Origin of the sequence: Sphingopyxis indica (assembly GCF_900188185.1) — a bacterium.
Taxonomy (GTDB): Bacteria; Pseudomonadota; Alphaproteobacteria; order Sphingomonadales; family Sphingomonadaceae; genus Sphingopyxis; species Sphingopyxis indica.
Genome location: NZ_FZPA01000001.1, coordinates 847,035 through 947,833, shown reverse-complemented (window position 1 = coordinate 947,833; position 100,799 = coordinate 847,035). Strand labels below are relative to the sequence as shown.

The following is a 100,799-nucleotide window of genomic DNA, read 5'->3' as shown; positions in this document are numbered from 1 at the left end:
ACTTCGAACAGACCATCGCATCGGCAACCGCATGGCTCTTCGTCGCCTCGATACAACTCTTCACTCGCCGCATCGCAAGGCTATGAAATTATGAACGATAATTTTGAATCAGACTCTTAAATCGTCCTTCCAATTCTTGCTCTACAGTAATTGGGTCAAAAGCGCGATGTGGAACAGCTAACAGTATTACAGAAAGCCCCTTAAAAACTGCTCCCTTTAATGTTTGGATTATCGACTTTTGAACTTCTTGTGGAATATAGTGAAAATCATCAACCAGCAATGCAACGTCATTGTCGACCATGTGCTGCAGGGAGGCTAGCTTATGGTTCACATCGTATGTTATGGAGCGTTCAGTGGTTCGGCCAACGGCGCTGTCGCCGCCAAAATTTACTTCTGCCACGTTTGGGATGCCGAATTTTACGCCGCCGGATGCAGTGTCCGTTTGACTACCAGATTCTGTTCGTACTCTTTCGCGCCCCAATTCAAGCTGATGAGCAATTTGAGACCAAAACTCCTCATCCGTTCGTATTTGCCCGCCTTCTATAGATACGGAGGCGCCGGCTTGAGAAAGAACGTGATTGCACAGTACGGTTTTTCCAGACTTTGTTGGACCCGTCACGACGTTTATTGCGTAGCCTCGAGCAAGCGCCTCTTTGACTCGCTGCTCCAGTTTTAAATGATCCCGACTGACGTAAGTCACAGATGGTTGACCGCCAGGCGTAAAAACATCTTTTAACTTGAAATGTGATATCATTTTTCTTTCACTTCTGTTGAAGTGGAATGGTTTATCTCAGAAACCATCCCTTCGCGTTTCGGTTCGGAATCGGTATATTATTAAGTTTCAGATGTGCCAAGAATTTTTGTTCAAGAAGTGGCGAAATTCCGTCCCAGTTCATTGAGTAGCAGGGACGACAAAGAAACATTTTATAGTGCGGTAGCGAGTGCCCTTCATACCGGCCGCCGCCGAAGTGCACCGACGAGCCGCACAGGTCACAGGGAAATTTAATGGCTGAGCTCATGCGCAGACATTCGCCCTGAATATTGGATACGTCAATGCTCGTGGATTTGGCGCATGATCGCGCTCGGCGCTGAGCATAGCGCGCGGTCGCGCTCCGAACCGGGGTGTCTGGCGCATCATTGCCATATCGATGTCGAAAATCCGCACCGGCTGGTCTTCGGCGAGGAATGGGAGAGCGTCAAGGCGGTCCGCGCCCACTTCGCCGAACCCGCCGCGCGCGCCTTCATCGCACAGATGCGCGCGCTGTCGTCCGCGCCGCCCGTGATCCGCATCTATGCGGCAGAGGATGTAACGGCAAAGGTGATGGGGTAGGGGCGGGGCGCGCCTTTCCGTCTTCGTCATCCCGGACTTGATGGGCATTTATCCCTTTCAGACAAGGGCGTGATCCCCGGCGCAGGCCGGGGTCCAGATTGCGTGTGCGCCTTCCTCGTATGGACCCCGGCCTTCGCCGGGGATCACCTTGCTCCTTGTCCTGGAGATACAAGCGCCAATCGGCTCCGGGCAGAGGCGCAGGGGACGGCGAGGGGCGGGAAACCGGGCGGCAACGAAATCGCTGTCCTACATGGCCGCGCTGTGCCAGTCTGCATCCGGCTCTTTTCAGATCATGGACAGACGCGCGTGCCGCCCGCCCCGCGTGCGGGCTTGGCCGGCTTTTTCCCGGTCCCCGAACGGGGCGGCGAAAGGCGGCGCACAAGGCTGACCTTTACTGAACTTTGGACGCGTGCGGCGCGCGGGTCGCCGCAGCTGCCCGCGATCCGCATCGGCGCCGCCGAGGATGGGACGGCGCGGGCGACGGGGTAGGATGGTCCTACGCAAAGCGCCTGTTCTGAGCGCCTGCCAAGGCGGTCGAGGGGACGCGAAGAAGGAAAAAAAGAAAAAGGGGCCTCACACAAAGGCACAAAGGCACAAAGATTTTCCAGAATCCGTTCGCCTGAGCTCGTCGAAGGGGCTGTTCTATCTTTCGATGCCGCAAGAAGAACGGTGCTTCGACACGCTCAGCACGAACGGGGTGGTGCCGGTCTTCGTGCCTTTGTGTCTTTGTGTGAGTCCCCCTTTTTCCTTCTTCGCGCCTTCGCGGCTTCGCGTGAGATAAAATAGCGCCGGCCCAACCGTTTGGCGCAAGGCCGCGGCACCCCTCCACCGCCTGCGGCGGCCCCCCTCCCCACGGGGTGGGGAATCTTATTTGGCCAGCAGCGGCTTCAGATATTGCCCCGTGAAGCTGCGCGGCTCCTTGACCACCTGTTCCGGCGTCCCCGCCGCGACGATTTCGCCGCCCTTCACCCCGCCTTCGGGGCCGAGGTCGACGATCCAGTCGGCGGTCTTGATGACGTCGAGGTTGTGCTCGATCACCACCACGCTGTTGCCCTGATCGACCAGCGCCTGCAGCACTTCGAGCAGTTTCCTGACATCCTCGAAATGCAACCCCGTCGTCGGCTCGTCGAGGATATAGAGCGTCTGCCCGGTCGAGCGGCGCGACAGCTCCTTCGCCAGCTTGACGCGCTGCGCCTCGCCGCCCGACAGCGTCGTCGCCTGTTGCCCGACCTTGATATAGCCGAGCCCGACGCGGCACAGCATCGCCATCTTGTCGCGGATCGCGGGCACCGCCTTGAAGAAGTCGGCGGCATCCTCGACCGTCATGTCGAGCACGTCGGCGATGCTCTTGCCCTTGAACTTCACCTCCAGCGTTTCGCGGTTGTAGCGTTTGCCGTGGCACGTCTCGCACGTCACATAGACGTCGGGCAGGAAGTGCATCTCGATCTTGATCAGCCCGTCGCCGGTGCAGGTTTCGCAGCGCCCGCCCTTGACGTTGAAGCTGAAGCGCCCCGGCTTGTAGCCGCGCGCCTGCGCCTCCGGCAGCCCCGCGAACCAGTCGCGGATCGTCGTGAAGGCGCCCGTATAAGTCGCGGGGTTCGACCGCGGGGTGCGGCCGATCGGCGACTGGTCGATGTCGATCACCTTGTCGAGATGCTCGAGCCCGGTCAGCGCCTCGTGCGGCCCCGCGACGAGCCGCGCGCCGTTGAGGGTGCGCGCCGCGGCGGCGTAGAGCGTGTCGATGATCAGGCTCGACTTGCCCGACCCCGACAGGCCGGTGACGCAGGTGAAGGTGCCGAGCGGGATCGTCGCGGTGACATTCTGCAGGTTGTTCGCGCGCGCGCCCTTCAGCACCAGATCGAAGCCGTTGCCGGGGCGGCGGTGCGCCGGCACCTCGATCTTCCTGGCGCCGGTGAGGTAGGCCGCGGTCAGGCTCTTCTTGTTCGCGAGCACCTGTTTCAGCGTGCCCTCGGCGACGATCTCGCCGCCGTGGACGCCCGCGCCGGGTCCCATGTCGACGACATGGTCGGCGTGGCGGATCGCATCCTCGTCATGCTCGACGACGATCACCGTGTTGCCGAGGTCGCGGAGCCGCTTCAGCGTTTCGAGCAGCCGGTCGTTGTCGCGCTGGTGCAGGCCGATGCTCGGCTCGTCGAGGACATAGAGCACGCCCGACAGCCCGCTGCCGATCTGGCTCGCAAGGCGGATGCGCTGGCTCTCGCCGCCCGACAGGGTGCCGCTGGTGCGGTTGAGGTTGAGATAGTCGAGCCCGACATTGTTGAGGAAGCCCAGCCGCTCGTTGATCTCTTTCAAAATCGCCTTCGCGATCTGCTTCTGCTGGTCGTTCAGCTTCTCTTCGAGGGTGCCGAACCACGCATAGGCGTCGGCGACGCTGCGCTGCGCCGACTGGCTTATATTCTCGCCAGCGATTCTAACCGCGAGCGGTTCGGGGCGCAGCCGCGCGCCGTGGCACGTCTCGCACGGCTGCGCGGTCTGATATTTGCCCAGCTCCTCGCGCATCCACGCGCTCTCGGTCTGCAACATCCGCCGGTTGAGGTTGCCGATGACGCCCTCGAACGCCTTGTGCGTCGTATAGGTGCGGCGGCCGTCCTTGAAGGTCAGCTCGACCGGCATCCCGCCGCTGCCATAGAGGATGATCTGCTGCACCCCGCCGGGCAGGTCCTGCCATGGGGTATTGAGGTCGAAGTCATAGGCCTTCGCCAGGCTTTCGAGCACCTGCATGTAATAGGGCGAGGGCGGATTCGATTTCGCCCACGGCACCACCGCGCCCTTCTTCAGGCTCAGCGCATGGTTGGGGACGACGAGTTCGGGGTCGAACTCGAGCCGCTCGCCGAGCCCGTCGCACGCCGGGCACGCGCCCTGCGGCGCGTTGAAGCTGAACAGCCGCGGCTCGATCTCGGCGATGGTGAAGCCCGACACGGGACAGGCGAATTTCTCGGAAAAGATGATGCGGTTCGCGGGGATGCCGGCGCCCTTGAGATTCCCCTCCCGCTCGCGGGAGGGGTTAGGGGAGGGCATGTCGGCGCCCTCGGCCAAGGGAACAGGCCCTCCCCCGACCCCTCCCGCAAGCGGGAGGGGGGAATTGTCCTGCGCCTCCGCCACCGTCGTATCGGCAAGATCGACATATGCCAGCCCCTCGGCGAGCTTGAGCGCGGTTTCGAAACTGTCGGCGAGCCGCGTTTCGATGCCCTCGCGCACGACGATGCGGTCAACGACCACCTCGATGTCATGCTTGTATTTCTTGTCGAGCGCCGGCGCGTCCTCGATCTCGTAAAATTCACCGTCGATGCGGACGCGCGTGAAGCCTTCCTTCTGCCACTGCGCCAGTTCCTTCTTATATTCGCCCTTGCGCCCGCGCACGACGGGGGCGAGCAGATAGGCGCGCGTGCCCTCGGGCAGCGCCATCACGCGGTCGACCATGTCGGCGACGCTCTGTGCCGAAATCGGCTCGCCGGTCGCGGGAGAATAGGGGATGCCGACCCGCGCCCAGAGGAGGCGCATATAGTCGTAGATTTCGGTGACGGTGGCGACCGTCGAGCGCGGGTTGCGGCTCGTCGTCTTCTGCTCGATGCTGATCGCGGGCGACAGGCCGTCGATATGTTCGACGTCGGGCTTCTGCATCATCTCGAGGAACTGGCGCGCATAGGCCGACAGACTCTCGACATAACGCCGCTGTCCCTCGGCATAGATGGTGTCGAACGCCAGGCTCGATTTGCCCGACCCCGACAGGCCGGTGATGACGATCAGGCTGTCGCGCGGCAGGTCGACGTCGACGCCCTTCAGATTATGCTCGCGCGCGCCGCGCACCGAGATGTGGGTGAGACTCATGGGAGAGGTGTGTTCCAGATTTGTTCTTGATGCGCAAGAGGCTGCGCGATGACCCGAAACATGGGGCACCGGGCGGCGTGGCGCAAGATGCCGGCGCGGCGCGGGCGCCGTTCGTCGAAGCATTTCCGACGCTTGCCAGAAAGGCCGTGCGGGCGCCCCCTGCGCGGCCCATGCCGGACCATCGCAATATCAAACGGGGACATTCGATGAAATATTTCCTGCTCCTGTCGGCGGCGTCGCTCGCGCTCGCCGGCCCCGCCGCGCTCGCGCAATCGGACGCTGCGCCCGCGACCGAAGCGGCGGCCGATACCGGATCGCTCGCACCGCTCAAATTCGGCAGCTGGGGCGTCGATCTCGGCGCGCGCGATACGTCGGTCAGGCCGGGCGACGATTTCGACCGCTACGCCAATGGCACCTGGTTCAAGAATACCGAGATTCCGGCCGATCAGGCGTCGGCGGGCGTCGATTATGACGTTTATAATCTGACGCAGCGTCAGCTCCGCGCGCTGGTGACGCAGGCGCCGGCGACGAGCCAGGTCGGCGCGCTCTATCAGAGCTTCATGGACGAAGCGCGCGTCGAGGCGCTTGGCGCTGCTCCGCTGAAGGCCGACCTGGCACGCGTCGCGGCGATCAAGGACAAGAGCGCGATGGCGCGCTTCATGGGGCGCTCGCAGGGGGCCTTTGGCTACAGCATCGTCGGCGGCGGCCCCTATGCCGACACCGACGATCCGACGACGAATGTGCTGTGGCTGGGGCAGGGCGGCATCGGACTTCCCGACCGCGAATATTATCTGTCGGATCAGTTCAAGACGCAGCGCGACGCCTATCGCGCCTATATCGTGCGCACGATGAAGCTGATCGGCAATCCGGCGCCCGAAAAGGCGGCCGATACGATCATGGCGTTCGAGACCGAGATCGCGAAGGCGAGCTGGCCGATCGCCGACCGCCGCGACCTCGGCAAGATCAACAATCCGATGTCGGCGGCCGAGCTTGCCGCCTATGCGCCCGGGCTCGACTGGAGCGCCTGGTTCGAAGGCGCGCAAATCCCGCCGCAAAAGCGGATCATCGTCAATGAAAATACCGCGATCAGGGACATTGCGGCGCTTTATGCGAAGACCCCGCTCGACACGCTGAAGCTGTGGCAGGATTTTCACGTCGCCGACAATGCGGCGCCCTATTTGTCGAAGGCGTTCGTCGACAACCGTTTCGAGTTCACCAAGGTGATGAGCGGGGTCAGCGAGCTGCGTCCGCGTTGGAAGCGCGGGCTGACACTGGTCGATGGCAGTCTCGGCGAGCTCGTCGGGCGCGAATATGCGGCGAAATATTTCCCGCCGAGCGCCAAGGCCAAGATGGAAGCGCTGGTCGCTAACCTGAAACTCGCGATGGGCGACCGCATCCGCGGCAACAGCTGGATGGCGCCGGCGACCAAGGAGGCCGCGCTCGCCAAGCTCGACAGGATGGACGTGATGGTCGGCTATCCCGACAAGTGGCGCGACTATTCGGCGCTGAAGCTCGATCCCGCCGATCTCTATGGCAATGTCGAGCGCAGCGCCGCGTTCGAATATGCCTATGCGCTGGAGGATCTGGACAAGCCCGTCGACCGCAAGAAATGGGCGATGAACGCGCAGGAAGTGAACGCCTATAATGGCGGGCTCGAAAACAAGATCGTCTTCCCGGCGGGTATCTTGCAGGCGCCCTATTTCAGCGAGGGAGTCGACGACGCGGTCAACTATGGCGCGATCGGCGCGGTGATCGGCCACGAGATCAGCCATGGTTTCGACGATCAAGGGCGCAAGATCGACGCAAGCGGCGCGGTGCGCGACTGGTGGACACCCGCCGATGCCCGGCGCTTCGAGGAGCAGGCGAAGGGTTTCGGCGCGCAATATGCGGCCTATGAGGCGGCGCCCGGCGCCTTCATCAATCCCGACCTGACGATGGGCGAAAATATCGCCGACCTTGCAGGGCTCGAAATCGCCTATGACGCCTATCACCGCTCGCTCGGCGGCAAGGAGGCGCCGGTGATCGACGGACTGACCGGCGACCAGCGCTTCTTCCTCGCCTTTGCGCAGGCGTGGCGCGACAAGGCGCGCGAGGACGCGATCAAGCAGCAGGTGGCGAGCGACGAGCATAGCCCGGCGCGCTGGCGCATCATCGGCCCGACGCGCAACGTCGACGCCTGGTACAAGGCGTTCAACGTCACGCCCGACGCCAAATATTATCTGAAGCCCGAGGCGCGGACCCGCATCTGGTAAGGTGAGCTATTCGGCGGAGGCGGGGACGGCGCGGTGCCGTCCCCGCACCGCCATCAGCAGCAACGACAGCGCGGCGCCGCCGATCACGAACAGCGCGGGAAAGCCGCCCAGCACCGACATCATGCGGATGCCGTCGAGGCCCGCTGCCGCGACGAGGATCATCGCGACGAGGCCGATGGTGGCGCCCCAGACGATCTTGACCCAAAGCGGTGCTTCGGGCGTTTCGGGCGAGATGCCGTGCGTCGAGAGCGCGCTCATGGCAGAAACATTGCTGTCGGCGGCTGTCACATAGGAGAGAAAGATTGCCGCGATCAGCACGACGAGGACGGGAAGGCCGCCGCCGAGCTCGCTGAACAGCCGGTAGAGCAGAGGGTCGGGACCGACGCGGGTGAGCACTGCATAAAGGCTGCCTCCCGATTGCTGGTCGATGGTGATCGTCGTGCCGGCGATGATGACCATCCACACCGCGCCGAACAGGGCGGGAAGGAGCAGGTTGACGGCAATGAAGGCGCGCACCGTATAGCCGACCGCGAGCCGGCCGAGAAACAGCGCGGTGACCGGCGCCCAGGCGAACCAGTTGGCCCAGTTGAAGATCGTCCATTGCCGGTGCCAGTCGGCATCGACGTCGAGGCCCAGGCTACGCGGCAGGAAGGTCGCGGCATAGTCGGCCGCACCCTCTCCGCCCAGAACCGGCAGGCGTCCGGTCGGTCCAGTGACGAGGACGAAGAGCAAAACCGCGAAGAACAGCCAGATATTGAGCAGCGACAGCCGCGTGATGCCACGCTGGAGACCCAAGGCCGCTGAGACGACGAAGGTGCCCACGATCGCCGCCGCGATCGCCCAGCGCAGCGTCGCACCACCCGAAAAGCGGCCAATCCCTTCGATGCCCCCCGCGAGCGCCAATATTCCGGCGCCGAGCGAGGCCGCCATGCCCGCGACCAGCGCGAAAAGGCAGACGATATCAATCGCCGTGCCCGTCAATCCGTGCGCGCGCCTGCCGATCAGCGGAACGAAGAGCGACGACAGGCTGAAGGGTTCGGCGCGATTATAATAGAGGATCGCGAAGGCGAGCGCCGGGACGGTGTAGATAGCATAGGGCGTCAGCGTCCAGTGCAGGAACATCGTCGACATGGCGAAGGTCGCCGCGGCGTCGCTGCCGGGCGCGAGGCCGAGCATCGCTGGCGGATCGTCGAGATGAAAAAGCGGCTCGGCGACGCCCCAGAAGAGAATGCCGGTCGCGATGGTGGTACAAAGGGTCACGGCAAACCAGCGCCAGCGACCGAGCAACGGCGTCGCACCGGGTCCGCCGATCACCGTCGCGCCGAGCGGCGAGAGAGCCACGCAAGCTAGGAGGAAGAGGAAAGCGACGCTCGTTACGGCAAAAGCCGCGCCGAAAGTCTGCAAGACCCAGTCGTTGATCGCGGTTTCGACCGCCAGAAAGGCAGGGCCGTGCCAGAGGCTGAGGAGAAGCGCTGCGATCAGCACGAGCAGCGGCACCAGAAAAACGGGCCGGTTGACGGGATGGAAGGGGGCAAGGGCCATGAAGCGGTCAGCATGGCGGCTGGGACGCGCGCGGTCAAATCGCGGGTGGAACGCAAGCCGGGACGGCGCGTTTTTACGCGCGAACGGACTTTCGATCAGGAGATATGGGATGACGAGGATGATCTGGACCGCCGGTGCGGCGTTCGCCTTGCTCGGTGCAGGACCAGCGGCAGCATATCAGTCGACCTCGACCGCCGATAGCCCGGCTGCCGCCGGCGATGTGAAGACATCCGAAAAAGCACCCGATGGCACCACGGCTGAAGAGCGCGCGCATACCGCCCAGCTCAACGCGGCGCAGGCCAGCCGCGCGAAAGCGGAAAATGTCACCTATGAGCAGGAGGCACAGGCCGCCGCCCGCGAAGCCGAAGCCGCCCAGCAGAATTTTGCTGCCGAAACGGCGGCCTATGAGGCCGAAAAGGCCCGGGTCGCTGCAATGTCGGCCGAAGAGCGGATGCGGTTCGAGGCCGAAAAAAAGCAATGGGAAGCCGATGTTGCGGCCTGCAAGGCGGGTGACACCAGCCGCTGCGCCAAGCCTGCGCCGTCGACGCCGCCAAAACCTTGATCGGGCTTCGTAGAAGGATTGGCCTCTATTGTTCCGAAGGCTGGGCGGGCGGAATCCGGATCGCGATCGGCGGCTCCGGCGCGGTCGGCACGCTGTCGGCAGGGAGGGTGACGAGGCGCGAATTGCCGACCTGCTCGACGCGGGGCGGGAGGGCGCGAGACATCCTTGTAGCGGGCGGCGCAGGATAGCCGGGGATGGGCTCCGCCCCATAATCGTCGAGGGACTCGTAAATCGGCGGATAGGCAAGTTCGACGGGTTCGATCGAGCGAAACTCGTCACCGGCGCGATCATATCGCGCTGAACGCAGACGCTCGGCCGCAGCGCGGGCATCGGCGCAACCGGGGCATGGGATGGGCGTGGGTGCCGGGTCGGCGGCGATCGCTTCAGGATTGCCGCTGAGTTCGGCGAAGCTCGATCGGATTTCCCCTCGGGCCGTGCGATAGAGACCCTCGCCGACCGCAAGCTGGCCGAGCAACCACCCGCCGGCCATTCCGAAAAGGGCAAAAACCACCGCGCCGCCCAGGAAGCGGCGCGATCTGGCCCATGCCCCAAGTGCCCTTTGCCTGGAATCAGCCAACCCGCACCCCCCGCCGGCCATTGGTCGACGCCCGAATGCGCTTCGTCTGCCAATCGAGCCCGCGCCATGTCCCGTCGAAGCCCAAGTGCATCCGCCGTGAAAGCGCGCCATTCCCGGTCATGCGGGGTGCAGGAGCAGCGGTCTCCCCGGTCCGGGCTCCCGCATCCTGCGTCCCCCCTCGGTTCGAAAGGGCTAAACCCATGGCGAAACTTTCTCTCCTCCTCTTCGCTGCGCCGCTCGCGGCGGCGGGCGCAGCGCCGGCGCTGGCGGCCGATGAGGTCACCGAGCGACGCGCATACGTCCGCTATGGCGATCTCGACCTTGCGAGTGCCGCCGATCAACAACGGCTGCGGGAGCGTGTCGCAAGGGCCGCGCGCAAAGTGTGCAGCGATTATAGCATCGCTCGCGTCACTCTTCGCGATCAGCTGATGTATGTCAAATGCCGCGACGCGGCGATCCGCGACACCGAACCTCAGCTTGCGATGCTGTTCAGCGGCGGGAAACTGGCTTCCGCAGGTCCCTTGCACGTGGCGGCCAATTGACCGACGCGGTGCCGGAAGGCGGCGGTTCCTTGCGGGACGGCCGCCTTTTGCTCAGCGCTGCATGATCGCCTTGACGTCGTGCAGATAGGTGCGTCCGATGCGATGAACGCCTCCTTCGCCCAGATCGACGCTCCATGCGCCGTCTCCGTGATGCTTCAGGCCGACGATGCCGTCGCGGCGCACCATCTTCGAGCGGTGGATGCGCAGGAACCGGTCGGGGTCCATTCGCTCTTCCAGTGACTTGATCGTCTGGTGGATCAGCCAGCTGCGGCCGCCGACGTGCAGCCGCATATAATCGCGCTCGGCCTCGATCAGATCGACCTGATGCGCATCGACGCGCAGCATTTCGCCGCGATTCTGGACCCAGAATTCCTCGATCCACTGGCTCTTCTTGTGGCTGCCGCGTTCGGTCGCGCGCCACTCGCGGACCCGTGCCAGCGCCTTCGCCAGCCGTTCGGGCGAAACGGGTTTCAGCAGATAGTCGACCGCCGCGACGTCGAAAGCCGCGACGGCATAACGGTCGAAGGCGGTCACGAAGACCACGGCGGGCGGATGGTCGAGCTTGTCGACGGCGGCCGCAACCTCGAGCCCGTTGAGATCGGGCATGGCGATGTCGCAGAGCAAAAGGTCGGGTGCGAGCGCATCGACCATGCGCAACGCCGAAGCGCCGTCGCTCGCGGTGCCGACGAGCGACACGCCCTCCTGCTGCCCCGCCAGTATCTGCAATCGCTCGATCGCGAGCGGCTCGTCGTCGACGATCAGCGTGCGCAACGCCTGCATCATCTCCTCAGCATCCTTGCCTTGCCAGCGGCAGCCATAGCGAGACGAAGAACCCCCCCTCTTCGGTCCGGCCCCATTCGCAGCCCGCGGTCGGCCCATAGCGCGTCAGCAGCCGCTCGCGGACGTTGCCGAGCCCCAGGCCCGTGCCGGGCTCGGGCGTCGGCGCGGCGGGGTCGATGTCATTCTCGATGCGCAGGACGAGCAGACCATATTCGCTGCTCGCGGTCAGGCGAATGCCGATCTTGCCCTTGCTCGGCGCGACGCCATATTTGATCGCATTTTCGATGATCGGTTGCAGGATCAGCACCGGCACGCAGGCATTTTTGAGCTCGTCGGGCATATCGACGTCGACCTGGAGCCGATCGGGAAAGCGCGCCTGTTCGATGTCGAGATAGAGGCGTTGAAGCGCGATCTCTTCGTCTAGGCTCACGAACTGTTCGGGGTCGATCTCGAGGCTCGAGCGCAGGAAGGCCGAGAGGTTCATGATCATCGCCTCGGCCTCGGCCTTCGAGCCGCGCATCACCAGCGTCGACAGCGAATTGAGCGTGTTGAACAGGAAGTGCGGATTGACCTGATAGTGGAGCGCGCGGAGCTGCGCATTTTTCGCCTCGAGCCGATAGCTGTTCGCGCGCCGCTCGACCGCGCGCATCTCGTTCGCATAGCCGAAGGCGACATAAAGCGCCGCCCAGACGGCGAAGAAGAAATACCAGCGGATCGAGCTGTCGAGGATCAGCATCATTTCCCACGCGACCGGGAATTTCGATTGCACCTCCTCGATGATCTGCGCGGTGTCGTCCGACGGGAACCAATAGAAGAAGACGAGCAGGTTGACCGTCGCATAGAGGATGACGAGCGGGATCGCGGCGCCCATTGCCGCGGCGAGCCGGGCGCCGAAGCTGCGCGGCTGTGCGCGCTGGAGCAGTTGATAGAGGGTGAAGGTGCAAAAGATGCCCGCGAGCACGACGAGCGCTCGGCGCCCGACGAAGGCCCATTGGTCGGGCGCCCCCGACAGCATCGCGAGGCCCGTGGTGATCAGGAAATAGAGCATCCACATCGCAATGATCGAGCCGATCGCGACGCGCGGGTCGATGCGCGCGTCGGACGCGCGCCAGTCGGGCGCGGCGGCGAGCAGCCGCGCGCGCGTGTCGCGTTGCACCAATTTCGGATCGGAAGCGTTCATCCTCATCCCCTAACGCACAGCACGCGCGAAAGGCCAGCACGCCATGCGCCGCCAGTCGAAGCGCGGCGGAGGTTGGTCGAAAGCCCGGCCGGTCTGCGTCTCCGGCCCACCCCATCGCGAGCGACGGGTCTCTCGTGCAAAACCCTCTCCGCCTGCGGAGAGAATTCGCCTTCGTCGCTCACCCCAGCCGCGCCAGCGCGGCGGTGAGGCGGTCGGCTTCGGCAGCCTTGGCGTCATGGTCGGCGCGCGCCTTTTCGACCGCTTCGGGCTTGGCGCGCTCGACGAAATTGGGGTTCGACAGGCGGCCGGCGAGGCTGTCGCGCTCCTTGGTCGTCGCGGCGAGCGCCTTGCTCAGCCGGTCGCGCTCGGCTGCGATGTCGATCACGCCTTCGAGGGGGACGGTGATCGTCTCGCCCTCGACGACGAGCTGCGCCGAAGCGCCCGCGGGGGCGGGATCGAAGCGGATCGCTTCGAGGCGCGCGAGGCGATCGAGCTGCGCCGAAAGCTTGCCGGTGCGCCCCTTGAGCGATGCCGGGAAATGCGCGGTCAGGCGCGCGCCGGGCGGCAGGCCGAGTTCGGCCTTGGCGCCGCGCAGTTCGCCGACCAGCTTGATCAGCCAGTCGATGTCGGCGCTCGCTTGCGGGTCGCGCTCCACCTTCGGCGCGGGCCATTTTGCGGTGATCAGCGGATAGTCGGCGCGGTCGCCAAGCCCGGTCCACAGCTCTTCGGTGATGAAGGGCATGAAGGGGTGGAGCATGACGAGGATCTGGTCGAGCACCCAGCCCGCGACGGCGCGGGTTTCGGCCGCCTCGTCCCCCTCCCGCTTGCGGGAGGGGTTAGGGGAGGGCGTGTCCTCGGTCGCTCTTTCGTCAGAAACCGGCCCTCCCCCGACCCCTCCCGCAAGCGGGAGGGGGGAAAGCACCGGCTTGATCAGTTCGAGATACCAGTCGCAGAAGCGGTCCCACGCAAAGCTGTAGATCGCGTTGGCGGCCTCGTCGAAGCGATAGGCGGCGAAGGCCTTGTCGATCGCCGCGACGGTGTCGGCGACCTCGCCGATGATCCAGCGGTTGACCGGCAGCGTTGCGGCAGGGGCTTCGAGCGTCGTCGAGGCCGAAATGCCGTTGGCCTCGCAGAAGCGCGCGGCGTTCCACAGCTTGGTCGCGAAATTGCGGTAGCCCGCGAGGCGCGCGTCATCCATCTTGATGTCGCGGCCCTGGCTTTCCATCGCCGCCATGAAGAAGCGCAGCGCGTCGGCGCCATATTGGTCGATCAGCCCGAGCGGATCGACGACATTACCCTTCGACTTCGACATCTTCGCGCCGTCGGGCGCGCGGACAAGGCCGTGGAGATAGAGCGTCTTCCACGGCACCTCGTTCAGGAAATGCATCCCCTGCATCGCCATGCGCGCATCCCAGAAGAAGAGGATGTCGAAGCCCGAGACGAGCACGTCGTTGGGGTAGTGGCGACGCAGAAGCTCGGTATCGTCGGGCCAGCCGAGCGTCGCGAAGGGCCAGAGCGCCGAGGAGAACCAGGTGTCGAGGACGTCGGGGTCGCGGGTCAGGACAATGCCTTCGCCGGCTTCGGCTTGCGCTTCTTCCTCGGTCTCAGCGACGAAAATGCTGCCGTCTTCGGCGTACCACGCCGGAATCCGGTGTCCCCACCACAATTGCCGCGACACGCACCACGGCTGGATATTCTCCATCCAGTTGAAGAAGGTCTTTTCCCACGTCTTGGGGACGATGTTGATGCGGCCGTCGCGGACCGCCTGCATCGGCGGCTGGGCGAGCGTTTTGGCGTCGACATACCATTGGTCGGTCAGCCAGGGTTCGATGACCACGCCGCCGCGGTCCCCAAAAGGAGTCTGGATCGTGCGCGGTTCGGCGTCGTGCTCGCTCCCGTCCTTGTCGACGTGCGGGATCAGGAAGCCGCCTTCCTTCATGCGCTGAACGACGAGTTCGCGCGCGCCGTCCTTGCCGTCGCGCCGAAAGCGGTGGAGGCCGATATATTCGTCGGGGATCAGCCCGTCGGCGGTCTGGATCACATTCGCATCGCCGTCGAACATGTTGAGCATTTCGGCAGGCTTGAAACCGGCGCGCTTGCCGACCTCGAAGTCGTTGAAATCATGCCCCGGGGTGATCTTGACCGCGCCCGATCCGAGTTCGGGATCGGCGTGCTCGTCGGCGATCACCTTGAAACGGCGGCCGGTGATCGGCTGGAGGATGTCCTTGCCGATCACGCTCTTGTAACGCGGATCGCCCGGATGCACCGCGACCGCCATGTCGGCGAGCATCGTTTCGGGGCGCGTCGTCGCGACGACGATATGGTCGCGGCCGTCGTCGAGGGTGACGCCATCGGCGAGCGGATATTTGAAGTGCCAGAAGCCGCCCTGAATCTCGTGCGTCTCGACCTCGAGGTCGCTGATCGCGGTCTTGAGCTTGGGGTCCCAGTTCACGAGGCGCTTGTCGCGATAGATCAGTCCCTGATTATAGAGGTCGACGAACACCTTGACGACGGCGCGCGTGAAATGCGGGTCCATGGTGAACTGTTCGCGGCTCCAGTCCATCGAACAGCCGAGGCGGCGGAGCTGGCGCGTGATCTGGCCGCCGCTTTCCGCCTTCCACTGCCACACCTTCTCGACGAAATCCTCGCGGCTGTAGTTGGTGCGCTTGTCCTGCCGCTCCTCGAGCTGGCGCTCGACGACCATCTGCGTCGCGATGCCGGCATGATCGGTGCCGACGACCCACAAAGCATCCTTGCCGCGCAGGCGCTCGTAGCGGACGAGCACGTCCTGCAACGTGTTGTCGAGCGCATGGCCGATGTGGAGCGCGCCGGTGACGTTCGGCGGCGGGTTGACGATCGTGAAGGGCTGCGCGTCGGGGCGCTCCGGGCGATAGAGGCCGCGGCTCTCCCATTCACGGGACCATTTCGCCTCGATGGCGGCGGGATCGAACGTCTTTTCCATTGGCATAGCCGGGCGCCTTTGCCAGCCAAGGCAAGGCGCGGCAAGGGGGAACCCGCCCGTGCTGCAACCACATGCGTGTCCCCGCGAAGGCGGGGACCCATCTCCTGACGGTTCCAACTTGCACCGGCCGGTGATGGGCTCCCGCCTTCGCGGGAGCACAAGGTCTTGCCTACTTCTTCAAATACCGCCCCAACCAATTAAACACCGTCTGGTGCCATTGGACGCTGTTCGCGCCCTTCAGCACCCAATGATTCTCGTCAGGGAAAACGAGCAGTTCGGACGGCACGCCGCGGCGCTGGAGCGCGGTGAAGGCGGCGAGACCCTGCGTATAGGGGATGCGGAAATCCTTTTCGCCTGTGATCACCAGCATCGGCGTCTGCCATTTGGCGACATGGTTCACCGGGTTCCATTTCTCGAACTCTTCAGGAACCTCGAAATAGGCGCCGCCATGCTCCCATTCGTCGAACCACAGCTCTTCGGTCTCATAGGCCATGGCGCGCGCGTCGAAGACGCCGTCGTGCTGGACGAGGCATTTGAAGCCATCGGTCCACTGGCCCTCGATCCAGTTCATCATATAGCCGCCATAGGAGGCGCCGAGCGCGCAGGCGTTGGCGGTGTCGAGCTGCCCATCCTGCCGGCCCGCGGCGGCGAGGCCGAGTTTCAGATCCTCAAGCGGCTTGCCGCCCCAATCCTTGTTGATGCTGTCGGTGAAGGCCTGGCCGTAACCGGTCGAGCCGTGGAAATCGACGGTGACGACGCCATAGCCCTGCTGCGCAAAGAGGCGCGGGTTCCAGCGCGTCGACCAGCTGTTGCCGAAACTGCCCTGCGGCCCGCCGTGGACGAAGAAGGCGACGGGCAGTTTCTGGACCGGGCTGACGGGCTTGAGGATCATGCCCCACACCTTGTCGCCGTTCGCACCCGCAAACTGCATCCGTTCGACTTCGACCTTGTCGAACTGGGCCAGCGTGTCGGCGTTGGCGGCGGTGAGCTGCGTCACCTTGCCGTTGGCGTCGCGCGCATAGAGGTCGGTCGGCATCAGCACGCTGTTGCGCGAAAAGACGAGGCTGCCGTCGGCGAGCGGAATGACGTCGCCGATATTGCCCTCGGTCGGCTCGTTCGACGCCTTCAGCCGTTCGACCTTGCCGCTCGCCGCGTCGACGCGGAAGACGGGGTGGTCGAGCACGTCCTGCGCGGTGACATAGAGCGACTTGCCGTCCGCCGCCCACGCGATCGACCCGACCGAGCGATCCCACGCCTCGGTGAGCTTCCGCGTCTCGCCGCTTTCGAGATCGCGCAGCATCAGCACGACGCGGTCGCTCTCATAACCCGGCCGCGCCATCGCGCCATAGGCGAGCCATTTGCCGTCGGGCGAGGGGGCGGGGAGGGTGTCGGTCGCCTGATTATCTTTGGTCAGGTTGATCGGCATTATGCGCGCGTCGACCTTGGCCTCATAGATGTCGAGGTTGGTCGAACGCGGCTCGTCGCGGTCGGCCTTGCGCAGCGCGAAATAGACGGTGCGGCTGTCGGCGCCCCACGCGAGTTCCTCGCCGCCGCCGAAGGGCTTCGACGGCGTGTCGCCCACGAGTCCGGCGTCGAGCGGGCGGCCCACCGTCGCCTTGCCATCGACCAGATTGAAGACGAAGGGGCGGCTATAGGTGCCCGGCGTCTCCCACTGGTCCCAATGGCGCACGAAGCCGGCGCCATCCTTGTAGAGCCGGCCGCTGCCGGGGCCGACGAGCGCGCCCTTGTTCTTGGCGTCGCAGCCGAAGCTCGTGCATTCTTTCGGCACATCGCCCCAGACGAGCAGGCGCTTGCCGTCGGGCGAAATCTTGAAGCCGGCAACGTCGGCTTTTTCGTCGGTGACCTGCGTCGCGGCGGCGCCGTCGGTGGCCACGCGCCATATCTGGTCGCTGCCCGAGGCGTCGGAGATGAAATAGAGCAGGCCGTCGGGGCCGAAGGCGGGGGAGCTTTCGTTCTTGCCCGCGACATCGGCGATGCGCACCGGCTTCGCGTCCTTCGCCTTGCGGTCGAGCAGCCACAGGCCGGTCGAGCGCTTATAGCTTTCGGGGGCGGTTTCGGTGATCTGGAACGCGACCCAGCGCCCATCGGGCGACGCGGCCGGCGCGGCGACGCGCTTCATCGTCGCCAGATCGACTTCGGTCATCGGGCGGGCGAGGGCGGGATTGACGGAAAGGGCGGCGGTGAGCGCGGTGGCGCCGGCAAGGAGATGGTTTCGCATGTGACGGGTTTAGCCGTGCATGACACACGTTCAACCCCATTCATGACCTTTGTCATAATGGCGGGCTTGGGCGGTGAACGGCCATTGCCATGTTCCATATCCTTCCAAAGTTCAGGAAAGTTCAGCCCGTTGACGCCGCCGGCTCGCCGCGCCCAGCTGCGACCCGTATCCGCACGCCGCGGTCGCTCGATTCGTCCTCATATGGAAAGCGCCGGGGCGAAGGCTGGCACAGTCCGATATTGTAGGACAGCATTTTTTTGACGACGGCTTTGGGGTGAGAAGCGGTCGTTCGACCAACCCCTCCTCTGAAGAGGAGGGGCTTATTATTGCGTCCCCTCCCGCCCGTCAGCGGACGATCGCGCCGCCCTTCATCACATGGTCGATTGTTTCGAGCACCGTTATGTCGGCCAGCGGGTCGGCCTTGACCGCGACCATGTCGGCGTAGCGGCCGGGAACGATCGCGCCCACGTCGTCGCGGCCCATTTCCTCGGCGGCGCGGCCGGTTGCGGCCTGGATCGCCTGCATCGGCGTCATCCCATATTTGACCATATTGGCGAACTGCCGCGCATTGAGCCCGTGCGGATAGACGCCGGCATCGGTGCCGTAGCCGAGCTTGACGCCGAGCTCGACCGCGCGGCGAAAGGCGGCGCGCTGGGTGTCGGTGGTCTCGCGATTCTTGCGCAGATATTCCTCGGGCCAGCCCTCCTTTGTGCCTTCCTCGTCGATGTAGCTGCCGTTGTAGATGTCCATGACCAGCCAGGTGCCGCGCGCCTTGGCCATTTGCAGCGCTTCCTCGTCGGCGAGGCTCGCATGTTCGATGCTGTCGACCCCGGCGCGGATCGCATTCTTGATCCCCTCGGCGCCGTGCGCGTGCGCGGTCACGCGCTTGCCGCGCGCATGCGCGACCTTCACCACCGCGCGCAATTGCTCCTCGGTGAGTTCGGGCGCGCCGGGTTCGGTGCCGATCGCGAGCACCGCGCCGGTCGCGATCGCCTTGATGAAATCGGCGCCATGATCGAGCAGGAAGGCGGTCTTTTCGGCGGCTTCCTCGGGCGTCGCGGCGACGCCGAGGCGCATGTCGGGGGGAAGCTGGTCGTTCGGCACCACGCCGTTGAGTTCGCCGCCGCCGCCCCGAACGGTGATATAGGCGCCCGCGACCCACATGCGCGGCCCCGGCACGTCGCCGCGCTCGATCGCGTTGCGAAGCGCCACATCGGTGAGCCCGCGATAGGTTCCGACGTCGCGGACGCTGGTGAAGCCGGCGTTGAGCGTGACGCGCGCGTTGCGCGCACCGACGAGCGCGGTTTCAGCGGGTCCGGCCTTGATCGGCGCGGCGAGGTCGGCGCTCTGGCCGAGGTCGGCGAGGTGGGTGTGGAGGTCGATCAGCCCGGGCAGCACGGTATAGCCCGACCAGTCGAGCCGCGTCGCGCCGGCCGGCGTCGCGCCGCACGGGCCGACCGCCTTCACCCGCTCGTCCTCGACCGTCACGCACTGACCGGTGCGAACCGCGTCGGTCACGCCGTCGATCAGGCGTCCGGTTTCGACATAGAGCGTGGCGGCCGACGCGGGCGTCGCGGCGAGTGCCGCCGCCGCGATCAGAGCGACGCGTTGAAGGTATCGCACTGGCGCGGATCTCCGGTTTCGAGCCCGCGGCGCAGCCACGTCATGCGCTGCTCGCTGGTCCCGTGGGTAAAGCTTTCGGGCACGGGACGCTGGCCCGCCGAGCGCATCAGCGTGTCGTCGCCGATCGCATTGGCGGCGCGCATCGCCTCTTCCATATCGCCGGGTTCCATCACCGGCTGGCCCGCGCGATTGCGAGCACGCGCCGCCCAGACGCCGGCGTAGCAGTCGGCCTGCAGTTCCATGCGGACCTGGATCGCATTGCCCTCGGCCTGCGAGGCGCGACCTTGCGCCTGACGGACCTGGTCGGAGGTGCCGGTCAGCGTCTGGATATGATGCCCGACCTCATGCGCGACGACATAGGCCTGCGCGGCATCGCCCGCAGCGCCGAAGCGGCTCGCAAGCTCGTCGAAGAAGGCGGTGTCGAGATAGACGCCCTGATCGGCGGGGCAATAGAAGGGACCCATCGCCGCCTGCGCCGCGCCGCAGCCCGACTGGTTCTCATTGGTGAAGAAGTTGAGCGTCGGCTTTTGATAGCCGTTGATGAGCTGGCTCCACACCTGATGCGTCGAGCCGAAGACGTTGCAGGCGAACTTCTCGGCCGCTGTGTCGCAGGCGACGCCTTGCTGCGCGCCCCGGCTGTCGGCCATCGGGTCGGCGGTGCCGGTGCCGCCCGTGAACATCTGCATCCCGCCGCCGAAAAAGACGAAGGCGAGCACGCCGAGCAGGACGATCGTGCCGCAACCCATCTTGCGCCCGAGCAGCATCGGCAGCAGGCCGATGAGCAGCCCGCCCATGCCGCCGCCCCCACCGCCGCCGAAACCACCGCCGCTGCGGCCAAGATCGCGAATATCGTCGCCGGGATCATAATCGTCGAGGCGCATCGGGGCTCTCCAGCGCAAGGGGTCTGACCTTCGGACGGTATTGCAGCCGCGCGCGTCGATGGGAAGGGGCTTCGGTCGGCGGGCTTGCAAAGCCGGGCGCCGCGAGGCACCTAGGCGGCCCGAGCCCCCGCGAAAGGATCCCCCGAGTCCCATGCCGCGCCGCGCCGCTTCCGCCGCCCTGCCGCTCCCCGACCTCGTCGTGCTGGTGCTGCAAGGGGGCGGCGCGCTCGGCGCCTATCAGGCGGGCGTCTATGAAGCGCTGATCGACCTCGGCATCGAGCTCGACTGGGTGGCGGGCATTTCGATCGGCGCGATCAACGCCGCGATCATCGCGGGCAATCCGCGCGACGACGCGGTCGGCAAGATGCGCGAATTCTGGGATGGCGTCTCGTCGGCGCTGCCTGCGCTGCCGAGCATCGACAACGACCTCGTCCGCGAATGGACGCATCTCGCCGCGGCGGGGCAGGTCGCGACCTTCGGCGTGCCGGGCTTCTTCACGCCGCGCTGGCCGCCGCCGGCGCTCGCCGAGCCGCAGACGCCCGCGGCGGTGAGCTTCTACGATACGGCGCCGCTCGCTGCCACGCTCGACCGCCTCGTCGACTGGGACCGGGTCAACGACGGCAAGGTTCGCTTGTCGGTTGGGGCAGTCGCGGTCGAGACGGGCAATTTCCGCTATTTCGACACGAAGAGCGACCGCATCGACGCGCGGCACATCCTCGCGTCGGGCGCGCTGCCTCCGGGCCTGCCGCCGGTCGAGATCGACGGGACATGGTATTGGGACGGCGGCCTCGTCTCGAACACGCCGCTCGAGCATGTCGTGCTGTCGGCGCGCGAGGATATGCTCGTTTTTCAGGTCGATCTGTTTCCCGCGCGCGGCGAACGCCCGCACGATCTGGAAGAAGCATGGTCGCGCGAGAAGGACATCCGTTACTCGAGCCGCACCCGCCGCATTTCCGACGGGCTCGTCCGGCGGCGCAAGGAGCATCAGCTCGTTCAGAAGATGCTCGACAAGCTGCCCGACGACGCGCGCGACCTTCCCGAAGTAAAGGCCGTCGAGAAGATGGTCGACTGCCGCGCGCTCAACGTCGTCCAGCTGATCCACGAGCCGCCGTCGTGGCAGACGGGCGCGCGCGACTTCGAATTTTCGCGCTCGACGATGGAGGCCAATTGGGCGCTCGGCCGCGCCGCCGTCGAAGCGGCGATGAAGGGCGGGCACCTGCTCGCGCAGAGCATCGCCGAAGGGCGCTCCGAAAGCTTCGCCGTGCAGGCCGATGAATTGCGGCCGAAAGCGGTTCCCGACGCGTCCTGAGACCCTCTCCCCCAAGAAGAAAGGATATATGATGCATCTCAAAGGCAAGACCGCCCTCGTCACCGGATCGACATCGGGCATCGGGCTGGGCATCGCCAAGGCGCTCGCCGCCGAGGGTGCGAACCTGATCATCAATGGCTTCGGCGACGCCGACGCGATCGAGGCCGAGCGCGCGGGCCTCGAAAAGCTGAGCGGCGGCAAGGCAAGCTATGACGGTGCCGACCTGACCAAGCCCGACGAAATCGGCGAGATGTTCGCGCGCGCCGATGCGGATTTGGGCGGGGTCGACATCCTCGTGAACAATGCCGGCACCCAGTTCGTGTCGCCGATCGAGGATTTTCCGGTCGCGAAATGGGACCTGATCCTCGCGCTCAACCTGTCGTCGGCCTTCCACACGATCCGCCATGCGGTTCCGGGGATGCGCAAGAAGGGCTGGGGCCGCATCATCGGCACCGCTTCGGCGCACTCGCTCGTCGCCTCGCCGTTCAAATCGGCCTATGTCGCCGCGAAGCACGGACTCGCGGGGCTGACGAAGACCGTTGCGCTCGAGGTCGCCGAAGCGGGGATCACCGCCAATTGCATCAGTCCGGGCTATGTCTGGACACCGCTCGTCGAAGGGCAGATCCCCGACACGATGAAGGCGCGGAACATGACGCGCGAGCAGGTGATCAACGACGTGCTGCTCGCCGGCCAGCCGACCAAGCAGTTCGTTACCGTCGAGCAGGTCGCGGCACTCGCCGTCTTCCTGACGCGTGACGAAGCCGCGAACATCACCGGCGCGAACCTCAGCGTCGATGGCGGCTGGACCGCCGCCTGAAGGCGATTGCCGACGCGCGGCCTTGAGCATTGTAACGCCTTCTCCTAAGGTTAACGACGACAGGGGCGGGGAGAATGGACGATGTGGGGTCGCACCAGATTGATTGTCGTCGCGGCGGGGCTGGGGCTCGCAGCGTGTCAGGCCGTGCCGTCGATGCCGCCCTCGGCGGCCGACGCGCCGGTTGCGGGGACGTGGCGCGCCACGGCTACCGAGCAGGACCGCACGCGCATCCGCAACTGGTATGCGAGCTGGCAGGCGGCGCTCGCGGACGCGCGTGCAAAGGGCTATGGCAAGAGCATCGAGCGCGAGGGCGTGCTCCTCGATCCGATGGCGGCGCTTCCCAATCCGCACTTGCCCGCGGGCGACTATCGCTGCCGCACGGTCAAGCTCGGCGCGCAGCGGGGCACGCTCGGCTATGTCGCCTATGACTGGTTCCAGTGCCGCGTCGCCGACGAACAGGGGATCGCCAGCCTGACCAAATTGACGGGATCGCAGCGTCCGGTCGGGCTGATCTTTCCCGACGATCTGAAGCGCCAGATCTTTCTCGGCACGCTCGAACTCGGCGACGAGACGGTGCCGATCGACTATGGCAGCGACCGGATGCGCGACATGGCGGGGCTGGTCGAGCGGATCGGCGCCAATCGCTGGCGGCTGGTGCTGCCGGCGCCAGCCTATGAATCGCTGCTCGACGTGATCGAGCTGGTGCCTGCGGGGTGATCGGAAAAAGGGGTTGAAAATGCGGATTTTGTGGACGGGTATCGCCGCGCTGGCGCTTGCCATGCCGGCGGCGGCGCAGACGCTGGGCGAACAGGTGAAGGCCGAGATGCCGTCGCTCGTCGATATTTACGCCGATCTGCACGCGCATCCAGAACTCAGCTTCCACGAGGTCCGGTCGGCCGGCATCCTTGCCGCCGAGGCGAAAAGGCTGGGCTTTGAGGTCACCGAAAAGGTCGGCGGAACCGGCGTCGTCGCGGTGATGAAGAATGGTCCGGGGCCGGTGGTGCTGGTGCGCGCCGACATGGACGGCCTGCCGGTCACCGAGCAGACGGGCCTGCCCGGCGCGTCGAAGGTGCGCGTGACCACCGACGAGGGCGTCGACACGGGCGTGATGCACGCCTGCGGCCACGATACGCACATGACGAGCTGGATCGGGGTCGCGCGGCTGATGGCGGCGAACAGGGCGAACTGGTCGGGCACGCTCGTGATGGTCGGCCAGCCCGCCGAGGAGCGCGGCGCGGGCGCGCGCATGATGCTCGAGGACGGGCTCTACACGCGCTTTCCCAAGCCCGACTATGCGATCGCCTTTCACGACGCGGCGCAGTTTCCGGCGGGCAAGATCGGCTACACGCCGGGCTATGCGCTCGCCAATGTCGACAGCGTCGACATTATGGTCAAGGGCGTCGGGGGACACGGCGCCTATCCGCAGACGACCAGGGACCCGATCGTCCTCGCGAGCCGGATCGTCGGCGCGCTCCAGACGCTCGTCTCGCGCGAGGTGAGCCCGCTCGACAGCGCCGTGGTCACCGTCGGCAGCTTCCACGCCGGGGCCAAGCACAATATCATTCCCGACGAGGCGAAGCTGCAGCTCACCGTGCGCAGCTACACCGACGCGGTGCGCGACCAGCTTTTGGACGGCATTGCGCGGATCGCGAAGGGGGAGGGGATCGCGGCGGGTCTTCCCGACGACAAGTTGCCGGTCGTGACGGTCGACCGCGACGAATATACGCCATCGACCTACAACACGCCCGAATTCACCGAAGAAATGGCGACGCTGCTCAAGACGCGCTTCGGCGAGGCGCGCGTGGTCAAGATGCCGCCGGTGATGGGCGGCGAGGATTTCGGGCGCTTCAGCCGCGACGACAAGAGCATCAAGAGCATGATCTTCTGGGTCGGCGGCGTGCCCGCAGACGAATATGCGGCGGCGCAGAAGGACGGCCGCGCGCTGCCGAGTCTCCATTCGCCCTTCTGGGCGCCCGACGCGCCCGCGGTCATTTCGACCGCGACCGAGGCGCTGACCGCGATGGCGATGGAACTGATGGGGAAGGGGTAGCCATAGACGCGGAACGCCGCGGTCGTTTGCGGAACTCCGCTTCTCTCCATGCCCGGTCTGGCACCGCTGCCGTTTCCCAATTAAATTGGGATGGACCTGTTCGAGAGGCTGTGGTGAGCGAAAGACATGCCTGTCAATGAACCCGCGCCCGGCTTGTCCGCACGCCTCACCGACCGGGAAATGGAAATTTTGCGCCTGTTGGTCGCGGGGCATACCGTCAAGACCATCGCAGCGCGCCTGGGCCGTTCGGAAACCTCGATAAACGAGCGTTTGCGCTCCGCCCGGCGGAAAACGGGCGTCGGCAGCAGCCGCGAATTGGCACGGCTTCTGGACCTCCAAAAAACTTGTGACGAAAATATCGATCTTTCGAAACAGCGTTCCACCGTGAAGGACTTGGCGCACACCGCAGCCGTCGGGGTTCGCGGTTCGAAAGGAATGATCGTCATGCTCATTGCAATCCCCCTGGTAGCTGCCGGATTCATGTTCGCAGCCGCCCCTTCCGCCGACCCCGTCGGAACATCCGGCGCCGTTTACAGCGCCGCCTCCGCGCAGTTGCCGCTGGTCGGAAGCTGGTCGCTGGACGCATCGCTCATGCCCGAGAACGAACGGCCGCAACGGGTGACGATGACGTTTCGCGCGTCGCAAGACGGCAAATGGACGACCCATGTAGAGATTGTCGCGCCGGACGGCTCGCGCAGGCACGCAGAATCGACCGCCGCTCTGGATGGCGTCCCGGTGCCGGTCACGGGCAATATGGATTTCGTCGATACCGTTGCCCTGCGTCAGCCGGCGCCCGACACATTGGTGATGACGCTGGGAAAGGCCGGCGCGCGGGTGTCGACGCGAGTCTATACCGTCGCCAAGGACATGAAATCCATGACCGAAACGATCGTCTGGTCCAGCGACAATCGCCAAAAATTGGAAACGGCGCATTTCAATCGAATTTCCTGATCGCAATCTGCTTTCCATCACCGGCGTCGCCGGGGCTTCGAAGAAATGCCGGTCCTCCCGCGTTCGGGTCTGCAAAGTCGCAGGCGTCGCACGCGTATAACGCCCCCCTCCCGACCTTCGGCACCCCGGGCTTGCCCCCCGGGGGGCCGAGCCTTGTTCCGTTCGCGATTTCGACGCTCATCGGGGCCGCTCCTTCATCGAATATCGCGCGGCTCGGGGAGGAGGCTTGCAAGCGGGGCCCGGGCTTCCTAGATGAAGGCTATGCGGGCCGGGCCCCTCTGGCGTCGGCGGAAGTGTCTTCCGCCACGTGATGTCGGACCGCATCGGGTGACACCGATGCCTCTGGCGGCCCACCTCCCCCCTACCAAGGGTCCCTGGCATCGGCGTCACCTGTTTTGAGTTCGCTCATTCAGGAGGCCATATGTCTGTTCATTCCAACATCTATCGCCTGACGGTGCTGCACCGGCAGCTCGACGACGCGGTGCGGCGCGAGATGCGTCGTCGCGGCGGCGACCCGTTCCGCTTGCTCAGGCTCAAGACGCTGAAGCTCGCGGTGAAGGGCCGGCTTGCATCGCTGATGCGGCGTCCCGCGCTCACCGTCTGAACCGATAGATCGTAACCGGGGAACGCGTCGTCCACCGGCGGCGCGTTCCGTTCGTGTGGATGGGACTCATGGAATTATTCTTCGTCGACTGGCTCGGCACGCCGGTCTGGTTCTGGCTGGCCTTTCTGGCGCTGGTCCTCGCGCTCACTGCCTTTGACCTTGGTGTATTGCACAAGGATAACAAGGAGATGGGTATCGGCGAGAGCCTGAAGCTCTCGGCGATGTACATCGGCATCGCGCTCGCCTTCGGCGGCTGGATCTGGGCCGCGAAGGGCGGCGAGGCGGGGCTGCAATATCTCACCGGCTTTTTCATCGAGAAGGCGTTGTCGATCGACAATATCTTCGTCATCTCGCTGATCTTTGCGACCTTTGCGATCCCGCCGCGCTACCAGTATCGCGCGCTCCTGTGGGGCATCATGGCGGTGATTGTGCTGCGCGGGATCATGATCGCGGGCGGCGCCGCGCTCGTCACCCAATATGGCTGGCTGCTCTATGTCTTTGCCGCTTTTCTGATCTTCACCGGGATCAAGATGCTGTTCGCGGGCGAAAAGCCGATGGATGTCGCGGGCAATCCGGTGGTCAAATGGCTGTCGCATCACATTCCGATCACGCACGACCTCCATGGCGAGAAATTCTTCGTGCGCGCCGTGGACGCGAAAACGGGCAGGCTCGCGCTCGCGGCGACGCCGCTGTTCCTCGCGCTTGTCGTCATCAACCTCGCCGACCTCGTCTTCGCGGTCGACAGCGTGCCGGCGATCTTCGCGATCACCACCGACACCTTCATCGTCTATACGTCGAACATCATGGCGATCCTTGGGCTGCGTGCGCTCTATTTCGCGCTCGCGGCCATGGTCCACCGCTTCCACTATCTCAAATATGCCCTTGCGCTGGTGCTCGTCTTCATCGGGTCGAAGATCTTCGTCGCCGATTTCCTGCTCGGCGGCGGCAAGTTCCCGCCGCTCGTCAGCCTTGGCGTCACCGTGGCGCTGATCGCGGGCGGGGTGGTATGGTCGCTCGTCAAGACACGCGGCGAAGCGGTGCCCCGCCCCGAAGCATAGATCAGACGGCAAGGATGAGCGTGTCGTCGGCCTTGGGCGGCACGGGCGCGAAGCCGGGGAGGGGATCGAACCCCGCCTCGAGCAACTCGACCGCGCGCAGCCCCTCGAGCTTGAAATGGCCGAGGCGCGGTTCTTCGTCCGAACGGATGGCCTTGGCTGGATTATGCGCGCTGACGAACAGATCGCCGTGGCGTTCGAACATCAGGTGCGGGGCGAGCGTCAGGCGCGCACCATTATAGTCTGCCGCGACCATATGCCTGGTCGCGATCGCCTGGAGGAGAGTCATGCGGGTATCGTTGTGCATCGCGGCATAATGCACGGCAAAAGCGGAGTCGCAAGGGGCGCTCCCCATGAAAATGCCCGCCGGAGGTCCGAAGACTTCCGACGGGCAGGCTTTCCTCCCCAGGAAAGCTCGGGAGGCGCGAGGCGGTTCGTGCAAGGCGCCCCGCGCCAAGTGGGGAGGCGCGGGGGGCAACGAAATCCCCCGCGCCAAGCTCGTGTCAGGCGGCGAACTGGTTCATCGTATTGTCTTTGCCCGCCGCCTTCAGCGCCGCTTCGCCGGCGAAATATTCCTTGTGATCGTCGCCGATGTCGCTGCCGCTCATATTCTGGTGCTTCACGCAGGCGATCCCCTGACGGATCTCGGCGCGCTGGACGTTCCTGACATAGCCCAGCATCGCTTCGTCGCCGAAATATTCCTTCGCCAGATTGTCGGTCGACAGCGCGGCGGTGTGATAGGTCGGCAGCGTGATCAGATGATGGAAGATGCCCGCGCGTTTCGCGGCGTCGCGCTGGAAGCTGCGGATGCGATCGTCGGCCTCGGCCGCCAGCTCGCTGCCGTCATAATCGACGCTCATCAGCTTGGCGCGATCATAGGCGCTGACGTCCTTGCCCTCCTGTTGCCATGCGTCGAACACCTGCTGGCGGAAGTTCAGTGTCCAGTTGAAGCTCGGCGAGTTGTTGTAGGCGAGCTTCGCATTGGGCACGACCTCACGGATGCGGTCGACCATGCCCGCAATCTGTTCGATGTGCGGCTTTTCGGTCTCGATCCAGATCAGGTCGGCGCCGTTCTGCAGGCTGGTGATGCAGTCGAGCACGCAGCGATCCTCGCCGGTTCCGGGGCGGAACTGATAGAGGTTCGAGGGCAGGCGCTTCGGGCGCATTAACTTGCCGTCGCGGTTGATCAGCACGTCGCCGGGATTGCCCGCACCGCTGACCTCTTCGCAGTCGAGGAAGCTGTTATACTGATCGCCGAGGTCACCCGGCTCGCGGGTGAAGGCGATCTGCTTGGTCAGGCCGGCGCCGAGGCTGTCGGTGCGCGCGACGATGATCCCGTCCTCGACCCCCATTTCCATGAAGGCATAGCGCAGCGCGCGGATCTTTTGCAGGAAATCCTCGTGCGGCACGGTGACCTTGCCGTCCTGATGGCCGCACTGTTTTTCGTCCGAGACCTGATTTTCGATCTGCAGCGCGCAGGCGCCGGCTTCGATCATCTTCTTGGCGAGCAGATAGGTCGCCTCGGCGTTGCCGAAGCCCGCGTCGATGTCGGCGATGATCGGCACGACGTGCGTTTCGTGATTGTCGATCGCGTGCTGGATCTGCTTCGCCTTGACCTCGTCGCCCGCGGCGCGCGCGGCGTCGAGGTCGCGGAACAGGCCGCCAAGCTCGCGCGCGTCGGCCTGACGCAGGAAGGTATAGATTTCCTCGATCAGCGCCGGAACGCTCGTCTTTTCGTGCATCGACTGGTCGGGCAGCGGGCCGAACTCGCTGCGCAGCGCGGCGATCATCCAGCCCGAAAGATAGATGTAGCGGCGCTTGGTCGAGCCGAAATGCTTCTTGATCGCGATCATCTTCTGCTGCGCGATGAAGCCGTGCCAGCAGCCGAGCGACTGGGTGTAGTTGGCGGGATCGGCGTCATAGGCGGCCATGTCGGCGCGCATGATGCGCGCGGTGTAGCGGGCGATGTCGAGGCCCGTTCTGAAGCGGTTCTGGGCGCGCATCCGGGCGACATTCTCGGCCCCGATCGCGTCCCAGCGGCCATCCTGGTCGCGGATGAGTCGGCCGGCCTGCGCCATGTCTTCCTGATAGCCCATATTTCATTCCTTGGTTGCGCCTTGGGGCGATTGGGATGGGCTGAAAATGACCAAGATCGCGCACAAAGTGAAAAGCTTTGTGAATAATTCTTGTGAAATATGCCGCATAAGTGCAGAATTGATTGTAAATTAGTAAAGAAAGTTACATTCCATGACGGAGCGGCGGGTGTTTGCGGGGCCGGCGGTGCGGCGGCTCAGGCGCGAGGCGGGGTTGACGCAGGCGGCGATGGCCGAGGCGCTCGACATTTCGCCGAGCTACCTCAACCTGATCGAGAATGGCCAGCGGCCCCTGTCGGCGACGGTGATCGTCCGGCTGGCCGAGCGCTTCGCCTTCGACGCCGCGAGCCTGGGCGGCGAAGAGGTGCCGGGCGGCCTCGCAGGGCTGCGACGGCGCCTCGCCGATCCGCGCTTCGCCGACCTGGGCATCGCGCCGCACGAGGTCGAGGAATGGCTGCACGCCGCGCCGGCGACCGCCGCCGCCTTTGCCCGGCTGTTCGACGCGGCGCCCGAGGGCCGGGCCGAAAGCGAAGACGATGCGCCCGAAGTGGCCGCGGTGCGGCGCGCGATCGAGAAATGGCGCAACCATTTCGCCGACCTCGATGCCAAGGCCGAGGAACTCGCCGACGAACTGCGCCTCGCGGGTGGCGACCTTTATGGCACGATCGCCGAACGGCTGCGCACGCGCCACCAGCTCGGTATCCGCATCCTGCCCGCCGACGTGATGCCCGACCGGCTCCGCTGGCTCGACTGGCACGCGCGGCAGCTGATGCTGAACGAGTTGCTGCGCCCCGCCAGCCGCACCTTTCAGGCCGCGGCGACGCTCGCGCAGATGGAGGCGAAGGACGAGATCGCGGCGCTCGTTGCGGGAGCGGAGTTCGCCGAGAGCGCCGCCGCGCGGCTGTTCGAGCGCCATCTGATCCACTATTTTGCCGCCGCGCTGATGATGCCCTATGGCCGCTTCCTGCGCGCGTGCGATGCGACGGGATATGATCTGCTGCTGCTTCAGCGGCGTTTCGGCGCCGGGTTCGAACAGGTCGCGCACCGGCTGACGACGCTCCAGCGCGTCGGCGCGCGCGGCCTGCCCTTTTTCATGCTGCGCATCGACCGCGCCGGGCAGGGGAGCAAGCGCTATTCGGGCGCGAGCCAGTCGCCGCTCGTCGATGGCGACGCGCGCTGTCCGCTGTGGGGCGTGCATGAGGCGTTCGCGCGGCCCGGTGAGGTGATCGCCGACCTGGTCGAGCTGGAAGACGGATCGCGCTGGTTCACCCAGAGCCGCAGCGTTGCGGCGCCGGGTGCGACGGGGAGCGGCACGCCCGCGCGTTTCGTCGTGTGCGTCGGCGTCGATGCCAAGGTCGCCGCGCCGCTCACCGCCGCGCGCGGTATCGACCTGATGCGCGCGCCCGCGACCCCGATCGGATTGGGGTGCAGGCGCTGCACGCGCAGCGGCTGCGTCCAGCGCTCGATGCCCCCGCTCGGCCGCGCGCTGCGTTTTCGCGAGGGCGAGCGCGGGATAAGCGCGTTCGATTTCGGGGGGGATTGATCGGACGTCGGTGGAGCGGAGGGCGAGGCCGAGATGCCTGCTGGGCCGAGGCGGGGTGCCTCGACTTCGCTCGACACGAACGGGAAAAATGGGGGGAGCGCTGACTGGTTCCGACTGAAAGCTGCCGTCAGGCCATCACCAGATTCGCGCAGAGACGCAGAGAACGCAGAGGGCAAGCGTGAAAATCTCTGCGTTCTCTGCGTCTCTGCGCGAAATGTTTGGAAGGCGGCATCCGACAAAAGTTGGCCGTTGGTCATTGGGTATGCCCACTTTGTCATTCCCGCGAAAGCGGGAACCCAGGGCGGATTTATGCAACCCTGGATCCCCGCTTTCGCGGGGATGACAAAAGTTGGCAATGGCCGCTCCCCGCCCCAAAGCCGATGTCGCCTTGCTCAGCGCTTCATGCACTGGCGCGCGTCGTCGCGCTTATATTCGCTGCAGTTCCACAGCGCCTTTTCGAAACCGGCCTTGTCGTCGCGCAGGTAGGAAAAGGTCATGCCGGCGCGCTGCGTCGCGCTCATCGCTTCGCCGTCGGGTTTGAGCAGCGGGTTCGTCCAGCCCATGAATTTGCAATATTCGCGCGTCCCGCAGAGGCGCAGCGCGAGTGTGACGAAACTTTCGGGCGGGGCGCTGCGGTCGAGCTGGATCAGGATCGTGTCGCGCGAGGCGACCCCCGCGGGAGCGTCCTTGCCTGCGATGATGTCCGCTTCGCCGACGGCGGCATTGGTGTCGACGCCCGCGAGCTCGCCCAGGGAGCCGCCCGAATGGACCAGCGAAATGCCCGCGAGTTCGGCTTCGACAGGATCGCTGCCGCGCACCGCCCCGCGAAAGGCGCCGGGGGTTCCCCAATAGCCGGGCCAGCGGAAGAAGAGATGCGTGTCGATCGCCGCGATCTTTTCGAGCGTGTCGCTCCAATAGGGGCGCACCCAGTCGGTGTGATAATGCGTCGCGAGCCCGACCGCCGGATCGACGAGCCCGGCCAGCATCATGCTCGCATTGTCCTGCGCGCGGCGCCACGCGACGTCCGAATAGCGGCGGGCGAGGGCACCGTCGCAGGTGAAGGTGAACTGGCAACCGGTGGCGCGCTCGGCGCCCTGGAAGACGACTTCGCAGATACTCTTGGGGAAAGCGGGATGGCGGACACGGTTGATCACCACCTGTCCGACCGCAAGCTGACCCTTGCTGTCGTCGCCCGCTTCATAGAGCATCGCCGCCGCCATGCAGTCGCGCGCGCGGGCGCGGTTGGCCGCATCGCCGGGATAGACGAACGGGCGCGCGGGCACGAAATTCCTTGTGATCAGGGGAATGCGGTCGTTCGCGGCCTTTGCGTCCTCGACGGTGAGCGGCGCGAGGTCCATCGGCTCGACCGCAGGGACGATTTCGGGGGGCGGCGCGACCGGGTGCGGCCGTACCTTCGCATCCGCCCTGAGCCTGCCGGGTCCGCTGGCATGGAGCACCGCCGCGATGGCGGCGATCGCCAGCAGCGCGAACAGCCACCCCGGTCCTTCGCGCCACAGCGGCGACGTGTCTGGCGTCGGGTCCGGACGCATTGGCGCGAGCCTTAGATTTCCGGCAGGAAGTCGGGCACCGACAGATAGCGCTCGCCGGTGTCGTAGTTGAAACCGAGCACGCGGCTGCCGGCGGGAAGCTCGGCGAGCTTCTGCTGGATTGCGGCGAGCGTTGCGCCCGACGAAATGCCGACGAGCAGCCCTTCCTCGCGCGCGGCGCGCAGCGCCATCGCCTTGGCGTCGGGCGCCTCGACCTCGATCACGCCGTCGAGCAGGTCGGTGTGGAGATTGCGCGGGATGAAGCCCGCGCCGATGCCCTGAATCGGGTGCGGGCCGGGCTGGCCGCCCGAAATGACCGGCGAGGCGGTGGGCTCGACCGCGAAGACCTTGAGCTTCGGCCACGCCGCCTTGAGCACCTGCGCGCAGCCGGTGATGTGGCCGCCGGTGCCGACCCCGGTGATCAGCGCGTCGATCGGCGTGTCGCCGAAGTCGGCGAGAATTTCCTGGGCCGTCGTGCGGACGTGGATGTCGATATTCGCCTCATTCTCGAACTGCTGGGGCATCCACGCGCCGGGGGTCGTCTCGACGAGTTCGATCGCACGCTCGATCGCGCCCTTCATCCCCTTTTCGCGCGGGGTGAGGTCGAAGGTCGCGCCATAGGCGAGCATCAGCCGCCGCCGCTCGATCGACATGCTTTCGGGCATGACGAGGATCAGCCTGTAACCCTTGACCGCAGCGGCCATGGCAAGGCCGATTCCGGTGTTGCCCGAGGTCGGCTCGACGATCGTGCCGCCGGGCTTCAGGCTGCCGTCCTTCTCCGCCGCCTCGATCATCGCGAGGCCGATGCGGTCCTTGATCGAGCCGCCCGGATTGCTGCGCTCCGACTTCACCCATACTTCGGCATCGGGAAACATCCGCGACAGGCGGATGTGCGGGGTGTTGCCGATGGTTTCGAGGATCGAATTGGCTTTCATGGGATGCTTTCCTTGAATTGCGGCTCAAAGCTACGCGCGCGGCGCAGTTCGGGGAACAGCCACGACCATAGCGCCGTCACGCCGACGGCGCCAGCACCGCCGATGACGACAGCGCCGACCGGACCGAGCAGCGCGGCCATCGCGCCGGCGCGCATTTCGCCAAGCTCGTTCGACGCCGAAATGGCGAGGCCCGACGCCGCGCTGACGCGGCCGCGCATATGATCGGGGGTGTTGAGCTGAATCAATGTGCCGCGCACGAAGACCGAGAACATGTCGGCGGCGCCCATGACCACGAGCAGGGCGAGCGACAGGAAGAAGTTGGTCGAAAGGCCGAAGCCGACGGTGACGCCGCCGAACACCGCGACTGCCCACAGCATCTTCACGCCAACGTTGCGCTCGATCGGGCGAAAGGCGAGGCCGAGCGCGACGAGCGCGGCGCCGACGGCGGGCGCGGCGCGCAGGAAGCCGAGCCCTTCGGAGCCGATCTGCAGGATGTCGCGTGCATAGACGGGGAGCATCGCGGTCGCGCCGGCGAGCAGTACCGCGAACAGATCGAGGGTGATCGTGCCGAGCAGGAAGCGCTCGCTCCACACGAATTGGAGCCCGTCGACCATTTCGCGCAGCGGATGGCGGCGCACCTCGGCGGGCGGCGGCAGGACGGGGCGCACGCGGCTGATCGTGAAGGCCGAGGCGGCGAGCAATGCGGCGGCGAAAACATAGACCGAGGTTGGATGCGCGGCATAGATGAGCCCGCCCGCCGCGGGGCCGATCACCGACGCCGATTGCCATGCGATGCTGCTCATCGCGATGGCGCGCGGCAGCACCGCCGCGGGGACGATATTGGGCGCGATCGCGCTCATCGCCGGGCCCGAAAAGACGCGCGCGACGCCGTGCAGCGCCGCGAGGCCGAAGAGCAGCGGCAGGGTCAGCCCGTCGGTCCAGGTGAACCAGCCGAGCGTCGCGGCGATCAACATGTCGATGCCGTTCGAAAAGATCGCGACGCGGCGCCGTTCGAAGCGGTCGGCGGCCCAGCCGGCGACCGGGGTGAGCAGCGCGAGCGGAACGAACTGGACGAGGCCGAGCAGCCCGAGCTGGAACGACGCCTCCTTGATCGACATGCCATAGTCGCTGCGCGCGGTGTCGTAGAGCTGATAGCCGATCACCACGACCATCGCGATCGTCGCCATCACCGCGGTGAAGCGCGCGAACCAATAATAGCGAAAATCGGCGAAACCGAGCGGCGAAGGGGCCTTGGGGGGAGCATCCGCCGGCAGGGCGGGATCGACCGACGGGGGAGGGGGAATGGTCGCCATCGCGGCTCGCCCTATCCGGCTTTCCGGCGCTGCACCAGATAGCTTTTGTTTCGCGGGCGACGCGCGGCACCTGTCGTTCGTCGATTAGGGGGTGTCATCCGGCACCAGGCTTGGCAAAAGCGGGGCAGAACAGAGGGAGATTTCAGGAAATGACACGTAAATTCACCCGCTTCGGCGGCGCCGCGCTGGCTGGCGCACTGCTCGTGCTGACCGCCTGCAACCCGAGCGGCACGGGGTCGGCCGACGCATCGGCGGCGACCAGCTGGAGCGGCTTTCGCGACGATTTCCTTGCGGGCTATTTTCCGCTCAACCCGACCTTCGCCGTCTATCAGGGCAAGCATGAGTTCGATGGCCAGCTTCCCGACTGGTCGCCCGAGGGAATCGAGAAGCAGGCGGCCTTCCTCGAAAAGACGATTGCCGATGCCAAGGCCTTCGACGGCAAGATGACCGACAAGGAGCGATTCGAGCGCGACTATCTGATTCATGTCGCCGAAGGGCAGCTCTTCTTCCTGCGCGACACCGATTTCGCGCACAAGAACCCCGCTTATTACATCGGCGCGCTCGATCCCAACGTCTATGTCTCGCGCCCCTATGCCGACGCCGCGACGCGGATGAAGGCGTTTATCGCCTATGCCGAGAAGGTTCCCGCCGCGGCGGCGCAGATCAAGGCGAATCTGACGCTGCCCCTGCCCAAGACCTATGTGAAGCTGGGCAGCGCGGGCTTCGGCGGCTTTGCCGACTATTATACCGGCGACGCCAAGGCGGCCTTTGCCGAGGTGACCGACCCCGCGCTGCAAAAGCAGTTCGACGAGGCGGCGGCGAAGGCGGCGGCGGCGATGAAGGACCTCGCCGCCTATGTCGGGTCGCAGCCGGGGACCGACGACGGCTATGCGCTCGGCGCCGACAAATTCGCGAAGATGATCCTGACCAACGAAGGCGTCGACACGCCGCTTGCCGAACTCGAGGCGATCGGGCGCGCCGACCTCAAGCGCAATCAGGACGCGCTGAAGGCCGCCTGCGCGACCTTCGCGCCGGGCGCGGCGATCGCCGACTGCATGGCGAAGATGGGCAGCGACAAGCCCGCCGACGGCCCCGTCGCCGAAGCGCGGCGCCAGCTGCCGATGCTGCGCGCCTTTCTGGTCGAGAAGGATCTGGTCTCGATCCCCGGCACCGAACAGGCCAAGGTCGAGGAATCGCCGCCCTATAACCGCCAGAACAGCGCCTATATCGACATTCCGGGGCCGTATGAGAAAGGCCTGCCGTCGGTCTATTATATCTCGCCGCCCGACCCGAGCTGGGACAAGGCGACGCAGCAGGCGTTCATTCCGGGCAAGAAGGACCTGCTCTTCACCTCGGTCCACGAAGTGTGGCCGGGGCATTTCCTGAACTTCCTCCACTCGAACCGATCGGACAGCATCTTTGGCAAGCTGTTCGTCGGCTATGCCTTTGCCGAGGGCTGGGCGCATTATAGCGAGGAAATGATGTGGGACGCGGGGCTCGGTGACGGCGATCCCGAAACGCATATCGGGCAGCTGTCGAACGCGCTGCTGCGCGATTGCCGCTTCCTGTCGGCGATCGGGCTCCACACGCAGGGGATGACCGTCGCGGACAGCGAAAAGATGTTCAAGGAGCAATGCTATCAGGACGAGGGCAATTCGCGCCAGCAGGCGGCGCGCGGCACCTATGACCCGCTTTACCTCAACTATACGATGGGCAAGCTGATGATCCGCAAGCTGCGCGAGGACTGGACGAAGGGCGACCGGACGAAGTGGAAGGCCTTCCACGACGAATTCCTGTCCTATGGCGGCCCGCCGATCCCGATGGTGCGCGCGGCGATGATGAAGGAGGATGCGCCGCACGCGGTCTTCTGACCGCGCGGCGGGCGGGGCTCAGGCGGCGGGGGCGCGCAATCGCGCGACGAAGAAGCCGTCGAGCCCGCCCGCATCGGCGAGCATGACGGGGAGCGTGCGGACGAAGCCGCTTGCGTCGGGGGCGATGCCGGCGGGTAGCTCGCCGGGGCGGGCGGGTTCGACCGTCCAGCCGCCATGCGCGGCGAGAAACGCTGCGATCTGCTCTTCGCCCTCGGCTTGCTCGAGCGAGCAGGTCGCATAGACGAGCTGGCCGCCGGGTTTGACCCAGCCGGCGGCCCGGTCGAGCAATTCGGCCTGTAATTCGGCCATGTCTGCAATCTGCGTCGGCCCGACCCGATGCAGCACGTCGGGATGGCGCCGGAAGATTCCCGTGGCCGAGCAGGGTGCGTCGAGCAGGATCGCATCGGCGGGCGCTTCGGGGGCCCAGCGGCGGATGTCGCCCTGGACGATTTCGGCGGCGAGGCCGGTGCGTTTCAGATTGTCGCCGAGCCGCGCGAGGCGCCGGGCGCTCGCGTCGACCGCGGTGACGCGCCAGCCGGCGGCGGCGAGCTGCATCGTCTTGCCGCCTGGCGCGGCGCAGAGGTCGAGCACGGCGCGTCCGTCCCCCGCGCCGAGCAGGCGGGCTGGAAGGCTCGCGGCAAGATCCTGCACCCACCAGCCGCCCGCGCGATAGCCCGGCATATCCTCGACTGCCTGGCCGCGCGGCAGGCGGCGGTGACGCGGGGCGAGCGTTATGGCTTCGGCCCAGCCGGTTTCGACGGGCTCGGCGGCGAAGCTGAGGTCGATCGGCGGCGGTGCGCTCCACGCCGCTTCGGCGGCAGCGACCATGTCGGCGCCCCATTGCGCCGTCCAGCGCCCGGCAGTCGCGGGAGGCAGCGTCGCGCGCGGCGGCAGCGCCCATTCCTCCTGCTGCGCGCGCGACAAGAGTGCGTGGACGAGCCGGCGCGGTCCGCCGGCGACGAGCGGCAGAGCGGTCGCGACGACGGCGTGCGGCGGGCTGCGCAGCACGAGCAGCTGCGCGAGCGCGAGGCGCAGCACCGCGCGCGCCTTCACATCCTCGGGCAGCGGCTGTTCGGTGGCGCCGTCGATCAGTGCGTCGATGTCGACCATCCGGCGTAGCGCTTCGGAGACGATCGCGATCGCGAAGGCGCGGTCGGCGGGGGCGAGGCCCTGCGTCGCGGCATGGACCGCGATGTCGAGCGGATCGCCGCGGCGCAGCACCGCGTCGATCAGGCGCAGCGCCGCCCGGCGCGGCGCGGTGCCGGGCGGGTCGCGGTCGTCGGGGCGGCGGCGGCGATCAGCCATGGCCCGTCGCCGCGCGACGCTTGGCGGAACGATACGAAGCGCCTATCTGGGACATGATCCATTCGGTTGCGGACATAGAGAGATGAGCGAAATCAAAGCCAATTCCATCGGCGGCACCCCGCGCGCGACCGAGCGCCCCGCGCATATCAAGCCGCCCGCCGACTGGACGAACAGTCCGGTGCCCGAGCCCGAGGCCATCACGCGCGAAGCCGCGGCGGACCAGCCCGGCGGCCGCGATCCCGTGCGCTATGGCGACTGGGAGTATAAGGGTCTGGCGATCGACTTTTGACGGGGCGGAAGTCCGCCTCAAAAGGGGTTCATCCGCGCATTGACGCCGCTCTTGTCGACCAGCCAGTGCTTCAGCGCGGCAAGGATGTGGATCGCGACGAGCGCGAGCATCGTCAGCCCGAGCAATTCGTGACGCTCATGCATCACGTCGGCGAGCGCCTTGTCGGAGCCGGTGATCGCGGGGATGGTGAACAGGCCGAAATAGTCGATCCCGCGTCCCGCCGCCGACATCCAGACCCAACCCGAAAGCGGCAGCAGGATGAGCAGCGCGTAAAAGAGGAAATGCACGATCTTGCTCGCGGCACGCTGCCACGCGGCGATGCTTGCGGGAAGCGGGGGCGCCTTGTGGCCGAGCCGCCACAGGATGCGAAGGACGGTCAGCGCGAGGATCGTCATCCCCAACGCCTTGTGGACGCCCATCGCCGCCATATGCGTGTCGCGGCCCATCCCTTCGGTCAGCATCGCGAGGCCGATGTTGGCGATGACCGAAAGGCCGATGAGCCAGTGGAGCCAGATGGCCACCTTCGTATAGCGCGGGCCGGCGGTGCTGCCGGCATCGAATGCGACGGTGGCCATATGACGTGTCTCCTTAAACCGCGGGTGCCTCGGTCACGAGCTGCATCTTGCCGCTTTTCACCTGTTCGGCAAAGACTTCGCGCATCAGTTGCAGCGAGAAGAGATGCGCGAAGATCAGCGCGAGCATCCCGTTCTGCATCATCTTGCGCAGCACGTCGCCGCGCAGCTCGCGCAGCTTGGCCTCGTCGACCATCTGGAAACCGCGATAGATATAGGGCTGGTTGCCGCCTTCGGGGGTGATGCTGACTTCGCCGTCCATCAGCAGGTCGGCTTTCTTCAGCTCTTCCATGAACTGACCGGTGCGCAGCCCGGCTTCCTCGAAATTCTTGCAGAATTCGAGGATGTTGTTGGTGGCGTCGGACGGTTTGCCGTCGGCGAACAGCGCGTCGCCTTCCTTGAACTTGCCGATCGCGCCCGAGGTCGGGTCGAAGCAGAGCGACAGCTCGTCCGAATCGGGGCGCAGGCGCGCGAGCAGGAAGGGGTAGCGGCGGATATAGGCCGGCACATAGACGGGATTGAGCAGCTTGCCCTTGTCGTCGACGAAGGTGTTCACGCCCTCGTTCATGCCCATCAGCGCGAGCGGCACCGGATTTTCGCCCGCCGAAAAGACGATCGGATAGAAGCGGCTCGCCGAGGAAAATTCGTCGGTGGTCAGCGGCACCGCATGCTGGTTCACCAGAAAATCGGCGTTGTCCATCATCCGCACATGGAAATCGGCGTGGTCGACGCTGGAGAGCGGAACGAGATCCTTGAAGAAAATCGGCAGGTTGGCATTGGTGGGCGCAGAGGCCATGATGAAACTCCGAAGCGCGAGCCCGCGGCCGCGGACCCGAAAAAGATGGAATGCCGGGCCTTATTGGCCCGCACGCGATGACGCAAGGGGCGATGCCGCGAACGGCAGGGCAATTGCACAGGATCGCCCTGCTTCCGCTTCCCCGTCACCCTGAACCTGTTGGGCGATTGTCCCGCTCGCATCCCTGATCTCTCGTCATTGCGAGCGAAGCGAAGCAATCCAGAGCGGTTTACGCCTGCTCTGGATTGCTTCGCTTCGCTCGCAATGACGGAGTGAGGGGTGTCCACGAATGTTCAGGGAATAATCGCCAACTTGTTTTCAGGGTCCATACGCGATCGCCCCGCGCGCGGCGATTCAGCCGATCAGCTTGCCCGGATTGAAGATCCCGGCAGGGTCGAGCCCCGCCTTGACGCCGCGCAGCGCCGCGAGCCGGGCAGGGCTGTCGAGTTCGGCGAGGAGGTCGCGCTTCATCTGCCCGATGCCGTGCTCGGCCGAGATCGACCCGCCGAGTTCGAGGACATGGGCATAGACGAGCCGGCTGACGTCCTCGCCGTGCGTGTCGAGCCACGCCTTGCCATCGACATCGGCGGGCGGCTGGACATGGTGATGGACATTGCCGTCGCCGAGATGGCCGAACGATACGGTTCGCACCCCCGGAAAGGCGGCCGACAGGCGCTGCGGGTCTTCGGCGATGAAGCGCGGCATCAGATCGACCGGCACGCTGACATCGTGCTGGAGCGCTGGCCCGTCGGCACGCTCGGCCTCCGAAATCGAATCGCGCAGCTTCCACAAGGCTTCGCTCTCGGCCTCGTTCTTCGCGATCACGACATCGTCGATCAGCGCCGAGTCGAGCGCGTCGGCCAGCGCGGCCTGCAGCGCCGTTTCGAGGTCGTCGCCGGCATCGCCGGCTAGCTCGACGAGCGCGTACCAGGGGTGGTCGTTCGCGAGCGGCGCGCGCGTTTGCGGAATGTGGCGCAGCACGGCGTCGAGGCAGGCGTGCGGAATGAGCTCGAACCCCTCGAGCTGGCGGCCGAGCGCCGCGTCGAGGCGGCAGAGCAGCGACAGCGCCTCGCCGGGCGATGCCAGCCCGATCCACGCGGTTGCGCGCGACGTTGCCGCGGGAACGAGGCGCAGACAGGCGGCGGTGACGATGCCGAGCGTCCCTTCGGCGCCGCACAAGAGATGTTTGAGGTCGTAGCCGCGATTGTCCTTTTTGAGCGGCGCGAGGCCGTCGAAAATCCGCCCGTCGGGCAGCACCGCTTCGATCCCCGCGACGAGCGCGCGCATCGTCCCGTGGCGCAATACCTGCGTCCCGCCGGCGTTGGTCGACACCAGCCCGCCGATCGTCGCCGATCCCTTGCCGCCGAGCGTCAGCGGGAAGCGCATTCCGTGGTCGAGCGCCGCATGGTGAAAATTTTCCAGAATGACGCCGGCCTCCGCGACGGCGAGCCGGGCCGCGGGGTCGATCGACCGGATGCGGTTCATGCGCCGCAGGCTGAGCAGCAGCTGCGTGCCGCTTGCATCGGGCGTCGCGCCGCCGACCATGCCGCTGTTCCCGCCCTGCGGCACCAGCGCCGCGCCTTCCTCGCCGCACAGTCGCACCACCGCCGCCACCTCTTCGGTCGTGGCGGGCGACAGCATCGCGGCAGCGCGGCCATGATATTTGCCGCGCCAGTCGGTGAGCCAAGGGGCCATCGCGTCGGCGTCGCCGGTGTAGCCCTTGGGGCCGAGCAGTTTTTGCAGGCGCTTCAAAAGGTCGGGGGAGGGGGTGTGAGGCATCGAACCGCTCGGTCTTGGCTTGGGTGTGACTTGACACCCGATCAATTCATTTGCTGTTCAATCACGGGTGTTAAAGGGGGATGGACGAAAGCGGGCCTTTCGTCCAGCCGGCAGTGGCGCGGGAGCTTAGCGTGGACAGCATGATCTCGACTGGCGTTGAAGGCGCGGGGCCGCGCTTGTGCTGACGTCGGCCGCCCTCATCCTCGGCGCTTTGTCGGTCGCCGGCGACGCGGCTCCGGCGCCTTTGCCGGTGGCGGTGCCGGCCCTTTCGATCGAGCCGCCGTCCGCGCATTTCCAGGTCGTTATCGAGCAGCAGCTGATCATCCGCGTGCCCGCGCGCCGTTCGCCGCTCACCAATTTTTCGGCACCGCCCGCCCCCTCGGCGCGCATTCGCGAGACGCCGATCGTGTGGAAAGAGAAAAAGGCGCCGAAATGCGTCGCGATGCGCGACATCATGGGGATGCAGGCGGTACAGCGCGACAGCATCGACCTGATCACGCGCCAGAACCGGCGCCTGCGCGCGCAGCTCAATCGCGGTTGCCGCGCGCTCGATTTCTATGCGGGCTTTTACATGAAGGGCAACAAGGACGGGCGGCTCTGCGAGGATCGCGACGAAATTCACGCGCGCACCGGCGCGCGCTGCGAGGTCGACAAGTTCCGCCTGATGGTGCCGGTCCCGCGCGACGACGACGACTGATCGCGAATATCGTCGGCATTCCTTGACTTTTCGCCGCGCTTTCCCCAAGGGCCGCGGCAGCGATGGCGGATGTGGGACGTCGCGCCGTAACCTATTCCGGACATGATGACCTTATGAAATTTGCCGACCTCGGCCTTTCCGACGAACTTTTGCGCGCCGTCAGCGAAGCCGGCTATGATGAGCCGACGCCGATTCAGGCGGGTGCGATCCCCTCGGTCCTGATGATGCGCGACATGATCGGCATCGCGCAGACGGGGACGGGCAAGACGGCGTCCTTCGTGCTGCCGATGATCGACATTCTGGCGCACGGCCGCACCCGCGCGCTGATGCCGCGCTCGCTGATTCTCGAGCCGACGCGCGAACTCGCCGCGCAGGTCGCGGAAAATTTCGAGAAATACGGCAAATATCACAAACTTTCGATGGCGCTGCTCATCGGCGGCGTCCAGATGGGCGACCAGATCAAGGCGCTCGAAAAGGGCGTCGACGTGCTGATCGCGACCCCCGGCCGGTTGATGGACCTGTTCGAGCGCGGCAAGATATTGCTCACCGGCTGCAACCTGCTCGTGATCGACGAAGCCGACCGGATGCTCGATATGGGGTTCATCCCCGACATCGAGAATATCTGCACCAAGCTGCCCGCGAATCGCCAGACTTTGCTCTTTTCGGCGACGATGCCGCCGCCGATCAAGAAGCTCGCCGACAAATTTCTGTCGAACCCCAAGACGATCGAGGTCGCGCGCCCCGCGACCGCCAACGAGAATATCGCGCAATTCCTGGTCAAGACGAGCGAGCGCGGCAAGCGCGAGACTCTGCGCGGCCTGATCGAGGATGAGGATATCGCGACCGCGATCATCTTCTGCAACCGCAAGACGACGGTGCGCGAACTCGCCAAGTCGCTGCAGCGCCACCGCTATCGCGCGGGCGAGATCCACGGCGACATGGACCAGTCGAGCCGCATCGCCGAACTCGACCGCTTCAAAAAGGGCGACATCAACATCCTCGTCGCCTCCGACGTCGCGGCGCGCGGGCTCGACGTGAAGGGCGTCAGCCACGTCTTCAACTTCGACGCGCCGTGGCATCCCGACGATTATGTCCACCGCATCGGCCGCACGGGCCGCGCGGGGGCGAAGGGGCGCGCCTTCACGCTGATTACCCCGTCGGACGACGAGGCGATCGACAATATCCAGAAGCTGACCGGCACGAAGATCGAGGTGCTGGGACGCAGCGAGACGGCGAGCGACGAAGGCGAAGGCGAGGCCGCACCCAAGACCGGCGGCCGGGGTCGCCGCGGCGGCCGCAAGGCCAAGGACGAACCGAAGCGCGAGGCGCGCAAGGAAGACGACCGCCGCAAGGAGCGGGCACCAAAGACAGAGGCGCCGCGCGCCAGGCCTGCGCGTCGGGACGACGATGGCCCCGACGACGGCTGGAACGGCCCGATGCCCGACTTTCTTTCGGTGGGTTTCGGGAGCTGACCTTCTCTTAACCGTTGTCATTCCCGCGAAAGCGGGAATCCAGAAGCAACGCTGGAACTGGATTCCCGCTTTCGCGGGAATGACAAGGTCGTAAAATAGCTCAACGCTTCGTGGCGATCGCTTTCCGCCTAAACCCGGACGAGCATCTTTCCGATATTCTGCCCCGAAAAGAGGCCAAGGAAGGCATCGGGCGTGGCCTCCAGCCCGTCATGCACGGTCTCGCGCATCGTCACCGCGCCGCTCGCGATCAATCCGCCCATGTCGGCATAGAATTCCTCCATGCACTCGAAAAACTGGTCGGTGTAGATGAAGCCTTCCATGCGGATGCGCGCCGGGATCGCGCGGATCAGATATTTCATCTCCTGCGGGTGTCCGTCGTTGTAGACGTCGATCATGCCGCAGATCGCAAAGCGCGCGAAGTCGTTGGCGGTCGCGAAAGCCGCGTCGAGATGCTCGCCCCCGACATTGTCGAAATAGACGTCGATGCCGGGCTTGCCGAGCGATTCGAGGGCTTCGGACAGGCCGGCCAGCACCGGTCTGGCCTTGTAATCGACCACGGCATCGGCGCCGAGGCTCTTGACCCAGGCGCATTTTTCCGCGCCGCCGGCCGATCCGATCACCGCCATCTCGCGCGCCTTGGCGATCTGCACGACCGCCGAGCCCACCGCGCCCGCCGCAGCCGAGACGAAGACGGTGTCGCCGGGCCTGGCCGCGGCGATACGCAGCAGGCCGATCCATGCGGTGCCGCCGGTGAGTCCCATATTGTGGAGGAAGGTCTGCGGAGCCATGCCCGTCGCGAGCGCCTCGTCGGGGAGCTTGAACGGCGACATGTCGAGGCCGATGATCCCGCCGTCGCGCCAGCCGCCCATATGGAGGATCAGGTCGCCGGGCGCGAAGCCCTCCATGCGGCTCTCGACGACCTCGCCGATCGCGCCGCCGGTCATCGGCTGGTCGATCTGGAAGCTCGCCGTATAGCTTTTGGCGTCGTTCATGCGCCCGCGCATATAGGGATCGACCGAAAGCCAGCGGTTGCGGACGCGCAGTTGATTATGGTCGAGCGGCGCGTCGGGCAGGTCGCGCAGCGCAAAATTGTCGATCGTCGGCAGCCCCTGCGGGCGACTCACCAGATGCCAGGCCTTGGCCATATCTCTCACCCCCACTTTTTATGCGGCGGACGGCCCGATGGTCAGAAAAGCCGTTGCCACCGCCGGGCGGGCTCGTTAAGAGCCGCCCGGTCGCGGGGCCGTAGCTCAGATGGGAGAGCGCTGCAATCGCACTGCAGAGGTCAGGGGTTCGATTCCCCTCGGCTCCACCAGCGACCCTTCCGGTTCCAAATCAAAACGTATCGACGCGGCACAGCTTCAGGCCGCACGCACGAAGCCATCGAGGACGCGCTTCGGGCCCGCCTGGTCGAACTCGACCTCCAGCTTGTTGCCGTCGATGTCCATGATCTCGCCATAGCCGAATTTTTCGTGGAAGACGCGCATGCCGATCGCGAGATCGCTGCGCGGTTTGGCGCCGACCGAGGCGGCGGGGCCTTTTTCCGACGGCGCGGGCGCGCGGGTGATCGTCGAGGATTGCGCGACCGCGCGCTGCCACGCGGGGCCGCGCGTCATCGTGCGCGCGGGGTTGCGCTCGGCAACATGCGCGAAGGGATCGCCCTGCGCCGACCAGTTGGCGCGCCACAGGCTTTGCCCGCCGCCGAAGCTGTTCTCGCTCTCCACATGCTCGGGCGGAATTTCGGCGATGAAGCGGCTCGGGATGCTGCTCATCCACTGGCCATAGATGCGCCGGTTGGCCGCATGATAGATGCTCGCGCGCTGGCGGGCGCGGGTGATCGCGACATAGGCGAGGCGGCGTTCCTCTTCGAGGCTCGCAGTCCCGCCCTCGTCCATCGCGCGCTGCGACGGGAAGACGCCGTCCTCCCAGCCCGCAAGGAAGACATGGTCGAATTCGAGGCCCTTGGCGGCGTGAATCGTCATGATCGTGACCTGTTCCTGCGTCGCCTCCTGATCGGCGGCCGTGACCAGGCTGATATGTTCGAGGAAGGCTTCAAGGGTTTCATATTCCTCCATTAAACGGGGAATTTGCTGCAAATCCTCTAGTCGACCCGCCGCTTCGATGGAGCGATCGGCTTTCAGCATTGCTATATAGCCCGACTCTTCCATGACGAGTTCGGCCAGTTCACTGGGACTCAATTGATCCCGTTTTTCTCGCCATCGTTCAAAATCACCGGTGAGGCGAGCCAGCGTGCTGCGCGCGCGCTGCGGCAGTTCATCGGTGTTGGCGACGAATGTGGCAGCGGACGAAAGCGAGATACGTTGACCGCGTGCGATTTGTGACAGCGTTGCAACGCTCTTGTCGCCCAACCCGCGCTTGGGCGTGTTGACAATTCGTTCGAAAGCGAGATCGTCCGCAGGTTGATCGACAACGCGAAGATAGGCCGTCACGTCTCGCGTATGCGCGCGATCCCAGAAACGTCGGCCGCCGTGAATGCGATAAGGCATCCCGATCCGGGTGAAGCGCTCTTCAAAATCTGCCGTCTGGAACTGCGCGCGGACGAGGATCGCGGCGCGGTCGAGCGAAATGTTCTGGCGCTGGAGGTCTTCGAGTTCTTCGCCGATCCGCCGCGCTTCCTCGGGCCCGTCCCATACGCCGACGACGCGGACCTTGTCGCCAGCATCGAGCTCGGTCCACAGCGTCTTGCCGAGGCGGTCCGAGTTCTGCGCGATCAGCGCCGACGCCGCGGCGAGGATCTGCGGCGTCGAGCGGTAATTCTGTTCGAGGCGGATCACCGTCGCGCCGGGGAAATCCTTTTCGAAGCGCAATATGTTCGCGACCTCGGCACCGCGCCACGAATAGATCGACTGGTCGTCGTCGCCGACGCAGCAGATATTCTTGCGCGCCTGCGCGAGCAGCCGCAGCCAGAGATATTGGCTGGCGTTGGTGTCCTGATATTCGTCGACGAGGATATATTTGAAACGCTGCTGATAATGTTCGAGCACGTCGCGGTGCGTTTTCAGGATGACGAGCATGTGGAGCAGGAGGTCGCCGAAGTCGCAGGCATTGAGCGTCTTCAGCCGCGCCTGATAGAGCGCATAGAAATGCTGCCCCTTGCCGTCGGCATAGGCTTCCCTGTCGGCGGCATCGAGGTCGGCGGGGGTCAGCCCGCGATTCTTCCACTTGTCGATCAGCCCCGCGAGCTGGCGCGCGGGCCAGCGCTTTTCGTCGAGCCCGTCGGCCTGGATCAACTGCTTCAAGACGCGAAGCTGGTCATCGGTATCGAGGATCGTGAAATTGCTCTGCAGGCCGACGAGTTCGGCATGGCGGCGCAGCATCTTCGCGCAGATGCTGTGAAAGGTGCCGAGCCACGGCATCCCCTCGACCGCGTCGCCGATCATCCGCCCGATACGCTCGCGCATCTCGCGCGCCGCCTTGTTGGTGAAGGTGACCGCGAGGATTTCGGAGGGCCATGCGCGCCGCGTCGCGATGATGTGCGCGAGCCGCGCGGTCAGCGCCGCGGTCTTGCCCGTGCCCGCGCCGGCGAGCATCAGCACCGGGCCTTCGGTCGTGAGCACCGCCTGCCGCTGCGGGCCGTTCAGTCCGCGCAGATAGGGCGGGTCCGAGGGGTCGGGGGACGGGATGTCGGGCGGCGAGGCGGGGAGGTCGTTCACGCGCGAACGATTAGGGAACAGCGTGCGCGCTGTCCAGTGCGCGACGACGGGACGAAGCGCGCGGCGCGGCGTCTGCGCGGGCTTCCCATCGGCCGTTCGACGATCTACGGTCGCGGCGATGCGGGGACGATGGCTTATCCGGTCGGCAAGCGCGGCGCTGGCGGTTTTGACGCTCGCGGCCTGCGCGGGCGGCCATTACCGCCCCGTCGCAGACACGCCGGTCAGAGTGGGCCCACCTTATACCGTGCGCGGCACGACCTATGTGCCCGCGGCGGCGCCCGCCTATGACGCGGTCGGCTATGCGAGCTGGTACGGCAATGAATCGGGCAACCGCACCGCAAATGGCGAGAAGTTTCGCGCCGGCTGGATCACCGCGGCGCACACCACGCTGCCCCTGCCGACCTATGTCGAGGTCACCTCGCTCGATACGGGGCGCCGGATCGTCGTTCGGGTGAACGATCGCGGGCCGTTTGCGGGGCGCGGGCGGATCATCGACCTGTCGAAGGGCGCCGCCGAAGAGCTCGGCATTCGCGCCCAGGGTCATGCCGCGGTGCGCGTGCGCCGCATCGAGCCTTCCGAAAAGGACCGGGCAAGGCTGCGCAAGGGCAAGCCGGCGCGCGCGCTGGCGCCGCTGTCGCCGCGCGAACTGCAAGGGCTGCGCTCGCGCCTCGCGAGCGGGGGCTGATCCGCGAAGGCGGTTCGAAACGACGGTAAGGGAAGAAAATGGTGGGCGTGGCAAGGATTGAACTTGCGACCCCTGCGATGTCAACACAGTGCTCTACCACTGAGCTACACGCCCACACGTTTCGGGGTGACGCGCCCCTTAAAGGCCTCCACGCGGGCTGGCAAGCCCCCCGCGCGACGAAATGCGATTATTGTTGGTGCGACCGGTCGGCACTGTCGAACAATGCATCGACCTCGCGCACCAGATCCTTGAGGTGGAAGGGCTTGGACAGCAGCTTCGCCTGCGGCACATTTTCCTCGGCGCGCAGCGACACTGCGGCGAAACCGGTGATGAACATCACCTGCGTCTGCGGCGCCACCCTGGCGGTGTGCTGGGCCAGCTCGATTCCGTCCATCTCGGGCATCACGATGTCCGACAGCAGCAGGTCAAACGTTCCCGAATCGATATAGGGGACGGCTTCGGTTCCGCGATCGACGGCGGTGACGTGATAGCCGGCACTCGTCAGCGCGCGCGACAGATATTCGCGCATCACGTCATCGTCCTCGGCCAGCAAGATGCGAATCATTCGAAAAAGAAGCCTTTGATCGTTTTTGCGCCGGCACAATGGGCGGCGTATCCCTCGTTTCGAAGCGCCGTCATAGCGGCAGAGATTTAACAAATTGGCGAGGACGACTGGATTCGCGGTCCGTTTTTTGCCACCCCTCTCTGATGGCGCGCCCCAGCATCCCGCTCCCGGCAATCGCTGTCAACCGTCCGGCGGCCGACGGCCCCGTCGTCGTGTCCATCCCCCATGCCGGACGCATTTATCCGCCCGAAATACTGGCGGCGGCGCGCGTGTCCAAAGAGGATCTGGAGCGGCTGGAGGACAGCTGGTGCGACAGGATTGCCGCCGGGGCGGAACAGAGCGGCGCGACTGTGGTGCGAGCCATGTGGGCGCGCGCCGTCGCCGACTGCAATCGCGGCGAAGGACAGATGGCGCCGGGCGAAGTCGCGCCGATGCTGCGTCCGCAGTTTTCGGCGCCGGGACGCAAGGAACGCGCCGGGCTGGGCGTCGTTCCGACGCGCCTGTCGCATTGCGGTCCGCTGTGGCGCCGCCCGCTTGACCGGGCCGAGCTCGAATGGCGGCTCGACCGGCTTCACCGGCCCTATCATGCCGCGCTCGCCGGCGAACTGGCGGCGGTGCGCGACCGCTTTGGACGCGCTATCTTGATCGACCTGCACAGCATGCCGCCGATCCCGCCGGGACAGGCGGGCCATGGCGCGCGCCTGATCGTCGGCGATCGTCACGGCGCGACCGCCGATCCCGAGCTGGTCGAACGCGTGATCGCGGCCGCCGCGCGACTCGGGGAGCCTGTGGGACGCAATCAACCCTATGCGGGGGGGCATATCGTGCGGACGCACGGGCGACCCGCAGAGGGGATCGACGCGGTTCAGATCGAGATCGACCGCACCCTCTATCTGGGCGGCGATCGCTACCCCGACGCCGCGCGTGCTGCGCGACTGGCGCAGTGGTTTTCGGAGCTTCTGACCGAACTGGCGGAGCTTTTTCCGGGCGATAATTCGCTGCTGCTCGCTGCCGAATAAAAAACCACCTCGTACCGGGGTACGAGGTGGCCAGGGTCCAGGGAGGACGCACCCGCGTCATGCTGACGGGGCACTCGCCGCGATGGTAAGGGGGAAACCATGGCGGCGTACCGGCAATCTAGGATGTTGCGCGCCGCGTTACAAGAAGCGACGACGGAAAAACTGCCAATGTCGCGATATTCGCGGTGAAATGGTCGGGGAGAGAGGATTCGAACCTCCGGCCCCTGCCTCCCGAAGACAGTGCTCTACCAGGCTGAGCTACTCCCCGACCGATCCGGCGCCGGCGGACCGGCGCGAGGGCAGGGCGGTCCTCTAGACGCGCATTTGGCGAACATCAAGCGCCAATCGCCACATTGCGGCAATTGCGGTTTCTAAAGCAGCCCGGCGCGGCGAAAGCTGAAATGCCCCGTGTCGACGAAAATCAGATGGTCGATCAGGTCGATGCCCAGATTGGCGAGAAAATCGGCGGCTTTGCGCGTGAAATCGAGATCGGCACGGCTGGGCCGAGCTTCGCCGGACGGGTGATTGTGGGCGATCAGAACATGCTGCGTTCCGGCGGTCAAAACGGCGCGCCAGCGGTGCGGCGCGATCCGGCACCGGTCCGCGCCGGTCGCTTCGATCGGTTGCACGGCGGTCAGGCGCTCGATCGCATCGAACCCCGCCAGCACCAGCGTTTCGCAGGTAACCGCAAAGTGCGGGCGCAGCAGGAGGCGAGCGAATTCGTCCTCCGCGCTCAACGGAGTGAAGCCGTCGGGGCGGGCCAATGCCGCATCCTCGTCGATTTGGTCGACCTTTGTCATGGCTCCCTTTTGGGAGCGAGGACCGCGGCCCGCCAAGCATCGACTGAACCGGAACGGACCCTCGCCCGCCGGCGCTTGCCGCCCGGGCGGGGCGGGCCTAGCAAAGAGCCAGTAACACGGGAGCGAGTCTTGGCCGAATCCATCCATTATGAACTGCAATATCTCGACCTGATGCGCCGCATCTGGATCGAAGGCGACGAGCGTGTCGACCGCACGGGGGTGGGGACGCGCTCGCTGTTCGGCGAAACGATGCGATTCTCGCTCGCGGACGACGCGATTCCCTTGCTCACGACCAAGCGCGTCTATTGGAAGACCGCGCTGCGCGAACTTTTGTGGTTCCTGACCGGCGATACCAATATCCGCCCGCTGATCGCGCAGGGGGTGCGAATCTGGACCGACTGGCCGCTCGACCGCTATCGCCGCGAAACCGGCGAGGATGTGAGCGCCGAGGCGTTCGAGGCGCGGATACTCGCCGATGAAGAATTCGCGCGCGCCTGGGGCGATCTGGGGCCGGTCTATGGCCGGCAATGGGTGAACTGGCCGCGCTACGAACCGGCGGGCGACGGGCTTTTTCGCCGCGCCGAGGCGGGGCACAACCAGATCGCTGCCTTGATCGATTCGCTGCGCAACAACCCCGGATCGCGCCGCCATATCTTCACCGGCTGGAACGTCGCCGATCTCGATCGCATGGCGCTGCCGCCGTGCCACATGACCTATCAGTTTCATGTCCGCAGCGACGGCGGGCTGTCGTGCCTGCTCTTTCAGCGGTCGTGCGACCTTGGGCTGGGCTTTGCGTTCAATGTCTTCGAGGCGGCGCTGCTGACCCGGATGATCGCGCAGCAATGCGACCTGACGGCGCACGAGCTGATCTGGACCGGCGGCGACGTGCATCTCTATCTCAACCATGCCGAACTGGTCGAAGAGCAGATGAAGCGCGTGCCGGGCGGGGCGCCGAAGCTGCGGATATTGCGGCGTCCAGAGAGCATCTTCGATTATCGCTTCGACGATTTCGCGGTCGAGGATTACGCGCCGCAGGCGCATATTTCCGCGCCCGTCGCGGTCTGAGCGGCAGCCATTGCATTGGTATGCGCAAAGCAATAATATGTCGTTCAATTGAAATATAACGGCGCGGCGATTCGCGCCTCGAAGGGACGATGCCATGCCCGAAACGCCCCCGCCAGCGGCGAGCAATCTGCCGTCGCTGTCGCTCCATATTCCCGAGCCGCGCTATCGGCCTGGCGACACCCCCGACTTCGGCGACATCGTCGTTCCCGCGGTCGAGGCGACGCCGCGCCCCGGCGAAGCGTCGAAGCCCGACGCGATGCGCGAGCTTTGCTACGGGCTCGTCCGCGTGCTCGATTTCGACGGCGAAGCGAAGGGGCCGTGGAACCCCAATCTCGCACCCGACCGCCTGCGCCAGATGCTCCGCCATATGATGCTGACGCGCGCGTTCGACGACCGCATGTTCCGCGCCCAGCGGCAGGGCAAGACCAGCTTTTACATGAAATGCACGGGCGAGGAGGCGACGTCGGTCGCCTCGACGATGGCGATCGACCGCGCCGACATGGTGTTCCCGAGCTATCGCCAGCAGGGCATTTTGATCACGCGCGACTATCCGCTGATCCAGATGATGAACCAGATCTACTCGAACCGCGGCGATCATCTGCTCGGGCGGCAGCTCCCGATCATGTATTCGGCGCCCGAGCATGGTTTCTTCAGCGTGTCGGGCAATCTCGCGACGCAATATCCGCAGGCGGTGGGCTGGGCGATGGCGTCGGCGTCGAAGGGCGACAGCCGCATCGCGACGGTGTGGTGCGGCGAGGGATCGTCGGCGGAGGGCGATTTTCATTCAGCGCTGACCTTTGCGACCGTCTATAACGCTCCCGTCATCTTCAACGTCGTCAACAATCAGTGGGCGATTTCGAGCTTCTCGGGCTTTGCCGGCGGCGAGCGGACGACCTTTGCGGCGCGTGCCGTCGGTTATGGCATCGCCGGGCTGCGCGTCGATGGCAACGACCCGCTGGCGGTCTATGCCGCGACCCAGTGGGCGGCCGACCGGGCGCGCACGAACAACGGCCCGACCTTGATCGAGCATTTCACCTATCGTGCCGAAGGCCACAGCACCTCGGACGACCCGAGCGCCTATCGCGCCGCGCAGGAAGCGAGCGCCTGGCCGCTCGGCGATCCGATCGCGCGGCTGAAGCAGCATCTCGAGATGCTGGGCGAATGGGATGACGAGCGGCATGAAGCGCTCCGCAAGGAGCTCGAAGAGCTGGTCAAGACGAGCCAGAAACAGTCGGAAAAACTCGGTATTCTCGGGCATGGGATGCACCAGCCCTTCGAGACGATGTTCGAGGATGTGTTCGAGGAGATGCCGTGGCATCTCAAGGAACAATGCGCGCAGATGCTCGCCGAACAGGAAAAGAAGTTCGGCCCCGACTGGAAGCCCGAATGATGACGCTCAAAGACTCTGGCGCAACCAAGACGATGAACATGATCGAGGCGATCAACAGCGCGATGGACGTCATGCTGGAGCGCGACGACAAGGTCGTCGTGATGGGCGAGGACGTCGGCTTTTTCGGCGGCGTCTTTCGGGCGACTGCGGGCCTGCAGAAAAAGCACGGCAAGACGCGCGTGTTCGACACGCCGATCAACGAATGCGGCATCATCGGCGTCGCGGTCGGCATGGGCGCCTATGGGCTGCGCCCGGTGCCCGAGATCCAGTTCGCCGACTATATCTACCCCGGCCTCGACCAGCTCGTCAGCGAAGCGGCGCGGCTGCGCTATCGTTCGGCGAACGACTTCATCTGTCCGATGACGGTGCGCACCCCCTTTGGCGGCGGCATTTTCGGCGGGCAGACGCACAGCCAGTCGCCCGAGAGCATCATGACGCATATCTGCGGCGTGAAAACGGTGATCCCGTCGAACCCGCGCGACGCCAAGGGGCTGTTGATCGCGGCGATCGAGGACAATGATCCGGTCGTCTTCCTCGAACCCAAGCGCATCTATAACGGCCCTTTCAGCGGCTATTACGACCGCCCGGTCGAGCCCTGGTCGAAGCATGAGGCGAGCGCGGTGCCCGAAGGCTATTACCGCGTCGAACTCGGCAAGGCGGCGACGGTGCGCGAGGGCGAGGCGGTCACCGTCCTTGCCTATGGCACGATGGTGCATGTCGCCAAGACCATCATCGAGGAAAGCGGCATCGACGCCGAAATCCTGGACCTGCGGACCCTGCTGCCGCTCGATATCGAGGCGATCGAGGCGTCGGTGAAGAAGACGGGTCGCTGCCTGATCATCCACGAAGCGACGCGCACCTCGGGCTTCGGCGCCGAACTCGCCGCGCTGGTGCAGGAACGCTGTTTCTATCATCTCGAGGCGCCGGTCGAGCGCGTCACGGGTTTCGACACGCCCTATCCGCACAGCCTCGAATGGGCCTATTTTCCCGGGCCGGTCCGCATCGCGACCGCGCTCGAAAAGATCATGAAGGACTGACCGCCATGGCGCGCTATTCGTTTCGTTTGCCCGACATCGGCGAGGGTATCGCCGAGGCTGAGATCGTCGCGTGGCACGTCAAGGTGGGTGAGCGCGTCGAGGAAGACGCGCAGCTGGCCGACATGATGACCGACAAGGCGACGGTCGAGATGGAATCGCCCGTTTCGGGCGTGGTGGTCGAGATTGCCGGCGAGGTCGGTGACCTGATTTCGATCGGCTCGACGCTCGCGGTGATCGAAACCGACGAGGAGGTGGCCGAGGAAGAGACACCGGCCGAGGAAGCCGCCGAAGAGGAAATCGAAGCCGGGACGCCGGGCGCCGAAGAGGCGACGCCGGTGAAGGCGGAGGTGGCTGCTCCCACTCCGGCTCCCGCGCCCGCGCCGGCATCGGCACCCGAGCCGGCGCCTGCTTCCGCCAAGGCGGAGGCCGACCGTCCGGTTCTCGCCTCGCCCGCCGTTCGCGCGCGCGCGAAGGATCTGGGTGTCGACCTGGCCCAGGTCCAGGCCGAAGGAGATCGCATCCGCCACGCCGATCTCGACGCCTATCTGCGCTACAGCGCGGGGCAGGGGTATCTTGCGCCCGGCACGCCGCGCGCGCGCGCCGACGAACCGGTCAAGGTGATCGGGATGCGCCGCAAGATCGCCGAGAATATGGCGGCGTCGAAGCGCGCGATCCCGCACTTCACCTATGTCGAGGAAATGGACGTCACCGCGCTCGAGGCGATGCGCGCCGATCTGAACGCCAACCGCGGCCAGCGCCCCAAGCTGACGATGCTGCCCTTCCTGATCGTCGCGATCTGCCGCACGATCCCCGACTTTCCGATGATCAACGCGCGCTACGACGATGAGGGCGGCGTGGTGACGCGCCACGGCGCGGTGCATCTGGGCATGGCGACGCAGACCGACGCCGGGCTGATGGTGCCGGTGATCCGCGACGCGCAGGACAAGAATGTCTGGCAGCTCGCGGCCGAAATCACCCGCCTCGCCGAAGCGGCGCGCACAGGCAAGGCCAGGGTAGAGGAATTGACCGGCGGCACGCTGACCATAACCTCGCTTGGCCCGCTTGGTGGCATCGCGACGACGCCGGTGATCAACCGCCCCGAGGTCGCGATCATCGGCCCGAACAAGATCGTCGAGCGCCCCGTCTTCGCCAAAAATGCCTTGGGGGGCGACGATATCCGCCGGGCAAAGCTGATGAACCTGTCGATCAGCTGCGACCACCGCGTCGTCGATGGCTGGGACGCGGCGAGCTTTGTCCAGGCATTGAAGAAGCTCGTCGAAACGCCGGTCCTGCTGTTCGCCGATTGAGCGCCCGCCCTCGCTGCCCGCTGGCGCGCGCGTCGAAGCTCGCGTAAGAGGAAGCATGACCGGGAGGCAGGCAGGGTGATCGAGGACAGGGGACGGAGGGAGTTGCCGGCGGCGCGCACCGACCCCCTCGAGCAGATCGAGATCGACGATTTCCGGCGCGACCGCCTGCTCGCGGCGCTCGCGCTGATCCTCGGCGCGGCCTTTTGCCTGGGGCTGCCCTTCGCGTTGCAGGCGGGGGCCGAATTCTTTCTGCCGCTGACCGCGGCGATCGTCATCGCCATCGCACTCGTGCCGATGCTCGAATGGCTCGAACGGCGCGGTGTGCCGTCGGGCCTTGCCTCTTTCCTGTCGCTCGCGGCCTTTCTGGCGCTGATCAACGCGGCGCTGGCGATCATCGTCGTGCCCGCGACGGGCTGGTTCGCGCGGTTGCCCGAATCGATCCCGCGGATCCAGAGCAACCTTGCGCCGCTCATTGACTTTTATGCGACGCTCCAGCGCTTCGTCGACCGCACGCTGACCTCGGTGGCGAGCGGGACCGAAGCGACCGCGCAGGCGATGGCCGACACCGCGCCGACGTCGGTGTTCGATTATTTCATCTCTGCGGCGCCGGCAGCGGCGATCCAGCTTTTCTTCGCCATCCTTGTCGTCTTTTTCTTCCTCGCCGGCTGGACGCGGCTGCGCAAGGGAACGATCCGCCGGCGTGGCAGCTTCGACGGGGCGATGCAGACCGCGCGGGTGATCCAGAACGTCGTCGACGCGACCGCCGACTATCTGGCGACGATCACGATGATCAACGCGATCCTGGGCCTGACCGTCGCGCTATTGCTCTGGGCGCTCGGTATGCCGTCGCCCTTCATGTGGGGCGGCATCGTGGCGATCTGCAATTTCGTGCCCTATCTGGGGCCGATCGTCGCGGCGATCTTGCTGGGTCTGGGCGGACTGATGACATTCGACGCGGTGGGATTTGCGCTGATTCCCGCGCTGATCTTCATCGGCGTGCATCTGTTCGAGGCGAATCTGATTACCCCGCTCGTGCTCGGGCGGCGATTGACGATCAATCCGCTGCTGATTCTGGTGTCGCTCAGCTTCTGGGGCTGGGTTTGGGGAACCCCCGGCGCGCTGCTCGCGGTGCCTTTGCTGCTGATTTTGCAGACGATCCTCCATTCGACCGGAACCCCCGATCTGGCGGGTTTCCTGTTCGAACGCGGCACGCTGACCGCCGCCGAGGAAATGCGAAGTCGATTAAATCGCGCGCAGAGCGAAAGCGACGGTTGACACGCCGGAGCGGGGGCAATATTGGCGCGGCTCCCAAGCACACGCGGGTGTAGCTCAGTTGGTTAGAGTGCCGGCCTGTCACGCCGGAGGTCGCGGGTTCGAGCCCCGTCACTCGCGCCATTTCCTGCCTTTTAGGACGGAATGGCGGCCGCGGCTTGGGAGCATTTCATCGCAGTGATATATCAGGATCGGCGCGGCCCGTCAGCCGCGCCAGCGTCCCAGTTCCATCCATCGCAAGAGCGGCTTGAGCGGCAGAATCCAGACTATCCCCGCGGCGAGATAGAAGACCCCCTGCACCAGAATCGGCCAGGTGCCGACCCACGGCGACAGGCTGACGATGATCGCCGCCCACGCCGCGATCAGCAGAAGGATCAGAAAGATGCCCGCGGGCTTGCGCCAGCTGGGGTCGGGATTGGCGGGCTTGTCGCTCACAAAGTTTCTCCGCAAATTATGAATTCCTGCTCGGTGAGCACGGCGTCGAGCGGCATGTCGGCCGGTTCGGCAGGAAGCGCATCGACCTCCTGCACCGACCAGCCGACGCCGATGCGTGGAATTGCGGGATGATCCGCGAAATAGCGGTCATAGTGTCCGCCCCCCTGACCCAGCCGGTTCCCTTGGCGGTCGAAACCGACGAGCGGGCAGAAGATGAGCGCGGGCTCGACGGGACCGGATGGCTCGCACGGCTGTTCGGTGCCCCATGGCCCTTTCGCGAGCGCTTCGCCCGGCGTCCAGCGGCAAAAGCTCATGGCGTCCGATCGGTCGCCGTGGTGGGGAAGGGCGAGCGGATAGGCCGCGAGCATCGGGACGATATCGGGTTCGTCGCCCCACGCGACATAGGCCGCGACCGGATCGCGGCCGGTCAGGCGCTCGGCGAGCGGCTGCGGCACGATGCGGAAGGCGGCGAGTCGTGCCATTGCGTCGAGATTCGCCGCAAAATGCTTGCGCCGAAAGCGGAGGCGCTCGCGAAGCTGCTGCTTTTGCAGGGCCAAATCGGCGGACGGGTCGTTCATCGCCTGGCCCTCGGTAATTGGCGGGTTGGCGGGACCGCCATGGTCGTTTGCCGGAAGATCCTCTGACGCCAGTAACGTCAGGTGGGGGCCGTATACGTCGGACCAGGGTCCGGGCAGGGACAGCTCCCTTGGATGATGTATCGCCTCAGGGATATTCGCAGCGGCTCGTGCCGGGCAGTGCCCGCCGCGCTCTATTTAGGGATTGCGGCGCCGCGCCTCAAGCCATTTGCTCGACGGTCGAGGCCAGCGCCTCGATCCGGTCGGCGATTTGCATCAGCGCGCGGTCGTGACGGCCGGCGGGCGCGGGCGGCGCGACCGGGGCGCCCTGTCGCAGCTTTTCGAGTTCGGCGAGCGCTGATTCTTCGCGCTGGGCAGCGACTTTCGCGTCGTGCAGCGCCCTTTTTTCGCGAAGCTGCGCCGCCTTCAATTCATCCTGCGCCGCCGCGGCGCGGCTTTCGGCCAAGGCGACGGCGGCGCGCAGCGAATCCGACTCGGGTCCGGCCTTTTCGACCTTGCCGCGCGCCTCGCTCGCTTCGTCGGCGAGCATCAGCGCCGCGAACAGCAATTGGCGCACTTCGGTGCTGCCGGTCATGCTGCGCGCCTTTTCATCGACCATCGCGGCAAGCTGGCGAAGCTGTTCCTCCTGCCCGTCGGCGCAATGGACGTCGTAGCTGCGCCCGGCGATATTCAGATGGACATCAGCCATTTTTCGCCTCCGCGATCAGCCGGTCGAGCTCACCGATCACCGCCGCGACCTCGGCCTTGAGCGCCGCCGAGTCGGTGGAGTCGCCGGTCGAAGCGGGCGTCGAAGGGGCCGCGCGTTGGGCAAGGGCTTTCTCGATGCGGCTCAGCGCGCGTTCGATGCGGCCGATGGCGAGGCTGGATTCGTCGAGATCGAGTTCCATGGCCAAAGGCGTAGCAGCGGCACCCCTTTGGCGCAATTGCCCTGCGAGGAGCGCAGCTTTTTGGGCGATTCTTGCCGCGGGCGGTTGACTCCTGCCCGCCGCGCCGCAAAGGGCAGTCGCGCACGCCAGCCCAGTCATTTGCGGGGGACCCATGACATTGCCCGAACGCCAGCTCGCCAACGCCATCCGCGCGCTTGCGATGGACGCCGTACAGGCCGCGAACAGCGGTCATCCCGGGATGCCGATGGGCATGGCCGATGTCGCGACATTGCTCTATTCGGATTATCTGAAGTTCGATCCCGCCGATCCGGCGTGGCCTGATCGCGACCGATTCGTGCTGTCGGCGGGGCATGGCTCGATGCTCGCTTATGCGACGCTGCATCTCGCGGGTTACGCGCATCCGACGATCGACGAAATCCGCAATTTCCGCCAGCTGAACAGCCCGTGCGCCGGGCATCCGGAGAATTTCGAGCTCGCGGGGGTCGAGACGACGACGGGGCCGCTGGGGCAGGGGCTCGCGACGGCGGTCGGGATGGCGATCGCCGAGCGGCATCTGAATGCGGTCTATGGTGACGATCTGGTCGATCATCGCACATATGTCGTAGCCGGCGACGGCTGCCTGATGGAGGGCATCAACCACGAAGCCATTGGTTTGGCTGGACATTTGAAGCTCGGTCGGTTGATCGTGCTGTGGGACGACAACAAGATCACGATCGACGGCGCGACCGACCTGTCGACGAGCGAGGACGTGCGGGCGCGCTATGCGGCGACCGGCTGGCATGTCGAGAGCTGCGACGGGCACGACCCCGCCGACATCCGCCGCGCGCTCGACGCCGCGCTGGCCGACGAGCGGCCGTCGCTGATCGCGTGCAAGACGATCATCGGCTTCGGCGCGCCGAACAAGCAGGGCACGTCGGCGACGCACGGCGCGGCGCTGGGCGTCGACGAGGTTGCGGCAGCGCGCGAGACGCTCGGCTGGACCGCCGAACCCTTCGTCATCCCCGCCGACATTGCCGCGGCGTGGAAAGCCTTTGGCGAAAAGGGCAAGCGTCTTCGCGCCGAATGGCAGAATCGCCTTGCAAGCAGCGCAAAGAAGGAGGATTTCGAGGCGCGGATCGCCGGCCATGTGACCCCGGGCGCGGCGTTCAAGGCCTATCTCGACGGCCTCGTCGCCGAGCCGCCCAAGGTCGCGACGCGCAAGGCGTCGGAAAATGCGCTGACCGCGCTGACCGCCGACATCGAGGCGCTCGTCGGCGGCAGCGCCGACCTGACGGGTTCGAACAACACCAAAACTTCGTCGACCAAGCCGCTGACCCGCAACGATTATTCGGGCCGCTATATCTATTACGGCATCCGCGAGTTCGGCATGGCGGCGGCAATGAACGGCATGGCGCTGCACGGCGGAGTGATCCCCTATGGCGGCACCTTCCTGGTCTTTTCCGACTATTGCCGCGGCGCGATCCGCCTGTCGGCGCTCCAGCGCCAGCGCGTCGTCTATGTGATGACGCACGACAGCATCGGGCTGGGCGAGGACGGTCCGACGCACCAGCCGATCGAGCATCTGCAGGCGCTGCGCGCGATGCCGAACCTGCTCGTCATGCGCCCCGCCGACGCGGTCGAAACCGCCGAATGCTGGGCGATCGCGCTGGCGCAGGAGGATCGGCCGACGCTGCTCGCGCTGACCCGCCAGAACCTGCCGCCGCTGCGCCATGACGTCACGGAAAATCTTTGCCTGAAAGGCGGTTACCGGCTGCGCGATGCGTCGGCGGCGCGCAAGGTGGTGCTCGTCGCGACGGGTTCCGAAGTGTCGCTCGCGATGGAGATCGCCGACCAGCTCGAGGCCGCGGGACAGGGCGCCGATGTCGTTTCGATGGTGTCGACCGAGCTGTTCGACGAGCAGGATGCCGCCTATCAGGCGAGCATTCTGCCGCGCGATGCGCTGATCGTTTCGATCGAGGCGGGCACGACCTTTGGCTGGGAGCGCTATACGGGCCGCGACGGCCTGCGCTTCGGCATCGACGGTTTCGGCGCTTCGGCCCCGATCGAAGACCTATTCAAGCATTTCGGCCTTACCGCCGATGCTATCACGCCCCAGATCATGGCACGGCTGAATAACTGAGGACTGGCCCCCCACGCAGAAAGGACGTTTCGACATGGCAGTGAAAGTCGCAATCAACGGTTTCGGACGCATCGGCCGCCTGGTGGCCCGCGCGATCCTCGAGCGCCCCGACTGCGGCCTCGAACTGGTGGCGATCAACGATCTGGCCGACGCCAAGGCCAATGCGCTGCTGTTCAAGCGCGACAGCGTCCACGGCCCCTTCCCGGGCGAGGTGAAGACCGAAGGCGACCAGATGTTCGTCAATGGCAAGGCGATCAAGGTGACCGCCGAGCGCGATCCCGCCAACCTGCCGCACGCCGCGTTGGGCGTCGACATCGCGCTCGAATGCACCGGCTTTTTCACCGACGCCGAAAGCGCGGGCAAGCACCTCAACGCCGGCGCCAAGCGCGTGCTGATCTCGGCCCCCGCGAAGGGCGTCGACCTGACCGTCGTCTATGGCGTCAACCACGACAAGCTGACCGCCGAGCACAAGATCGTGTCGAACGCCAGCTGCACCACCAACTGCCTGGCGCCGGTCGCCAAGGTGCTGAACGACGCGCTCGGCATCGAACGCGGGCTGATGACCACGGTCCACGCCTATACCAACGACCAGAAGATCCTCGATCAGATCCACAGCGACATGCGCCGCGCGCGTGCCGCCGCGATGTCGATCATCCCGACGACGACGGGCGCCGCGCGCGCGGTCGGCGAAGTGCTGCCCGAACTCAAGGGCAAGCTCGACGGATCGGCGATCCGCGTCCCGACCCCGAACGTCAGCCTGGTCGACCTGACCTTCACGCCGAAGCGCGATACGACGAAGGATGAGGTGAACCAGATCCTGAAGGATGCGTCGGAAGGCGCGCTGAAGGGCGTTCTCGCCTTCTCCGACGAGCCGCTGGTGTCGATCGATTACAATCATTGCCCGGCAAGCTCGACCGTCGACAGCCTCGAGACCGCGGTGCTCGAAGGCAAGCTGGTGCGCGTGGTGAGCTGGTACGACAATGAATGGGGTTTCTCGAACCGCATGGTCGATACCGCCGGCGTGATCGCGGGGTTGCTTTGAATTGATCACCGTTCGTCCTGAGGAGGGACTGAGCTTGGCGAAGGCCCGTCTCGAAGGACCCTTCGAGACACCGCTTCGACAAGCTCAGCGGTTCCTCAGGGCAAACGGAAACAGGAATGGGAAACGTCGATGACCGCGTTCAAAACCCTCGACGATATTGGCGACGTTACCGGCAAGCGTGTGCTCGTCCGCGTCGATTTGAACGTGCCGATGGCGGACGGTGCGGTAAGCGACGCGACGCGGCTGCAGGCCGCGGTGCCGACGATCCGCGAACTGTCCGACAAGGGCGCGATCGTGCTGCTGCTCGCGCATTTCGGCCGTCCCAAGGGCGCGAAGAACCCGGCGCAGTCGCTGAGCCTCGTCATGGGCGGGCTCGAGGATGTGCTCGGCCATAGCGTGATGTTCATCCCCGACTGCATCGGCGACGGCGCGAAGGCGGGCGTCGCGGTGCTCGCGCCCGGCGACGTCGCGGTGCTCGAAAATACGCGCTTCTATCCCGGCGAGGAAAAGAACGACCCGGCCTTTGCCGATGCGCTCGCCGAGATCGGCGACCTTTACGTCAACGACGCCTTTTCGGCGGCGCACCGCGCGCATGGCTCGACCGAGGGCATCGCGCATCGCCTGCCGGCTTTTGCGGGCCGTGCGATGGAGGCCGAGCTCAAGGCGCTCGACGCGGCGCTGGGCAACCCCGCGCATCCCGTGGCGGCGGTGGTCGGCGGCGCCAAGGTGTCGACGAAGATCGACGTGCTCAAGAATCTCGTCGGCAGGGTCGACCATCTGATCATCGGCGGCGGCATGGCGAACACCTTCCTCGCCGCGCGCGGGGTCGATGTCGGCAAATCGCTGTGCGAGCATGATCTGGTCGATACCGCCAATGCGATCTTCGAGGCGGCCGACAGCGCCGGCTGCACGATCCACCTGCCCTATGACGTCGTGGTGGCACGCGAGTTCGCGCCCAATCCGCCGACGCGCACCGTGAACGTCCATGAAGTCGCGCCCGACGAAATGATCCTCGACGTCGGCCCCGCCGCGGTCGAGGCGCTGGCCGACGTGCTCAAGACGTGCCGCACGCTCGTGTGGAACGGCCCGCTCGGCGCGTTCGAGACCCCGCCGTTCGACGCGGCGACGGTCGCGCTCGCGAAGACCGCGGCGGCGCTGACCCGCGAAGGATCGCTGATCTCGGTCGCGGGCGGCGGCGATACGGTCGCGGCGCTGAACCATGCCGGGGTGGCGGGCGATTTCACCTTCGTTTCGACCGCGGGCGGCGCCTTCCTCGAGTGGATGGAAGGCAAGCCGTTGCCGGGCGTCGACGCGCTGAAAGGCTGACCTTTTCACAGCATTGCATCCCGCCCGGCGGGACGCTATGCGCGCCGCAACATACGTATGCAACGCACGGAGACCCTATGACCACCGCCAACGCCGAAATGCTCGACAAGATCAAATCGGGGCGGGGGTTCATCGCCGCGCTCGACCAGAGCGGCGGGTCGACGCCCAAGGCTTTGAAGGGCTATGGCATCGGCGAGGACGCTTTCTCCAACGAGGAGGAGATGTTCGCGCTGATCCACGCGATGCGCAGCCGCATCGTGACGTCACCCTGCTTCAATGGCGACAAGGTGATCGGCGCGATCCTGTTCGAGCGGACGATGGACGGCGAGGCGGGCGGCAAGCCCGTGCCGGCGCTGCTGTGGGAACGCGGCGTGGTGCCCTTTCTGAAGGTCGACAAGGGGCTGGAGCCCGAAGCCGACGGCGTCCAGCTGATGAAGCCGATGCCCGAGCTCGATGCCTTGTGCGAGCGCGCGGTTGCGAAGGGCGTGTTCGGGACCAAGATGCGCAGCGTCATCAACCTCGCCAATCCAGCAGGAATCAAGGCGATCGCGCGGCAGCAGTTCGCCGAGGCGAAGCGGATCGCGGCGCACGGGCTGGTGCCGATCATCGAGCCCGAGATCAACATCAAGAGCCCCGAGCGCGATGCTGCCGACCGGCTGCTCCTCGATGCGCTGCTCGCCGAACTCGATGCGTGGGACGGCGCGCCGGTGATGCTCAAGCTGTCGATCCCGGCCAAGGCCAATCTCTACGCTCCGCTGGTCGATCATCCGAAGGTGCTGCGCGTCGTCGCACTGTCGGGTGGTTTCGCGCGGCCTGAGGCTTGCGCGGAACTGGCCAAGAATCGCGGGATGATCGCGAGCTTCAGCCGCGCGCTGCTCGAAGATTTGCGCGCGTCGATGGACGACGACGCGTTCGATCGCTCGCTTGGCGGCGCGATTGACGAGATTCACGCGGCCTCGGTCGCCTGATGGGAGAGAGGTGGCAAGCCGTCGACGACTATATCGCCGGGAAATTGCTCGGCACCGACGACGCGCTTGCCGCCACCCTTTCCAACAACGAAGCGCAAGGCCTGCCGCCGATCGACGTGTCGCCGGCGCAGGGCAAGATGCTGTTCCTGCTCGCGCAGATGGCGGGGACGCGGCGCATATTGGAAGTCGGGACACTCGGCGGCTATTCGACGATCTGGCTCGCGCGCGCCTTGCCCGCCGACGGGCGGCTCGTGACGCTCGAGGTCGATCGCAAACATGCGCGGGTGGCGGAGGAAAATCTGACGCGCGCGGGGCTGGCGGACCGGGTCGATATTCGCGTGGGGCCGGCGAAGGACAGCCTGGCCGCGATGGCGGATGACCCGCCCTTCGACTTCGTGTTCATCGACGCCGACAAGCAGGGCAATCCGCATTATGTCGCCGAGGCGGTGCGGCTGGGGCGGAGCGGGACGGTGATCGTCGTCGACAATGTCGTGCGCGCGGGCGGGGTGCTCGACGCCGATAGCGCCGACAACGGCGTTCGCGGGACGCGCGCATTGTTCGACAGGCTCGAAGGCGACCCGCGGCTCGACGCGACGGCGGTGCAGACGGTCGGGGCGAAAGGCTGGGACGGGTTTGTGCTGGCGCGGGTGCGGTAAGCGGCTGCACTTCTTCGTCATTCGGGGCCCGACCCGGGATCCATTCTTCGCACAGCGGCTCCGATGGACCCCGGATCAGGTCCAGGGTGACGAGGCGAGTAACGCTATAATCCGCCGTCGAAGCGTAGCGAGAAGCGGTAGTCTTCGGGTGCGATCGGGGCGGCTGTCTCCTTTTCGGGCCGCACCGATTCGAGCCGGATGGCGCCGTCGGCGAGAGGGGTCGCTTCGCCGAGGGTGACCTCGAACGGCTGTTTTTCGCCGGTCGGGCGCAGCCACAGCATCTTGACGCGGACGCGGCCCGCCCAGACGCAGCGCGCGTTCGCCGGGCAGCGACTGTCTTCGAGTATCTCGACGGGCTGGACGACCGGGCCGTCGACCATCGCGCGCTGGCCGAGCGCGATGTCGCGGCCGTCGGGCAAAGGGGTTTGCGAACTGGCCGTGGCGCAGGCCGAAAGCGTCATGACGGCGGTGAATGCGGGAAGGGCGAGGCGCGGCGCGATCTGCATTTGCCGGAGTCTGACGCCGCCGCTATGAACCCGCCATGACCACCCATACCTGCCAGCTTTACCTGATCTCGCCGCTCGACGTCGGCGGCGATTTTCCCGACCGGCTCGAGGCGGCGCTGTCCGCCGGGCCGGTCGCGGCGTTCCAGTTTCGCGTCAAGGGGCTGAGCCAGCACGAGGCGGCGCGGCTTGCCGAGCCGCTGCAGGCGATCTGCGCCGCGCACGATGTCGCCTTCATCGTCAACGACGATATGGCGCTTGCGAAGCGGATCGGCGCCGACGGCGTCCATCTGGGGCAGGGCGACGGCGACCCGAAGGAGGCACGCCGGCTGCTCGGGCCGGGGGCGCAGATCGGCGTGACGTGCCACGCCAGCCGCCACCTCGCGATGGAAGCGGGCGAGGCGGGGGCCGATTATGTCGCGTTCGGGGCCTTCTTTCCGACCACGACGAAAACCGTCGAGCATCGCGCCGATCCCGAGATTCTGAGCTGGTGGCAGGGGTTGTTCGAGCTGCCGTGCGTCGCGATCGGGGGGATCACGCCGGAGAATGCGAAGCCGCTGATCGACGCGGGTGCCGACTTCCTCGCGGTGTCGGGCGGCGTATGGAATTACGCAGAAGGTCCCGCGGCTGCGGTGCAGGTCTTTGCGGCGCTGCTCGAAGCGTCCGCGGCCGATTAGGGGCGCGGCGGCGGGTCCGCCTTCGCGGCGTCCTGCGGCAGCGGCCGCTCACGGCGCCAGCCGAAGAGACCGGCGCCGGGCGTGCGGCGATCGGACTGCGCGTGGCGCGGCGAGGCGGGGGCGCAGGGCACTTCGGGATATTGGGCATCGGCCATGCGCGCTCCTATGACAGCGGAACGGGCCGCGGGATTGGATCGGCGCGCCAAATCGGCTTCGGTTCGTCGCCTTTTCGCTTGCACCGGCGCGGTGGGGGCGCAAGAGAAGGACTCCGGGGAGTAATTTTATGACAAGTGCCGACCAGCGGGCCGCCGGGCTTCGCGAACTGACGATCCGGGGCATCATCCTCGGCGGGCTGATCACTTTGCTGTTCACCGCAGCCAACGTCTATCTGGGGCTGAAGGTCGGGCTGACCTTTGCGACCTCGATCCCCGCCGCGGTGATCTCGATGGCGATCTTGCGTTTCTTTTCGGGCGCGACGATCCTCGAAAATAACATCGTCCAGACGATCGCCAGCGCGGCGGGGACGCTCGCGGCGATTATTTTCGTGCTCCCGGGGCTGGTTATCGTCGGTTGGTGGCAGGGCTTTCCCTATTGGATCACTGCGGCGGTGTGCTTCATCGGCGGCACCTTGGGCGTGATGTTCTCGGTGCCGCTGCGCCGCGCGCTCGTCGCGGGGTCGGACCTGCCCTATCCCGAAGGCGTCGCGGCCGCCGAGGTGCTGAAGGTCGGCTCGCGCGCCGGCGACGGCGCCGAGGAGAATCAGGCGGGGCTGCGCACGATCGTCCTCGGCTCGCTGGTCAGCGCGGGCTTTGCGCTGCTCGGCGCGATGAAGCTCGCGGCAACCGAGGTCGGCAGGAATTTCAAGCTCGGCGCGGGCGCGAGCGGGGTGAGCGCCAGCCTGTCGCTCGCGCTGATCGGGGTCGGTCATCTCGTCGGCCTGTCGGTCGGGCTCGCGATGCTGACGGGCATGATCATCGCCTGGGGCGGGCTGATGCCGCTGCTGACAGCGGCGCATGGCGTCGCAGGATCGGTCGACGATGCGGTCGGAGCGGTCTTTTCGCAGGAAGTGCGCTTCATCGGCGCGGGAACGATCGGCGTCGCGGCGCTGTGGACGCTGCTCAAGATCATCGGCCCGATCGTGCGCGGCATTCAGGGCTCGATCGCCTCATCGCGTGCGCGCGGCAAGGGCGAGGTCGTCGCGATCGGCGAGCGCGACCTGTCGTTCGGCGTCGTCGCCGGCACGATCCTCGGCTCGCTGATCCCCATCGCGGGGCTGCTCTGGTTCTTCGCGCAGGGCGGGCCGATCGCGGCGAGCCCCGCGGGAGTCATTTTCGCCACCCTGCTGTTCGTGCTGTTCATCGGCGCGATCATCGCGGCGGTCACGGGCTATATGGCGGGACTGATCGGCGCGTCGAACAGCCCGGTTTCGGGGGTCGGCATCCTCGCGGTGATCGCCGCCTCGCTGATGCTGCTCTTCTTCTTTGGGCGCGACCATAGCGAAGCCGATACGGCGGCGCTCGTCGCCTATGCGCTGTTCACCACGGCAATCGTCTTTTCGGTCGCGACGATCTCGAACGACAATCTCCAGGACCTGAAGACCGGCCAGCTCGTCGGCGCGACGCCGTGGAAGCAGCAGTTCGCGCTCGTGATCGGCGTCGGTTTCGGCTCGCTGATCATCCCGCCAGTGCTCGACCTGCTCAACCAGGCGTTCGGCTTCGCGGGGGCGGCGGGGGCAGGGGCCAATGCGCTGCCCGCGCCGCAGGCGGCGCTGATCAGCGCGCTCGCGAAGGGCGTGCTCGGCGGCGACTTGCGCTGGGACCTGATCGGCTATGGCGCGCTGATCGGCGTCGGGGTGGTCGCGCTCGACGAAATCCTCGGCCGCATGGGCAGGATGCGCCTGCCGCCGCTCGGCGTCGGCATGGGCATCTATCTGCCGATGTCGCTGACGATCCTGATCCCGATCGGCGCCTTTGTCGGCCATCTGTGGGAAAAGCGCGCGGCGCGGAGCCGCAAGCCCGAATTTTACACGCGCATGGGGGTGCTGCTGGCGACCGGCTTCATCGTCGGCGAGAGCCTGTTCGGGGTGCTGTTCGCGGGAATCGTCGCGGGGTCGGGCAGCGATGCGCCGCTGGCGGTGGTGGGCGAGGCGTTCGAGACCCCCGCGATCCTGATCGGCCTGCTGCTGTTCGTCGCGGCGATTGCGCTGAGCTATCGCCGCACGCGCGCGATGGCCGACAAGGCGCCCTAAGCCGCTTGCCCTTCGCCGCGCGTCCGGCTAAGGGCGCGCTCCTGTGACCGGTGCGCGCGGGCGCGTGCCGGCGGCTCTTTCCATCCTGTTCGAAGCGAGTGTGCGCGATGAAAATCTCCGGCGTTGAAATCCGTCCCGGCAATATTATCGAATATGAAGGCGGTATCTGGAAGGTTACCAAGATTCAGCACACCCAGCCGGGCAAGGGCGGGGCCTATATGCAGGTCGAGGCCAAGAATCTGATCGACGGGCGCAAGCTCAATAACCGTTTCCGCAGCGCCGACACGGTCGAAAAGGTCCGCCTCGACACCAAGGATTTCCAGTTCCTCTATGCCGAGGGCGACGACCTGGTCTTCATGGACAAGGACAGTTTCGAACAGATCAACATCTCCAAGGAGGTCGTCGGCGACGCGCATGAATTCCTGCAGGACGGCATGGAAGTCGTTCTCGAACTGTGGGAAGAGCGCCCGATCTCGGTCGAACTGCCCGAACAGATCGAAGCGACGATCGTCGAGGCCGACGCGGTGGTGAAGGGCCAGACGGCGTCTTCGTCGTACAAGCCCGCGATCCTCGACAATGGCGTGCGCGTGATGGTGCCGCCGCACATCACCAGCGGCACGCGCATCGTGGTCAATGTCTATGACCGCGAATATGTGCGGCGCGCGGATTGATTGAGTCCCCCTCCCGCTTGCGGGAGGGGTTGGGGGAGGGCCTGTCGAGGGACAGGTTCTTCCCGAAGGAAACATTCCCTCCCCCGACCCCTCCCGCAAGCGGGAGGGGGGAGTAGATATTATGGCCGTATCCGGCATCATCACCGTCATGGAACGCGCCGCGCGCAAGGCGGGGTCCAAGCTGCGCCGCGACTTCGGCGAGGTCGAGCATCTGCAGGTGTCGCAAAAGGGTCCGGCGGATTTCGTATCGAAGGCCGATCAGGCCGCCGAGCGCACGCTTTACGACGAACTGACCCATGCGCGCCCCGGCTGGGGTTTCCTGATGGAAGAGGCGGGTGAGATCGAGGGCGAGCCCGGCAAGCCGCGCTTCATCATCGACCCGCTCGACGGCACCTCGAACTTCCTCCACGCGATCCCGCAGTTCGCGATCTCGATCGCGGTGCAGGAGCCGAAGCTCGGCGGCGGCTGGGGCGACATCACCGCGGCGCTCGTCTATCAGCCCGTGACCGACGAAAGCTATTGGGCCGAGCGCGGCCGCGGCGCGTGGCTGCACGACCGGCGCCTGCGCGTTTCGTCGCGGCGCAGCCTGCACGAATGCCTGATCGCGACGGGCATCCCCTTCATGGGCCACGGCGACATGGCGCAGTGGAGCCGCATCTTCGGCGCGGTCGCGCCCGACGTCGCCGGCATCCGCCGCTTCGGCGCCGCGAGCCTGGACCTCGCATGGGTCGCGGCGGGGCGTTTCGACGGCTTCTGGGAAAGCGACCTCAAGATCTGGGACGTCGCGGCGGGCATGTTGCTGGTGCGCGAGGCGGGCGGTTTCGTCAGCGATTTCCGCGGCGGCGAGCGCGCGATCGAGCGCAGCGAATATATCGCTGGCAGCAGCGCGGTGCATTCGAAGCTGCAAAAGCTGGTTGCCGGCGCGCTGCGCAACGCCTGAGGGGCGGGGAACTGCCAAATGATCCTCCCCGTGCCGGGGAGGGGGAGCGAGCGGGATAAAGGAACGCGCGGGGCGCGTTGCTTCCCGCGAGGCCGAAGGGTGGTGGAGGGGCACAGGCGGTTTGCCTTTCCCTCTTTGAACGCAGCGTAAACCGAGGGTGCTCCTCCGCCATGCTTCGCATGCTCCCCCTCCCCCAAGGGGGAGGACCGTCCGCTTCCCACCCCAAAGCCGTCGCCGGCCGCCACCTCAGCTTTCGAACAAATATTCGTGATAGGCGTCCATCAGCGACGCCCAGGTGTTGAACGTTTCGCTGATATTTTCCTTGGGAATGCCCGCGAAATCGACGTCGATGTCCATTTCGAGCACCGGGTCGCCGGCTTCGTCGCGATAGGCGCGGGCGAAGCGTTTTTCGCGGTTCCACTGGTTGAGCTTTTCGAGCGGCGTGTCCTTGGCGTCGCTGAAGCCCATATAATATTGCAGCGTCCGGCAATTCTTTCCTTCGGTGCAGTTCATGAACAGCACGAGGAATTTCAGCCCGTTGCGGTTGCTTTCGATATAGGGGTCTTCGCCGTCCTTCTGGACCAGCGTTGCGGGCCAGCCGTGCGACTCGACGATCGCCTTGATCGCTTGGGGATCGCTGGCGCTGACGAGTTGCGCGCTCGCCGGAGCGGCGGCCAAGGCGAGCGCCGCGCCCGTTGCAAGGGCGGTGTGAAGCATGAAATGTGGCATAGTGGCTCCCCATATCCGTCGGGCGCTGGCTGCCCGGAATATCGACCCCGTTTTCATGGGCCTAACACAGTGATCGGGGGTATCGCCAGCCGGCTTTGCCTATTTGCCGCCGCCTCGCGACAATTTCCTGCCCGCAGCGCTTGCGAGGCGCGGCCGGCTGGCCTAAAGCGCCCCGCATAACGGGTGCGCAGACACCCAGATACGAACAGACTGCGAGCTCCCATGGTCGATCTGACTCAATATCTGCCGATTCTCATATTCCTGGCCATCGCGCTCGGATTGTCGGCCGCGTTCGTGTTCCTGCCGATGGGCGTCGCCCGCCTGACCGGCGCGCACCAGCCCGACCCGGCGAAGCTTTCCGAATATGAATGCGGTTTTCCCGCATTTGAAGACGCCCGCAGCCAGTTCGACGTGCGATTCTACCTCGTCGCCATTTTGTTCATCATCTTCGACCTCGAAGCCGCCTTCCTCTTTCCCTGGGCGGTAAGCCTGGAGGAAATCGGCTGGGCCGGCTGGGCGACGATGATGGTGTTTCTGGCCGAGCTGGCGCTCGGCCTTGTCTATGCGTGGAAGAAAGGGGCGCTGGATTGGGAATGAGCAGCACCACCATCCTGACCCCCGGCACGATGCCGGTCGCTCCGGGCACGGCCCCGGAGCAGGGCTTTTTCGACGATCTGAACGCCGAAGTCGGCGACAAGGGCTTCCTCGTCACCTCGACCGAGGATCTGTTCAACTGGGCGCGCACCGGCTCGCTGTGGTGGATGACCTTCGGGCTCGCCTGCTGCGCGGTCGAGATGATCCACGTCAACATGCCGCGATACGACATGGAGCGGTTCGGCGTCGCGCCGCGCGCCAGCCCGCGCCAGTCGGACGTGATGATCGTCGCGGGGACGCTGTGCAACAAGATGGCGCCCGCGCTGCGCCGCGTCTATGACCAGATGTCGAATCCCAAATATGTGATTTCGATGGGCAGCTGCGCCAATGGCGGCGGCTATTATCATTACAGCTATTCGGTGGTGCGCGGCTGCGACCGCATCGTGCCGGTCGACATCTATGTTCCCGGCTGCCCGCCGACCGCCGAGGCCCTGCTCTATGGCGTGATGCAATTGCAGCGGAAAATCCGCCGCGTCGGGACGATCGAACGCTGATGGCCAGTCCCGCTCCCCTCATCGCCCCGCGCGACGGCCTTGCCGACGCGCTCGCCAAGGCGCTCGGCCAGGACATGCTCGCGCATGTCTTCGCGGTCGGCGAGGACAGCATCACGGTGCGCCGCGAGGCGGTCGCGGGGGTGATGATCAGCCTTCGCGACAATCTCGATTATCAGCAGCTGATGGAAATCGCCGGGGTCGACTATCCGAACCGGCCCGAGCGCTTCGAAGTCGTCTATCACCTGCTCAGCGTCACGAAGAACCACCGCCTGCGCGTGCGCGTGTCGACCGACGAAGCGACGCCGGTGCCGACGATCGTGCCGGTGTGGCCGAACGCCGGCTGGCTCGAGCGCGAGGTGTTCGACATGTATGGCGTGCTGTTCGCGGGCAATCCCGACCTGCGCCGCATCCTGACCGACTATGGCTTTCAGGGCTTTCCGCAGCGCAAGGACTTCCCGCTGACCGGCTATACCGAGCTGCGGTATAGCGAAGAGGACAAGCGCGTCGTGTACGAGCCGGTGCGGCTGGCGCAGGATTTCCGCAATTTCGACTTCATGTCGCCGTGGGAAGGCGCCGACTATATCCTGCCGGGCGACGAAAAGGCCGGCGGGACCGGCGAGGCGCCGGGCAAAGGCGCGCCGAGCCCGATGACCGCGCAAGAGGTGAAGAAGGCCGACGAGGCAAAGGCGGCGCCGCCGCCGACCCCGAAGACGACCGAAAGCCCGGCGCAGACCGGCGCGGGCAAGACCGCCGACAAGGAAGCGACGAAGAAGAGCCGCGACGGCAAGCAGGCGAAGCCCGAGGCCGCGGCGGAATCGAAGCCGTCGGCGAAGGCGAAGGGCGCTTCGACGCCCAAGGCGAAAGCGCCCGCCAAGGCGAAGGCGCCGCGCAAGCCCAAGGCAGGAGGTGACGCATGACCGACTCTCCTCAGGTCAAGCACCACGGCAGCGACATGTTCGAAGGCTATCCGGTCGACACCGCCGACACCGCGGGCGATCAGGTCGTCACCAATTACACGATCAACTTCGGCCCGCAGCACCCGGCGGCGCACGGCGTGCTGCGCATGGTGATGGAGCTCGACGGCGAGATCATCGAGCGCGTCGATCCGCACGTCGGCCTGCTCCATCGTGGCACCGAAAAGCTGATCGAATACAAGACCTATTTACAGGCCTTGCCCTATTTCGACCGGCTCGACTATTGCTCGCCGCTCGGCATGGAGCACAGCTATGTCCTCGCGATCGAGAAATTGCTCGACCTCGAGGTGCCGGCGCGCGCGCAATATCTGCGCACGCTGTTCGCCGAACTGACGCGCATCTGCAACCATATGCTCAACATCGGGTCGCACGTCATGGACGTCGGCGCGATGACCCCGAACCTGTGGGTGTTCGAGCTGCGCGAGGATTGCCTCAACTTCTTCGAGCGCATGTCGGGCGCGCGAATGCACCATGCCTGGTTCCGTCCCGGCGGCGTCCATCAGGACGTGCCCGAAAAGCTGCTCGTCGATATCGGCGAGTGGGTCGAAAAGCGCCTGCCCGAACTGTTCGGCGACGCGATGAGCCTGGTGATCGACAACCGTATCTTCAAGCAGCGCAACGTCGACATCGCGACGGTGAGCAAGGAAGATGCGCTGGCGTGGGGCTTTTCCGGTCCGATGATCCGCGGCAGCGGCATCGCGTGGGATTTGCGCAAGTCGCAGCCCTATGACGCCTATGCCGCGATGGAGTTCGACATTCCGGTCGGCACGCGCGGCGACTGCTACGACCGCTTCATGGTGCGCGTGCAGGAAGTCTATCAGTCGGCGCGCATCATCAAACAGTGCCTGCGCGATATGCCGAGCGGCCCGATCGCGAGCCTCGACCGCAAGGTCGTCCCGCCGAAGCGCGGCGAGATGAAGCAGTCGATGGAATCGCTGATCCATCATTTCAAGCTCTATACCGAGGGCTTCCACGTCCCCGCGGGCGAGGTTTACGTCGCGACTGAGAGCCCGAAAGGCGAGTTCGGCGTCTATCTGGTTAGCGACGGCAGCAACAAACCGTACCGCTGCAAGATCCGCCCGACGGCGTTCAGCCACCTCCAGGCGATGGATTTCATGTGCAAGGGCCACATGCTCGCGGATACGACCGCGATCATCGGCGCGATCGACGTCGTGTTCGGGGAGTGTGACCGGTGAGTTTCAATGCTCTCCTCGAATTTGTTGATCGAGACGTGTCTCGCTGGGCGGGAACGCCGGTAGTTACTTTCTGCGTTGGGATGATCCCTTTGCTGCTTTGGGCTTTGTTCGTTGGAAGGCCAAGCGATGCAAACCCCATCTATCTTTGGTCGATGATTGCATTTGCTGGGCTGTGGATATGTCTCGGAATGTGGCGGTCTGCCCATTTTCGCTGGCAGGAGTTCAAACAGATCAGAGCTTTGGGCGCTTCTGAGCTTTTGGAAAAGAATAATGGCTGACGCACCCCAAATCCCCGACGAGGCCGAAGTCCGCGCGCGCTGGGGCGCTTTTGCGTGGACTCCCGAGAATGCCGAAAAGGCGAAGGCGGTGATCGCGCGCTATCCCGCGGGACGTCAGCGGTCGGCGGTGATGCCGCTGCTCGATCTCGCGCAGCGGCAGGTCGGAGCGGAGACGCAGACGCAGGGCTGGCTGCCCGTGCCGGTGATCGAATATGTCGCGGCCGAGCTCGATATGCCCTTCATCCGCGCCTATGAGGTCGCGACCTTCTATACCATGTACAATCTGGCGCCGGTCGGCCGCTATCATGTGCAGGTGTGCGGGACGACGCCGTGCCTGCTGCGCGGGTCGGACGATGTGATGGCGGCGTGCAAGAATCGCAGCATGGTGAAGGGCAAGACGACCCCCGACGGGCTGTTCACCTTGAGCGAGGTCGAGTGCATGGGCAATTGCGCCAACGCGCCGATGGTCCAGATCAACGACGATAATTACGAAGACCTCGATTTCGACAGCATGTCGCGCATCCTCGACGACCTTGCGGCGGGCAAGCAGCCCAAGACCGGGACGCAGAACCCGCAGCGCCACATGAGCGAGCCCGAGGGCGGCCCGACAACGCTGAAGGCCATGGTCGACGCGAACCATGATTACAGGAGCGAATGGTGATGCGCGCGCTCGAAATCCTCCCCGCTCGCGGGGAGGGGGACCATGCGAAGCATGGTGGAGGGGGGCTGCGGCCCGCCGCCACGCTGCGTAAGGGCGTGAACCCCCTCCGTCAGCCGCTGCGCGGCTGCCACCTCCCCATATATGGGGAGGATTTGGCATGACCCAGAAGGACGTCGTCACGATCCTCGCGATCATCGGCGCGCTCGTCGTGCTCGGCCTCGTGCTGCGCGTGACCTTTGCGCTGATCGGGCCGCTGCTGATCCTCGCGCTCGGCTATGTCGCCTACAAGATGATCCAGAACAAGGGTGGGACACGCTGATGCTCGCCGACAAGGACCGCATTTTCACCAACGTCTACGGCTTCCAGCCTTGGAATTTGAAGGCTGCGCAGGCGCGTGGCGATTGGGACAACACCAAGGATCTGATGGCGCGCGGGCAGGACGCGATCATCGAAGAGGTCAAGGCGTCGGGGCTGCGCGGCCGCGGCGGCGCGGGCTTTCCGACCGGCCTCAAATGGTCCTTCATGCCGAAGGAGCCGCGCGCCGACCGCCCGAGCTTTCTGGTCATCAATGCCGACGAATCCGAACCCGGATCGTGCAAGGATCGCGAGATCATCCGTCACGATCCGCACAAGCTGATCGAAGGCGCGCTGATCGCGGGCTTCGCGATGCGCGCGCGCGCCGCCTATATCTATATCCGCGGCGAGTTCATCCGCGAGGCCGAGACCTTGTTCGCGGCGGTGCAGGAGGCCTATGACGCCGGCCTGCTCGGCAAGAATGCGGCCAAATCGGGTTACGACTTCGACGTCTTCGTCCACCGCGGCGCCGGGGCGTACATCTGCGGCGAAGAAACCGCGATGATCGAAAGCCTCGAGGGCAAGAAGGGCCAGCCGCGCCTGAAACCCCCGTTCCCGGCGGGCGCGGGCCTTTACGGTTGCCCGACGACGGTGAACAATGTCGAGAGCATCGCGGTCGTCCCGACGATCCTGCGCCGCGGCGCGCCGTGGTTCGCCTCTTTCGGGCGCGAGAATAACAAGGGCACCAAGCTGTTCCAGATCAGCGGCCATGTGAACAAGCCCTGCGTGGTCGAGGAAGCGATGAGCATCCCGTTTCGCGAGCTGATCGACAAGCATTGCGGCGGCATCCGCGGCGGCTGGGACAATCTGCTCGCGGTGATCCCCGGCGGATCGTCGGTGCCGCTGGTTCCGGCGGCCGAGATCATGGACGCGCCGATGGATTTCGACGGGCTGAAAGCGCTGGGTTCGGGCCTCGGCACCGCCGCCGCGATCGTGATGGACAAGTCGACCGACATCGTCCAGGCGATCAGCCGCATCAGTTACTTCTACAAGCATGAAAGCTGCGGCCAATGCACCCCGTGCCGCGAAGGAACGGGCTGGATGTGGCGCGTGATGGAGCGGCTGCGCACCGGCGACGCCGACATCAGCGAGATCGACACTTTGTTCGACGTGACCAAGCAGGTCGAAGGCCACACCATCTGCGCATTGGGCGACGCGGCGGCGTGGCCGATTCAGGGGTTGATCCGTCATTTCCGTCCCGAACTCGAGCGGCGAATTCGGGAGAATGGCGGCGTGATGGAGGCGGCCGAATGAGAAGCAAGGCAATCTGGACGCTCGGAGCGGGAGCGATGCTGCTCGCCGCGGCAGCTGCGGCATCGGCTTTCGAGCCGCCGGTCGGCTCGCGGCTCGGCAACCGGCTGACCCCGTCGGCCAGTTCGAACACCGACGAGACGCGAACCGCCTTTCGCCTCGCCGAATGTCAGGCGAATATGCACGGCGACCAGGTTCGCGACATCCTCGATGCGCCGAACGAAGATCGGGCGATGCGTGCGTACAAGGCGCTCGAGCACGAGGAAAGCTGCTATCTCGACGTCTATGTCGATAGCCGGGCCGAAGGGGTGCGCGCTTCGATGAGCAAGGCGAGCTATCGCGGGATGCTGGCCGAGGGTATTTTGAAGAAGGACAAGCGCGCCGCGACGCTGGCGCCGCTGCCGCTGCAACCCGTTTATGAACGGCCGTGGACCGCGCTGACGGGGCGCCCGCCTTCGGTCGACGAGATGGCGATCTGCGTCGCCGATGTCGATCCCGCCGGGATCATGGCGGTGCTCGCAACCCTGCCCCAAAGCCGGGAAGAGCGCGGCGCTTTTTCGGGTTTGAGCGAAGCCATGGGTAAATGCCTGCAAAATGGCATCGAATTGAGCGCCGACGCGCTGGCGCTGCGGACCGCCTTTGCCGAGGCGCTCTATCACCGTGCCTATGCGCCGCAGGCGACGGCGGCCGACGGGAGCGGCGCGAAGGGAATCTCCGAATAATGCCCAAAGTTACCGTAGACGGCCAGGAACTCGGCGTCCCGCAGGGCGCGACCGTGTTGCAGGCGTGCGAGATGGCGGGCAAGGAAATCCCGCGTTTCTGCTATCACGAGCGGCTGAGCATCGCCGGCAATTGCCGCATGTGCCTGGTCGAAGTGTCGCCCGGCCCGCCGAAGCCGCAGGCGTCGTGCGCGCTGCCGGTCGCCGAGGGGCAGGTGATCCGCACCGACAGCCCGATGGTCAAGAAGGCGCGTGAAGGGGTGATGGAGTTCCTGCTCATCAACCATCCGCTCGACTGTCCGATCTGCGACCAGGGCGGCGAGTGCGACCTGCAGGACCAGTCGGTCGCCTATGGCCGCGGCGCATCGCGCTATGACGAGAACAAGCGCGCGGTGACCGAGAAATATATGGGGCCGATCGTCAAGACGGTGATGACGCGCTGCATCCAATGCACGCGCTGCGTCCGCTTTGCCGAGGAGGTCGCCGGCGTGGAAGACATCGGCGCGATCTATCGCGGCGAAAATATGCAGATCACCACCTATCTGGAACATGCGATCCAGAGCGAGCTGTCGGGCAATGTCGTCGACCTGTGCCCGGTCGGCGCGCTGACGTCGAAGCCCTATGCGTTCGAAGCGCGCCCGTGGGAGCTGACCAAGACGCTGGGCATCGACATGATGGACGCGGTCGGCACCAATGTCCGCATCGACAGCCGCGGGCGGCAGGTGCTGCGCGTGCTGCCGCGCGTCAACGATGATGTGAACGAGGAATGGGCGAGCGACAAGACGCGCCACCATGTCGACGGCCTGATCCGCCGCCGCCTCGACCGCCCCTATGTGCGCCGGAACGGCAAGCTCGAGGAAGCGACGTGGAGCGAGGCGTTCGACGCGATCAAGGCGGTGAACGCCGGGTCGTCGGTCGCGGCGATCGCCGGCGATATGGCCGATTGCGAGACGATGTTCGCGGCGAAGGCGCTGGTGAATGCGCTCGGCTCCGACCTGCTCGAAGGGCGCCAGACGGGGCTCGCCTATGACGTGACCAGCCTGTCGGCGGTCAATTTCAATACCACGATCGCCGAGGCCGAAAATGCCGACGTGATCCTGCTCGTCGGCACGAATTTGCGCTGGGAAGCGCCGCTGATCAACACGCGCGTCCGCAAGGCGGTGTGGAAGAAGGGCGCAAAGGTCTTCGCGATCGGGCCGGAGGTCGACCTCACCTACAAGACCGAATGGCTCGGCAACGACGCGTCGCTCGTCGCGAAGCTGCCCAAGGCGGCGCTCGACGCGCTGAAGGGCGCCGAGCGGCCGATGCTGATATTCGGCGGCGGCGCGCTCGCGGTGCCCGGCGTCCATGGCGCGGGGCTGGCGCTGGCGAAGTCGGTGAACGCGGTCAAGGATGGATGGAACGGCTTCAACGTCGTCCATTTCTCGGCGGCGCGGATGGGCGCGCTGATGCTCGGCTATGCGCAGCCGGGCGGGATCAAGGATATTGTCGCGAAAAAGCCGAAGCTTACCTTTTTCCTCGGCGCCGACGAGGTCGATTTCGGGGCCTTCGCCGACAGCTTCAAAGTCTATGTCGGCCATCATGGCGACAAGGGTGCGCACGCCGCCGACGTCATCCTGCCCGCCGCGGCGTGGACGGAGAAGGATTTCACCACGGTCAACACCGAGGGCCGCGTCCAGCGCAGCGAGAAGGCGGTGTTCGCGCCGGGCGACGCGCGCGAGGACTGGAGCATCTTCCGCGCGCTCGCCGATGCGCTGGGCGTCAGCGTCGGTTTCGACAGCTTCGACCAGTGCCGCGCGGCGATGATCGCGGCGGTGCCCGCGCTGGGCGTCGAGGGGCTCGTCGATTACGGCTGGGCGCCGCCGAAGCTCGACGCGAAGCCCGAGGCGCGCGAAATAGGCCTGCCGATCAAGGACTTCTACCTCACCAACGCCATCTGCCGCGCGTCGCCGACGATGCAGCGCTGCTCGGACGAAATCCTGCATGGCGCCGAGCTTGCGGAGGCGGCGGAATGATGCGCCATAATCAAATCCTCCCCGCTTGCGGGGAGGGGGACCGCGAAGCGGTGGAGGGGGTTCGCGCCCGCACGCTACGCAGCGCATGGAGGCCAACCCCCTCCGTCAGCCGCTGCGCGGCCGCCACCTCCCCACAAGTGGGGAGGATTTAAGAAATGACCGAATTTTTCCAATCCCTCGGCATGTCCTACGATTGGGCATGGGGCGTCGCGACCGTCTGCGGCATCTTGCTCATCGCGTTGCCGCTGATGCTCGCGGTGGCGATGATCATCTATGCCGATCGCAAGATCTGGGCGGCGATGGCGCTGCGGCGCGGGCCGAACGTCGTCGGGCCTTTCGGCCTGCTCCAGAGTTTCGCCGACGGCCTCAAGGTTTTCCTCCAGGAAACGATCATCCCGTCGGGCGCAAACCGCGGGCTGTTCCTGATCGCGCCGATCATCACCTTCACCGTCGCGCTGATGGCGTGGGCGGTGATCCCGTTCAATTCGGGCGCGGTGCTCGCCGACATCAATGTCGGGCTGCTCTACATCCTCGCCATCTCGTCGCTCGGCGTCTATGGCGTGATCCTGTCGGGCTGGTCGTCGAACTCGAAATATCCCTTCTTTTCGGCGCTGCGCGCGTCGGCGCAGATGATTTCCTACGAAGTCTCGATCGGTTTCATCCTGATCGGCGTCGTGCTCTTTGCCGACAGCTTCAACATGAACGAAATCGTCAAGGCGCAGCAGGGGCACGGGCTGGGCTTCGTCAACGCCTTCGGCTTTAACCTGCTGCTCTTTCCGCTGGCGGTGATGTTCCTGATCTCGAGCCTCGCCGAAACCGCGCGTGCGCCGTTCGACCTGACAGAGGCCGAAAGCGAGCTCGTCGCGGGGTATCAGACCGAATATTCGTCGATGAGCTTCGCGCTCTTCTGGCTCGGCGAATATGCCAATGTCCTGCTGATGTGCACGCTCAACGCAGTGCTCTTCTGGGGCGGCTGGCTGCCCCCGGTCGACTGGGCGCCGCTCTATGCCGTTCCGGGCATCATCTGGCTGTTCGCGAAGATCCTGTTCTTCTTCTTCGTCTTCAGCTGGGTCAAGGCGACCGTCCCGCGCTACCGCTACGACCAGCTGATGCGTCTCGGCTGGAAGGTCTTCCTGCCGATCTCGCTGATCTGGGTGTTCCTGATCTCCGGCTATCTGATGCTGACGAGGTATTCATGAGTTACGTAGGCCATCTCGTCAAAAGCTTCACCCTCTGGGAGTTCGTGAAGGCGCACGCCCTCACGCTCAAATATTTCTTCAAGCCGAAGGCGACGATCAACTATCCGTTCGAGAAGAACCCGCTGAGTCCCCGTTTCCGCGGCGAACATGCGCTGCGCCGCTATCCGAACGGCGAGGAGCGCTGCATCGCGTGCAAGCTGTGCGAGGCGATCTGCCCCGCGCAGGCGATCACGATCGAGGCCGAACCGCGCGAGGACGGATCGCGCCGCACGACGCGCTACGACATCGACATGACCAAGTGCATCTATTGCGGTTTCTGTCAGGAAGCCTGCCCGGTCGATGCGATCGTCGAGGGGCCGAACTTCGAATTCGCGACCGAAACGCGCGAGGAGCTGCTTTATGACAAGGCCAAGCTGCTCGCCAATGGCGACAAATGGGAGCGCGCGATTGCGGCCAATCTTGCCGCCGACGCGCCCTATCGGTAAGGGCGCGCGCATGATCGATTCAGCAACCGAAATCCTCCCCGCTTGCGGGGAGGGGGACCGCGAAGCGGTGGAGGGGGCTCGCGCCCGCACGCTGCGTAGCGCATGGAGGCCAACCCCCTCCGTCAGCCGCTGCGCGGCTGCCACCTCCCCACAAGTGGGGAGGACCGAAGCATGATCCAGCTTTTCGCCTTCTACCTCTTCGCCACCATCGTCATCGCCTCGGCCGCGATGGTGATTTTCGCGCGCAACCCGGTCCACAGCGTCATGTGGCTGATCCTCGCCTTCTTCAACGCGGCGGGGCTGATGCTGCTCGCGGGCGCCGAGTTCATCGCGATGCTGCTGATCATCGTCTATGTCGGCGCGGTCGCGGTGCTGTTCCTGTTCGTCGTGATGATGCTCGACATCGACTTCGCCGAGCTGCGTGCCGGGTTCGTGCGCTACCTGCCATTGGGCGCGCTCGTCGCGGTGATCCTTGCCGCCGAGCTGGTGTTCGCACTCGGCGCGTGGAGCGCGGGCGGGATCGACCTGGCGGCGCGCGCCGCACCGGCGACCCCCGACAAGAGCAATATCCAGCAGATCGGCGAGCTGCTCTATACGCGCTATATCTTCCTGTTCGAGGCGGCGGGCATCGTCCTTCTCGTCGCGATGATCGGCGCGATCGTGCTCACCCACCGCACCCGCGGCGGGGTGCGGCCGCAGAAAATCGCCGATCAGGTGCGCCGCCGTCCGCAGGACGCGACGCGCCTCGTCGATCCGGGCGTCGGGCAGGGGATGGAGCTATGATCGGCATCGGCCACTATCTCGCCGTTTCGGCGGTGCTGTTCACATTGGGCGTGCTCGGCATCTTCATCAACCGCAAGAATATCATCGTCATCCTGATGGCGATCGAGCTGATCCTCCTGTCGGTGAACATCAACCTCGTTGCGTTCAGCGGCGCGCTGAACGACCTCGTCGGACAGGTATTCGCGATGTTCGTGCTGACCGTTGCCGCCGGCGAAGCGGCGATCGGGCTCGCCATTCTCGTTATCTATTTCCGCGGCCGCGGCACGATTGCCGTCGACGATGCCAACCGGATGAAGGGGTAAGCCGGTGACCGACACCATCCTCGTCGTCCCAGCGAAAGCTGGGATCGCCCTCTTGGCAACGCAGCGCCGGACCGTGAGCGGTCCCAGCTTTCGCTGGGACGACGGAGCCTCCGCATGATCCAGGCCATCGTATTCCTGCCGCTGCTCGCGGCGCTTATCGCAGGCCTTGGCCAGCGCGTCATCGGCACCACCGCGTCGAAAATCTTGACGACGGGCGCGCTGTTCGCGAGCTGTGCGCTGAGCTGGCCGATCTTCCTGTCGTTCGTCGCCGGCAGCGCCGAGCCGAGCGTGACCCCGGTGCTGCACTGGGTGTCGTCGGGCGCTCTCCAGTTCGACTGGGAGCTGCGCGTCGACACGCTGACCGCGGTGATGCTCGTCGTGATCACGACGGTGTCGGCGCTCGTCCACCTCTATAGCTGGGGCTATATGGAGGAAGACCCGGACCAGCCGCGCTTTTTCGCCTATCTGTCGCTGTTCACCTTTGCGATGCTGATGCTCGTGACCGCGAACAACCTCGTCCAGATGTTCTTCGGCTGGGAAGGCGTCGGTCTCGCGTCGTATCTGCTGATCGGTTTCTGGTACAAGAAGCCGAGCGCCAATGCCGCGGCGATCAAGGCGTTCGTCGTCAATCGTGTGGGTGATCTGGGCTTCATGCTCGGCATTTTCGGGACCTTCCTGGTGTTCGGCACGGTGTCGATCCCCGAGATTCTGGCCGCGGCGCCGGGGATGGCGGGATCGACGATCACCTTCCTCGACATGCGGCTCGACACCATGACGATCCTGTGCCTGCTGCTGTTCATCGGCGCGATGGGCAAGTCGGCGCAGCTTGGGCTCCACACCTGGCTTCCCGACGCGATGGAGGGCCCGACGCCGGTGTCGGCGCTGATCCACGCCGCAACGATGGTCACCGCGGGCGTGTTCATGGTGTGCCGCCTGTCGCCGATGTTCGAGACCGCGCCCGTCGCGCTCGGCGTCGTCACCTTCGTGGGCGCCGCGACCTGCCTGTTCGCCGCGACGGTCGGCACGACGCAGTGGGACATCAAGCGCGTCATCGCCTATTCGACCTGTAGCCAGCTTGGTTACATGTTCTTTGCCGCGGGCGTCGGCGCCTATGGCGCGGCGATGTTCCACCTGTTCACGCACGCCTTTTTCAAGGCTTTGCTGTTCCTCGGCGCGGGCAGCGTGATCCATGCAATGCACCATGAGCAGGACATGCGCTATTATGGGGCCTTGCGGAAAGAAATCCCCTTCACCTTCTGGGCGATGACCGCGGGGACGCTGGCGATCACCGGCGTCGGCATCCCGCTCGCCGGGATCGGTTTCGCGGGCTTCCATTCGAAGGACGGCATCCTCGAGGCGGCGTTCGCGGCGGGCGAGGGCGGTCAGGTCGCCTATTGGGTGGGCGTCTTTGCGGCGCTGCTCACCAGCTTCTATTCGTGGCGCCTCGTCTTCCTGACCTTCTTCGGCAAGCCGCGCTGGGCGGCGAGCGAGCATATCCAGCATGCAGTGCATGGCGATCACCACGACCATCCGGCCGACGAACATGCGGGGCACGATGTCGCGCACGCCCATGCCGCCGATGCGCATGAAGGGACGGGCGGCTATCACCCGCACGAAAGCCCGCTTTCGATGCTGATCCCGCTCGGCGTGCTGTCGCTCGGCGCGATCTTTGCCGGCTTCCTCTTTGCGCATCCCTTCATCTATCCCGAAGAGGGCATGGCTTTCTGGAAAGGCAGCATCGCGTTCGACGAACATCTGATGCACGCCGCGCACGAGGTGCCGACGCTCATCAAGCTGATGCCCTTCGTCGTGATGGCGACCGGCCTGTTTATCGCGTGGAACAGCTATATCCGCGACACGACGCTGCCGGCGCGCTTCGTCGCGCAGTTCGGGCTGCTGCACAAATTCCTGTTCAACAAATGGTATTTCGACGAGCTTTATAACGTCCTGTTCGTGAAGCCCGCCTTTGCGATCGGGCGCTTCTTCTGGAAGCGCGGGGACGAAGGCACCATCGACCGTTTCGGCCCCGATGGCGCCGCGGCGCTCGTTCAAGGGGGAACGCGGCTCGCGGTCCGGCTGCAATCGGGTTATGTTTATGGATATGCGTTCGTGATGCTGCTCGGGCTCGTCGGCCTCGCCAGCTGGGCCATGGTGAAATTCCTGTGAGCGGCGGCATGGGGCTCCTTTCGCTGATGCTGGCGGTGCCGATGGTCGCGGCGATCGCCTGCCTGTTCGTGACCGACCGCAACGCGCGGCTGATCGCGTTCGCCGCGACGCTGATCGACTTCGCGCTCGGCATCGTCCTATGGACGCGCTTCGACATCGGCGGCGCGCAGTGGCAGTTCACCGAGCGCGCCGACCTGTTCGGGCGCTTCCAGTGGGCGCTCGGGATCGACGGCATGGCGCTGATGCTGATCATGCTCACCGTTTTCCTGATGCCGCTCTGCATCCTCGCGAGCTGGGACGCGATCACCAGGCGCGTCGGGCTCTATATGGCGATGTTCCTCGTCATGGAGACGATCATGATCGGCGTCTTCTGCGCGCAGGATCTGATCCTCTTCTATATCTTTTTCGAGGCGGGCCTGATTCCGATGTATTTCATCATCGGCATCTGGGGCGGCGCGAACCGCATCTATGCGGCGTTCAAATTCTTTCTCTACACGCTGCTCGGGTCGGTGCTCATGCTGATCGCGATGATCGCGATGATCCGCGAAGCGGGGACGACCGACATCCCGACCTTGCTCGCCTATAATTTCCCGCCCGAAATGCAGACGTGGCTGTGGCTCGCCTTTTTCGCCAGCCTGGCGGTCAAGATGCCGATGTGGCCGGTCCACACCTGGCTTCCCGATGCGCATGTGCAGGCGCCGACCGCGGGGTCGATGATCCTCGCGGGCGTGCTCTTGAAGATGGGCGCATATGGCTTCCTCCGATTCATGATGCCGATGTTCCCCGATGCGTCGGCGCAGCTGATGTGGATCGTCTTTGTGCTGTCGATGATCGCGGTGGTTTACACCAGCCTCGTCGCGCTGGTGCAGAACGACATGAAGAAGCTGATCGCTTATTCGTCGGTCGCGCACATGGCGATCGTCACCGCTGGCCTCTTCGCTTTCAACCAGCAGGGGATCGAGGGCGCGCTGATCATCATGCTGAGCCATGGCGTCGTGTCGGCCGCGCTCTTCTTCTGCGTCGGCGTGATCTATGACCGGCTGCACACGCGCGAGATCGGCCGCTACGGCGGGCTTGCGGTGAACATGCCGGCCTATGCGCTCTTCTTCATGCTGTTCACCATGGCGTCGGTCGGCCTGCCCGGCACGAGCGGCTTCGTCGGCGAGTTTCTGAGCCTTGCCGGCATCTATGAAGCGTCGAGCTGGGTTGCGCTCGTCTGCGGCACCGGCGTCATCCTCGGCGCCGCTTACATGCTCTATCTCTATCGCCGCGTCGTGTTCGGCGAGCTGACCAAGGACGATGTGAAGGCGATGCCCGACATCACGGCCCGCGAATGGGCGATCTTCGTGCCGCTGGCCGCGGTGGCCCTGTGGATGGGCGTCTATCCCGAAAGCTTCCTCGCGCCGATGCGCGGCGACGTGACCACGGTGGTCGCGCGCCTTGCCCCGGCGAAGCCCGCGGGCGACGCGCATCTCGCGGCGGGCAAGTCCAAGGCGGCCGAGGCGCATGGCGAGGTCGCGCATGGCGAAGCGCATCAGGCGGGAGGCGTGCAATGAGCGCCGACCTCGCCCTCATCTGGCCCGAGCTGATCCTGACGATCGGCGGGCTGATCACGCTGATGCTCGGCACCTTTGCCGGCGACCGCCAGGTCGGGCTCTATCAGCTCGCGTCGCTGGTCACGCTCGCGGCGGCGGCGGTCGCGGTGATCGCGCTGTTCGGAACGGAGGCGACGGTCTTTTCGGGCACGCTCGCCGTCGACGCCTTCGGCGGCTTCGCCAAGCTGCTCATCTATGCCGCGAGCTTTGTCTGCATCGCGATCGCGCCGCGCTTTTTCCGCGACGGGATGCGCGCCGAATATCCGGTCCTGATCCTCTTCGCCGCGCTGGGCATGGGAATCATGGCGAGCGCGCGCGACCTGATGACGCTCTATGTCGGGCTCGAACTCAACAGCCTGGCCGCCTATGTGCTCGCAAGCTTCATGCGCACCGACGACCGGTCGAGCGAGGCCGGGCTCAAATATTTCGTTCTCGGCTCGCTGGCGAGCGGAATGCTGCTCTATGGCATTTCGCTGCTCTACGGCTTTACGGGCACGACCGATTTCGCCGGCATCGCCAAAGCGCTGGGCGGCGAGATGGGCACCGGCCTGCTCTTCGGGATCGTGTTCGTGATCGCGGGTCTCGCGTTCAAGATCAGCGCGGTGCCGTTCCACATGTGGACCCCGGACGTCTATGAAGGCGCGCCGACCCCGGTGACGACCTTCTTCGCGAGCGCGCCCAAGGTCGCGGCGATGGTGCTGCTGACCCGCGTGATCGTCGGTGCGATGGCGCCCGCCATCGGCGCGTGGCAACAGATCGTGATCTTCCTCGCGCTCGCCTCGATCATCCTCGGCGCGGTCGGCGCGATCGGGCAGAAGAATATCAAGCGCCTGCTCGCCTATTCGTCGATCAACAATGTCGGCTTCATTCTGATCGGTCTCGCCGCCGGGACGCAGCAGGGGGTCGAGGCGGTGCTGTCCTACCTCCTCGTCTATGTCGTCACGACGATCGGCAGCTTCCTCGTCGTGCTGCAATTGCGCGACCGCGAGGGCCAGCAGGTCGAAAGCATTCCGGCGCTCGCGGGCCTGTCGCAATATCGCCCCGGCCTGGCTGCGGCGATGGCGGTGTTCCTGTTGAGCCTCGCGGGTATCCCGCCGCTGTTCGGCTTCTGGCCGAAATATCTGGTGTTCGAGGCCGCGGTGAACGCGAACCTCGTCCCGCTCGCGGTCGCGGGCATCGTCGCCTCGGTGATCGGCGCCTTTTACTATATCGCGGTCATCAAGACGATGTATTTCGACGAGCGGTCGGAGGCCGAGGTGTCGGGCGGCGGCAATATCCTCGAAGGCACGATCGTCGCGGTAAGTGCGCTGTGGCTGTCGGTGATCGGTTACCTCTTCATCGGTCCGCTCGCGACGGCTTCGGCGCACGCGGCTTCGGTGCTGTTCTGATCCCGCCGATCGAGCTGATCCAGCAGACCGGTTCGACCAACGCCGACCTGCTGGCGCGGCTGGCACGCGGCGAGCCCGTCGGCGAGGGGCATTGGCTCGTCGCCGACCGCCAGACCGCCGGGCGCGGCCGCCTGGGCCGCGCGTGGGGCGACGGCGAAGGCAATTTCATGGGATCGACGGTGGTGCGGCTGACCCACGGCGATCCGCTTGCCGCGACGCTCGCGCTCGTTGCCGGGGTAGCGCTGGCGCAGGCGGTGCGGATTTTGGCACCCGCGGTCGCGTTCGAGCTGAAATGGCCGAACGATGTGCTCGTCGATGGCGCCAAATGTTCGGGCATCCTGCTCGAACGCAGCGGCGACGCGGTGGTGATCGGGATCGGGGTCAACCTCGTCTCCGCGCCCGAACTGCCCGACCGCGCGACCGCCTGCTTCGCCGAGATGGGCGCGCCTATCGACCGCGATCGCTTTGCCGAGGTGCTCGCGGTCGCGATGACGGATGCACTGCGGACGTGGCGGCACGAGGGCGTCGCGCGCATCGTCGATATGTGGCTGCCGCAGGGGCATCCCGTCGGCACGCCGCTGCGCGTGTCGGAGCAGGCGATCGAGGGGATTTTCGACGGCCTGGCGCCCGATGGCGCGCTGCGCTTGCGCCGCGAGGGCGGCGAGGTCATGCTGATACATGCGGGCGACATCGAATTGCGCCGTCCGGTGAGGGAAGGGGACTAGCCCGTGCTGCTTGCGATTGATGTCGGCAACACCAATGCCAAATTTGCGGTTTTTAGGGATTCCGAGGCGCTTGCGCGCTGGCGTATCGCGACCGACGACCGCCGCACCGCCGACGAATATATGGTGTGGCTCGACCAGCTGCTGCGCCTCGAAGGGCTCGACCGCGGCGAGATCGACGCGGTCATCATCTCGACCGTCGTGCCGCGCGCGCTGCACAATCTTCAGCTCCTCGCCGATAAATATTTCGGGGTCGAGGCGCTGGTCGCCGGGCGGCCGCCGGTGAGCTGGGGCATCGCGCTCAAGGTCGACGAGCCGCAGTCGGTCGGCGCCGACCGCGCGTGCAACGCGATTTCGGCGCAGGCGATCGCGCCCGGCACGGACAAGCTCGTCATCAGCTTCGGCACCGCGACGACCTTCGACCATATCGGCGCGGGGGGTGAGTATCTCGGCGGGATCATCGCGCCGGGGGTCAATCTGTCGCTCGAAGCGCTGGTCAACGCCGCGGCGAAGCTGCCGCGCATCGCGATCGAGGCGCCGGCGTCGGACAGCGTGATCGGCCGCACGACCGAAAGCCAGATGCTGATCGGTGTCTATTGGGGCTATGTCGCGATGATCGAGGGGCTGATGGCGCGGATGAAGGCCGAAATCGACAGGCCGCTCACCGTGATCGCAACCGGCGGGCTTGCTGCGCTGTTTCAGGAGCAGGCGCATCTCTTCGATCGCGTCGAACCCGACCTGACATTGAACGGACTTATGCACTTATATAATCAGAGAGGCTCTTCCCGATGACCGTTCCCGGCAAGGAATTGCTCTTTCTCGCGCTCGGCGGGTCGGGCGAGATCGGCATGAACGCCAATCTCTATGGCTGCGACGGCAAGTGGATCATGCTCGACCTCGGCGTCAGCTTCGGGACGCCCGACTATCCGGGCATCGACATCGTGATGCCCGACCTCGAATTCATCGAGGATCGCCGCGATAATCTGCTCGGCATCGTGCTGACGCATGGGCACGAGGATCATATCGGCGCGCTCCCCTATCTTGCCGCCGAACTCGGCGTGCCGCTCTATGCCAACCGCTTCACCGCGGGGCTGATCGCGCACAAGCTCGCCGAAGAGGGGCTGGAGAAAGAGGTCGAGGTCCGCACCGTCGACATCGACGCGCGCTTCGAACTCGGGCCGTTCCGCCTGCGGATGGTGCCGCTCGCGCACTCGATTCTCGAAATGAGCGCGGTGGTGATCGACACGCCCTATGGCCGCGTCTTCCACACCGGCGACTGGAAGCTCGACGAGGAACCGATCCTCGGCGAGCCCGCGACCGCGGCGATGCTGTCGGCGATCGGCGACGAGGGCGTCGACGTGCTGGTGTGCGATTCGACCAACGTCTTCAACACCCAGCCATCGGGCAGCGAAGGCGACCTGCGCGCGGGGCTCGTCGCGGCGGTCGGCGCGGCGAAGGGGCGGGTGGTGGTGACCACTTTCGCCTCGAACGCCGCGCGGCTGCACACGCTGGGCGAGGTTGCGCGCGCGACCGGGCGCCGCCTGTGCGTCGCCGGGCGCTCGCTCGACCGTATCCTCAGCGTCGCGCGCTCGGTCGGCTATCTCAGGGATTTCCCGCCGACGGTCGATTTCGACGAAGCGATGCGGCTGCCGCGCGACCAGGTGATGGTGATCGCGACCGGCGGACAGGGCGAGCCGCGCGCCGCGCTCGCGCGCATGGCGGGCGACGTCCACCAGATCAAGCTCGAGGCCGGCGACACCGTCGTCTTCTCCTCCAAGCAGATCCCGGGCAACGAGATCGCGATCGGGCGGATCATGAACCAGCTTGCCGCGAAGGATGTGCTGACCGTCACCGAAAAGCAGGCGCATATCCATGTCAGCGGCCATCCGGGCAAGCCCGAGCTCGCGGCGCTCTATGGCTGGCTGCGGCCGAAGCTGATCGTGCCGGTGCATGGCGAAGTCCGGCACATGCACGAGCAGGCGCGCTTCGGGCTCGAACAGGGGATTCCGGCGGCGCTGGTGCAGGAAAATGGCGACCTTTGCCGCCTGGCACCGGGCGCGGCGACGATCGTCGAGCGGGTGCGGTCGGGGCGGCTCGTGCTCGACGGCGACGTGATCCTGCCTGCGGATGGCGAGACGCTGAACGAGCGGCGCAAGCTGTCGTGGAACGGCCAGATTTCGGTTGCGGTGGTGCTCGGCGCCAGAGGCTATATCGGTAGTGAAATCCAGTATCGCGGCGTGCCGGTCGAGGACGACCGCGAGGCCTTTCTCGACGAGATGAACGAGGCGGCCGAGCAGGCGGCGTCGAAAAAGGCGCGCGACCGCGATGCGCTGAAGGAAGCGATCCGCCTCGGCGTGCGCCGCGTCGCGACCGACTGGACCGGAAAAAAGCCGATCGTCGACGTGCTGATCGTGGACGTCTGACCGATGCAGTGGACCTCGGCCCTTGCCATCTATCTGCTCATGTGGGTGTTCAGCGCCTTCTTCGTGCTCCCCTTCCACGGCCGCCGCGCGGGCGACGAGGACGAGGTTTTCGTCCAGGGACAGGAGCCCGGCGCGCCGGTGCGCTTTCGCCCGCTGCGCATCATGGTCCAGATGACGGTGGTGACCGCCGCGATCTTCCTGCTCTTCTACCTCGCCTATCTGCAGGGCTGGGTCGACCCCGACGTGATTGCCGGACGGGCGTAGCGGCGGCTTTGGGGTGGGGCTGTCATTCGCCCACTCTCCTTCGTCATCCCGGACTTGATCCGGGATCCATAGCAGCGCCGAAGTCGTGGACCCCGGATCAAGTCCGGGATGACGATGATTGGTAAGTAGGAACCGGTCGTTAGCCGACGTCCGGCGCATCACCCCCGCAGGCGGTCGATCGCCTGGGCGAGTGCGACGTAGAGCTTGCCGATGTCGGACGACAGCAGGGTGACGCTGATCGCCGAGCCGTCGCGCGCGCCGATGAGCAGGCGGAGCATCGCTTCGAAGTCGTGGATGAACTGGTTGACCGCGGCGTGGAAACCGTCGTCATTCTGATAGAGGCGCAGGATTTCCCTGGCCTCGCTCGTTTCAACGAGCTTGACCGCGCGGCGCGCGAAGACGCCGCGGTCGCCCTTCAGATAGGCGTCCCATGCGGTGTCGCTGACTTCGGCCGACAGGATCTTGGTGACGTCGATCGCGGTCGATTTGAGCGCCTCGGTGAGCAAGCCGACCTGCTTGGCAAGATTGTCGCGATCGGACGCGGCGATCGCCTGTTCGGCCTCGAGCGTGCGCTGCTCGACGCTCGCGCTGGTGTCCATGATCGTCATCATCTGGCGCATCAGCCGTTCGGCGGCGCCATTCGCCGCCTCGACCGCGCGCTGCGACGCGGCTTCGATCTCGGCGAGTTGCTTCATCACCTCGCTCTTGAAGGCGGCGTCGATCGTTTCGCTCGCGGTCGCCTCCATCGTCGCGCGCGCGCCGGCGATCAGCGCATCGAGCGTCTGCCGCGCCTCGGCAGCGGCGGTTTCGGCGGTTGCGCGCACCTCGTCGAGCGTCGCGGCCATGCGTGCGCCGCCCTGTTCGGCAAATTCGTCGGCGCCGATGCGCAGCTTCGCGAGCGCGGCGTCGGCGTCGGCGAGCGCGGCGGCGATGCGCGCGGTCAGCGCTTCCTGCCGTTCGCCGAGCGCGGCGATATGTTCTTCATTGCGCGGCAGCGTCGCGCGGACCGCGTTGACGTGCGACAGCGTCGACTGCGCAACCAGTTCCGACGCCTCGAGCATCGGCTTCATCTCGGCGAGCGCGCCCTGCGTCGTCCTGCCATGCGCGGTCATGCGATCGAGCGCATTCGGCAGCGTCTCGTCGAGTTCGCGCGTTACCGCATCGAGCGCGAGGAGCAGCGATTCGGCGTGGCCGATCAGTTCGTGCGCCGCGCCATTGCCCTTGGTGACGTCGGCGAGGAAGGCGGCAAGCTGCGCCTTGGTGTCGTCGATCGCGCGCCCGATGACGCCGGTGCTCGCCGAGACGCTGGCATCGAGCAGTTCCAGATGCTCGCGCACGCGAACCGCTTCTTCGCCGATCCGGCTGGTGAGGGCTTCGCCCGCCTCGCCATAACGGTCGAGGTCGGCGCCGATCGTCTCGCCCGCGTCGCGCGCCGCGGCGATGCGCGCGTCGAGTTCGCTCGCGGCGGCTTCGACGCCTTCGCGGAACTGCTGCCAGTTCGCATCCATCCGCGCCGACAGCGCTTCGACGGTCGCCGCGAGTTCTTCGCGGATCGAACCCGCCGCATTGGTGATCTGCGCCAGCGCCGTGCCGTGCGCGCCGGTGATCGCGGCCGAGGCGGCGAGCAATTCGCTTTCGGCTTCCTTGCCGCTGGTGCGCAGCGTGCCGATCGCATCGTCGAGGCTCGCGGCCGATTCCTGCCCGGTCTGCGCGGCCTTTGCCGCCTCCTCCGACAGCGCGGCGAGCTTCGCTTCGAGATTGGCGCCCTGCTGGTGCGCGACGAGACCCGCCTCGCGGAAATTGACCGCGAGGCGCTGCGCGACGTCGTCGATCCGCGGCAGGCCGGCGAGCAGGCCGTCCATGCGCTGCATCGCGACGTCGCCCGAGCGCGCGAGCTGGTCGTGTGCATTGGCGATGACCGACGCATTGCTCGCCAGCTTGTCGCTGCTTTCGTGCAGCCGCGCGACCGTATCGAGCCCCAATTGCTGGACGAGCGCCGCCTGTTCGGACAATTGTTTCTGCGCATCGGCAAGATGCTGACCGAGCGCGCGCATGGTATCGCCAAGCGCGATATTTTCCGCGCGCAATGCCGCCGCCACCCTCGCGAAGCGTGCCTGCTCCGAGCGTCCCGACCGCAGCCAGGCCATCCACAGCAGCGTAAGCAGCGCGAGCGGCATCGCGATCGTCGCGATCAGTGCGGGCCAGGCGGCGAGGGCAGGCGCCGCGGTGAACCCGTGCGTCGCCACCCACAGGGCAAAGCCGGTCCAGCCGGCGGCGAGCAGCGAAAGGCCAACGCCGACCATGCGGTCGCGCGTGGCGGGCGGGGGCGCGGAATCCGCCGCCGCTTCGTCCTCATCGGTCAGGGCGGACATGTCGAGCCAGTCGCGCTCCGCCGGTGCTTCGACTTCGGCAGCCGGCACCGTTTCCGTGGCGGCGGGTTCGACCGCCGCCGCTTCGTTCGCATCCTGATTTGTCGCGGAATCGCGCCACAAACCGACGATCTTCTTCTGCCCCGTCATGGCGCCATATTAGCATCAAATGTCGTCCATGAAACGGAAACTTAACCATGCGATGACAGGGCTGTGGAATGTCGTTCGATAGCGGCCCCCTCGACCGGTATCTTTCGGCCGCGGTCGGAGGCGACCCGGCGGCGGCGCTCGACCTGCGCCAGACCTTTGCAAGCGGCGCGCGCGAACTCGCCGACCTGCTGCGCCGCTCGCGTTGCGACGCCAACTGGAATATGGCGGCTTTGCGCCTTAAAAGCCTTGCCGGAACCTTCGGCATCGTGCCGCTGATCGAACTCGCCGAAGAGGCGATGGCGGGGGTGCCGGGCGATCCCGACGTGCTGCGCCGGATCAACGCTGCGATCGACGTGCTCGCCTGATCTTCCGGTCCGGCGCCCTGGCGGCCGAACGCCTCGCGTCGACGAACCGGGTTCAAACCCCGTTCAGCCGTTTGTCGGCATAGCGAATCGACCGCGCCCGTCTTGCCTTGGCAACGCGGGCAGTCTAGCCGCGTTACCAAACGCCGGCCGCTTGAAGTTCCCCCCCTTTACGGTCGATTTCTAAGGAGAGATTCGCATGTTTCACCGTTTCCGCTCGATGCCCGCAACGGCGATGGCCGCCGTGCTGGGCTGCGCGCTGATGACGACCGCGGCGGCGCCCGCCGCCGCCCGCGAAAAGCAGAAGAAGGAAGAGGCCGCCGAGGGCCCGCAGGCTTCGCCGAGCAAAGGCTTTTTGCCGGCCGTTCAGAAGATGGACGAATCGCTGAAGAAGCAGGATGCCGCCGCGCTGCAGGCCGCGATCGCAGAGGGGCAGGGAACGGCGACCACCGACGACGACAAATATTTCCTCGGCTTTTTCACGCTTCAGCTCGGCATCCTGAACAAGGATCAGGCCCTTCAGGAGAAGGGGCTCGATATGGCGCTCGATTCGGGCAAGGTGCAGCCCGCCAACGCCGCGACCTTCAACTTCTTCTCGGGCCAGTTCGCCTATCAGAAGAAGGATTATGCCAAGGCTATCCAGCGCCTCGAGGCGGCGAAGGCCGCCGGGTCGACCGAGTCCAATCTGCCGGCGATGCTCCTCGAAAGCTATGTGAACGGCGGGCAGACCGACAAGGGCATCGCCTTTGCCAAGGCAGAGATCGACCGCATGATGGCCGCGGGCCAGACGCCCCCCGACTGGATGTTCGTCAACCCCATCAACGCGCTGCAGAAGGCCAATCGCACCAACGAGGCGTTCGACCTGCTCGCGCTTCGGGCGCAGGCCTATCCGGACCCGCAGGTGTGGAATCAGGCGCTTCGCCTCGTGCTCGGCCAGGCGGGCGCCAACAAGCAGCTTTCGCTCGATGTGTTTCGCCTGATGCGCGCGACCGACGCGCTGCGGAATCGCGCCGAATTTGCCGAATATGCGCAGTTGGCGACCGAAGCCGCGCTGCCGGGCGAGGCGGTTGCGGTGATCGACGCCGGACAGAAGGCCGGGGTCGTCTCGGCGACCGATTCGCAGCTTTCGGAGATGAAGAAGGCGCAGGCCGAACGCGCGGGCGACGAGGAATCGACGATCGGCGCCTATGCCAAAAAGCCTTCGACGCTTTCGAACCCGAAGGTCGCCGGCGCGACCGGCGATGCGCTGTTCGGCTATGGCCGCTACGCCGAAGCGATTCCGCTCTATCAGGCGGCGGTCAATGCGGGCGCCGACAAGGATATGTGGACCTATCGCCTCGCCGCGGCGCAGGCGATGGCGGGCGATACGGCGGCGGCAAAGACGGGCTTCCGCCAGGTCGGCGGCGCCTATGCGCTGGCCGCCAAATTCTGGCTCGCGAAGCTCAATCCGGCGCCCGCCGGTGCCGCGCCCGCGGCGCAACCCGCGGCGGCGAACTGATCGTCCCGGCTTCTCGCAAAATGGAAGGGGCGCCGTGCATCATGCCGGCGCCCCTTTCGATTCGGTGCCGGCGATTCGGTGCCGGGATCAGATGTCGACCGGAATTCCCGCGAGCTGTTTCGCGGTCCGGATGGTCAGCGAGGTCTTGACGCTCGTGACGTTCGGCGCCGAGGTCAGATGCGCGGTCAGGAAGGACTGGAAGCTCTGCAGATCGCGCGCCACGACCTTCAGCAGAAAGTCGATTTCGCCGTTGAGCATATAGCATTCGCGCACTTCGGCGAGGCCGCCGACATAATCTTCGAACGCCTTCAGGTCGGCTTCGGCCTGGCTGCGCAGGCTGACCATCGCAAAGACGGTGATGCCATAGCCGAGCTTCGCCGCATCGAGATCGGCGTGATAGGACCGGATGACGCCCGATTCCTCGAGCGCGCGCACGCGGCGCAGGCACGGCGGCGCGGTGAGCCCGACCATCTGCGCCAGCTCGACATTGGTGATCCGTCCGTTTTTTTGTAGTTCACCTAGAATTTGCAGGTCGATCTGATCGAATTTCTGGCTCGCCATTTTGTAACTTCCGCTTTCCACGAATAGCGCGACCATAATATTATTTCAGGCGATTGCAATTGTCCCACAATGCGACGCGATGGTTAAGACGCTTTCCAGTTTGCCGGATTCGAGCTAGCCGCTAATCAAATGCTAACCAACAAAGACGGGTGTGGGGCCGGTTGCGGGTGACTGCTGACACGATGATCTCGACCATCCTGCGCCACGCGCCCGCCGACGGCCGCGCGAGTATCGCGGTTTGGCGCCAGCTTTCCGATATCCTCGCCCAGCGCGGCGACCGGCTGGACGACGCCGATGTCCGCCGCGCCTTCCATATGCTCGCCGCGCTTCGTTCGCGGGTTCCCGAGCCGATTCGCCGCGATTGCGCCCGCGCCGTTGCGCGGCATTGCCGTTTTGCGCCGCTTGCAGCCTTTTACGCCAATGACGTGCCGAGCGTCGCGGCGGCGTTGTTGCGCGATGTCCGCCTGTCCGATGCAGCCTGGCTCGCGCTGCTCCCGGCGACCGGCGCGGTCGCGCGGTCGATTCTGGCCGGGCGCGACGATCTGCCCGCAGGGACCCGGCGCGCCCTCGCGACCCTGGGAAGCGGCTCGGTGGCTTTGCCCGAGCCGCCCACGGCCGCGACGATGCGGCCGGAGCCTGCCGTTGCCGACCAGGCGCCGATGGTCGACACCGACGGCGCCGGCGCCGACGAGCCGGAAATCGGGCGCGAACCGAGCCAGATCAGCGAGCTCGTGCGGCGGATCGGCAAATTTCAATCGTCGCGCGCCCGGTCCAGCGCGTCGACCGGCGAGAGCGCGAGCGAAGGCTTCAGCTTCGAAACCGGCCCCGACGGGGTCGTCCAGTGGGTCGAGGGCATCGTGCGCGGCGCGCTCATCGGCCTGTCGATCGCCGAAGCGCCGATCGGCGGCGAACCCGGCGTCGACGGCGTCGCGGCGGGCGCCTTTCGCCAGCGCGCCGAAATCATCAACGCGCGGATGATGCTTGAAGGACGGCCGAGCGAAGCCGGCGAGTGGCGCTTTTCGGCGCTGCCCTGGTTCGACCGCGCGACCGGCCAGTTCCGCGGCTATCGCGGCACCGCGCGGCGTCCGCTGCGCAGCGAAATCCCCTATGGGCGGCGCGTCGCGGAGGATTCGGGCGATTCGATCCGCCAGCTGATCCACGAGTTGCGCAGCCCGCTCAACGCGATCTCGGGCTTTGCGCAGATCATATCGGGACAGATGTTCGGCCCGGTCAGCCAGTCCTATCGCGCGATGGCAGAGACGATCGTATCCGACGCGGCGGCGATTCAGCAGATCATCGACGATCTCGACGTCGCGACGCGCACCGAAGCCGAACCCGCCGAGGACGCCCCGGCGATGGTCGCCGATCTCGGCGCGATCGTGGCGGAGGTCGAAAGCGACCTCGCGAGCCTGCTCGACGACCAGCGCGTCGACCTGACGGTGACGCGGGTCGGGGGGCCTTTTCTGGCGAAGGCGAGCGATGCCGACGCGCGGCGGATGATCGGGCGCCTGATCACCGCACTCGTCGATATTTGCGATCCCGGCACGACGATGGCCGGACAGCTCGTGATCGAAGACGCGCATGACGACATGCTGCAGCTGCGGCTCGTCCGACCCGCGGCGATCCGCTTCGCAAGCACCGCCGAACTGCTCGACCCGGGCTTCAGTCCCGAGGGCGAAGCCCCCGGCGCGGCGGTGCTGAGCCTCGGCTTCTCGCTGCGGCTCGTCGACAGCCTCGCGCGCGGCTCGGGGGGACGGCTCCATATCGGGCATAACGCCTTGACCTTGCACCTGCGCTCGGCCAACCCCGGGGTCGACGCCGACCGGGAGGTCCGGCAGGGCGACTGAACGGGAGCCATTCGTGGCAGAGGGGAGCGGCTTGCAGGCGGGGGGCAATTTGTTCGACCGTCCCGCATCGGCGGACGTGATCCGTCTGGCCGATGGAGAGCGTCCGCGCTTTTGGGTGACGATCGACACAGAAGAGGATTTCGACTGGTCGAAGCCCTTCGCGCGTAAGGGTTATCGCCTCGATTCGGTGCCCGCGCTCGCCGATTGCCAGGCCTGGTTCGAGCGCGCCGGCGTCGCGCCCATCTATCTGGTCGACTGGCCGATCGTCGCCGACGAGCGCGCGCGCGCAATTCTGGGCGACGCGCAGGCGGGCGGGCGCTGCGACATCGGGGCACAGCTCCATCCGTGGGTGACGCCGCCGCATGACGAAGCCGTGAACGAGCGCAACAGCTATACCGGCAATCTGCCGCCCGATCTGCAGCGCGCGAAGATGCGCGCGCTGCGTGACGCGATCCGCGATGCGTTCGGCGTCGCCCCCACCGTCTATCGCGCGGGGCGTTATGGTCTCGGCCCCGAAACCGCGGCGATGCTGACCCAACTCGGCTTTCGCTGCGATACCTCGGTGCGGTCGGGGTTCGACTATCGCGGCGGACATGGCCCCGATTATCGCGAGGCGCCGCTGCACCCTTGGCGCGTGCGCACCGAGGCGGGCGATCTGCTCGAAGTGCCGGTGACGACGCTGTTCGGCGGTCTGCTGGGAAGCAGGGGGCGAGGGCTTTATCACCGCGTCGCGCGCGAGGGGACGCATGCGCGGGCGCTGCTCGCGCGGCTCGGGCTCGTTGAGCGGATCGCGCTGACCCCCGAAGGCATTCCCGCGGCGCGCGCCTGCCGGGCGATCGACATCGCGGTCGAACAGCGGCTGCCGTTGCTCACCTTTTCCTTCCACTCGCCCTCGCTCCAGCCGGGCAACACGCCCTATGTCCGCTCCGGCGCCGATCTCGAGCAATTCTATCGCTGGTGGGACGTCGTGCTGAGCCATCTCGCGCGCCGCGGCGTCGAGCCCGCGCACGCCGACGCGGTCGTCGCCATGGCCGCCGATTGATCGACTCTCTTGCCAATCGGGCGCGCGCTCCGCTATCGCCCGCGAAACCCTTCGGGGGCCTGTAGCTCAATGGTTAGAGCTGGCCGCTCATAACGGCTAGGTTGCGGGTTCGAGTCCTGCCGGGCCCACCATTTCCCTTGCCAGCATCGCTGTTAATTGGTCCAAAGACCCTTCCACCAAAAAAGGAGAGGGGACGATGGCGAAAGGGCGCACGATCTTGCTAGGAGGGATCGCGATCCTTGCCGTGGCGGCCGGGGCGGTTGCGGTGCGAACCGCGACTTTCGAACCCAGGGACATCGCCGACGGCAAGGATGTGACGCTCGCGCCCGCGCCGCCCTTCGACCTGGACGCGGCGGTTCAGCATCTGAGCGCCGCGGCGCAGATTCCGACGATCTCGCACCAGGACCCCGCCGACAACCAGATCGCCGAGTGGGACCGGCTGCACAGCTGGCTCGCCGCGACCTATCCCGCCGAGCACAAGGCGATGACGCGGACTATCCTGCCCAACCGCACGCTGATCTATCATTGGCCGGGAAGCGACGCATCGCTCGCGCCGATCATCGTCATGGCGCATCAGGACGTCGTGCCGGTGACCGAAGGCACCGAAGGCGACTGGAAATATCCGCCCTTTTCGGGCGCGATCGCCGAAAATGCCGTGTGGGGCCGCGGGACCGTCGACGACAAGGGGTCGCTGATCGGATTGTTCGAGGCGATCGAGGCGCTCGCGGGTGCGGGTTTCCAGCCCAAGCGCGGCATCTATCTCGTTTCGGGGCATGACGAGGAGGCCGGCGGATCGGGCGCCGTCTCCGCCGCGCAAAAGCTGAAGGCCGACGGGGTCGAGGCGATCTTCACCATCGACGAGGGCAGCGTCGTGCTGACCGACACGCCGGTGATCGATGGTCCGGCGATCATGATCGGGATCGGCGAAAAAGGCTATGGCACGCTGAAGGTCACCGCGAACGCACCCGGCGGCCACAGCTCGATGCCGCCCGCCCAGACCGGCGTGACGACGCTCGCCAAGGCGGTGCTCGCGATCGCCGATCATCCGTTTCCGCTCGAAATACGCGGCCCCGGTGCGTCGATGCTGGAAGCGCTGGCGGCGAAAAAGGGCGGGACGACCAGGATGGCGGTCGCGAACCGCTGGCTGTTCGCGCCGCTGCTCAAGCGGCAGATCGCGGCATCGCCCTCGACCGCCGCCGCCTTTCACACGACGATCGCGCCGACGATGCTCGAAGGGAGCCCCAAGGAGAATGTCCTGCCGCAGTCGGCGAACGCGCTCATCAACTATCGCATCGCGCCGTGGAACAGCTCGGCCGACGTGATGGCGCGCGCGAAGGAGGCGGTCGGCGACCTCGACGTCGATCTGTCGTGGGTCAAGCCGCCGCGCGAACCGTCGCGCATCTCGTCGACCAACTCGCAAGGCTGGAAATGGATCGTCGCCGCGGCGCGCGCCGACGCGCCCGACGCGGTGCTGACCCCGACGCTCGTCGTCGCCGGCACCGACAGCCGCAGCATGGAGCCGGTGTCGAAGGACGTCTATCGCTTCATGCCGATGCACGTCTCGCTGAAGGAGGCCGCGATGATCCACGGCACCAACGAGCATATGGCGATAGGCAGCTTCAAGCGGATGATTGATTTCTACGCGCGGCTGATCGCCACCGCGACGGGTTGACGTTCGGGATAGACTTCGCGCGCCATCCTGTTAAGGCGCGCGTCGTGTCGGGGAGTAGCGCAGCCCGGTAGCGCGCCTGCTTTGGGAGCAGGATGTCGCAGGTTCGAATCCTGTCTCCCCGACCATTTACGCTCTTCCGGCATCTGCGCTCGGTGCCGGAGGCCCCCCCCGGTAATGTCGCCGCGCCACCTCGGGATTTGTCCCGATGTCCGTTTCTCCCGTTTGCGGCGAGGATGGGCCGTGCTCGTGGCGAGCAAGGCGGGCCTTGGGGAGCGACATGGCAGAGATCGAACGGAAACCCGCGCGGCCCAAGGATCTGGGCGAACTGCGCACGGTGATGGCGGCGGACCGGACGCTGATGGCGTGGATCCGCACCGCGCTGTCGATGTTCAGCTTTGGCTTCACCATCTACAAGGTGCTCGAGTCGATGGCCGACGCGGGGACGATCCAGAACAGCCAGAGCCCGCAGACCGTCGGGCTGGTGCTGGCGGGGATGGGGGTCGGCTCGATCCTGCTCGGCACGATCGGCTATTGGCTGACGCTCCGCGATCTCGAGCAGGCGGGCAAATTCCGGCTCGGCCGCCCCGTCCTGTTGATGGCGGCCTTCATGTCGGTCATCGGCGTGCTGCTATTCGCGGGCATCGCGACCCGCGCGATCTGATCCGCCCGATAAATGGGGCTGCGAACGCCCGCCTTTCAGCGCCGCGAGTTCGGCCTGGTCGACATAGCCGTCGCCATTGCTGTCGGCGCGGTCGAAGACCGGAGTCGGGGCGGCGCTCAACTCTTCGCCGCGCCGTGCAAGCGGCTCGCGGCGCCACACCCGCGCAACTGTGGCCCGGCTGCGACGGGCCGAAGGAACATCGCGCGGTGCGGCCCGTTGGTCTGACAGGTGGCGCTGCGAACCCCCTCGCAGCGTCATCCCCATCCCAAGCAGGAGAAGGAACCATGGCTGACACACTGGAGAGAACCGAAACGCACCGCCTGATCGCCTCCGACAAGGTCGAGGGCACTGCGGTGTACAATCCCCAAAACGAAAAGCTCGGCACGATCACCAGCGTTATGATCGAAAAGCGCTCCGGAAAGAGCGAATATGCCGTGCTCGAATTCGGCGGCCTGTTCGGCCTGGGCAGCGATCATTATCCCATTCCGTGGGAAATGCTGACCTATGATACCGACAAGGGCGGCTACGTCGTCAATCTGACGAAGGAGCAGGTCGAAGGTGCGCCGCGTTACGCTCGCGAGGAAGCGCCCGAATATACCGATGATTATGGCCGGACCATCTATGGCTATTACGGCCTGAGCTATCCGATGCTCTGACGATGGCCGGGCGCGACGAAGAGCCCGCGAACGCGCCGGTCTGTTCGGCGCGCGATGCGCGCGGCGGCGAGATCATCCTGAGATCGCGCCTACGCCGCCTGATCTTTCTGGGCGGGTTGGTCGCCTTTGC

Annotated in this window: 95 protein-coding genes and 6 tRNA genes (1 of these 101 only partly in view); 66 read left to right on the top strand and 35 right to left on the bottom strand. The window is 65.8% G+C overall.

What is annotated here, in order from left to right:
• Positions 1-88 precede the first annotated feature (88 nt).
• Positions 89-754: an AAA family ATPase gene (locus CHB69_RS19610; protein WP_141133909.1), complete on the bottom strand. Its 666-nt coding sequence runs from the start codon at positions 752-754 to the stop codon at positions 89-91.
• A gap of 318 nt (positions 755-1,072) precedes the next feature.
• On the opposite strand from CHB69_RS19610, the gene CHB69_RS04460 reads away from it, so the two are divergent.
• Complete coding sequence (locus CHB69_RS04460) at positions 1,073-1,330, top strand: putative quinol monooxygenase (protein ID WP_089214697.1); 258 nt, start codon at positions 1,073-1,075, stop codon at positions 1,328-1,330.
• Positions 1,331-1,660: 330 nt separating this feature from the next.
• On the top strand, positions 1,661-1,819 hold the full coding sequence (locus tag CHB69_RS20035) for a hypothetical protein (RefSeq protein ID WP_170935426.1): 159 nt from the start codon (positions 1,661-1,663) through the stop codon (positions 1,817-1,819).
• 378 nt (positions 1,820-2,197) lie between these two features.
• Here the strand turns inward: CHB69_RS20035 and uvrA are convergent, their stop codons facing one another.
• Positions 2,198-5,179 carry an excinuclease ABC subunit UvrA gene (gene uvrA, locus CHB69_RS04450; protein ID WP_089214695.1) on the bottom strand — a complete coding sequence of 994 codons (2,982 nt, stop codon included), beginning with the start codon at positions 5,177-5,179 and terminating at the stop codon, positions 2,198-2,200.
• 206 nt (positions 5,180-5,385) lie between these two features.
• On the opposite strand from uvrA, the gene CHB69_RS04445 reads away from it, so the two are divergent.
• Entirely contained in the window at positions 5,386-7,431 is a 2,046-nt protein-coding gene (locus CHB69_RS04445) for a M13 family metallopeptidase (protein WP_089214806.1), read from the top strand.
• A gap of 6 nt (positions 7,432-7,437) precedes the next feature.
• On the opposite strand, the gene CHB69_RS04440 is transcribed toward CHB69_RS04445, so the two are convergent.
• Positions 7,438-8,973 carry a BCCT family transporter gene (locus tag CHB69_RS04440; protein WP_089214694.1) on the bottom strand — a complete coding sequence of 512 codons (1,536 nt, stop codon included), beginning with the start codon at positions 8,971-8,973 and terminating at the stop codon, positions 7,438-7,440.
• Between the two features lie 109 nt (positions 8,974-9,082).
• Between CHB69_RS04440 and CHB69_RS04435 the strand changes: the two genes are divergently transcribed.
• The gene (locus CHB69_RS04435) at positions 9,083-9,535 is read left to right on the top strand and encodes a hypothetical protein (RefSeq protein WP_141133908.1); all 453 of its coding nucleotides are present in this window, start codon (positions 9,083-9,085) and stop codon (positions 9,533-9,535) included.
• Positions 9,536-9,560: 25 nt separating this feature from the next.
• Here CHB69_RS04435 and CHB69_RS04430 read toward each other — a convergent pair whose 3' ends face one another.
• On the bottom strand, positions 9,561-10,025 hold the full coding sequence (locus CHB69_RS04430; RefSeq protein ID WP_089214692.1) for a hypothetical protein: 465 nt from the start codon (positions 10,023-10,025) through the stop codon (positions 9,561-9,563).
• A gap of 287 nt (positions 10,026-10,312) precedes the next feature.
• On the opposite strand from CHB69_RS04430, the gene CHB69_RS19605 reads away from it, so the two are divergent.
• Complete coding sequence (locus tag CHB69_RS19605; protein ID WP_141133907.1) at positions 10,313-10,654, top strand: UrcA family protein; 342 nt, start codon at positions 10,313-10,315, stop codon at positions 10,652-10,654.
• A gap of 51 nt (positions 10,655-10,705) precedes the next feature.
• Here the strand turns inward: CHB69_RS19605 and CHB69_RS04420 are convergent, their stop codons facing one another.
• The 6 genes from CHB69_RS04420 to ypfJ all read right to left on the bottom strand — a co-directional run bounded on the left by CHB69_RS04420 (position 10,706) and on the right by ypfJ (position 20,319).
• Positions 10,706-11,437: a LytR/AlgR family response regulator transcription factor gene (locus tag CHB69_RS04420; RefSeq protein WP_089214690.1), complete on the bottom strand. Its 732-nt coding sequence runs from the start codon at positions 11,435-11,437 to the stop codon at positions 10,706-10,708.
• Positions 11,438-11,441: 4 nt separating this feature from the next.
• Positions 11,442-12,614, bottom strand: a complete 1,173-nt coding sequence (locus tag CHB69_RS04415) for a sensor histidine kinase (protein ID WP_089214689.1) — start codon at positions 12,612-12,614, stop codon at positions 11,442-11,444.
• Positions 12,615-12,792: 178 nt separating this feature from the next.
• Entirely contained in the window at positions 12,793-15,582 is a 2,790-nt protein-coding gene (locus tag CHB69_RS04410) for a valine--tRNA ligase (RefSeq protein ID WP_089214688.1), read from the bottom strand.
• Between the two features lie 163 nt (positions 15,583-15,745).
• The gene (locus CHB69_RS04405) at positions 15,746-17,815 is read right to left on the bottom strand and encodes a S9 family peptidase (protein ID WP_089214687.1); all 2,070 of its coding nucleotides are present in this window, start codon (positions 17,813-17,815) and stop codon (positions 15,746-15,748) included.
• Positions 17,816-18,160: 345 nt separating this feature from the next.
• Positions 18,161-19,438, bottom strand: a complete 1,278-nt coding sequence (locus CHB69_RS04400; RefSeq protein WP_089214686.1) for a Xaa-Pro dipeptidase — start codon at positions 19,436-19,438, stop codon at positions 18,161-18,163.
• Positions 19,411-20,319: a KPN_02809 family neutral zinc metallopeptidase gene (gene ypfJ, locus CHB69_RS04395; protein WP_089214685.1), complete on the bottom strand. Its 909-nt coding sequence runs from the start codon at positions 20,317-20,319 to the stop codon at positions 19,411-19,413. The genes CHB69_RS04400 and ypfJ overlap by 28 nt, the downstream gene beginning before the upstream one ends.
• A 151-nt stretch (positions 20,320-20,470) precedes the next feature.
• Here ypfJ and CHB69_RS04390 point away from each other — a divergent pair, with 151 nt between their 5' ends.
• The 7 genes from CHB69_RS04390 (at position 20,471) to CHB69_RS04360 (ending at position 27,108) form a co-directional block, all read left to right on the top strand.
• Complete coding sequence (locus tag CHB69_RS04390; protein ID WP_089214684.1) at positions 20,471-21,628, top strand: patatin-like phospholipase family protein; 1,158 nt, start codon at positions 20,471-20,473, stop codon at positions 21,626-21,628.
• A gap of 31 nt (positions 21,629-21,659) precedes the next feature.
• Positions 21,660-22,445, top strand: coding sequence for a 3-hydroxybutyrate dehydrogenase (locus CHB69_RS04385; protein ID WP_089214805.1), 786 nt, complete (start codon positions 21,660-21,662; stop codon positions 22,443-22,445).
• Between the two features lie 81 nt (positions 22,446-22,526).
• A complete protein-coding gene (locus CHB69_RS04380) occupies positions 22,527-23,162 on the top strand; it encodes a DUF4893 domain-containing protein (RefSeq protein WP_089214683.1) in 636 nt (211 codons plus the stop codon).
• 19 nt (positions 23,163-23,181) lie between these two features.
• Positions 23,182-24,495, top strand: coding sequence for an amidohydrolase (locus CHB69_RS04375; RefSeq protein WP_089214682.1), 1,314 nt, complete (start codon positions 23,182-23,184; stop codon positions 24,493-24,495).
• Between the two features lie 126 nt (positions 24,496-24,621).
• The gene (locus tag CHB69_RS04370; RefSeq protein ID WP_089214681.1) at positions 24,622-25,446 is read left to right on the top strand and encodes a helix-turn-helix domain-containing protein; all 825 of its coding nucleotides are present in this window, start codon (positions 24,622-24,624) and stop codon (positions 25,444-25,446) included.
• Between the two features lie 421 nt (positions 25,447-25,867).
• Positions 25,868-26,050 carry a DUF465 domain-containing protein gene (locus CHB69_RS04365; protein ID WP_089214680.1) on the top strand — a complete coding sequence of 61 codons (183 nt, stop codon included), beginning with the start codon at positions 25,868-25,870 and terminating at the stop codon, positions 26,048-26,050.
• 68 nt (positions 26,051-26,118) lie between these two features.
• Entirely contained in the window at positions 26,119-27,108 is a 990-nt protein-coding gene (locus CHB69_RS04360; protein WP_089214679.1) for a TerC family protein, read from the top strand.
• A 1-nt stretch (position 27,109) separates the two neighbouring features.
• Here the strand turns inward: CHB69_RS04360 and CHB69_RS04355 are convergent, their stop codons facing one another.
• Positions 27,110-27,394 (bottom strand): WYL domain-containing protein, encoded by a 285-nt coding sequence (locus tag CHB69_RS04355; protein ID WP_245836500.1) that lies wholly within the window; start codon positions 27,392-27,394, stop codon positions 27,110-27,112.
• Positions 27,395-27,608: 214 nt separating this feature from the next.
• Positions 27,609-29,201, bottom strand: a complete 1,593-nt coding sequence (locus CHB69_RS04350; protein ID WP_089214678.1) for an isocitrate lyase — start codon at positions 29,199-29,201, stop codon at positions 27,609-27,611.
• A gap of 151 nt (positions 29,202-29,352) precedes the next feature.
• Between CHB69_RS04350 and CHB69_RS04345 the strand changes: the two genes are divergently transcribed.
• Positions 29,353-30,741, top strand: a complete 1,389-nt coding sequence (locus CHB69_RS04345; protein WP_089214677.1) for a helix-turn-helix domain-containing protein — start codon at positions 29,353-29,355, stop codon at positions 30,739-30,741.
• A 392-nt stretch (positions 30,742-31,133) separates the two neighbouring features.
• Here CHB69_RS04345 and CHB69_RS04340 read toward each other — a convergent pair whose 3' ends face one another.
• The 3 genes from CHB69_RS04340 to CHB69_RS04330 are packed head-to-tail and all read right to left on the bottom strand — an operon-like array spanning position 31,134 to position 34,536.
• Positions 31,134-32,291, bottom strand: a complete 1,158-nt coding sequence (locus CHB69_RS04340; protein ID WP_089214676.1) for a cell wall hydrolase — start codon at positions 32,289-32,291, stop codon at positions 31,134-31,136.
• Positions 32,292-32,302: 11 nt separating this feature from the next.
• Entirely contained in the window at positions 32,303-33,223 is a 921-nt protein-coding gene (gene cysK / locus CHB69_RS04335; protein WP_089214675.1) for a cysteine synthase A, read from the bottom strand.
• Positions 33,220-34,536, bottom strand: coding sequence for an MFS transporter (locus CHB69_RS04330; RefSeq protein ID WP_089214674.1), 1,317 nt, complete (start codon positions 34,534-34,536; stop codon positions 33,220-33,222). Before CHB69_RS04330 ends, cysK begins: the two co-directional genes overlap by 4 nt.
• A gap of 149 nt (positions 34,537-34,685) precedes the next feature.
• Between CHB69_RS04330 and CHB69_RS04325 the strand changes: the two genes are divergently transcribed.
• The gene (locus tag CHB69_RS04325) at positions 34,686-36,407 is read left to right on the top strand and encodes a DUF885 domain-containing protein (RefSeq protein WP_089214673.1); all 1,722 of its coding nucleotides are present in this window, start codon (positions 34,686-34,688) and stop codon (positions 36,405-36,407) included.
• A gap of 18 nt (positions 36,408-36,425) precedes the next feature.
• Here the strand turns inward: CHB69_RS04325 and CHB69_RS04320 are convergent, their stop codons facing one another.
• Positions 36,426-37,712 carry an RsmB/NOP family class I SAM-dependent RNA methyltransferase gene (locus CHB69_RS04320; protein ID WP_089214672.1) on the bottom strand — a complete coding sequence of 429 codons (1,287 nt, stop codon included), beginning with the start codon at positions 37,710-37,712 and terminating at the stop codon, positions 36,426-36,428.
• A gap of 82 nt (positions 37,713-37,794) precedes the next feature.
• On the opposite strand from CHB69_RS04320, the gene CHB69_RS04315 reads away from it, so the two are divergent.
• Complete coding sequence (locus CHB69_RS04315) at positions 37,795-38,001, top strand: DUF1674 domain-containing protein (RefSeq protein WP_089214671.1); 207 nt, start codon at positions 37,795-37,797, stop codon at positions 37,999-38,001.
• 17 nt (positions 38,002-38,018) lie between these two features.
• On the opposite strand, the gene CHB69_RS04310 is transcribed toward CHB69_RS04315, so the two are convergent.
• The 3 genes from CHB69_RS04310 to CHB69_RS04300 all read right to left on the bottom strand — a co-directional run bounded on the left by CHB69_RS04310 (position 38,019) and on the right by CHB69_RS04300 (position 41,148).
• Positions 38,019-38,576, bottom strand: coding sequence for a cytochrome b (locus CHB69_RS04310; protein WP_089214670.1), 558 nt, complete (start codon positions 38,574-38,576; stop codon positions 38,019-38,021).
• A gap of 13 nt (positions 38,577-38,589) precedes the next feature.
• The gene (locus CHB69_RS04305; protein WP_089214669.1) at positions 38,590-39,369 is read right to left on the bottom strand and encodes a SapC family protein; all 780 of its coding nucleotides are present in this window, start codon (positions 39,367-39,369) and stop codon (positions 38,590-38,592) included.
• A 354-nt stretch (positions 39,370-39,723) separates the two neighbouring features.
• A complete protein-coding gene (locus CHB69_RS04300) occupies positions 39,724-41,148 on the bottom strand; it encodes an FAD-binding oxidoreductase (protein ID WP_141133906.1) in 1,425 nt (474 codons plus the stop codon).
• Between the two features lie 178 nt (positions 41,149-41,326).
• On the opposite strand from CHB69_RS04300, the gene CHB69_RS04295 reads away from it, so the two are divergent.
• Positions 41,327-41,845, top strand: a complete 519-nt coding sequence (locus tag CHB69_RS04295) for a hypothetical protein (protein WP_089214668.1) — start codon at positions 41,327-41,329, stop codon at positions 41,843-41,845.
• Between the two features lie 113 nt (positions 41,846-41,958).
• On the top strand, positions 41,959-43,317 hold the full coding sequence (locus CHB69_RS04290; RefSeq protein WP_089214667.1) for a DEAD/DEAH box helicase: 1,359 nt from the start codon (positions 41,959-41,961) through the stop codon (positions 43,315-43,317).
• A gap of 128 nt (positions 43,318-43,445) precedes the next feature.
• On the opposite strand, the gene CHB69_RS04285 is transcribed toward CHB69_RS04290, so the two are convergent.
• The gene (locus CHB69_RS04285; RefSeq protein ID WP_089214666.1) at positions 43,446-44,462 is read right to left on the bottom strand and encodes an NADP-dependent oxidoreductase; all 1,017 of its coding nucleotides are present in this window, start codon (positions 44,460-44,462) and stop codon (positions 43,446-43,448) included.
• A gap of 94 nt (positions 44,463-44,556) precedes the next feature.
• On the opposite strand from CHB69_RS04285, the gene CHB69_RS04280 reads away from it, so the two are divergent.
• A tRNA-Ala gene (locus CHB69_RS04280) sits at positions 44,557-44,632 on the top strand.
• A 46-nt stretch (positions 44,633-44,678) separates the two neighbouring features.
• Here the strand turns inward: CHB69_RS04280 and CHB69_RS04275 are convergent.
• Positions 44,679-46,991 (bottom strand): ATP-dependent helicase, encoded by a 2,313-nt coding sequence (locus CHB69_RS04275; RefSeq protein ID WP_245836498.1) that lies wholly within the window; start codon positions 46,989-46,991, stop codon positions 44,679-44,681.
• 118 nt (positions 46,992-47,109) lie between these two features.
• On the opposite strand from CHB69_RS04275, the gene CHB69_RS04270 reads away from it, so the two are divergent.
• On the top strand, positions 47,110-47,676 hold the full coding sequence (locus CHB69_RS04270; protein WP_089214665.1) for a septal ring lytic transglycosylase RlpA family protein: 567 nt from the start codon (positions 47,110-47,112) through the stop codon (positions 47,674-47,676).
• A 39-nt stretch (positions 47,677-47,715) separates the two neighbouring features.
• On the opposite strand, the gene CHB69_RS04265 is transcribed toward CHB69_RS04270, so the two are convergent.
• Positions 47,716-47,790 (bottom strand) — tRNA-Val (locus tag CHB69_RS04265).
• A gap of 73 nt (positions 47,791-47,863) precedes the next feature.
• Complete coding sequence (gene cpdR / locus CHB69_RS04260) at positions 47,864-48,241, bottom strand: cell cycle two-component system response regulator CpdR (RefSeq protein WP_089214664.1); 378 nt, start codon at positions 48,239-48,241, stop codon at positions 47,864-47,866.
• A gap of 143 nt (positions 48,242-48,384) precedes the next feature.
• On the opposite strand from cpdR, the gene CHB69_RS04255 reads away from it, so the two are divergent.
• A complete protein-coding gene (locus CHB69_RS04255; RefSeq protein WP_089214663.1) occupies positions 48,385-49,260 on the top strand; it encodes an N-formylglutamate amidohydrolase in 876 nt (291 codons plus the stop codon).
• Positions 49,261-49,451: 191 nt separating this feature from the next.
• Here CHB69_RS04255 and CHB69_RS04250 read toward each other — a convergent pair.
• A tRNA-Pro gene (locus tag CHB69_RS04250) sits at positions 49,452-49,528 on the bottom strand.
• 103 nt (positions 49,529-49,631) lie between these two features.
• Positions 49,632-50,060 carry a JAB domain-containing protein gene (locus CHB69_RS04245; RefSeq protein WP_212541883.1) on the bottom strand — a complete coding sequence of 143 codons (429 nt, stop codon included), beginning with the start codon at positions 50,058-50,060 and terminating at the stop codon, positions 49,632-49,634.
• 129 nt (positions 50,061-50,189) lie between these two features.
• Here CHB69_RS04245 and thyA point away from each other — a divergent pair, with 129 nt between their 5' ends.
• The 6 genes from thyA to CHB69_RS04215 all read left to right on the top strand — a co-directional run bounded on the left by thyA (position 50,190) and on the right by CHB69_RS04215 (position 56,254).
• Positions 50,190-51,125: a thymidylate synthase gene (thyA, locus tag CHB69_RS04240; RefSeq protein WP_281252640.1), complete on the top strand. Its 936-nt coding sequence runs from the start codon at positions 50,190-50,192 to the stop codon at positions 51,123-51,125.
• A gap of 94 nt (positions 51,126-51,219) precedes the next feature.
• Positions 51,220-52,515 carry a thiamine pyrophosphate-dependent enzyme gene (locus CHB69_RS04235; RefSeq protein WP_089214661.1) on the top strand — a complete coding sequence of 432 codons (1,296 nt, stop codon included), beginning with the start codon at positions 51,220-51,222 and terminating at the stop codon, positions 52,513-52,515.
• A gap of 32 nt (positions 52,516-52,547) precedes the next feature.
• Positions 52,548-53,552 (top strand): alpha-ketoacid dehydrogenase subunit beta, encoded by a 1,005-nt coding sequence (locus tag CHB69_RS04230; RefSeq protein WP_089214801.1) that lies wholly within the window; start codon positions 52,548-52,550, stop codon positions 53,550-53,552.
• A 5-nt stretch (positions 53,553-53,557) separates the two neighbouring features.
• Positions 53,558-54,859, top strand: a complete 1,302-nt coding sequence (locus tag CHB69_RS04225) for a dihydrolipoamide acetyltransferase family protein (RefSeq protein WP_089214660.1) — start codon at positions 53,558-53,560, stop codon at positions 54,857-54,859.
• A 78-nt stretch (positions 54,860-54,937) separates the two neighbouring features.
• On the top strand, positions 54,938-56,134 hold the full coding sequence (locus CHB69_RS04220) for an AI-2E family transporter (protein ID WP_245836521.1): 1,197 nt from the start codon (positions 54,938-54,940) through the stop codon (positions 56,132-56,134).
• A 43-nt stretch (positions 56,135-56,177) separates the two neighbouring features.
• Positions 56,178-56,254: transfer RNA gene (locus CHB69_RS04215), tRNA-Asp, on the top strand.
• Positions 56,255-56,335: 81 nt separating this feature from the next.
• Here CHB69_RS04215 and CHB69_RS04210 read toward each other — a convergent pair.
• The 4 genes from CHB69_RS04210 to CHB69_RS04195 all read right to left on the bottom strand — a co-directional run bounded on the left by CHB69_RS04210 (position 56,336) and on the right by CHB69_RS04195 (position 58,049).
• Entirely contained in the window at positions 56,336-56,566 is a 231-nt protein-coding gene (locus tag CHB69_RS04210) for a DUF2842 domain-containing protein (protein ID WP_089214658.1), read from the bottom strand.
• Positions 56,563-57,144: a 5-formyltetrahydrofolate cyclo-ligase gene (locus CHB69_RS04205; RefSeq protein ID WP_089214657.1), complete on the bottom strand. Its 582-nt coding sequence runs from the start codon at positions 57,142-57,144 to the stop codon at positions 56,563-56,565. The genes CHB69_RS04210 and CHB69_RS04205 overlap by 4 nt, the downstream gene beginning before the upstream one ends.
• A gap of 217 nt (positions 57,145-57,361) precedes the next feature.
• Positions 57,362-57,850, bottom strand: coding sequence for a cell division protein ZapA (locus tag CHB69_RS04200; protein ID WP_089214656.1), 489 nt, complete (start codon positions 57,848-57,850; stop codon positions 57,362-57,364).
• Positions 57,843-58,049, bottom strand: a complete 207-nt coding sequence (locus CHB69_RS04195) for a two-component system sensor histidine kinase BasS (protein WP_089214655.1) — start codon at positions 58,047-58,049, stop codon at positions 57,843-57,845. Before CHB69_RS04195 ends, CHB69_RS04200 begins: the two co-directional genes overlap by 8 nt.
• Before the next feature lie 151 nt (positions 58,050-58,200).
• Between CHB69_RS04195 and tkt the strand changes: the two genes are divergently transcribed.
• The 5 genes from tkt to CHB69_RS04170 all read left to right on the top strand — a co-directional run bounded on the left by tkt (position 58,201) and on the right by CHB69_RS04170 (position 64,160).
• Positions 58,201-60,168 carry a transketolase gene (gene tkt, locus CHB69_RS04190; RefSeq protein ID WP_089214654.1) on the top strand — a complete coding sequence of 656 codons (1,968 nt, stop codon included), beginning with the start codon at positions 58,201-58,203 and terminating at the stop codon, positions 60,166-60,168.
• Between the two features lie 34 nt (positions 60,169-60,202).
• On the top strand, positions 60,203-61,210 hold the full coding sequence (gap, locus tag CHB69_RS04185) for a type I glyceraldehyde-3-phosphate dehydrogenase (RefSeq protein ID WP_089214653.1): 1,008 nt from the start codon (positions 60,203-60,205) through the stop codon (positions 61,208-61,210).
• 129 nt (positions 61,211-61,339) lie between these two features.
• Positions 61,340-62,536: a phosphoglycerate kinase gene (locus CHB69_RS04180; protein WP_089214652.1), complete on the top strand. Its 1,197-nt coding sequence runs from the start codon at positions 61,340-61,342 to the stop codon at positions 62,534-62,536.
• A 77-nt stretch (positions 62,537-62,613) separates the two neighbouring features.
• Entirely contained in the window at positions 62,614-63,504 is an 891-nt protein-coding gene (locus tag CHB69_RS04175) for a fructose bisphosphate aldolase (protein ID WP_089214651.1), read from the top strand.
• Positions 63,504-64,160, top strand: coding sequence for an O-methyltransferase (locus CHB69_RS04170; RefSeq protein WP_089214650.1), 657 nt, complete (start codon positions 63,504-63,506; stop codon positions 64,158-64,160). The genes CHB69_RS04175 and CHB69_RS04170 overlap by 1 nt, the downstream gene beginning before the upstream one ends.
• A 104-nt stretch (positions 64,161-64,264) precedes the next feature.
• Here the strand turns inward: CHB69_RS04170 and CHB69_RS04165 are convergent, their stop codons facing one another.
• Positions 64,265-64,666, bottom strand: coding sequence for a hypothetical protein (locus CHB69_RS04165; RefSeq protein WP_245836496.1), 402 nt, complete (start codon positions 64,664-64,666; stop codon positions 64,265-64,267).
• 35 nt (positions 64,667-64,701) lie between these two features.
• Between CHB69_RS04165 and thiE the strand changes: the two genes are divergently transcribed.
• Positions 64,702-65,340: a thiamine phosphate synthase gene (thiE, locus tag CHB69_RS04160; RefSeq protein WP_089214649.1), complete on the top strand. Its 639-nt coding sequence runs from the start codon at positions 64,702-64,704 to the stop codon at positions 65,338-65,340.
• Here the strand turns inward: thiE and CHB69_RS20030 are convergent.
• The gene (locus CHB69_RS20030) at positions 65,337-65,495 is read right to left on the bottom strand and encodes a hypothetical protein (protein WP_170935425.1); all 159 of its coding nucleotides are present in this window, start codon (positions 65,493-65,495) and stop codon (positions 65,337-65,339) included. The genes thiE and CHB69_RS20030 overlap by 4 nt on opposite strands.
• A 128-nt stretch (positions 65,496-65,623) precedes the next feature.
• Here CHB69_RS20030 and CHB69_RS04155 point away from each other — a divergent pair, with 128 nt between their 5' ends.
• From CHB69_RS04155 to CHB69_RS04145, 3 genes are all read left to right on the top strand, one after another.
• Positions 65,624-67,588, top strand: coding sequence for an OPT family oligopeptide transporter (locus tag CHB69_RS04155; protein ID WP_089214648.1), 1,965 nt, complete (start codon positions 65,624-65,626; stop codon positions 67,586-67,588).
• A 107-nt stretch (positions 67,589-67,695) separates the two neighbouring features.
• On the top strand, positions 67,696-68,259 hold the full coding sequence (gene efp / locus CHB69_RS04150; protein WP_089214647.1) for an elongation factor P: 564 nt from the start codon (positions 67,696-67,698) through the stop codon (positions 68,257-68,259).
• A 121-nt stretch (positions 68,260-68,380) separates the two neighbouring features.
• Positions 68,381-69,199, top strand: a complete 819-nt coding sequence (locus CHB69_RS04145) for an inositol monophosphatase family protein (RefSeq protein ID WP_089214646.1) — start codon at positions 68,381-68,383, stop codon at positions 69,197-69,199.
• 246 nt (positions 69,200-69,445) lie between these two features.
• On the opposite strand, the gene CHB69_RS04140 is transcribed toward CHB69_RS04145, so the two are convergent.
• The gene (locus CHB69_RS04140) at positions 69,446-69,928 is read right to left on the bottom strand and encodes a YbjN domain-containing protein (RefSeq protein WP_089214645.1); all 483 of its coding nucleotides are present in this window, start codon (positions 69,926-69,928) and stop codon (positions 69,446-69,448) included.
• 222 nt (positions 69,929-70,150) lie between these two features.
• On the opposite strand from CHB69_RS04140, the gene CHB69_RS04135 reads away from it, so the two are divergent.
• From CHB69_RS04135 to CHB69_RS04045, 21 genes are all read left to right on the top strand, one after another.
• On the top strand, positions 70,151-70,525 hold the full coding sequence (locus CHB69_RS04135; RefSeq protein ID WP_089214644.1) for an NADH-quinone oxidoreductase subunit A: 375 nt from the start codon (positions 70,151-70,153) through the stop codon (positions 70,523-70,525).
• A complete protein-coding gene (locus CHB69_RS04130; protein ID WP_089214643.1) occupies positions 70,522-71,076 on the top strand; it encodes a NuoB/complex I 20 kDa subunit family protein in 555 nt (184 codons plus the stop codon). The genes CHB69_RS04135 and CHB69_RS04130 overlap by 4 nt, the downstream gene beginning before the upstream one ends.
• A complete protein-coding gene (locus CHB69_RS04125; RefSeq protein WP_089214642.1) occupies positions 71,076-71,993 on the top strand; it encodes an NADH-quinone oxidoreductase subunit C in 918 nt (305 codons plus the stop codon). Before CHB69_RS04130 ends, CHB69_RS04125 begins: the two co-directional genes overlap by 1 nt.
• Before the next feature lie 35 nt (positions 71,994-72,028).
• The gene (locus CHB69_RS04120) at positions 72,029-73,246 is read left to right on the top strand and encodes an NADH-quinone oxidoreductase subunit D (protein WP_170935434.1); all 1,218 of its coding nucleotides are present in this window, start codon (positions 72,029-72,031) and stop codon (positions 73,244-73,246) included.
• The gene (locus CHB69_RS19600; protein WP_141133905.1) at positions 73,243-73,524 is read left to right on the top strand and encodes a hypothetical protein; all 282 of its coding nucleotides are present in this window, start codon (positions 73,243-73,245) and stop codon (positions 73,522-73,524) included. Before CHB69_RS04120 ends, CHB69_RS19600 begins: the two co-directional genes overlap by 4 nt.
• Entirely contained in the window at positions 73,517-74,185 is a 669-nt protein-coding gene (locus CHB69_RS04115; RefSeq protein ID WP_089214640.1) for a complex I 24 kDa subunit family protein, read from the top strand. Before CHB69_RS19600 ends, CHB69_RS04115 begins: the two co-directional genes overlap by 8 nt.
• 157 nt (positions 74,186-74,342) lie before the next feature.
• A complete protein-coding gene (locus CHB69_RS20025) occupies positions 74,343-74,504 on the top strand; it encodes a hypothetical protein (RefSeq protein WP_170935424.1) in 162 nt (53 codons plus the stop codon).
• Positions 74,504-75,793, top strand: coding sequence for an NADH-quinone oxidoreductase subunit NuoF (nuoF, locus tag CHB69_RS04110; RefSeq protein WP_089214639.1), 1,290 nt, complete (start codon positions 74,504-74,506; stop codon positions 75,791-75,793). The genes CHB69_RS20025 and nuoF overlap by 1 nt, the downstream gene beginning before the upstream one ends.
• The gene (locus tag CHB69_RS04105; protein WP_089214638.1) at positions 75,790-76,512 is read left to right on the top strand and encodes a hypothetical protein; all 723 of its coding nucleotides are present in this window, start codon (positions 75,790-75,792) and stop codon (positions 76,510-76,512) included. Before nuoF ends, CHB69_RS04105 begins: the two co-directional genes overlap by 4 nt.
• Complete coding sequence (nuoG, locus tag CHB69_RS04100; protein WP_089214637.1) at positions 76,512-78,524, top strand: NADH-quinone oxidoreductase subunit NuoG; 2,013 nt, start codon at positions 76,512-76,514, stop codon at positions 78,522-78,524. The genes CHB69_RS04105 and nuoG overlap by 1 nt, the downstream gene beginning before the upstream one ends.
• Positions 78,525-78,679: 155 nt before the next feature.
• Positions 78,680-79,723: an NADH-quinone oxidoreductase subunit NuoH gene (gene nuoH / locus CHB69_RS04095; protein WP_089214636.1), complete on the top strand. Its 1,044-nt coding sequence runs from the start codon at positions 78,680-78,682 to the stop codon at positions 79,721-79,723.
• Positions 79,720-80,208, top strand: coding sequence for an NADH-quinone oxidoreductase subunit NuoI (gene nuoI, locus CHB69_RS04090; protein WP_089214635.1), 489 nt, complete (start codon positions 79,720-79,722; stop codon positions 80,206-80,208). Before nuoH ends, nuoI begins: the two co-directional genes overlap by 4 nt.
• Before the next feature lie 171 nt (positions 80,209-80,379).
• The gene (locus tag CHB69_RS04085) at positions 80,380-80,991 is read left to right on the top strand and encodes an NADH-quinone oxidoreductase subunit J (protein ID WP_089214634.1); all 612 of its coding nucleotides are present in this window, start codon (positions 80,380-80,382) and stop codon (positions 80,989-80,991) included.
• Positions 80,988-81,293 carry an NADH-quinone oxidoreductase subunit NuoK gene (gene nuoK / locus CHB69_RS04080; protein ID WP_089214633.1) on the top strand — a complete coding sequence of 102 codons (306 nt, stop codon included), beginning with the start codon at positions 80,988-80,990 and terminating at the stop codon, positions 81,291-81,293. The genes CHB69_RS04085 and nuoK overlap by 4 nt, the downstream gene beginning before the upstream one ends.
• Before the next feature lie 114 nt (positions 81,294-81,407).
• Entirely contained in the window at positions 81,408-83,459 is a 2,052-nt protein-coding gene (gene nuoL, locus CHB69_RS04075; protein WP_089214632.1) for an NADH-quinone oxidoreductase subunit L, read from the top strand.
• An 8-nt stretch (positions 83,460-83,467) separates the two neighbouring features.
• Positions 83,468-85,015, top strand: a complete 1,548-nt coding sequence (locus tag CHB69_RS04070) for an NADH-quinone oxidoreductase subunit M (protein ID WP_089214631.1) — start codon at positions 83,468-83,470, stop codon at positions 85,013-85,015.
• Positions 85,012-86,442 carry an NADH-quinone oxidoreductase subunit NuoN gene (gene nuoN, locus CHB69_RS04065; protein ID WP_089214630.1) on the top strand — a complete coding sequence of 477 codons (1,431 nt, stop codon included), beginning with the start codon at positions 85,012-85,014 and terminating at the stop codon, positions 86,440-86,442. The genes CHB69_RS04070 and nuoN overlap by 4 nt, the downstream gene beginning before the upstream one ends.
• Entirely contained in the window at positions 86,364-87,167 is an 804-nt protein-coding gene (locus tag CHB69_RS04060; protein ID WP_089214629.1) for a biotin--[acetyl-CoA-carboxylase] ligase, read from the top strand. The genes nuoN and CHB69_RS04060 overlap by 79 nt, the downstream gene beginning before the upstream one ends.
• 3 nt (positions 87,168-87,170) lie before the next feature.
• The gene (locus tag CHB69_RS04055; RefSeq protein ID WP_089214628.1) at positions 87,171-87,956 is read left to right on the top strand and encodes a type III pantothenate kinase; all 786 of its coding nucleotides are present in this window, start codon (positions 87,171-87,173) and stop codon (positions 87,954-87,956) included.
• Complete coding sequence (locus CHB69_RS04050) at positions 87,953-89,587, top strand: ribonuclease J (protein WP_089214627.1); 1,635 nt, start codon at positions 87,953-87,955, stop codon at positions 89,585-89,587. Before CHB69_RS04055 ends, CHB69_RS04050 begins: the two co-directional genes overlap by 4 nt.
• A 3-nt stretch (positions 89,588-89,590) precedes the next feature.
• Entirely contained in the window at positions 89,591-89,851 is a 261-nt protein-coding gene (locus tag CHB69_RS04045; protein WP_089214626.1) for a DUF1467 family protein, read from the top strand.
• A gap of 158 nt (positions 89,852-90,009) precedes the next feature.
• Here the strand turns inward: CHB69_RS04045 and CHB69_RS04040 are convergent, their stop codons facing one another.
• Complete coding sequence (locus CHB69_RS04040; RefSeq protein ID WP_089214625.1) at positions 90,010-92,370, bottom strand: hypothetical protein; 2,361 nt, start codon at positions 92,368-92,370, stop codon at positions 90,010-90,012.
• 68 nt (positions 92,371-92,438) lie between these two features.
• On the opposite strand from CHB69_RS04040, the gene CHB69_RS04035 reads away from it, so the two are divergent.
• Positions 92,439-92,735: an Hpt domain-containing protein gene (locus tag CHB69_RS04035; protein WP_089214624.1), complete on the top strand. Its 297-nt coding sequence runs from the start codon at positions 92,439-92,441 to the stop codon at positions 92,733-92,735.
• Positions 92,736-92,931: 196 nt separating this feature from the next.
• Entirely contained in the window at positions 92,932-94,230 is a 1,299-nt protein-coding gene (locus tag CHB69_RS04030; protein ID WP_089214623.1) for a hypothetical protein, read from the top strand.
• Between the two features lie 87 nt (positions 94,231-94,317).
• Here the strand turns inward: CHB69_RS04030 and CHB69_RS04025 are convergent, their stop codons facing one another.
• Complete coding sequence (locus CHB69_RS04025) at positions 94,318-94,791, bottom strand: Lrp/AsnC family transcriptional regulator (RefSeq protein WP_089214799.1); 474 nt, start codon at positions 94,789-94,791, stop codon at positions 94,318-94,320.
• Positions 94,792-94,973: 182 nt separating this feature from the next.
• On the opposite strand from CHB69_RS04025, the gene CHB69_RS04020 reads away from it, so the two are divergent.
• The 6 genes from CHB69_RS04020 to CHB69_RS03995 all read left to right on the top strand — a co-directional run bounded on the left by CHB69_RS04020 (position 94,974) and on the right by CHB69_RS03995 (position 100,013).
• Positions 94,974-96,638, top strand: coding sequence for a sensor histidine kinase (locus tag CHB69_RS04020; protein WP_089214622.1), 1,665 nt, complete (start codon positions 94,974-94,976; stop codon positions 96,636-96,638).
• Positions 96,639-96,651: 13 nt separating this feature from the next.
• Positions 96,652-97,680, top strand: coding sequence for a polysaccharide deacetylase family protein (locus tag CHB69_RS04015; RefSeq protein WP_245836495.1), 1,029 nt, complete (start codon positions 96,652-96,654; stop codon positions 97,678-97,680).
• Between the two features lie 55 nt (positions 97,681-97,735).
• Positions 97,736-97,811, top strand: a tRNA-Ile gene (locus CHB69_RS04010).
• A 65-nt stretch (positions 97,812-97,876) separates the two neighbouring features.
• Positions 97,877-99,352, top strand: a complete 1,476-nt coding sequence (locus tag CHB69_RS04005; protein ID WP_089214620.1) for a M20 family peptidase — start codon at positions 97,877-97,879, stop codon at positions 99,350-99,352.
• A 48-nt stretch (positions 99,353-99,400) separates the two neighbouring features.
• Positions 99,401-99,477 (top strand) — tRNA-Pro (locus CHB69_RS04000).
• A 152-nt stretch (positions 99,478-99,629) separates the two neighbouring features.
• On the top strand, positions 99,630-100,013 hold the full coding sequence (locus CHB69_RS03995) for a YidH family protein (RefSeq protein ID WP_089214619.1): 384 nt from the start codon (positions 99,630-99,632) through the stop codon (positions 100,011-100,013).
• Here CHB69_RS03995 and CHB69_RS03990 read toward each other — a convergent pair.
• Positions 99,981-100,133, bottom strand: coding sequence for an EF-hand domain-containing protein (locus CHB69_RS03990; protein WP_170935375.1), 153 nt, complete (start codon positions 100,131-100,133; stop codon positions 99,981-99,983). The genes CHB69_RS03995 and CHB69_RS03990 overlap by 33 nt on opposite strands.
• 164 nt (positions 100,134-100,297) lie before the next feature.
• Between CHB69_RS03990 and CHB69_RS03985 the strand changes: the two genes are divergently transcribed.
• Together CHB69_RS03985 and CHB69_RS19595 are read left to right on the top strand one after the other, a co-directional pair.
• Complete coding sequence (locus CHB69_RS03985; protein ID WP_089214617.1) at positions 100,298-100,669, top strand: PRC-barrel domain-containing protein; 372 nt, start codon at positions 100,298-100,300, stop codon at positions 100,667-100,669.
• A 2-nt stretch (positions 100,670-100,671) separates the two neighbouring features.
• A protein-coding gene (locus CHB69_RS19595) for a peptide ABC transporter permease (RefSeq protein ID WP_141133904.1) crosses the window boundary here: on the top strand, positions 100,672-100,799 show its 5' portion. It continues 40 nt past the right edge of the window; the window shows 128 of its 168 coding nt (coding positions 1-128); its start codon is at positions 100,672-100,674; its stop codon lies beyond the right edge, outside the window.

What these genes read in the sequence shown, in the direction of transcription:
- CHB69_RS19610 (WP_141133909.1), bottom strand. Translation starts at nt 754, where the DNA reads ATGATATCACATTTCAAGTTAAAAGATGTTTTTACGCCTGGCGGTCAA.
- CHB69_RS04460 (WP_089214697.1), top strand. Translation starts at nt 1,073, where the DNA reads ATGATCGCGCTCGGCGCTGAGCATAGCGCGCGGTCGCGCTCCGAACCG.
- uvrA (WP_089214695.1), bottom strand. Translation starts at nt 5,179, where the DNA reads ATGAGTCTCACCCACATCTCGGTGCGCGGCGCGCGCGAGCATAATCTG.
- CHB69_RS04445 (WP_089214806.1), top strand. Translation starts at nt 5,386, where the DNA reads ATGAAATATTTCCTGCTCCTGTCGGCGGCGTCGCTCGCGCTCGCCGGC.
- CHB69_RS04440 (WP_089214694.1), bottom strand. Translation starts at nt 8,973, where the DNA reads ATGGCCCTTGCCCCCTTCCATCCCGTCAACCGGCCCGTTTTTCTGGTG.
- CHB69_RS04435 (WP_141133908.1), top strand. Translation starts at nt 9,083, where the DNA reads ATGACGAGGATGATCTGGACCGCCGGTGCGGCGTTCGCCTTGCTCGGT.
- CHB69_RS04430 (WP_089214692.1), bottom strand. Translation starts at nt 10,025, where the DNA reads ATGGCCGGCGGGTGGTTGCTCGGCCAGCTTGCGGTCGGCGAGGGTCTC.
- CHB69_RS19605 (WP_141133907.1), top strand. Translation starts at nt 10,313, where the DNA reads ATGGCGAAACTTTCTCTCCTCCTCTTCGCTGCGCCGCTCGCGGCGGCG.
- CHB69_RS04420 (WP_089214690.1), bottom strand. Translation starts at nt 11,437, where the DNA reads ATGATGCAGGCGTTGCGCACGCTGATCGTCGACGACGAGCCGCTCGCG.
- CHB69_RS04415 (WP_089214689.1), bottom strand. Translation starts at nt 12,614, where the DNA reads ATGAACGCTTCCGATCCGAAATTGGTGCAACGCGACACGCGCGCGCGG.
- CHB69_RS04410 (WP_089214688.1), bottom strand. Translation starts at nt 15,582, where the DNA reads ATGCCAATGGAAAAGACGTTCGATCCCGCCGCCATCGAGGCGAAATGG.
- CHB69_RS04405 (WP_089214687.1), bottom strand. Translation starts at nt 17,815, where the DNA reads ATGCGAAACCATCTCCTTGCCGGCGCCACCGCGCTCACCGCCGCCCTT.
- ypfJ (WP_089214685.1), bottom strand. Translation starts at nt 20,319, where the DNA reads ATGCGCCTCGACGATTATGATCCCGGCGACGATATTCGCGATCTTGGC.
- CHB69_RS04390 (WP_089214684.1), top strand. Translation starts at nt 20,471, where the DNA reads ATGCCGCGCCGCGCCGCTTCCGCCGCCCTGCCGCTCCCCGACCTCGTC.
- CHB69_RS04385 (WP_089214805.1), top strand. Translation starts at nt 21,660, where the DNA reads ATGCATCTCAAAGGCAAGACCGCCCTCGTCACCGGATCGACATCGGGC.
- CHB69_RS04380 (WP_089214683.1), top strand. Translation starts at nt 22,527, where the DNA reads ATGTGGGGTCGCACCAGATTGATTGTCGTCGCGGCGGGGCTGGGGCTC.
- CHB69_RS04375 (WP_089214682.1), top strand. Translation starts at nt 23,182, where the DNA reads ATGCGGATTTTGTGGACGGGTATCGCCGCGCTGGCGCTTGCCATGCCG.
- CHB69_RS04370 (WP_089214681.1), top strand. Translation starts at nt 24,622, where the DNA reads ATGCCTGTCAATGAACCCGCGCCCGGCTTGTCCGCACGCCTCACCGAC.
- CHB69_RS04365 (WP_089214680.1), top strand. Translation starts at nt 25,868, where the DNA reads ATGTCTGTTCATTCCAACATCTATCGCCTGACGGTGCTGCACCGGCAG.
- CHB69_RS04360 (WP_089214679.1), top strand. Translation starts at nt 26,119, where the DNA reads ATGGAATTATTCTTCGTCGACTGGCTCGGCACGCCGGTCTGGTTCTGG.
- CHB69_RS04355 (WP_245836500.1), bottom strand. Translation starts at nt 27,394, where the DNA reads ATGACTCTCCTCCAGGCGATCGCGACCAGGCATATGGTCGCGGCAGAC.
- CHB69_RS04350 (WP_089214678.1), bottom strand. Translation starts at nt 29,201, where the DNA reads ATGGGCTATCAGGAAGACATGGCGCAGGCCGGCCGACTCATCCGCGAC.
- CHB69_RS04345 (WP_089214677.1), top strand. Translation starts at nt 29,353, where the DNA reads ATGACGGAGCGGCGGGTGTTTGCGGGGCCGGCGGTGCGGCGGCTCAGG.
- CHB69_RS04340 (WP_089214676.1), bottom strand. Translation starts at nt 32,291, where the DNA reads ATGCGTCCGGACCCGACGCCAGACACGTCGCCGCTGTGGCGCGAAGGA.
- cysK (WP_089214675.1), bottom strand. Translation starts at nt 33,223, where the DNA reads ATGAAAGCCAATTCGATCCTCGAAACCATCGGCAACACCCCGCACATC.
- CHB69_RS04330 (WP_089214674.1), bottom strand. Translation starts at nt 34,536, where the DNA reads ATGGCGACCATTCCCCCTCCCCCGTCGGTCGATCCCGCCCTGCCGGCG.
- CHB69_RS04325 (WP_089214673.1), top strand. Translation starts at nt 34,686, where the DNA reads ATGACACGTAAATTCACCCGCTTCGGCGGCGCCGCGCTGGCTGGCGCA.
- CHB69_RS04320 (WP_089214672.1), bottom strand. Translation starts at nt 37,712, where the DNA reads ATGGCTGATCGCCGCCGCCGCCCCGACGACCGCGACCCGCCCGGCACC.
- CHB69_RS04315 (WP_089214671.1), top strand. Translation starts at nt 37,795, where the DNA reads ATGAGCGAAATCAAAGCCAATTCCATCGGCGGCACCCCGCGCGCGACC.
- CHB69_RS04310 (WP_089214670.1), bottom strand. Translation starts at nt 38,576, where the DNA reads ATGGCCACCGTCGCATTCGATGCCGGCAGCACCGCCGGCCCGCGCTAT.
- CHB69_RS04305 (WP_089214669.1), bottom strand. Translation starts at nt 39,369, where the DNA reads ATGGCCTCTGCGCCCACCAATGCCAACCTGCCGATTTTCTTCAAGGAT.
- CHB69_RS04300 (WP_141133906.1), bottom strand. Translation starts at nt 41,148, where the DNA reads ATGCCTCACACCCCCTCCCCCGACCTTTTGAAGCGCCTGCAAAAACTG.
- CHB69_RS04290 (WP_089214667.1), top strand. Translation starts at nt 41,959, where the DNA reads ATGAAATTTGCCGACCTCGGCCTTTCCGACGAACTTTTGCGCGCCGTC.
- CHB69_RS04285 (WP_089214666.1), bottom strand. Translation starts at nt 44,462, where the DNA reads ATGGCCAAGGCCTGGCATCTGGTGAGTCGCCCGCAGGGGCTGCCGACG.
- CHB69_RS04270 (WP_089214665.1), top strand. Translation starts at nt 47,110, where the DNA reads ATGCGGGGACGATGGCTTATCCGGTCGGCAAGCGCGGCGCTGGCGGTT.
- cpdR (WP_089214664.1), bottom strand. Translation starts at nt 48,241, where the DNA reads ATGATTCGCATCTTGCTGGCCGAGGACGATGACGTGATGCGCGAATAT.
- CHB69_RS04255 (WP_089214663.1), top strand. Translation starts at nt 48,385, where the DNA reads ATGGCGCGCCCCAGCATCCCGCTCCCGGCAATCGCTGTCAACCGTCCG.
- CHB69_RS04245 (WP_212541883.1), bottom strand. Translation starts at nt 50,060, where the DNA reads ATGACAAAGGTCGACCAAATCGACGAGGATGCGGCATTGGCCCGCCCC.
- CHB69_RS04235 (WP_089214661.1), top strand. Translation starts at nt 51,220, where the DNA reads ATGCCCGAAACGCCCCCGCCAGCGGCGAGCAATCTGCCGTCGCTGTCG.
- CHB69_RS04230 (WP_089214801.1), top strand. Translation starts at nt 52,548, where the DNA reads ATGAACATGATCGAGGCGATCAACAGCGCGATGGACGTCATGCTGGAG.
- CHB69_RS04225 (WP_089214660.1), top strand. Translation starts at nt 53,558, where the DNA reads ATGGCGCGCTATTCGTTTCGTTTGCCCGACATCGGCGAGGGTATCGCC.
- CHB69_RS04205 (WP_089214657.1), bottom strand. Translation starts at nt 57,144, where the DNA reads ATGAACGACCCGTCCGCCGATTTGGCCCTGCAAAAGCAGCAGCTTCGC.
- CHB69_RS04200 (WP_089214656.1), bottom strand. Translation starts at nt 57,850, where the DNA reads ATGGCTGATGTCCATCTGAATATCGCCGGGCGCAGCTACGACGTCCAT.
- CHB69_RS04195 (WP_089214655.1), bottom strand. Translation starts at nt 58,049, where the DNA reads ATGGAACTCGATCTCGACGAATCCAGCCTCGCCATCGGCCGCATCGAA.
- tkt (WP_089214654.1), top strand. Translation starts at nt 58,201, where the DNA reads ATGACATTGCCCGAACGCCAGCTCGCCAACGCCATCCGCGCGCTTGCG.
- gap (WP_089214653.1), top strand. Translation starts at nt 60,203, where the DNA reads ATGGCAGTGAAAGTCGCAATCAACGGTTTCGGACGCATCGGCCGCCTG.
- CHB69_RS04180 (WP_089214652.1), top strand. Translation starts at nt 61,340, where the DNA reads ATGACCGCGTTCAAAACCCTCGACGATATTGGCGACGTTACCGGCAAG.
- CHB69_RS04175 (WP_089214651.1), top strand. Translation starts at nt 62,614, where the DNA reads ATGACCACCGCCAACGCCGAAATGCTCGACAAGATCAAATCGGGGCGG.
- CHB69_RS04170 (WP_089214650.1), top strand. Translation starts at nt 63,504, where the DNA reads ATGGGAGAGAGGTGGCAAGCCGTCGACGACTATATCGCCGGGAAATTG.
- CHB69_RS04165 (WP_245836496.1), bottom strand. Translation starts at nt 64,666, where the DNA reads ATGCAGATCGCGCCGCGCCTCGCCCTTCCCGCATTCACCGCCGTCATG.
- thiE (WP_089214649.1), top strand. Translation starts at nt 64,702, where the DNA reads ATGACCACCCATACCTGCCAGCTTTACCTGATCTCGCCGCTCGACGTC.
- CHB69_RS20030 (WP_170935425.1), bottom strand. Translation starts at nt 65,495, where the DNA reads ATGGCCGATGCCCAATATCCCGAAGTGCCCTGCGCCCCCGCCTCGCCG.
- CHB69_RS04155 (WP_089214648.1), top strand. Translation starts at nt 65,624, where the DNA reads ATGACAAGTGCCGACCAGCGGGCCGCCGGGCTTCGCGAACTGACGATC.
- efp (WP_089214647.1), top strand. Translation starts at nt 67,696, where the DNA reads ATGAAAATCTCCGGCGTTGAAATCCGTCCCGGCAATATTATCGAATAT.
- CHB69_RS04145 (WP_089214646.1), top strand. Translation starts at nt 68,381, where the DNA reads ATGGCCGTATCCGGCATCATCACCGTCATGGAACGCGCCGCGCGCAAG.
- CHB69_RS04140 (WP_089214645.1), bottom strand. Translation starts at nt 69,928, where the DNA reads ATGCCACATTTCATGCTTCACACCGCCCTTGCAACGGGCGCGGCGCTC.
- CHB69_RS04135 (WP_089214644.1), top strand. Translation starts at nt 70,151, where the DNA reads ATGGTCGATCTGACTCAATATCTGCCGATTCTCATATTCCTGGCCATC.
- CHB69_RS04130 (WP_089214643.1), top strand. Translation starts at nt 70,522, where the DNA reads ATGAGCAGCACCACCATCCTGACCCCCGGCACGATGCCGGTCGCTCCG.
- CHB69_RS04125 (WP_089214642.1), top strand. Translation starts at nt 71,076, where the DNA reads ATGGCCAGTCCCGCTCCCCTCATCGCCCCGCGCGACGGCCTTGCCGAC.
- CHB69_RS04120 (WP_170935434.1), top strand. Translation starts at nt 72,029, where the DNA reads ATGTTCGAAGGCTATCCGGTCGACACCGCCGACACCGCGGGCGATCAG.
- CHB69_RS04115 (WP_089214640.1), top strand. Translation starts at nt 73,517, where the DNA reads ATGGCTGACGCACCCCAAATCCCCGACGAGGCCGAAGTCCGCGCGCGC.
- CHB69_RS20025 (WP_170935424.1), top strand. Translation starts at nt 74,343, where the DNA reads ATGACCCAGAAGGACGTCGTCACGATCCTCGCGATCATCGGCGCGCTC.
- nuoF (WP_089214639.1), top strand. Translation starts at nt 74,504, where the DNA reads ATGCTCGCCGACAAGGACCGCATTTTCACCAACGTCTACGGCTTCCAG.
- CHB69_RS04105 (WP_089214638.1), top strand. Translation starts at nt 75,790, where the DNA reads ATGAGAAGCAAGGCAATCTGGACGCTCGGAGCGGGAGCGATGCTGCTC.
- nuoG (WP_089214637.1), top strand. Translation starts at nt 76,512, where the DNA reads ATGCCCAAAGTTACCGTAGACGGCCAGGAACTCGGCGTCCCGCAGGGC.
- nuoH (WP_089214636.1), top strand. Translation starts at nt 78,680, where the DNA reads ATGACCGAATTTTTCCAATCCCTCGGCATGTCCTACGATTGGGCATGG.
- nuoI (WP_089214635.1), top strand. Translation starts at nt 79,720, where the DNA reads ATGAGTTACGTAGGCCATCTCGTCAAAAGCTTCACCCTCTGGGAGTTC.
- CHB69_RS04085 (WP_089214634.1), top strand. Translation starts at nt 80,380, where the DNA reads ATGATCCAGCTTTTCGCCTTCTACCTCTTCGCCACCATCGTCATCGCC.
- nuoK (WP_089214633.1), top strand. Translation starts at nt 80,988, where the DNA reads ATGATCGGCATCGGCCACTATCTCGCCGTTTCGGCGGTGCTGTTCACA.
- nuoL (WP_089214632.1), top strand. Translation starts at nt 81,408, where the DNA reads ATGATCCAGGCCATCGTATTCCTGCCGCTGCTCGCGGCGCTTATCGCA.
- CHB69_RS04070 (WP_089214631.1), top strand. Translation starts at nt 83,468, where the DNA reads ATGGGGCTCCTTTCGCTGATGCTGGCGGTGCCGATGGTCGCGGCGATC.
- nuoN (WP_089214630.1), top strand. Translation starts at nt 85,012, where the DNA reads ATGAGCGCCGACCTCGCCCTCATCTGGCCCGAGCTGATCCTGACGATC.
- CHB69_RS04050 (WP_089214627.1), top strand. Translation starts at nt 87,953, where the DNA reads ATGACCGTTCCCGGCAAGGAATTGCTCTTTCTCGCGCTCGGCGGGTCG.
- CHB69_RS04045 (WP_089214626.1), top strand. Translation starts at nt 89,591, where the DNA reads ATGCAGTGGACCTCGGCCCTTGCCATCTATCTGCTCATGTGGGTGTTC.
- CHB69_RS04040 (WP_089214625.1), bottom strand. Translation starts at nt 92,370, where the DNA reads ATGACGGGGCAGAAGAAGATCGTCGGTTTGTGGCGCGATTCCGCGACA.
- CHB69_RS04035 (WP_089214624.1), top strand. Translation starts at nt 92,439, where the DNA reads ATGTCGTTCGATAGCGGCCCCCTCGACCGGTATCTTTCGGCCGCGGTC.
- CHB69_RS04030 (WP_089214623.1), top strand. Translation starts at nt 92,932, where the DNA reads ATGTTTCACCGTTTCCGCTCGATGCCCGCAACGGCGATGGCCGCCGTG.
- CHB69_RS04025 (WP_089214799.1), bottom strand. Translation starts at nt 94,791, where the DNA reads ATGGCGAGCCAGAAATTCGATCAGATCGACCTGCAAATTCTAGGTGAA.
- CHB69_RS04020 (WP_089214622.1), top strand. Translation starts at nt 94,974, where the DNA reads ATGATCTCGACCATCCTGCGCCACGCGCCCGCCGACGGCCGCGCGAGT.
- CHB69_RS04005 (WP_089214620.1), top strand. Translation starts at nt 97,877, where the DNA reads ATGGCGAAAGGGCGCACGATCTTGCTAGGAGGGATCGCGATCCTTGCC.
- CHB69_RS03995 (WP_089214619.1), top strand. Translation starts at nt 99,630, where the DNA reads ATGGCAGAGATCGAACGGAAACCCGCGCGGCCCAAGGATCTGGGCGAA.
- CHB69_RS03985 (WP_089214617.1), top strand. Translation starts at nt 100,298, where the DNA reads ATGGCTGACACACTGGAGAGAACCGAAACGCACCGCCTGATCGCCTCC.